This window comes from Streptomyces sp. NPDC041135 (genome assembly GCF_055592085.1).
Map to the genome: position 1 here is coordinate 1 of NZ_JBVIYZ010000009.1, position 110,697 is coordinate 110,697.

At 73.9% G+C, this 110,697-nt stretch carries 99 protein-coding genes and 1 pseudogene (1 of these 100 only partly in view); 34 read left to right on the plus strand and 66 right to left on the minus strand.

Annotation, left to right across the window (positions count from 1 at the left end):
- Window positions 1-92: 92 nt before the first annotated feature.
- Entirely contained in the window at window positions 93-452 is a 360-nt protein-coding gene (locus tag ACZ6CZ_RS21430) for a cupin domain-containing protein (RefSeq protein WP_469023418.1), read from the minus strand.
- Between the two features lie 214 nt (window positions 453-666).
- Window positions 667-1,374, minus strand: coding sequence for a TetR/AcrR family transcriptional regulator (locus tag ACZ6CZ_RS21435; RefSeq protein WP_469023421.1), 708 nt, complete (start codon window positions 1,372-1,374; stop codon window positions 667-669).
- 163 nt (window positions 1,375-1,537) lie between these two features.
- Between ACZ6CZ_RS21435 and ACZ6CZ_RS21440 the strand changes: the two genes are divergently transcribed.
- From ACZ6CZ_RS21440 to ACZ6CZ_RS21455, 4 genes are all read left to right on the plus strand, one after another.
- Window positions 1,538-2,413: an NAD(P)H-binding protein gene (locus tag ACZ6CZ_RS21440; RefSeq protein WP_469023423.1), complete on the plus strand. Its 876-nt coding sequence runs from the start codon at window positions 1,538-1,540 to the stop codon at window positions 2,411-2,413.
- A gap of 100 nt (window positions 2,414-2,513) precedes the next feature.
- On the plus strand, window positions 2,514-3,011 hold the full coding sequence (locus ACZ6CZ_RS21445) for a MarR family winged helix-turn-helix transcriptional regulator (protein ID WP_469023425.1): 498 nt from the start codon (window positions 2,514-2,516) through the stop codon (window positions 3,009-3,011).
- Window positions 3,012-3,061: 50 nt separating this feature from the next.
- The gene (locus tag ACZ6CZ_RS21450) at window positions 3,062-3,436 is read left to right on the plus strand and encodes a tetratricopeptide repeat protein (RefSeq protein WP_469023428.1); all 375 of its coding nucleotides are present in this window, start codon (window positions 3,062-3,064) and stop codon (window positions 3,434-3,436) included.
- 42 nt (window positions 3,437-3,478) lie between these two features.
- Window positions 3,479-4,159 carry a peptide deformylase gene (locus tag ACZ6CZ_RS21455; protein ID WP_469023431.1) on the plus strand — a complete coding sequence of 227 codons (681 nt, stop codon included), beginning with the start codon at window positions 3,479-3,481 and terminating at the stop codon, window positions 4,157-4,159.
- Between the two features lie 5 nt (window positions 4,160-4,164).
- On the opposite strand, the gene ACZ6CZ_RS21460 is transcribed toward ACZ6CZ_RS21455, so the two are convergent.
- Window positions 4,165-5,595: a dihydrolipoyl dehydrogenase family protein gene (locus tag ACZ6CZ_RS21460; protein WP_469023434.1), complete on the minus strand. Its 1,431-nt coding sequence runs from the start codon at window positions 5,593-5,595 to the stop codon at window positions 4,165-4,167.
- A 118-nt stretch (window positions 5,596-5,713) separates the two neighbouring features.
- Between ACZ6CZ_RS21460 and trxA the strand changes: the two genes are divergently transcribed.
- Window positions 5,714-6,118, plus strand: coding sequence for a thioredoxin (gene trxA, locus ACZ6CZ_RS21465; RefSeq protein ID WP_469023437.1), 405 nt, complete (start codon window positions 5,714-5,716; stop codon window positions 6,116-6,118).
- A gap of 38 nt (window positions 6,119-6,156) precedes the next feature.
- Here the strand turns inward: trxA and ACZ6CZ_RS21470 are convergent, their stop codons facing one another.
- From ACZ6CZ_RS21470 to ACZ6CZ_RS21480, 3 genes are all read right to left on the minus strand, one after another.
- Entirely contained in the window at window positions 6,157-7,593 is a 1,437-nt protein-coding gene (locus ACZ6CZ_RS21470; protein ID WP_469023439.1) for an aldehyde dehydrogenase family protein, read from the minus strand.
- Window positions 7,594-7,731: 138 nt separating this feature from the next.
- Entirely contained in the window at window positions 7,732-8,787 is a 1,056-nt protein-coding gene (locus ACZ6CZ_RS21475; RefSeq protein WP_469023993.1) for a LacI family DNA-binding transcriptional regulator, read from the minus strand.
- A gap of 85 nt (window positions 8,788-8,872) precedes the next feature.
- A complete protein-coding gene (locus tag ACZ6CZ_RS21480) occupies window positions 8,873-9,550 on the minus strand; it encodes a TetR/AcrR family transcriptional regulator (protein WP_469023442.1) in 678 nt (225 codons plus the stop codon).
- A 118-nt stretch (window positions 9,551-9,668) separates the two neighbouring features.
- Here ACZ6CZ_RS21480 and ACZ6CZ_RS21485 point away from each other — a divergent pair, with 118 nt between their 5' ends.
- On the plus strand, window positions 9,669-10,232 hold the full coding sequence (locus ACZ6CZ_RS21485) for an NAD(P)H-dependent oxidoreductase (RefSeq protein WP_469023444.1): 564 nt from the start codon (window positions 9,669-9,671) through the stop codon (window positions 10,230-10,232).
- 127 nt (window positions 10,233-10,359) lie between these two features.
- On the opposite strand, the gene ACZ6CZ_RS21490 is transcribed toward ACZ6CZ_RS21485, so the two are convergent.
- Both ACZ6CZ_RS21490 and ACZ6CZ_RS21495 read right to left on the minus strand, forming a co-directional pair.
- The gene (locus ACZ6CZ_RS21490; RefSeq protein ID WP_469023446.1) at window positions 10,360-12,417 is read right to left on the minus strand and encodes a TerD family protein; all 2,058 of its coding nucleotides are present in this window, start codon (window positions 12,415-12,417) and stop codon (window positions 10,360-10,362) included.
- 190 nt (window positions 12,418-12,607) lie between these two features.
- Window positions 12,608-16,777: a molybdopterin-dependent oxidoreductase gene (locus tag ACZ6CZ_RS21495; RefSeq protein WP_469023449.1), complete on the minus strand. Its 4,170-nt coding sequence runs from the start codon at window positions 16,775-16,777 to the stop codon at window positions 12,608-12,610.
- Between the two features lie 179 nt (window positions 16,778-16,956).
- Between ACZ6CZ_RS21495 and ACZ6CZ_RS21500 the strand changes: the two genes are divergently transcribed.
- The 3 genes from ACZ6CZ_RS21500 to ACZ6CZ_RS21510 all read left to right on the plus strand — a co-directional run bounded on the left by ACZ6CZ_RS21500 (window position 16,957) and on the right by ACZ6CZ_RS21510 (window position 19,300).
- Window positions 16,957-17,175 (plus strand): hypothetical protein, encoded by a 219-nt coding sequence (locus ACZ6CZ_RS21500; RefSeq protein WP_469023452.1) that lies wholly within the window; start codon window positions 16,957-16,959, stop codon window positions 17,173-17,175.
- Window positions 17,176-17,308: 133 nt separating this feature from the next.
- Window positions 17,309-18,778, plus strand: coding sequence for an SPFH domain-containing protein (locus ACZ6CZ_RS21505; RefSeq protein ID WP_469023455.1), 1,470 nt, complete (start codon window positions 17,309-17,311; stop codon window positions 18,776-18,778).
- Between the two features lie 42 nt (window positions 18,779-18,820).
- Complete coding sequence (locus tag ACZ6CZ_RS21510) at window positions 18,821-19,300, plus strand: type II toxin-antitoxin system PemK/MazF family toxin (RefSeq protein WP_469023457.1); 480 nt, start codon at window positions 18,821-18,823, stop codon at window positions 19,298-19,300.
- Between the two features lie 107 nt (window positions 19,301-19,407).
- Here the strand turns inward: ACZ6CZ_RS21510 and ACZ6CZ_RS21515 are convergent, their stop codons facing one another.
- Entirely contained in the window at window positions 19,408-20,331 is a 924-nt protein-coding gene (locus ACZ6CZ_RS21515) for a TIGR02452 family protein (RefSeq protein ID WP_469023459.1), read from the minus strand.
- A gap of 287 nt (window positions 20,332-20,618) precedes the next feature.
- On the opposite strand from ACZ6CZ_RS21515, the gene egtA reads away from it, so the two are divergent.
- Genes egtA through egtD form a run of 4 tightly spaced genes read left to right on the plus strand, consistent with a single transcriptional unit; the run spans window position 20,619 to window position 25,082 of the window.
- A complete protein-coding gene (gene egtA / locus ACZ6CZ_RS21520) occupies window positions 20,619-21,992 on the plus strand; it encodes an ergothioneine biosynthesis glutamate--cysteine ligase EgtA (RefSeq protein ID WP_469023462.1) in 1,374 nt (457 codons plus the stop codon).
- Window positions 21,989-23,341, plus strand: coding sequence for an ergothioneine biosynthesis protein EgtB (gene egtB / locus ACZ6CZ_RS21525; RefSeq protein WP_469023465.1), 1,353 nt, complete (start codon window positions 21,989-21,991; stop codon window positions 23,339-23,341). Before egtA ends, egtB begins: the two co-directional genes overlap by 4 nt.
- Entirely contained in the window at window positions 23,341-24,123 is a 783-nt protein-coding gene (gene egtC / locus ACZ6CZ_RS21530) for an ergothioneine biosynthesis protein EgtC (RefSeq protein ID WP_469023468.1), read from the plus strand. Before egtB ends, egtC begins: the two co-directional genes overlap by 1 nt.
- On the plus strand, window positions 24,120-25,082 hold the full coding sequence (gene egtD / locus ACZ6CZ_RS21535; RefSeq protein WP_469023470.1) for an L-histidine N(alpha)-methyltransferase: 963 nt from the start codon (window positions 24,120-24,122) through the stop codon (window positions 25,080-25,082). The genes egtC and egtD overlap by 4 nt, the downstream gene beginning before the upstream one ends.
- Window positions 25,083-25,092: 10 nt before the next feature.
- Here egtD and ACZ6CZ_RS21540 read toward each other — a convergent pair whose 3' ends face one another.
- Window positions 25,093-26,349, minus strand: a complete 1,257-nt coding sequence (locus ACZ6CZ_RS21540; RefSeq protein WP_469023472.1) for an extracellular solute-binding protein — start codon at window positions 26,347-26,349, stop codon at window positions 25,093-25,095.
- 233 nt (window positions 26,350-26,582) lie between these two features.
- Here ACZ6CZ_RS21540 and ACZ6CZ_RS21545 point away from each other — a divergent pair, with 233 nt between their 5' ends.
- Window positions 26,583-26,798, plus strand: coding sequence for a dodecin (locus ACZ6CZ_RS21545; protein WP_469023475.1), 216 nt, complete (start codon window positions 26,583-26,585; stop codon window positions 26,796-26,798).
- 84 nt (window positions 26,799-26,882) lie between these two features.
- On the opposite strand, the gene ACZ6CZ_RS21550 is transcribed toward ACZ6CZ_RS21545, so the two are convergent.
- A complete protein-coding gene (locus ACZ6CZ_RS21550) occupies window positions 26,883-27,374 on the minus strand; it encodes a phosphatase domain-containing protein (protein ID WP_469023477.1) in 492 nt (163 codons plus the stop codon).
- 62 nt (window positions 27,375-27,436) lie between these two features.
- Here ACZ6CZ_RS21550 and ACZ6CZ_RS21555 point away from each other — a divergent pair, with 62 nt between their 5' ends.
- On the plus strand, window positions 27,437-28,474 hold the full coding sequence (locus tag ACZ6CZ_RS21555) for an MsnO8 family LLM class oxidoreductase (RefSeq protein ID WP_469023479.1): 1,038 nt from the start codon (window positions 27,437-27,439) through the stop codon (window positions 28,472-28,474).
- 17 nt (window positions 28,475-28,491) lie between these two features.
- Entirely contained in the window at window positions 28,492-28,686 is a 195-nt protein-coding gene (locus tag ACZ6CZ_RS21560) for an antitoxin (RefSeq protein ID WP_469023482.1), read from the plus strand.
- 148 nt (window positions 28,687-28,834) lie between these two features.
- Here the strand turns inward: ACZ6CZ_RS21560 and ACZ6CZ_RS21565 are convergent, their stop codons facing one another.
- The 3 genes from ACZ6CZ_RS21565 to ACZ6CZ_RS21575 are packed head-to-tail and all read right to left on the minus strand — an operon-like array spanning window position 28,835 to window position 32,204.
- Complete coding sequence (locus tag ACZ6CZ_RS21565) at window positions 28,835-29,584, minus strand: succinate dehydrogenase/fumarate reductase iron-sulfur subunit (protein WP_469023484.1); 750 nt, start codon at window positions 29,582-29,584, stop codon at window positions 28,835-28,837.
- Entirely contained in the window at window positions 29,581-31,530 is a 1,950-nt protein-coding gene (locus ACZ6CZ_RS21570; protein WP_469023486.1) for a fumarate reductase/succinate dehydrogenase flavoprotein subunit, read from the minus strand. Before ACZ6CZ_RS21570 ends, ACZ6CZ_RS21565 begins: the two co-directional genes overlap by 4 nt.
- Window positions 31,531-31,532: 2 nt before the next feature.
- Complete coding sequence (locus ACZ6CZ_RS21575; protein ID WP_469023997.1) at window positions 31,533-32,204, minus strand: succinate dehydrogenase; 672 nt, start codon at window positions 32,202-32,204, stop codon at window positions 31,533-31,535.
- 119 nt (window positions 32,205-32,323) lie between these two features.
- Between ACZ6CZ_RS21575 and ACZ6CZ_RS21580 the strand changes: the two genes are divergently transcribed.
- Window positions 32,324-33,208, plus strand: coding sequence for a LysR family transcriptional regulator (locus ACZ6CZ_RS21580; protein WP_469023489.1), 885 nt, complete (start codon window positions 32,324-32,326; stop codon window positions 33,206-33,208).
- 186 nt (window positions 33,209-33,394) lie between these two features.
- On the opposite strand, the gene ACZ6CZ_RS21585 is transcribed toward ACZ6CZ_RS21580, so the two are convergent.
- The 4 genes from ACZ6CZ_RS21585 to ACZ6CZ_RS21600 form a co-directional block, all read right to left on the minus strand.
- A complete protein-coding gene (locus ACZ6CZ_RS21585; protein WP_469023492.1) occupies window positions 33,395-35,545 on the minus strand; it encodes a putative bifunctional diguanylate cyclase/phosphodiesterase in 2,151 nt (716 codons plus the stop codon).
- Complete coding sequence (locus ACZ6CZ_RS21590) at window positions 35,542-36,354, minus strand: SAM-dependent methyltransferase (RefSeq protein ID WP_469023494.1); 813 nt, start codon at window positions 36,352-36,354, stop codon at window positions 35,542-35,544. The genes ACZ6CZ_RS21585 and ACZ6CZ_RS21590 overlap by 4 nt, the downstream gene beginning before the upstream one ends.
- A gap of 259 nt (window positions 36,355-36,613) precedes the next feature.
- Window positions 36,614-37,564, minus strand: a complete 951-nt coding sequence (locus tag ACZ6CZ_RS21595) for an SCO0930 family lipoprotein (protein WP_469023999.1) — start codon at window positions 37,562-37,564, stop codon at window positions 36,614-36,616.
- A 460-nt stretch (window positions 37,565-38,024) separates the two neighbouring features.
- Complete coding sequence (locus tag ACZ6CZ_RS21600; protein ID WP_469023497.1) at window positions 38,025-38,363, minus strand: hypothetical protein; 339 nt, start codon at window positions 38,361-38,363, stop codon at window positions 38,025-38,027.
- A gap of 4 nt (window positions 38,364-38,367) precedes the next feature.
- Between ACZ6CZ_RS21600 and ACZ6CZ_RS21605 the strand changes: the two genes are divergently transcribed.
- The 3 genes from ACZ6CZ_RS21605 to ACZ6CZ_RS21615 all read left to right on the plus strand — a co-directional run bounded on the left by ACZ6CZ_RS21605 (window position 38,368) and on the right by ACZ6CZ_RS21615 (window position 39,809).
- The gene (locus ACZ6CZ_RS21605) at window positions 38,368-38,496 is read left to right on the plus strand and encodes a hypothetical protein (RefSeq protein ID WP_469023499.1); all 129 of its coding nucleotides are present in this window, start codon (window positions 38,368-38,370) and stop codon (window positions 38,494-38,496) included.
- Between the two features lie 30 nt (window positions 38,497-38,526).
- Window positions 38,527-39,291, plus strand: coding sequence for a bestrophin-like domain (locus ACZ6CZ_RS21610; RefSeq protein WP_469023501.1), 765 nt, complete (start codon window positions 38,527-38,529; stop codon window positions 39,289-39,291).
- Between the two features lie 155 nt (window positions 39,292-39,446).
- The gene (locus tag ACZ6CZ_RS21615; protein WP_469023504.1) at window positions 39,447-39,809 is read left to right on the plus strand and encodes a hypothetical protein; all 363 of its coding nucleotides are present in this window, start codon (window positions 39,447-39,449) and stop codon (window positions 39,807-39,809) included.
- Between the two features lie 157 nt (window positions 39,810-39,966).
- Here ACZ6CZ_RS21615 and ACZ6CZ_RS21620 read toward each other — a convergent pair.
- Window positions 39,967-40,469 (minus strand): annotated as a pseudogene (locus tag ACZ6CZ_RS21620) (hypothetical protein).
- A 794-nt stretch (window positions 40,470-41,263) separates the two neighbouring features.
- Between ACZ6CZ_RS21620 and ACZ6CZ_RS21625 the strand changes: the two are divergent.
- On the plus strand, window positions 41,264-41,935 hold the full coding sequence (locus ACZ6CZ_RS21625; RefSeq protein ID WP_469024002.1) for a class F sortase: 672 nt from the start codon (window positions 41,264-41,266) through the stop codon (window positions 41,933-41,935).
- A 54-nt stretch (window positions 41,936-41,989) separates the two neighbouring features.
- On the opposite strand, the gene ACZ6CZ_RS21630 is transcribed toward ACZ6CZ_RS21625, so the two are convergent.
- On the minus strand, window positions 41,990-42,826 hold the full coding sequence (locus tag ACZ6CZ_RS21630) for a polysaccharide deacetylase family protein (protein WP_469023507.1): 837 nt from the start codon (window positions 42,824-42,826) through the stop codon (window positions 41,990-41,992).
- Window positions 42,827-42,994: 168 nt separating this feature from the next.
- On the opposite strand from ACZ6CZ_RS21630, the gene ACZ6CZ_RS21635 reads away from it, so the two are divergent.
- Both ACZ6CZ_RS21635 and ACZ6CZ_RS21640 read left to right on the plus strand, forming a co-directional pair.
- Window positions 42,995-43,465, plus strand: coding sequence for a universal stress protein (locus ACZ6CZ_RS21635; protein ID WP_469023509.1), 471 nt, complete (start codon window positions 42,995-42,997; stop codon window positions 43,463-43,465).
- 145 nt (window positions 43,466-43,610) lie between these two features.
- Window positions 43,611-45,023 carry an amino acid permease gene (locus tag ACZ6CZ_RS21640; protein WP_469023511.1) on the plus strand — a complete coding sequence of 471 codons (1,413 nt, stop codon included), beginning with the start codon at window positions 43,611-43,613 and terminating at the stop codon, window positions 45,021-45,023.
- A gap of 16 nt (window positions 45,024-45,039) precedes the next feature.
- Here the strand turns inward: ACZ6CZ_RS21640 and ACZ6CZ_RS21645 are convergent, their stop codons facing one another.
- Window positions 45,040-46,206 (minus strand): CapA family protein, encoded by a 1,167-nt coding sequence (locus ACZ6CZ_RS21645; RefSeq protein ID WP_469023514.1) that lies wholly within the window; start codon window positions 46,204-46,206, stop codon window positions 45,040-45,042.
- Between the two features lie 222 nt (window positions 46,207-46,428).
- On the opposite strand from ACZ6CZ_RS21645, the gene ACZ6CZ_RS21650 reads away from it, so the two are divergent.
- The 3 genes from ACZ6CZ_RS21650 (at window position 46,429) to ACZ6CZ_RS21660 (ending at window position 48,565) form a co-directional block, all read left to right on the plus strand.
- Window positions 46,429-46,977, plus strand: a complete 549-nt coding sequence (locus tag ACZ6CZ_RS21650) for a sigma-70 family RNA polymerase sigma factor (protein WP_469023516.1) — start codon at window positions 46,429-46,431, stop codon at window positions 46,975-46,977.
- A 143-nt stretch (window positions 46,978-47,120) separates the two neighbouring features.
- Complete coding sequence (locus ACZ6CZ_RS21655) at window positions 47,121-47,693, plus strand: hypothetical protein (RefSeq protein WP_469023519.1); 573 nt, start codon at window positions 47,121-47,123, stop codon at window positions 47,691-47,693.
- Window positions 47,694-47,911: 218 nt separating this feature from the next.
- Window positions 47,912-48,565, plus strand: coding sequence for a zf-HC2 domain-containing protein (locus tag ACZ6CZ_RS21660; protein ID WP_469023521.1), 654 nt, complete (start codon window positions 47,912-47,914; stop codon window positions 48,563-48,565).
- Between the two features lie 70 nt (window positions 48,566-48,635).
- On the opposite strand, the gene ACZ6CZ_RS21665 is transcribed toward ACZ6CZ_RS21660, so the two are convergent.
- Both ACZ6CZ_RS21665 and ACZ6CZ_RS21670 read right to left on the minus strand, forming a co-directional pair.
- Window positions 48,636-49,499 (minus strand): Fpg/Nei family DNA glycosylase, encoded by an 864-nt coding sequence (locus tag ACZ6CZ_RS21665; protein WP_469023523.1) that lies wholly within the window; start codon window positions 49,497-49,499, stop codon window positions 48,636-48,638.
- 57 nt (window positions 49,500-49,556) lie between these two features.
- Window positions 49,557-51,671, minus strand: a complete 2,115-nt coding sequence (locus ACZ6CZ_RS21670) for a SpoIIE family protein phosphatase (RefSeq protein ID WP_469023525.1) — start codon at window positions 51,669-51,671, stop codon at window positions 49,557-49,559.
- A gap of 197 nt (window positions 51,672-51,868) precedes the next feature.
- Here ACZ6CZ_RS21670 and ACZ6CZ_RS21675 point away from each other — a divergent pair, with 197 nt between their 5' ends.
- Window positions 51,869-53,290, plus strand: a complete 1,422-nt coding sequence (locus ACZ6CZ_RS21675; RefSeq protein WP_469023527.1) for a lipase maturation factor family protein — start codon at window positions 51,869-51,871, stop codon at window positions 53,288-53,290.
- 44 nt (window positions 53,291-53,334) lie between these two features.
- On the opposite strand, the gene ACZ6CZ_RS21680 is transcribed toward ACZ6CZ_RS21675, so the two are convergent.
- Window positions 53,335-54,303, minus strand: a complete 969-nt coding sequence (locus ACZ6CZ_RS21680) for an aldo/keto reductase (RefSeq protein ID WP_469023529.1) — start codon at window positions 54,301-54,303, stop codon at window positions 53,335-53,337.
- Window positions 54,300-55,055: an SDR family NAD(P)-dependent oxidoreductase gene (locus tag ACZ6CZ_RS21685; RefSeq protein WP_469023532.1), complete on the minus strand. Its 756-nt coding sequence runs from the start codon at window positions 55,053-55,055 to the stop codon at window positions 54,300-54,302. The genes ACZ6CZ_RS21680 and ACZ6CZ_RS21685 overlap by 4 nt, the downstream gene beginning before the upstream one ends.
- A gap of 468 nt (window positions 55,056-55,523) precedes the next feature.
- Here ACZ6CZ_RS21685 and ACZ6CZ_RS21690 point away from each other — a divergent pair, with 468 nt between their 5' ends.
- Complete coding sequence (locus ACZ6CZ_RS21690; protein WP_469023534.1) at window positions 55,524-56,822, plus strand: amidase; 1,299 nt, start codon at window positions 55,524-55,526, stop codon at window positions 56,820-56,822.
- Between the two features lie 181 nt (window positions 56,823-57,003).
- Here the strand turns inward: ACZ6CZ_RS21690 and ACZ6CZ_RS21695 are convergent, their stop codons facing one another.
- From ACZ6CZ_RS21695 to ACZ6CZ_RS21725, 7 genes are all read right to left on the minus strand, one after another.
- Window positions 57,004-57,177, minus strand: coding sequence for a hypothetical protein (locus ACZ6CZ_RS21695; RefSeq protein ID WP_469023536.1), 174 nt, complete (start codon window positions 57,175-57,177; stop codon window positions 57,004-57,006).
- Window positions 57,178-57,561: 384 nt separating this feature from the next.
- On the minus strand, window positions 57,562-59,037 hold the full coding sequence (locus tag ACZ6CZ_RS21700; RefSeq protein ID WP_469023539.1) for an SDR family NAD(P)-dependent oxidoreductase: 1,476 nt from the start codon (window positions 59,035-59,037) through the stop codon (window positions 57,562-57,564).
- 104 nt (window positions 59,038-59,141) lie between these two features.
- Window positions 59,142-60,473, minus strand: coding sequence for a wax ester/triacylglycerol synthase family O-acyltransferase (locus ACZ6CZ_RS21705; protein WP_469023541.1), 1,332 nt, complete (start codon window positions 60,471-60,473; stop codon window positions 59,142-59,144).
- A gap of 144 nt (window positions 60,474-60,617) precedes the next feature.
- Window positions 60,618-62,939 carry a GH92 family glycosyl hydrolase gene (locus ACZ6CZ_RS21710; RefSeq protein ID WP_469023543.1) on the minus strand — a complete coding sequence of 774 codons (2,322 nt, stop codon included), beginning with the start codon at window positions 62,937-62,939 and terminating at the stop codon, window positions 60,618-60,620.
- Window positions 62,940-63,166: 227 nt separating this feature from the next.
- Window positions 63,167-64,387 carry a glucose-1-phosphate adenylyltransferase gene (glgC, locus tag ACZ6CZ_RS21715; protein ID WP_469023545.1) on the minus strand — a complete coding sequence of 407 codons (1,221 nt, stop codon included), beginning with the start codon at window positions 64,385-64,387 and terminating at the stop codon, window positions 63,167-63,169.
- 50 nt (window positions 64,388-64,437) lie between these two features.
- Window positions 64,438-65,589, minus strand: a complete 1,152-nt coding sequence (glgA, locus tag ACZ6CZ_RS21720; RefSeq protein ID WP_469023548.1) for a glycogen synthase — start codon at window positions 65,587-65,589, stop codon at window positions 64,438-64,440.
- A 17-nt stretch (window positions 65,590-65,606) separates the two neighbouring features.
- Window positions 65,607-66,497, minus strand: a complete 891-nt coding sequence (locus ACZ6CZ_RS21725; protein WP_469023550.1) for a (2Fe-2S)-binding protein — start codon at window positions 66,495-66,497, stop codon at window positions 65,607-65,609.
- 228 nt (window positions 66,498-66,725) lie between these two features.
- Between ACZ6CZ_RS21725 and ACZ6CZ_RS21730 the strand changes: the two genes are divergently transcribed.
- Entirely contained in the window at window positions 66,726-67,940 is a 1,215-nt protein-coding gene (locus tag ACZ6CZ_RS21730) for a DMT family transporter (protein ID WP_469023553.1), read from the plus strand.
- Here ACZ6CZ_RS21730 and ACZ6CZ_RS21735 read toward each other — a convergent pair.
- Complete coding sequence (locus tag ACZ6CZ_RS21735; protein ID WP_469023555.1) at window positions 67,930-69,216, minus strand: transglycosylase family protein; 1,287 nt, start codon at window positions 69,214-69,216, stop codon at window positions 67,930-67,932. The genes ACZ6CZ_RS21730 and ACZ6CZ_RS21735 overlap by 11 nt on opposite strands.
- Window positions 69,217-69,498: 282 nt before the next feature.
- Here ACZ6CZ_RS21735 and gndA point away from each other — a divergent pair, with 282 nt between their 5' ends.
- Window positions 69,499-70,938, plus strand: a complete 1,440-nt coding sequence (gene gndA, locus ACZ6CZ_RS21740) for an NADP-dependent phosphogluconate dehydrogenase (RefSeq protein WP_469023558.1) — start codon at window positions 69,499-69,501, stop codon at window positions 70,936-70,938.
- A gap of 507 nt (window positions 70,939-71,445) precedes the next feature.
- Here gndA and panD read toward each other — a convergent pair.
- From panD to ACZ6CZ_RS21790, 10 genes are all read right to left on the minus strand, one after another.
- Window positions 71,446-71,865 carry an aspartate 1-decarboxylase gene (gene panD / locus ACZ6CZ_RS21745; RefSeq protein ID WP_469023561.1) on the minus strand — a complete coding sequence of 140 codons (420 nt, stop codon included), beginning with the start codon at window positions 71,863-71,865 and terminating at the stop codon, window positions 71,446-71,448.
- Window positions 71,866-72,029: 164 nt separating this feature from the next.
- Window positions 72,030-73,712, minus strand: coding sequence for an ABC transporter family substrate-binding protein (locus ACZ6CZ_RS21750; RefSeq protein WP_469023563.1), 1,683 nt, complete (start codon window positions 73,710-73,712; stop codon window positions 72,030-72,032).
- 82 nt (window positions 73,713-73,794) lie between these two features.
- Complete coding sequence (locus tag ACZ6CZ_RS21755; protein WP_469023566.1) at window positions 73,795-75,879, minus strand: dipeptide ABC transporter ATP-binding protein; 2,085 nt, start codon at window positions 75,877-75,879, stop codon at window positions 73,795-73,797.
- Window positions 75,876-76,826: an ABC transporter permease gene (locus ACZ6CZ_RS21760; RefSeq protein WP_469023569.1), complete on the minus strand. Its 951-nt coding sequence runs from the start codon at window positions 76,824-76,826 to the stop codon at window positions 75,876-75,878. The genes ACZ6CZ_RS21755 and ACZ6CZ_RS21760 overlap by 4 nt, the downstream gene beginning before the upstream one ends.
- A 1-nt stretch (window position 76,827) precedes the next feature.
- Window positions 76,828-77,811 (minus strand): ABC transporter permease, encoded by a 984-nt coding sequence (locus tag ACZ6CZ_RS21765; RefSeq protein WP_469023572.1) that lies wholly within the window; start codon window positions 77,809-77,811, stop codon window positions 76,828-76,830.
- A gap of 254 nt (window positions 77,812-78,065) precedes the next feature.
- A complete protein-coding gene (locus ACZ6CZ_RS21770; protein ID WP_469023575.1) occupies window positions 78,066-79,394 on the minus strand; it encodes an LLM class flavin-dependent oxidoreductase in 1,329 nt (442 codons plus the stop codon).
- Between the two features lie 59 nt (window positions 79,395-79,453).
- Window positions 79,454-80,518, minus strand: a complete 1,065-nt coding sequence (locus tag ACZ6CZ_RS21775; RefSeq protein WP_469023577.1) for an aliphatic sulfonate ABC transporter substrate-binding protein — start codon at window positions 80,516-80,518, stop codon at window positions 79,454-79,456.
- 36 nt (window positions 80,519-80,554) lie between these two features.
- Window positions 80,555-81,307, minus strand: coding sequence for an ABC transporter ATP-binding protein (locus ACZ6CZ_RS21780; RefSeq protein ID WP_469023580.1), 753 nt, complete (start codon window positions 81,305-81,307; stop codon window positions 80,555-80,557).
- Window positions 81,304-82,197, minus strand: a complete 894-nt coding sequence (locus ACZ6CZ_RS21785) for an ABC transporter permease (RefSeq protein ID WP_469023582.1) — start codon at window positions 82,195-82,197, stop codon at window positions 81,304-81,306. Before ACZ6CZ_RS21785 ends, ACZ6CZ_RS21780 begins: the two co-directional genes overlap by 4 nt.
- Window positions 82,194-83,090, minus strand: coding sequence for a TauD/TfdA dioxygenase family protein (locus ACZ6CZ_RS21790; protein ID WP_469023584.1), 897 nt, complete (start codon window positions 83,088-83,090; stop codon window positions 82,194-82,196). The genes ACZ6CZ_RS21785 and ACZ6CZ_RS21790 overlap by 4 nt, the downstream gene beginning before the upstream one ends.
- A gap of 650 nt (window positions 83,091-83,740) precedes the next feature.
- On the opposite strand from ACZ6CZ_RS21790, the gene ACZ6CZ_RS21795 reads away from it, so the two are divergent.
- Entirely contained in the window at window positions 83,741-84,961 is a 1,221-nt protein-coding gene (locus ACZ6CZ_RS21795) for a metallophosphoesterase (protein WP_469023586.1), read from the plus strand.
- A gap of 93 nt (window positions 84,962-85,054) precedes the next feature.
- Here the strand turns inward: ACZ6CZ_RS21795 and ACZ6CZ_RS21800 are convergent, their stop codons facing one another.
- The 9 genes from ACZ6CZ_RS21800 to ACZ6CZ_RS21840 form a co-directional block, all read right to left on the minus strand.
- Window positions 85,055-85,297, minus strand: coding sequence for a DUF5302 domain-containing protein (locus ACZ6CZ_RS21800; RefSeq protein WP_469023588.1), 243 nt, complete (start codon window positions 85,295-85,297; stop codon window positions 85,055-85,057).
- Window positions 85,298-85,403: 106 nt separating this feature from the next.
- On the minus strand, window positions 85,404-86,813 hold the full coding sequence (locus ACZ6CZ_RS21805; protein WP_469023591.1) for a DEAD/DEAH box helicase: 1,410 nt from the start codon (window positions 86,811-86,813) through the stop codon (window positions 85,404-85,406).
- Between the two features lie 290 nt (window positions 86,814-87,103).
- A complete protein-coding gene (locus tag ACZ6CZ_RS21810; RefSeq protein WP_469023593.1) occupies window positions 87,104-87,751 on the minus strand; it encodes a superoxide dismutase in 648 nt (215 codons plus the stop codon).
- A gap of 45 nt (window positions 87,752-87,796) precedes the next feature.
- Window positions 87,797-88,474 carry a sigma-70 family RNA polymerase sigma factor gene (locus ACZ6CZ_RS21815; RefSeq protein ID WP_469023596.1) on the minus strand — a complete coding sequence of 226 codons (678 nt, stop codon included), beginning with the start codon at window positions 88,472-88,474 and terminating at the stop codon, window positions 87,797-87,799.
- 250 nt (window positions 88,475-88,724) lie between these two features.
- The gene (locus ACZ6CZ_RS21820) at window positions 88,725-89,486 is read right to left on the minus strand and encodes a hypothetical protein (RefSeq protein ID WP_469023597.1); all 762 of its coding nucleotides are present in this window, start codon (window positions 89,484-89,486) and stop codon (window positions 88,725-88,727) included.
- 109 nt (window positions 89,487-89,595) lie between these two features.
- Window positions 89,596-91,941, minus strand: a complete 2,346-nt coding sequence (locus ACZ6CZ_RS21825) for a heavy metal translocating P-type ATPase (RefSeq protein ID WP_469023600.1) — start codon at window positions 91,939-91,941, stop codon at window positions 89,596-89,598.
- The gene (locus ACZ6CZ_RS21830; protein WP_469023603.1) at window positions 91,941-92,231 is read right to left on the minus strand and encodes a hypothetical protein; all 291 of its coding nucleotides are present in this window, start codon (window positions 92,229-92,231) and stop codon (window positions 91,941-91,943) included. Before ACZ6CZ_RS21830 ends, ACZ6CZ_RS21825 begins: the two co-directional genes overlap by 1 nt.
- A gap of 153 nt (window positions 92,232-92,384) precedes the next feature.
- Window positions 92,385-93,131 carry a YcnI family copper-binding membrane protein gene (locus tag ACZ6CZ_RS21835; RefSeq protein ID WP_469023605.1) on the minus strand — a complete coding sequence of 249 codons (747 nt, stop codon included), beginning with the start codon at window positions 93,129-93,131 and terminating at the stop codon, window positions 92,385-92,387.
- Window positions 93,080-93,805 carry a hypothetical protein gene (locus tag ACZ6CZ_RS21840; RefSeq protein WP_469023608.1) on the minus strand — a complete coding sequence of 242 codons (726 nt, stop codon included), beginning with the start codon at window positions 93,803-93,805 and terminating at the stop codon, window positions 93,080-93,082. Before ACZ6CZ_RS21840 ends, ACZ6CZ_RS21835 begins: the two co-directional genes overlap by 52 nt.
- Before the next feature lie 342 nt (window positions 93,806-94,147).
- On the opposite strand from ACZ6CZ_RS21840, the gene ACZ6CZ_RS21845 reads away from it, so the two are divergent.
- Both ACZ6CZ_RS21845 and ACZ6CZ_RS21850 read left to right on the plus strand, forming a co-directional pair.
- Window positions 94,148-95,128, plus strand: coding sequence for a PepSY-associated TM helix domain-containing protein (locus ACZ6CZ_RS21845; RefSeq protein WP_469023610.1), 981 nt, complete (start codon window positions 94,148-94,150; stop codon window positions 95,126-95,128).
- A 46-nt stretch (window positions 95,129-95,174) separates the two neighbouring features.
- Window positions 95,175-96,257 (plus strand): DNA polymerase III subunit beta family protein, encoded by a 1,083-nt coding sequence (locus tag ACZ6CZ_RS21850; RefSeq protein ID WP_469023612.1) that lies wholly within the window; start codon window positions 95,175-95,177, stop codon window positions 96,255-96,257.
- A gap of 53 nt (window positions 96,258-96,310) precedes the next feature.
- Here the strand turns inward: ACZ6CZ_RS21850 and ACZ6CZ_RS21855 are convergent, their stop codons facing one another.
- Entirely contained in the window at window positions 96,311-96,643 is a 333-nt protein-coding gene (locus tag ACZ6CZ_RS21855) for a DUF3140 domain-containing protein (protein ID WP_469023615.1), read from the minus strand.
- A gap of 19 nt (window positions 96,644-96,662) precedes the next feature.
- Window positions 96,663-96,878, minus strand: coding sequence for a hypothetical protein (locus ACZ6CZ_RS21860; RefSeq protein WP_469023616.1), 216 nt, complete (start codon window positions 96,876-96,878; stop codon window positions 96,663-96,665).
- Between the two features lie 242 nt (window positions 96,879-97,120).
- Here ACZ6CZ_RS21860 and ACZ6CZ_RS21865 point away from each other — a divergent pair, with 242 nt between their 5' ends.
- A complete protein-coding gene (locus ACZ6CZ_RS21865) occupies window positions 97,121-97,378 on the plus strand; it encodes an HU family DNA-binding protein (protein ID WP_469023618.1) in 258 nt (85 codons plus the stop codon).
- A gap of 52 nt (window positions 97,379-97,430) precedes the next feature.
- Here ACZ6CZ_RS21865 and ACZ6CZ_RS21870 read toward each other — a convergent pair whose 3' ends face one another.
- The 12 genes from ACZ6CZ_RS21870 to ACZ6CZ_RS21925 all read right to left on the minus strand — a co-directional run.
- Window positions 97,431-97,805, minus strand: coding sequence for a 5-carboxymethyl-2-hydroxymuconate Delta-isomerase (locus tag ACZ6CZ_RS21870; RefSeq protein WP_469023621.1), 375 nt, complete (start codon window positions 97,803-97,805; stop codon window positions 97,431-97,433).
- 85 nt (window positions 97,806-97,890) lie between these two features.
- Window positions 97,891-99,999, minus strand: coding sequence for a xanthine dehydrogenase family protein molybdopterin-binding subunit (locus tag ACZ6CZ_RS21875; protein WP_469023623.1), 2,109 nt, complete (start codon window positions 99,997-99,999; stop codon window positions 97,891-97,893).
- A 60-nt stretch (window positions 100,000-100,059) separates the two neighbouring features.
- Complete coding sequence (locus ACZ6CZ_RS21880; protein ID WP_469023625.1) at window positions 100,060-101,058, minus strand: FAD binding domain-containing protein; 999 nt, start codon at window positions 101,056-101,058, stop codon at window positions 100,060-100,062.
- Complete coding sequence (locus tag ACZ6CZ_RS21885; protein ID WP_469023628.1) at window positions 101,055-101,630, minus strand: 2Fe-2S iron-sulfur cluster-binding protein; 576 nt, start codon at window positions 101,628-101,630, stop codon at window positions 101,055-101,057. The genes ACZ6CZ_RS21880 and ACZ6CZ_RS21885 overlap by 4 nt, the downstream gene beginning before the upstream one ends.
- 221 nt (window positions 101,631-101,851) lie before the next feature.
- On the minus strand, window positions 101,852-102,187 hold the full coding sequence (locus tag ACZ6CZ_RS21890) for a hypothetical protein (protein ID WP_469023630.1): 336 nt from the start codon (window positions 102,185-102,187) through the stop codon (window positions 101,852-101,854).
- 20 nt (window positions 102,188-102,207) lie between these two features.
- Window positions 102,208-103,383 carry a zinc-dependent alcohol dehydrogenase gene (locus tag ACZ6CZ_RS21895; RefSeq protein ID WP_469023632.1) on the minus strand — a complete coding sequence of 392 codons (1,176 nt, stop codon included), beginning with the start codon at window positions 103,381-103,383 and terminating at the stop codon, window positions 102,208-102,210.
- A complete protein-coding gene (locus tag ACZ6CZ_RS21900; protein ID WP_469023634.1) occupies window positions 103,380-104,315 on the minus strand; it encodes an SRPBCC family protein in 936 nt (311 codons plus the stop codon). Before ACZ6CZ_RS21900 ends, ACZ6CZ_RS21895 begins: the two co-directional genes overlap by 4 nt.
- The gene (locus ACZ6CZ_RS21905) at window positions 104,278-104,469 is read right to left on the minus strand and encodes a hypothetical protein (protein ID WP_469023637.1); all 192 of its coding nucleotides are present in this window, start codon (window positions 104,467-104,469) and stop codon (window positions 104,278-104,280) included. The genes ACZ6CZ_RS21900 and ACZ6CZ_RS21905 overlap by 38 nt, the downstream gene beginning before the upstream one ends.
- 142 nt (window positions 104,470-104,611) lie before the next feature.
- Window positions 104,612-106,561 carry an ABC transporter ATP-binding protein gene (locus ACZ6CZ_RS21910; protein WP_469023639.1) on the minus strand — a complete coding sequence of 650 codons (1,950 nt, stop codon included), beginning with the start codon at window positions 106,559-106,561 and terminating at the stop codon, window positions 104,612-104,614.
- A 285-nt stretch (window positions 106,562-106,846) separates the two neighbouring features.
- The gene (locus ACZ6CZ_RS21915) at window positions 106,847-108,100 is read right to left on the minus strand and encodes an NAD(P)/FAD-dependent oxidoreductase (RefSeq protein WP_469023641.1); all 1,254 of its coding nucleotides are present in this window, start codon (window positions 108,098-108,100) and stop codon (window positions 106,847-106,849) included.
- Entirely contained in the window at window positions 108,097-109,515 is a 1,419-nt protein-coding gene (locus ACZ6CZ_RS21920) for an FAD-dependent oxidoreductase (RefSeq protein WP_469023644.1), read from the minus strand. Before ACZ6CZ_RS21920 ends, ACZ6CZ_RS21915 begins: the two co-directional genes overlap by 4 nt.
- Window positions 109,512-110,697 carry the 3' portion of an FGGY family carbohydrate kinase gene (locus tag ACZ6CZ_RS21925; RefSeq protein ID WP_469023646.1) on the minus strand. It continues 245 nt past the right edge of the window, so the window shows 1,186 of its 1,431 coding nt (coding positions 246-1,431); its start codon lies off the right edge, out of view — the gene reads right to left on this strand; the stop codon is at window positions 109,512-109,514. Before ACZ6CZ_RS21925 ends, ACZ6CZ_RS21920 begins: the two co-directional genes overlap by 4 nt.

Here is a 110,697-nt window from a genome sequence, read left to right on the forward strand (position 1 = left end):
AGGGAGTCGACGCGGAGCGTCGAGGACCGACGACAACGCCGCAGATGTGCGTGCCACGCCCCGCGACGCCGACATGATCCGAACGACAGGCCCTAGGTCTGCTTGGCGTAGTCCTTCGCCATGCCGCCGGCGAAGTCGTACAGCACCACCTGCTCGTCGCCCACCACCCAGGCGTCGTGACCGGGTGAGCAGACGAAGACGTCGCCGGGCCCGATCTCGCTCTCGCCGCCGTCGTCCATGCGCAGGACCATCCGCCCCTGCATCACATAGCCGTTGTGGTGCACCATGCAGCTCTCGGTGCCCGCGATCGGCGCCACCGACTCCGACCAGCGCCAGCCCGGTTCGAACGTGCCCACGGCGAAGTCGAGGCCGCTCAGGTGGACGGCTTCCAGGTGACCGCGGGGAAAGTCGCGCCGCTCGTCCGGCTTGTCGACCGTCTTCACTTCCAGCATGACGGTGTGCTCCCTTCCGGCCGCTCACCGCGGCCGGGGCCGGCCTCCGTCCCCCGGCGGCCGGGGACGGCGCCGGCGCTGCGGCGGCGGCGGCCGTGACCCCACCCCTCCATCGTCGTCCCGCGCACCCGTCACCGCCAACCGCCGCCGTGCACCCCATCGGCAAGGCGCCGCACCCGGCCGCACTGTGCCTGCCCGGGGCGGGTCGGGCGGGTCAGGTGGCTCGGGCGATGCGGTCCAGCAGCTCGGTGAGCAGGGCCTGTTCGCCCGGGGTGAGCACACCGGTCCGCGGGAGGAGGGCGCGCAGGGCGAGCGCCGCGCCACTGGAGCCGGGTGACGCCGGTGCGGGTGCGCCGGTGGTGATCGCGGTGATGACCGCCTCCCTCGCCAGACGGGAGACGGTGAGGTCCCGGCGGTCCTCGGGGGTGGCGATGAGGGCGAGGGTGGTGCCGGAGCCGACGGCGTGGACGAGTTGGGTGGCGCGTTCCTCGTCGACCCGCAACCGGCCGGCCTCGGCGATCCGGTGGACGTGGGCGCCGAGGACGCCCAGCGCGGCCGCGGCGGCGGGCGGCACGGCGCCGGGGCGGGGCTCGCCGTACATGAGGGTGTACAGGGCCGGGTTGGCGAGACCGAAGCGCGTGTTCAGGTCCCAGCCGGTGCGCAGGTCCTCGACCGGATCAGCGGTTGGCTCCAGGTGGGCCTTCGCGCCGAGGTGCGTGGCGAAGCCGTGGGCGGCGACCGCGTCGAGCAGGCCCTGCTTGTCGCCGAACAGCCGGTAGATGGTGGGCGCCTGGACGCCCGCGGCGGCACTCACGGCACGCGTCGACACGGCTTCGCGTCCGTCCTCCGCGAGCAGCCGGAGGGCCGCGGCGATGATCCGTTCACGGTTGCTCTCCGCCGGGGCGAAGCGGTCGGTCTCCATGGTTAGCAACGATAACAGAGTGCTGTTATCGAGTTGCGGAACCATTGGAAACGTGCAACCGTTATCAACGTTAACCGCCGCGCCGCGGCCGGCCGGGGTGCGCACTCGCCCCCGCATCACACCCCGCCCCGCAGCCATGCCCCTCTCACACCAGGAGACCCAGATGATCGTCATCACCGCTCCCACCGGCCAGATCGGCCGCCAGGTCCTCGACGTGCTGCTCGGCAGCGACCGGCCGGTCCGGGTGATCGCCCGGGACCCCTCCCGGCTGACGGCGCGCACACGCGAGCGTGCCGAGGTCGTGCGGGGCTCGCACAGGGACCCCGAGGTTCTCCTGAAAGCCTTCGAGGGCGCCGACAGCGCCTTGTGGCTGGTCCCCCCGGACCCCGGCGCCGGCGACATCCTGGAGCACTACCTCGGCTTCACCCGCCCCGCCTGCCACGCCCTCACGGCCCGGGGCGTCCGGCGCGTCGTCGGTGTCACCAGCCTGGGCCGTGCCCACGGCCGGCCCGCCGGGCTGCTGTCGCCCTCGTTCGCGATGGACGACGCGATCGAGCGGACCGGGGTCGACTACCGGGCGCTGGCCATGCCCTTCTTCATGGAGAACCTCCTCGACCAGGCCGAGGCCATCAGGACGCGAGGGGTGTTCTTCCTGGCGAACACCGCGGACCGACCGCTGGCCACCGTCGCCACCCGCGACATCGCCGCGACCGCCGCCGCCCTGCTGTCCGACGACTCCTGGAGCGGACAGGGCACCGTCCCGCTGATGGGCGACACACTGTCCCCCGGCGACATGGCGCGGGTGCTGTCCGAGGTGCTGGAGCGCCCGGTGCGCTTCCAGCAGCTCGACGCGGAGGCCTACAGGGCGGCGATGACGGGCTACGGCATGAGCGAGGCCTGGGTGCGGGGCCTGGTCGACATGGCCGCCGCGCAGAACGACGGCATCTACGACGCCGAGCAGAAGGCCCTGGCCTCGCCCGCCCCGACCGGCTTCCGCCGCTGGTGCCAGGAGGTGCTCGCGCCCGCCGTCCTGGGCTGAACGGCCGGGCCCGGGGCGCCACCGGCGGGCGGCGGTCGGCACGGCCCCGGCCGATGGTGTCCATGTACGGTATCGCCATGGTCAGAGGCGGCGGTCACCCATGAGCGAGATCTCCGAAGGAGCCACCGCGGGCTTCCTGGTGTGGCGGCTGTCGATGAAGTGGCGGGTCGCGGTGGACCGGGCGGTGGCCCCGCTGGGCCTCACCCACGCCCAGTACGCCCTGGTCGCCTCGCTGTACGGCATGCGGCGCTCCGGTGTGCGACCCAGCCAGCGGCAGCTCGCCGACACCACCGGCCTGGAGCCCCTGTACGTCTCCAAGCTGGCCCGCGGCCTGGAGTCGGCCGGGATGATCCGCCGGGAGAGGGATCCCCGCGACCCGCGTGCCGTGCAGCTGTCCCTCACCGACGACGGCCACGAGGTGACCCGGCGCGCGATCGAGGTCGTGCAGGGTCTGCTGGGGCAGCTGCTGGCGCCGCTCGGCGGCCAGGACAGCCCCCGCGCCCGGGAGCTGACCCGGGATCTGACGACCCTGCTCGGCGCACCGCTCGACCCCTCGGGCACCGCCGACCCGGCCGACCCGGCCGGGCCCTCACGGTAGTGGAATTTTCAATCACCCGGGTCGGTTGTCCGCGTCGAAGGAGGTCACCAGTGCAGACCCGAGAGCAGGCCCGAGTGGACGACACGACGTACTACGACCAGGGAAGCGCCGCCGAACGCTGGGACCGCGCACGGCTGTTCTTCGACGCCGAGGACTACGCGGGCGCGGCACGCGTCCTGGCCCAACTGGTCGAGGAGGTCCCGGAGCAGACCGGCCCCCGGCTGCTGCTGGCCCGCGCCTACTACCACTCCGCCCAACTGGGCCGGGCCGAGGCGCAGTTGCGAACGATCCTCGAACGCGACCCGGTGGAGCACTACGCCCGGCTCCTGCTGGGCCGCACTCTCCAGCGGCAGTCCCGGCCCGCGGAGGCGGAACCGCACCTGCGCATCGCCGCGGCGCTGGCCGGGGACTTCCCGCAGGCCTGAGCATGACGCCCGGGGGGCGTGGGGCCGTGGCATGCTGGCGTGATGGCTGCTTCCACGGACCCCGCGTCCTCCGACGACGCCCGACTCGGCGCCGCCCGTGCTCCCTTGGCCGAGCGGGTCGAGGAACTCCTGGCCGGTGGCGGCCCGCTGCCCATCGTCGCGGCCGGTGATCCGGTGCTGCGGCACGGCACCGAGCCGTTCGACGGGCAGCTGGAGCCCGCCCTGCTGGCCCGCTTCGTCGAGGCCCTGCGCCGCACCATGCACGCGGCGCCGGGCGTCGGCCTGGCCGCGCCGCAGGTGGGGGTCCCGCTGCGGATCGCGGTCGTCGAGGACCCCGCGCCGGTGCCGCGGGAGGTGGCCCGGGCCCGTGGCCGCGTCCCCCAGCCGTTCCGCGTCCTGGTCAACCCGTCGTACGAGCCGGCCGGCCCGGCCCGCGCCGCGTTCTTCGAGGGCTGCCTGAGCGTGCCGGGCTGGCAGGCGGTGGTGGCCCGGCACGCCGAGGTGCGGCTGCGCGGCCAGGACGAGCACGGCCGCGCCCTGGACGAGCTGTTCACCGGCTGGCCGGCCCGTATCGTCCAGCACGAGACCGACCACCTCGACGGCGTCCTCTACCTCGACCGCGCCGAGCCACGCTCCCTGTCCTCCGCCCAGGCCATGGCGGAGCGCTGGACCCAGCCGACGCCCGCCGCGGCCGCCCGGGAACTGGGCTTCAAGCTGCCGTAGAACGGTCAGCTGTCCCGGTAGGCCTCCAGCAGCCGCAGCCACACCTCGCTCAGCGTGGGGTACGACGGCACCGCGTGCCAGAGGCGGTCGACCGGGACGCGGCCGGCGAGGGCGATCGTGGCGGAGTGGACGAGTTCGCCGACGCCGGGGCCGACGAAGGTGACACCGCGCAGGATCTCGTCCTCCAGGTCGACCACCATGCGGGCGCGGCCCCGGTAGCCCTCGCCGTACAGGCCGGCGCCGGCGACGGAGGAGAACTCGACGTCGACGGCGCGGACCCGGTGGCCGGCCTGTTCCGCCTCGGCGAGGGAGAGGCCGACGGAGGCGACCTCGGGGTCGGTGAAGACGACCTGGGGGACGACGTCGTGGTCGGCGGTGGCGGTGTGGGCGCTCCACGGGGTGTCCTGCCCCGCCTCGCCGCCGGCGCGGGCCGCGATGACGGCGCCCGCGATACGGGCCTGGTACTTGCCCTGGTGGGTGAGGAGGGCGCGGTGGTTGACGTCGCCGACGGCGTAGAGCCAGTCGGTGCCGGTGACGCGGAGGCTGTCGTCGACGGTCAGCCAGGAGCCCGGTTCGAGGCCGACCGTGTCGAGGCCGATGTCCTCGGTGCGCGGGGCGCGTCCGGTGGCGAAGAGGATCTCGTCGGCCTCGATGCGCTCGCCGCCGCCGGTGACGACGGTGACGGTGCCGTTCTCGCGGCTCACCGACTCGACGGTGGTGCCGGTGCGCACGTCGGTGCCCGCCTCCGCGAGCGCCTGGGCGAGCAGTTCCCCGGCGAAGGGCTCCATGCGCGGCAGCAGGCCCTTGCCCCGGACGAGCATGGTGACGCGCGAGCCGAGGGCCTGCCAGGCGGTGGCCATCTCGGTGGCGACGACGCCTCCGCCGACCACGATCAGCCGGCCGGGCGCCGACTTGGCGCTGGTGGCCTCGCGGCTGGTCCAGGGCGCGACGCCGGCGAGTCCGGGCAGGTCGGGCAGCTGGGCGCGGGTGCCGGTGCAGACGGCGACGGCGTGCCGGGCGGTGAGGGTGGTCAGGGTGCCGTCGGGGCCGGTCACGGTCACCGTGCGCGGTCCGGCGAGGCGGCCGTGGCCGCGGTACAGGTCGGCGCCGACGCCGTCCAGCCAGCCGACCTGGCCGTCGTCCTGCCAGTGCGAGGTGTACTCGTCGCGGCGGGCGAGGGCCGCGGCGGCGTCGAGGGGTGTCCGGGCGGCCCCGGCGAGGCCGGGCAGGCGGCGGGCGTCGGCCTGGGCGATCACCGGGCGCAGCAGGGCCTTGCTGGGCATGCAGGCCCAGTACGAGCACTCGCCGCCGACCAGTTCGCTCTCCACGACCGCGGTGGTGAGACCGGCGGCGCGGGTGCGGTCGGCGACGTTCTCCCCCACGGGCCCGGCTCCGAGCACCACGACGTCGTACGCGATGGATTCAGCTTGCGTCATGGGGTCAGTCTGGTGGGTGGTGTGCCGTGGGGCCACACGGGTAGGGGCGCGGAATACGGAACGGGGCGCGCGTGTTTGTGCCGACGGCTTCGCCCCCACCCAGGAAGAGGGAATCGCCATGAGCAGCACTGTGGAGCTGACCAAGGAGAACTTCGACCGGACGGTCACCGAGAACGAGTTCGTCCTCATCGACTTCTGGGCGTCCTGGTGCGGGCCGTGCCGTCAGTTCGCGCCGGTGTACGACAAGGCGGCCGAGGAGAACCCGGACCTGGTCTTCGGCAAGGTGGACACCGAGGCCCAGCCGGAGCTGGCGGCGGCCTTCGGCATCCAGTCGATCCCGACGCTGATGATCGTGCGCGACCAGGTCGCGGTCTTCGCGCAGCCCGGCGCGCTGCCCGAGGCCGCGCTGACGGACGTCATCGGGCAGGCGCGCAAGCTGGACATGGACGAGGTCCGCAGGACCATCGCCGCGCAGCAGGGCGGCGACGGCGGGCCTGCGGAGGGCGGCGCCGGGCAGGCGTAGCGGCCGTCGGGTGACGGGTGGCGGGTGGCGGGTGGCCGTCAGAAGGGGTACGGCGCCACGTCCCCGCGAACCGTCGTCCAGCGCAGCTCGGTGAAGGCGTCCAGGTTGGCCTCGCCGCCGAACCGGGCGCCGGTGCCGGACGCGGCGACCCCGCCGAAGGGGGCCACGGCCTCGTCGTTGACGGTCTGGTCGTTGATGTGGACGATGCCGGTCGGGATGCGCTCGGCGAGGTCAAGGCCGCGGGCGGTGTCCCGGGTGACGATGCCCAGGGAGAGGCCGTAGGGGCCGGCGGCGGCGAGCGCGGCGGCCTCGTCGGCGTCGGCGAAGGCGCGGACCGGGGCTACCGGGCCGAAGACCTCCTCCGCGTACGCCGGGGTGTCGTCGCCGACGCCGGCGAGGACGGTCGGCCGGTAGAACAGGCGGTCGTGGGTGCCGCCCGCCGCGACCTTCGCCCCGCCGGCCGCGCTGCGCTCCACCAGCCCGTGTACCTTGGCGAGTTGGCCGGTGTCGATGACCGGGCCCAGGTGCACCGGGGCGCGGTGCGGGTCGCCGACGGTGAGCGACTCGGCCTTCGCGGCGAGCCGTTCGACGTACTCCTCGTACAGCGAGGCGTGCACCAGGTGGCGTCCGGTGGTCATGCAGATCTGCCCCTGGTGGAAGAACGAGCCCCAGGCGGCGGTGGAGATCACCGCGTCGAGGTCGGCGTCCTCCAGGACGATCAGGGCGGAGTTGCCGCCGAGTTCGAGGTGCGCGCGCTTGAGCAGGCGGCCCGCGGCCTCGCCGACGGCGCGGCCCGCGGCGGTGGACCCGGTGAAGGAGACCACCGGCACGTGCGGGTCCTCCACCAGGGCCTGTCCGGTCGCGGCGCCGCCGGGCAGCACGTGCAGCAGGTCCTGGGGCAGGCCGGCGGCGGCGAAGACGGCGGCGAGCGCGAGGCCGCCGCAGACCGCGGTGCGCGGGTCCGGTTTCAGCAGGACCGCGTTGCCGAGCGCCAGGGCGGGGGCGACCGAGCGGATGGACAGGATCAGCGGGGCGTTGAAGGGGGCGATCACGCCCACGGTGCCCACCGGCACCCGGCGCGTGTACGAGAGCCGGGACGCCTCGCTGGGCAGCACCTGGCCGGCGGGCCGGGAGGCGAGGGCCGCGGCCTCGTAGCACTCCTGGGCGGCGACGTGCAGTTCGAAGTCGGCCTTGCCGGGTACGGAGCCCGACTCCCGCACCAGCCAGCCGCGCAGCTCGTCGGCGTGGGCGGCGAACAGGTCGCCCGCCGCGCGCAGGACGCGGGCCCGCTCCGGGTGCGGGGTGCGGGCCCAGGCCGGCTGAGCGCCGCGGGCGGCCCGCGCCGCCCCGGCGACGTCCTCGGGGGCGGCCAGGGTGACGGCGGCGAGCGCGTCGCCGGTGGCGGGCTCGGTGACGGTGTACTCGGGTCCGGACAGGGGGCTCGGTGGCCGGCTGGTGAGGTCGAGCAGCGGCATGACGCTCTCCGATCGCGGTCGTCGGGTCGCCGGGTCGTCCGGCGGCCCGGTGCCCGGGCCCACCCCCGTCCGGTCGAGCGTAGAACAGCCCGCCGATCACCGGAACAGGCCACTCCGTACGTCCCACCGGTGGGGTCTTCAGCTGGAGTCCCGCCGCACCACCGACGCCCCCAGCACGTCGTGCGCCTCGGGGGCGGCCGCGGGGTCGCGCACCGCGCGGTCGACCAGTTCGGCGAGGTCGCGCCCCGAGGGCAGCTCGATGTGGACGGTGGTGAGCCGGGGACGCAGCAGCCGGCCGAGCATCAGGTCGTCGGCGCCGACCACGGCCACGTCCTCGGGGACGCGTACGCCCTCGTCCTGCAAGGCCCGCATCAGCAGCATCGCGTACTCGTCGTTGTAGGCGAACACCGCGTCCAGGCCCGACGCGGCCCAGCCGGCGGCGAGCCGGGCGGCGGACTCCTCGGTGTAGGCGAGCGGCAGCTCGGTGACCGTGGCGCCGGTGCCGTGCAGGGCCTGCCGCACGCCTTCGAGGCGGGGCCGGGCGAAGGCGTCCAGACCGGGCTCCTGGGGGACGACGACTCCGATACGGCGCCTGCCGCGCGCGTACAGGTGCGTGCCGGCGCAGCGTCCGACTCCCTGGTGGTCCGTCAGCAGCGCGTGCGCCCCCTCGACGCGCTCGGGGCCGAGGGTGACGACGGCCCGGGCGCCGGAGCGCTTGAGGACGGCGACGCCCTGCGGGCCCAGCCCCGCGCCCGGCACCAGCACGGCGACCGGCCGCAGCTCGGCCCAGGCGCGGGCCGCCTCGTCGCCGCCGATGCCGAGGGTGCCGTACTGCACGACGGTGTAGTCGAGGCGGCTGAGGGCCCACTGGAACTCGTTGATGAACCGGCCGTACAGGGCGCCCACGGGGATGGCGGGGGCGGGCATCAGGACCATGCGGCTGTGCCCGGCGCGCAGGCTGCGGGCGGCGGCGTGGGGGACGTACCCCAGCTCCCTGGCCGCTTCGTGGACGCGGCGGCGCGTCGGCTCGCTGATCCGCACGGCGCTGGTGTTGTTCAGCACGTAGGAGACGGTCGCGCGGGAGACACCGGCCAGGCGGGCCACATCGGCGCTGGTGGGAACCGGGCGCGGTGCGGGGACCGCGGGTGGCGCGGAGGAGGGCGGGTTCGGGTTCTGCACCATGACGTACGGCATCTTGGCAGAGGGGCCGGGAGCGGCGGCGGCCGGGGGAACGTGGTTCACGGTTGGACGACCCCCGGCGCACCGGCGGCCGCACGCGTCAGCCGGCGGACCGCTCGGTGCGGGTGATGCGGGCCACCAGGTCGAGCCAGCCCGACTCCAGGCGCTCCAGGGACATGCCGCGCTGCTTCGTCAGGTGGTGCACGAGGACGGGGCTGAGGTAGCCCATCAGGGTGTGCGCGAGGAGTTCCGCGTCGGCGTCCGGGACGGCCTGGCGCAGCAGCATGGCGACGTGGTGGTGCTGGACCTGGCGGGGCGGCACGGAGTAGCGCCGGTCGGGGCCGGGCTCGGCGGCCAGTTGCAGTTCCAGCTCGTCCGCCGCGCGGCGCAGCAGGGCGACACCGAACGCGACCAGCCGCTCCACGGGCGGGGCGCCGGGGCCGAGCGGGGGCGGGCCGCTGAGGAACCCGGCCTGGAAGGTGCGCTCGGTGTGGTCCAGCAGTGCCGTGAGCAGTCCGGTGCGGTCGCCGAAGCGGCGGAAGACGGTGCCCTTGCCCACCGAGGCGGCGGCCGCCACGGCCTCCATGGTCAGGTTCGCCGCGCCCTGCTCCCGCACCAGCCGGGCGGCGGCCTCCAGCAGCCGGGCGCGGTTGCGCGCGGCGTCGGCGCGCAGGCACGGCTCGTCGTCGCCGGTGCACGCGTCGGTGCCGAGGTCGAGGAGGCGAGGCGTGCCCATGGGCTCCTGGGACTGCGGAAGGGGCGGCAGGGCGCTGGACATGAAGACAGCGTAAAGCACTGGGAACAAACTGGACCGCGGTCCGGTTAGCCTGGTAGACACTAAGCGGACCCCGGTCCGGATCGTTTCTGCGCTGTCCCCGCCTCTTTTGGAGTACCCCATGTCTGTTCGCATCCTCGCGCTCGTCGGCAGCCTTCGTGCCGGTTCGCACAACCGCCAGCTCGCGGAGGCGGCCGCCAAGCTCGCTCCGGAGGGTGCCGAGGTCGAGGTCTTCGAGGGCCTGGCCGACGTCCCCTTCTACAACGAGGACATCGACGTCGAGGGCGGCGTCCCGGCCGCCGCCGCGAAGCTGCGTGAGGCCGCGCAGGCCGCCGACGCCTTCCTGTTCTTCTCCCCCGAGTACAACGGCACGATGCCGGCCGTGCTGAAGAACGCCATCGACTGGCTGTCCCGCCCCTACGGCGTCGGCGCCTTCGGCGGCAAGCCGGCCGCCGTGATCGGCACCGCGTTCGGCCAGTACGGCGGCGTGTGGGCCCAGGACGACACCCGCAAGGCCGTGGGCATCGCCGGCGGCAAGGTGATCGAGGAGATTAAGCTCTCCATCCCGGGCTCCCTGACCCGCTTCGCCGAGACCCACCCGTCCGACGACGCCGAGGTCGCCGCCCAGCTGACCGAGGTCGTCGCCCGCCTGCACGGCAACGTGACGGAGCCGGCCGCCGCCTGACCCGCACCCGCACGGAGGGCCGGAGCCGCACGGCTCCGGCCCTCCGCCATGCCCGGCTCCGGCCCTCCGCCCTGCCTGGCTCCGTACGTCTCGCGCGCGGGCCGGGGCGCCAGGACGGGGGAGCCCGTCAGCCTGCCGGTGCGGGTTCCGGGGCGGGGGCCCGCCGGGCCGGAGGCTGGTCCAGGTGCGCCACGACGGTGGTGCAGAACCGCAGCACCGCCTCGTTCACGCTGCGGATGAACCCGGACTCGGCGCTGCCCCGGCCGCTGCCCATCCCCTTGAGCAGGGACAGCCGGAACCCGGTGATCCGGGTGCCGTCCGCCTTCGGCAGCAGATCGGCCGGTTCGGGGCGCAACCGTTCGAGCGTGCCGCGCGGACCGCCGGACTCGCTGTCCACCAGGGTCTCGACGTGCAGGTCGGCCGGTGCCTCGGCCAGGCGCCTGATGAGCCGCTTGGCCCAGGTCAGGGGGTAGCCCTCCGCGGGCGCCTGGATCTCCGTGGACACGCGTATCCGCCCGGTCCGCAGGTCCGCTCCGACCGTGAGGACGCCGGGCGTTCCCTCGATGCGCAGCTCCGCCTGCAGACGCCCCTCCGCGCAGAGCCGGTCGGCGTTCGCGATCCGGCGCTCCCGCGGGTCCCGGACCCGCCTGGTCCGCTGGACCGGCAGCACCTTCCGGCCGAGTTCGCCGCCGAGTGCGAGGCACACCTGGCGGATGAGCCGCTCCCAGCTCTCCACCACCTCGATCGTGCGCGGATCTCCCTGGCAGAGGGTCTCGTCGTCGATGCCGTTGCGCACGGGGACCCAGGCCGGGCCCATGTTCTGGAACCCGTGGCAGCCCGAGTTCTCGTGCTGCACGTAGTGGAGCAGTTCCTGGAGGAGCCAGGCGTGCGCGGCGTTGCCGACGCCCTCGTGCCGAATCAGCATCTGGGCCTGGTGGGCGACCTCGGCCCAGGACAGGTGCCACAGGGCCACCTTGTGCTTGCGCCGGCCGTCGGTCTTGACGTCGACCAGCGGGGTGCCTTCCAGGGTCACGTCGTTGGACAGCGTGATGACGGCCTCGTAGCCGCGCCGCGCCGCGATGTCCATGTAGGCCTGCACCTGGTCGGACTTCAGGGAGTTGCCGTTGGTCTTGGTCTCGACCAGCGCCGTCCACAGCTTGCCGGCCCGCTCGACCCGGATGATCCCGTCCGGCCGGCGCGGTGTGTCCCCGTGCGGCAGGGTGACCTCGGCGAAGGTCTCCATACGGCCCGCCGGTGCGCCGAAGGCCGCGGTCAGCCGGCGGCCGAACTCCGGGACCTGGGCCATCACCGACAGCAGCACGGAGGTCGCGCGCGTCTCGCGGTCGCGGTCGTTCTTCAGGACGGAGACGGGAAACAGCCTGGCCGTCCGCCAGGACTCGTTCTCCGCCAGCGACTTTCCGGCCGCCTTGGGCAGGGTCACCTTGCGTCTCGCCGTGCGGGGCCGCGCCGCCCGCTTCGTCGGCACGGGCGCGTCGTCCGCCTGCCGCGGTGCCGGGACGGCATTCAGCGGTGGCCGCGCGGCCGGCTCGCCCACCGCGGCAGGGGCGGCCGCCCCTGCCGCCGGTTCGTCACCGGGCGCGTCGTCCAGCGCGGCCTCGACGGCCGCCTCCACGGCGGCGTCGTCGTCGATGTCGACCCCGAAGTCGCTCGCCAGGCCCGCCAGTCCGTCGGCGTAGCCCTGTCCGACGGCGCGGAACTTCCACGCGTCGTCCCGGCGGTACAGCTCCCCGAAGATGACGGCGCTGACCGAGTCCGCGTCGTCGATCGCGAACCGCAGCAGGCACTCGCCCGACGCGTCGGCCAGCGTGACCGTCACGTCCTCGAGTTCACCGAAGCGGGCGCCGCCGTACCGGCTGGCGGCGACGACCATCCGTTCGACCTCCGCCGGAACGGCCGACAGGTCGAAGCCGATCCGGTCCTCGTCCCCGCCCTCCGTCGGCGTCTTGCCGAGCAGCTGCACGCTTCCGTCGGCGGCGACCGGGTTGTTGTAGAAGCAGAAGTCCGCGTCACTACGCACCTTGCCCCGCGCGTCCAGCCGCAGCACGGACACGTCCGCGTCGCCCTCGCCACTCGGACTGACCCACCGCAGACCGACGATCACCGAGCCGACGTTCTCGCTCAGGGCCGACAGCGTGACGTTCGAGCCCTTCACCATTTCCTGCATAAGCCCCCCAAACGGCGTACTTCGGCGCACACGCACGGCCCCCCGGCCGCCCGACGCGCACCCTGTGTGACCTGGCACACAGGGGAAGACTGTAGTGCCCACGGAGCTGTCTGGTGGGCGCGTCTCACGGAAACGGGCGCGGCGGATCGAGGCAATGGCACAGGCACAGGGCGGGCGGGCCGGCGCGGGGTCAGTACACGTCCCGTACGTAGCGGTGGTCGGCGGTGAGTTGTTTGAGGTGGGCGGTCGCCTCGTCCGGGGCCAGGCCGCCGTGGAGGATCGCGATGTCCCTCAGGGCGCGGTCGACGTCCCGGGCCATGCGAGAGGCGTCGCCGCAGACGTAGACGTGGGCGCCGTCCTTCAGCCAGGACCAGAGCAGGGGGCCGTGTTCGCGCATGCGGTCCTGGACGTAGACCTTGGCGCGCTGGTCGCGGGAGAAGGCGGTGTCGAGGCGGGTGAGGGTGGAGTCGGCGGTGAGGGAGGTCAGTTCCTCCTCGTAGTAGAAGTCGGTGGCCCGGTGCTGCTCGCCGAAGAAGAGCCAGTTGGGGGCGCGGTGGCCGCGGGCCCGGCGGTCGTGGAGGAAGCCGATGAACGGCGCGACGCCGGTGCCGGGGCCGACCATGATCATGGGCGTGGCCGGATCGGCGGGCGGGCGGAAGTGCGCGGAGCGCTGGACGCGCACCGGGACCGGGGTGCCGGGGGCGGCGTCGGCGAGGAAGGGCGAGCAGACGCCCTGCCGGGGGCGGCCGTGAAGGTTGTCGTAGCGGACCACGGAGACGGTGAGCGAGACCAGGTGGGGATCGGTGAGCGGGCTGGAGGAGATGGAGTACAGGCGGGGCTGGAGCCTTCCCAGGGCCTGGACCCACTCCGCCGCGCCGGCGCGCACCGCGAACTCGGCGGCCACGTCGACCGCTTGACGCCCCCAGGACCACTTCGCCAGCTCGCCCTTGTTGTCCGGCCGCAGCAGCTTGCGCAGTTCGCGCGGGTCGCGGGCGCGTTCGGCGACGAAGCGCAGCAGGCCGGGGCTGATCCGGGTGATGTCCAGGTGGCGCAGCAGCGCGTCCTCCAGGGGCATCTCGCCGGCGCCGGTCACGGTGACCGCCGTCGCCGCGTCGAGGCCGGTCACCGCCAGCCACTCCGACACCAGGGCGGGTGAGTTGAGCGGGTGGACGGCGAGGGCGTCGCCCGCCTCGTAGGCGAGCGGGGTCCCGCTGTCGCGGGTGTCGAAGGTGAAGCGGCGGACCTCCTTGCCGGCGCCGGGCAGGCTCAGCAGCCGGTTGCCGGTCAGGCGGGCGGTGACGGGGGCGGGCCGGCCGGGCGGACGGGCGGCGGCTGCCGGGGACGCCGCGGTGAGCGGGGCGGTGGGTGCCGGGGCGAGCGGGGCGGGGTGCGCGGGCGCCGGTGCGGTGGCGGGCGGGGGCGCGTCCTTCAGGGCGGTGAGCACCTGGTCGAGCCAGGCCCCGGCCGCGCTCTCGTAGTCCGGTTCGCAGTCGGTGCGCGGGGCCAGCCGCAGCGCGCCCAGTTCGTCAAGGCGCCGGTCCAGACGGCGGCCGTGGCCGCAGAAGTCGGCGTACGCCGAGTCGCCGAAGGCGAGGACGGCGTACCGGCGTCCGTCCAGGCGGCCGGCGCCGGGAGCGGCCAGGGTGTCCCAGAAACCGGTGCCGTTGTCGGGGGCGTCGCCGTCGCCGAAGGTGCTGGTGATCAGCAGCAGGTCGGCGTCGGACGGGAGGGCGGCGGGGTCGGCCTCGTCCATGGCGACGAGGGAGGCGGCGTGGCCGTCGGCGCCGAGGCGGACGGCGGTGGCGGCGGCGAACTCCTCGGCGGTGCCGGTCTGGGAGGCCCACAGCACGACGATCCGGCGGCCGGGCACCGGCTGTGCGCTCCGGTCGGCCGGGGCCCGCGAGTACATCCCGGCGAGCGTGCCGTTGACCCACCGGGCGTGCCGGGGGCTGAAAGGCGCGTCCGGGGGCAGGACGGGGACGCCGGGCGCGCCCGCCGGTATCCCGGCGAGGAAGCCGGTCAGGTACTGGCGTTCCGCCTCGGTCAGGACCGGCGGCGGGGCGGGCTCGAGGCCGAACACGGACGCCGCGTCGGACGGCGCGGGGGCGGCGAGGCCGGCGGAGGCGGCGGGAGCGCCGGGGGCGGAGGCGACGGAGACGGGTGCCGCGCCGGGGGCGAAGGCGGGGACCGGTGCGGGCACCTTCGTCAGCGACACCGCGCACACCTTGAACTCCGGCTGGAACGACAGCGGGTCCACCGCGTCGCTGGTCACCGCGTTGACGCTCAGGTACTCCCCGAACAGGTCGTTCCAGTGGAACGGGGCGAAACAGCAGCCCGGCAGCACCCGGTCGGTGACGACGGCGGGCAGCACCGCCCGGCCGCGCCGCGAGGCCACCTCCACCCGGTCGCCGCCGGTCACGCCGAGCCGCCGCGCGTCCTCGGGATGCAGCTCCACGAACGGGCCGGGGTCGAGCTTGTTCAGCTTGGCGACCTTCGCCGTCTTGGTGAGGGTGTGCCACTGGTGCGGCAGCCGCCCGGTGTTGAGGACGAACGGGTAGTCGTCGTCCGGCAGTTCGGCGGGCGGGACGTGCGGGCGGGCGTGGAAGCGGGCGCGGCCGGTGGCGGTGGGGAAGGTGAGCGAGCCGTCGGTGCCGACGTAGCGCACCGGGTTGCGGTCGGGGCCCGCGGGGTCCGCGGCCGGCCACTGGACGGGGGCGGAGCGCAGCCGCTCGTACGTCACCCCGGTGAGGTCGTAGCCGGTGTGCGGGTTGCGGGCCCGCTTGATCTCCTCGAAGACCTGCTCGGCGCTGTCGTAGGAGAAGCCCTGCTCGTAGCCCATGGCGCGGGCGACGGCGGCGATGATCCGCCAGTCGGCCGTGGCCTCGCCGGGCGGGTCGGCGGCGGGCCGGGCCAGGGTGAGGCTGCGCTCGCTGTTGATCAGCACGCCCTCGGTCTCGGTCCACAGCGCGCCGGGCAGGACGACGTCGGCGTAGGCGTTGGTCTCCGTGTCGGTGAAGACGTCCTGGGTGACGACGAACTCGGCGGCCTCCAGGCCCTCGATGACCGTCCGGCGGTTGGCGACGGAGGCGACCGGGTTGGTGCACATGATCCAGCAGGCCTTGATCTCGCCGTCGGCCATCTTGCGGAACATCTCCACGGTGCCCTTGCCTACGCCGTCGGCGCGCAGGGTGCCCGGAGGCAGCTCCCACAGGTCCTCGGTGAAGGCGCGGTCGGCGTCGTCGAGCACCGAGCGCTGGCCGGGCAGGCCCGGGCCCATGTAGCCCATCTCCCGGCCGCCCATGGCGTTGGGCTGGCCGGTGAGGGAGAACGGCCCGCTGCCGGGGCGGCAGATTCTGCCGGTGGCCAGGTGCAGGTTGATCAGGGCGTTGGTGTTCCAGGTGCCGTGCGTGGACTGGTTGAGGCCCATCGTCCACAGGCTCGTCCACTCCCCCGCCTCCCCGATCCACCGGGCGGCCGTGCGCAGGTCCGCCTCGGGTATCCCGGTCAGCTCCGCGACGGTGGCGGGCGGGTAGTCGGCGAGGAGGGCGGGCATCGCCTCCCAGCCCTCGGTGTGGGCGGCGATGAAGGCGGGGTCGGTGTGCCCGGCGTCGTGCAGCAGCCGCAGCAGGCCGTTGAGCAGGGCCAGGTCGGTGCCCGGCTTGATCTGGAGGAACAGGTCGGCCTTCGCGGCGGTGGCGGTGCGGCGCGGGTCGACGACGATGAGTCTGGCGCCCGCCGACTTCACCCGGTCCATCATGCGCAGGAACAGGATCGGGTGGCAGTCGGCCATGTTGGAGCCGATGACCAGGAAGACGTCGGCCCGGTCGAGGTCGTCGTAGGAGCCGGGCGGCCCGTCCGCGCCGAGCGACAGCTTGTAGCCGGTGCCCGCGCTCGCCATGCACAGCCGGGAGTTGGACTCGATCTGGTTGGTGCGCAGGTAGCCCTTGGCCAGCTTGTTGGCGAGGTACTGGGCCTCCAGGCTCAGCTGCCCGGAGACGTAGAGGGCCACGGCGTCCGGGCCGTGTTCGTCGACGATGCCGCGCAGCCGCCGGGCCGTCTCCGCGACCGCCGCGTCCAGCGCCGTGGGCACGGCCTCCTCGCCGCGCTCCGGCCGCAGCAGGGCGGTGGTCAGCCGGCCCGGCGCGGACAGCAGGTCGGCGGTGGTGGCGCCCTTGGTGCACAGCCGGCCGCGGTTCGCCGGGTGCTCCTTGTCACCGGAGGCCTTCAGGACCGTACGGCGTCCGTCGGGGCCGCGGCCGATGTCGAGGACGAGGCCGCAGCCCACACCGCAGTACGAGCAGACCGTCCGCACCGGGCGGTCCGCTGCGGCGGTGGCGTCCTGCGGGTCCTGCGCGGCCACGGGCGCCCCCTGAAGTGCTGGTCAGCCGGTTGCTGTCGGTCCGACGACCGTACGGACGGCCCATTACGCGGACGTGACCGCGGCTGATCGACGAGGGTTAAGGCCGCCGCACAGGGCCCGTCCGGCCGGTGTGAGTGCACGCCCGGGCGGTCCGGCGGGGGCGCCTCTACCCTGTGACGATGGACGATGCGTCGATGGTGGGGCTGATGGGGCGGGTCACCGGAACGATCGGACCCGGACTGGTGGGTGAGGTGATCGTCCGGGTGCGCGGCGGCGCGGAGCACTTCCTCGCCTACGCCGCCGACGGGACGGCCCGGCTGGAGCCGGGCACGGTGGTGATGGTGGTGGAGCACCTGCCGCCGCGGACGGTGTACGTCACGGCCGCGTACGGCGGTTGAGCCCGCTGCGCCCCAGGTGAGGACGTGCGCATCAAGATTGCAACAAGGATTCGCCCGCTTCTTCACCCGGGGCGGGCGCGGGAGCACACTCCCTTCGTCCGGTGCCGGTCGGGCACCATGCAAAGGGGGGCGTATGCCGATGGTCGTCGGCGTCTTCGCGGGGGTGGCGGTTGCCGCCGTCCTCGTGCTGATCGGTCTGTTCAAGATGATGTGGCGGGTCGCCGAGCCGAACGAGGCGCTCGTCATCTCCGGTTCGAAACACCGTACCGAAGGTCTCGAGGAGGGGATGGGGTTCCGCATCGTCACCGGGCGCGGCACCCTGGTGCTGCCCGGTGTGCAGGCGGTGCGCAGGCTCTCGCTCGATCTCAACGAGACCGAACTGCGCGTGGACTGCGTGACCCACCAGGGCATCCCGCTGAAGGTGCGGGGCGTGGTCATCTTCAAGGTGGGCGACGACTTCGTGTCGATCGCCAACGCGGCCCGCCGTTTCCTGGACCAGCAGCGGCTGATGGCGGAGCGCGTGCACAACGTCTTCGCCGGTCATCTGCGGTCCATCGTCGGCGGGTTGACGGTGGAGGACATGATCCGGGACCGGGAGAAGCTGACCGGGCAGACCCGGGCGGCCTGCGGCACGGAGATGGAGAAGCTCGGCCTGATCGTCGACTCGCTGCAGATCCACGAGATCGAGGACCCGACCGGGTACATCCAGAACCTGGCCATGCCGCACGCGGCGGCCGTGCAGCGGGACGCGCGGATCGCGCAGGCGGAGGCGAACCGGCTCGCCACCGAGGCGGAGCAGCAGGCGGCCGCCCGGATGGCGCAGGCGACACGCGACAGCGAGATCCTCCAGGCCGGCTACCAGGCCGAACGGGACCAGGCGGGGGCGAAGGCCCGGCAGGCGGGGCCGCTGGCGGACGCCGGCGCCCGGCAGGAGGTCGTCGTCCAGGAGACCCGGGTCGCCGAGCTGGAGGCGCAACGGCGCGAGCAGCAGCTCCAGGCGGACGTCCGCAAGCCGGCCGACGCCCAGGCCTACGAGAAGCGCACCCTGGCCGAGGCCGAGCGCGACGCCCGGATCTCGGCGGCGCAGGCCAAGGCGAAGGAGACGGAGCTGGCGGCGGCGGCCGAGGCGACCCGGGTCAAGGCGGCCGCCGCCGCCGAGGCGCAGGCCACCGAGGCCCGCGGCACGGCCGGCGCGGCGGCGACCCGGGCGACCGGTGAGGCCGAGGCGGCCGCGGCCCGGGCGAAGGGTTTGGCGGCGGCCGAGGCGACCAAGGCGCAGGGCCTCGCCGAGGCGGAGGCGATCAAGGCCCGCGCCGCCGCCCTGGCCGAGAACCAGGAGGCGGTCGTCGCGCAGCAACTCGCCGAGAAGTGGCCGGAGATCGTCCAGGCGGGCGCCTCGGCGTTCGGCAACGTCGACAACATGGTGCTGCTCAACGGCGCGGACGGCATGGCGGAGATGTTCGCCAAGGCGCTCACCATGGGCGGCACGGGACTGGGGCTGGCCCGCCAGCTGCTGGCCTCGATGAACCCGAACGAGCAGGTAGCGGCCGGGACTTCGCCTCTGGGCGGCCCGTCCCGGAAGGTGCCCGTCGACGAGGTCTGACCCTGCGCAGGTGTTCACGGGAGCACGCTCTAGGGTGCCCCCGTGAACACCTTTCCCGAGTTTCCCGCCGACGACGACGTGCCCGGCCGCCACGGCCCCGCCGCCACCACCGAGGCCGACCCGCGCCAGGTGGGCCGGGTCCGCACCGAATACTCCCCCGCCCACGACGGCGACCCCGATCCCGGGGAGATCGTGTGGACCTGGGTGCCGTTCGAGGAGGACGACGGCCGGGGCAAGGACCGCCCGGTGCTGGTGGTGGCCCGGGAGGCGGCGGGGACGTTCCTCGCCGTGCAGCTGACCAGCAAGCGGCACGACGGCGCGCCGGGAGGCGCGGCGAAGGCGCCCCGGTGGGTGGCCATCGGCAGCGGGCCCTGGGACCGCAGCGGGCGGGACTCCTGGGTGGACGTGGGCCGGGTCCTGCGCCTGCACGAGGACGGGATGCGCCGGGAGGCGTGCGCGCTGGACCGGATGCGCTTCCACCTGGTGCGGCAGCGGCTGCACGAGCGCTACGGCTGGACCTGACGCCGGGAGACCGCGCCGCTCGGACCCGGAGACCTCACCGCTCAGACCGGGAGACCGCGCCGCTCAGAACCGGAGGCCGCGCGGCTCGGACCGGCAGACCGCGCCGCTCAGAACCGGAGGCCGCGCGGCTCGGACCCGGAGGGGGACCGCGGGAACGCCCGGGTGAACGCCTCCCGGACCACCGCTCCAGGTGTCCGGTCCAGCACCCCGAACACCACGTGCCCGAAGCGGCCGGCGAACCGGCCGCCGGGACCGAGCAGCGCCCGGAAGGCGTCCGCGACCTGGGCCGGGTCGTTCTGGAAGACCCCGCAGCCCCAGGCGCCGAGCACCAGTCGCCGGTAGCCGTGGGCCGCGGCGGTCTCCAGCACACGCTCCGCGCGGACGGCGAGGGCGCCGGCCAGCCCGGCGGCGCGCTCGGGTGCCGTACGCCGGATCACGCCCGCGTTGGGGGCGGCGGCGGTGAGGAAGCCGACGCGGTAGGGCTCAGGCAGCAGGCGGCCGCGGTCGTCGCGGAAGACCGGCACGGCCGGGGCGTGCACCACCCGGTCGGTGTAGAAGGGGTCGCGGTGGGCGCGGTGGTGGTCGTAGAACTCCCGGGCCCGGAGCAGGCAGGTGTACAGCGCCGAGGCCCGGCACAGCGCCTCCTCCTGGGCCTGGGCACCGTTGAGGTAGCCGCCGCCCGGGTTGCGGGCCGAGGCGAAGTCGAGCACGGCCACGGGGGCCGCGGCCAGCCGGCGTGCCGCCTCCAGGCTGCTCTCCCCGGTGACCTCGACGAGCGTGGCGGACCCGGGTGACTCGGGTCCCGGACCGGCACCGGGTGCCCGACCGGCCGCGGGGGCCGTGGCGGGCGGCCGGCCGGCGGCGGGGGTGAGCGGGACGGGGACCGGCTCGGGGCCGCACATCCGCGTACCGGCCCGGGCGGCCGCGATCGCCGCCGCCAGGGACACCTCGCGGCCGTCGGGCAGGCGGTAGCCGCCCGCCGCGACGATCCGCTCGGTCTCCTGGGCGAGGCCGCGCAGGCGCGCGCTCATGGCGCCACCCCCGTGGACGCCATGCCCGCGGCCCGCGCGGCCTCCCCCGTCGTGCTCATGCAGGCATCGTGAGCGATGCTGGTCTGGCCGTGCAACAGGATTTCCCGGCGCCGGGAGCCTGCGTACCGGCTCCGAAAGGCCGGATTCCGGCTCCTCGGCGGACCCCGGACGCCCCGATGTGCACCCTTGTGCGAATCGGGGGAAAGGTCTTGGGTGGGACGGACGATGCCGTCCCGGCCCGCGCGGGCCGGGACGGTGACATGGTGGAATCTCAGGAGGATCCCGACATGTCCGATTCAACAACCGACTGCGGCGACTGTACGGAGCACCGCACCGCCGTCACCGAGGCCGAGGTGGAGGCCCTGATACGGGGCATCTGCTTCAAGACCGGACCGCCCCGCACCCTCGGTGTCGAGGTGGAATGGCTGGTCCACGAGCTGCGCACACCGCGGCTCCCGGTGACACCCGAACGACTCGAAGCGGCCTACGCCGCCCTGCGAACCGTGCCCCTGACCTCGGCGCTCACCGTCGAACCAGGTGGTCAGCTGGAGCTGAGTTCGCAGCCCGCCGCCTCCCTCACGGAGTGCGTGAGCACCGTCTCCGCCGATCTGAGCGCCGTCCGCGCGGCGCTGGCCGAGGACGGTCTCGCCCTCGTCGGCGCGGGCCACGACCCCTGGCACACCCCCCGCCGGTTCCTGCGCGAACCCCGGTACGACGCCATGGAAGCCTGCCTGGACCGCACCGGCACCGCCGGCCGCCACATGATGTGCGTGTCGGCCTCCGTCCAGGTCTGCGTGGACGCCGGGTACCCGGAACCGGGGCCGCTCGGGCACCACCGGCGCTGGTGGCTGGCGCACCAGCTGGGCCCGGTCCTGGTGGCGGCGTTCGCCAACTCCCCGCTGATCGGCGGCGAGCCCTCGGGCTGGCTGTCCACCCGGCAGCTGCTGTGGATGGAGATCGGCCCCGGCCGCGCGGGCGGCCCGCCGCTGACCGGGGACCCCAGCGCCGCCTGGGCCCGGCACGTGCTGGACTCCCCGGTGATGTGCGTGCGCCGGGACGACGGCCCGTGGCACGTCCCGGACGGGCTGACCTTCCGGGAGTGGACCAGGACGGGACTGCCCCGGCCCCCGACCCGGCAGGACCTCGACTACCACCTCACCACGCTGTTCCCGCCGGTCAGACCGCGCGGCCACCTGGAGCTGCGGATGATCGACGCGCAGCCCGGCGACGACGGCTGGATCGTGCCGCTGGCGGTGACGGCGGCGCTGTTCGACGACCCGGCGGCGGCCGAGACCGCGTACCGGATCGTGAAGCCGCTCGCCGAGCGGGCCGGCGACCGGCCCGCCCCGCACAACGCGCTGTGGCTCGACGCGGCGCGCCAGGGCCTGGCCGACCCGGAGCTGCGCGAGGCCGCCACCGCCTGCTTCGCGGTGGCCCTGGAGGCCCTGCCCCGGCTCGGCGCCAGACCCGCGGTCACGGCCGCCGTGGCCGCCTACCTGGACCGCTACGTGGCCCGGGGCCGCTGCCCCGCCGACGACCAGCTCGACCACCTGCTCGGGGCCGCCCGCGGCACCCGCCGGACCGGCCGCGCCACCCGCGCGGCGGACCCGCACACCCGCGGCCGGGACCGCCGCACGCACGGGAAGGACATCCGCACATGACCGCCCCCGACACCGACACCACCGCCGCCCAGGCACCGGCGCCGGCCGCCGGAGCCGAGGCCCTGCGCCAGCGGGCGCTGGACGCGCTGACCCGGGCCCGCGCCCGCACCACCCTGCTGACCGACTGCGTCGAGGAACCCGACCTCACCGCCCAGCACTCGCCGCTGATGTCCCCGCTGGTGTGGGACCTCGCCCACATCGGCAACCAGGAAGAGCTGTGGCTGCTGCGCACCCTCGGCGGCCGGGAGGCCATGCGGCCCGAGATCGACCACCTGTACGACGCCTTCGAGCACCCGCGCGCCGAACGGCCCTCGCTGCCGCTGCTGCCGCCCGCCGAGGCCCGGGGATACGCGGCCGAGGTACGCGGCCGCGCCTTGGACGTGCTGGCGGGCGCCGCCTTCGAGGGCTCGCGGCTGACGGAGGCCGGCTTCGCCTTCGGCATGGTCGCCCAGCACGAACAGCAGCACGACGAGACCATGCTGATCACCCATCAGCTGCGCCGGGGCCCGCAGGCGCTCACCGCCCCGGACCCGGAACCGGCGCCGCCGTTCACCGGACCCGCCGAAGTGCTCGTCCCCGGCGGTCCGTTCACCATGGGCACCTCCACCGAGCCCTGGGCGCTGGACAACGAACGCCCGGCGCACCGGGTGGAGGTGGCCCCCTTCCTCATCGACACCGTCCCCGTCACGAACGCCGCCTACCAGGCCTTCATCGGCGACGGCGGCTACGACACCGAGCGCTGGTGGGCGCCGGAGGGCTGGGCGCACGTGCGGCGGCACGCGATCAGCGCGCCGCTGTTCTGGCACCGCGACGGCACGCAGTGGCTGCGGCGGCGCTTCGGCGTCACCGAGGTCGTCCCGCCCGACGAGCCGGTGCTGCACGTGTGCTGGTACGAGGCGGACGCCTACGCCCGCTGGGCCGGGCGCCGGCTGCCCACCGAGGCGGAGTGGGAGAAGGCGGCCCGGCACGACCCGGCCACCGGCCGCTCGACGCGCTACCCGTGGGGCGACGCCGACCCGGAGCCGCACCACGCCAACCTCGGCCAGCGGCACCTGCGTCCGACCCCGGCCGGCAGCTATCCGGCCGGCGCGTCCCCGCTCGGGGTACGGCAGCTGATCGGTGACGTGTGGGAGTGGACGGCCTCCGACTTCCTCCCGTACCCGGGGTTCACGGCGTTCCCGTACAAGGAGTACTCGGACGTCTTCTTCGGCCCCGAGCACAAGGTGCTGCGCGGCGGGTCGTTCGCGGTGGACCCGGTGGCCTGCCGGGGCACGTTCCGCAACTGGGACTACCCGGTCCGGCGGCAGATCTTCGCCGGCTTCCGCACCGCCCGTACGGAGACCGCCTGATGTGCCGTCACCTCGCCTACCTGGGGCCCGAGGTGCCTCTGGGGCAGCTCCTGGTGGAGCCCCCGCACGCGCTGTACCGCCAGTCCTGGGCGCCGCGCCGGCAGCGTTACGGCACCGTCAACGCCGACGGCTTCGGGGTGGGCTGGTACGCGCCCGGTGACCCGGTTCCGGCCCGCTACCGGCGGGCCGGGCCGATCTGGGCGGACCTGTCCTTCGCCGACCTGGCCCGGGTGGTGCGCACCGGCGCCCTGCTGGCCGCCGTGCGCGACGCCACCCTCGCGGGGGCGGACGCCGAGGCCGCGGCGGCGCCCTTCGCCGCCGGGCACCTGCTGTTCAGCCACAACGGCGCGATCGCGGGCTGGCCGGACGCGGCGGCGCCGCTGGTGTCCGCGCTGCGCCCGGTCGACCTGCTGGCCCTCCAGGCGGGCACCGACTCGGCGTTCGTCTGGGCGCTGGTCCAGGCCCGGCTGCGCTCCGGCGACCGGCCGGGCCGGGCCCTCGCCGAGACGGTGCTGCGGCTGGCGGAGGCGGCCCCGGCCTCCCGGCTGAACCTGCTGCTCACCGACGGTGCCACCATCGCCGCCACCGCCTGGGGCGACAGCCTCTGGTACCGCGCCGGGCCCGGACCGCACACGGTGGTGGCCTCCGAGCCGTACGACGACGGCCCCGGCTGGCAGGAGGTGCCGGACCGCACGGTGCTGACGGCCGACCGCGCCGGCGGCGTCCTGCTCGCCCCGATCGAGGACCTGGCGTCCGTTCCCCCGAAGGAGCCCTGCTCGTGAGTCCGCTGCACGTCACCCGCACCCTCCCCGAGGACGCCACGGACGCCGCGCTGCGCGCCGACGTCCTGCGCGGCCTCACCGCCACGCCCAGGACCCTGCCGCCCAAGTGGTTCTACGACGCCCGCGGCAGTGAGCTGTTCGAGCGGATCACCGAGCTGCCGGAGTACTACCCGACGCGTGCCGAGCGGGAGATCCTGTCCGGCCGGGCCGGTGAGATCGCCGCCGCCAGCGGTGCCCGCACCCTGGTGGAGCTGGGTTCCGGCTCCTCGGAGAAGACCCGGTACCTCATCGACGCGCTGACCGGCCTGCGGGCGTACGTCCCGGTCGACGTGAGCGAGAGCGCGCTCACCCAGGCCGGGCGGGCGCTCACCGAGGAGCGGCCGGGGCTGGAGGTCCACGCGCTGATCGCCGACTTCACCGCCCCGCTGACGCTGCCCGGGACGCCCGGCCCCCGGCTGGTGGCCTTCCTGGGCGGCACGATCGGCAACCTGCTGCCCGCCGAACGGGCCGAGTTCCTCGCCTCGGTGCACGGCCTGCTCGAGCCGGGCGACGGGCTGCTGCTGGGCACCGACCTGGTCAAGGACGAGGAGGTCCTGGTCCGGGCGTACGACGACGCGGCCGGGGTGACGGCGGAGTTCAACAAGAACGTCCTGGCCGTCATCGACCGGGAACTGGGCGCCGACTTCGACCCGGACGCCTTCGACCACGTGGCCCTGTGGGACGCCGGGCACGAGTGGATCGAGATGCGGCTGCGCGCCCGTACGGCGCAGTCGGTGAAGATCCCCGCGCTGGACCTCGCCGTGGACTTCGCGGCGGGCGAGGAACTGCGCACCGAGGTGTCGGCGAAGTTCCGCAAGGAGGGTGTGCGCGCGGAACTGGCCGCCGCCGGGCTGGAGCTGACCCACTGGTGGACGGACGCGGCGGGCCGCTTCGCGCTGTCGCTGAGCGTGCGGCGGTGAGGCGCCCGGGTCACAGCACGGGCGCGAGGGCGTCGGTGATCCGGCGCGAGGCCCGGCGGGCCTCGGTCGCCGGGTCGGCGCCGCCGAGCACCTTCGTCATGTAGCCCTTGATCGGGTTGTCGGCCTCGACCGCGGTCCACTGGGGGGTGCTGGGGGTCGCCCGGCCGCGCGCGGCGCCCGCCGCCATGGCGGCGACCCCCTCCTCACCGGCGACCGCGCGGGCCAGGGTGGTGCGGTTGGGCACGTAGTTCATGGTGCGGGCGAGTTCGGTGTCCCACTTGGCGCCGGTGAGCGCGCCGACGACGGCGCTCGCCGCGTACGGGTCGGCGGTGTTGCGCGGGACGACGAGGTCGGAGCCGCCGGTGAAGACGGCTCCGGGTCGCGCCGGCGTCCGGCCGGGGACCGGGAAGTAGCCGAGCTTGCCCTTGAGTTCGGGGTTGAGCTGGACGATGGACTGGGTGAGTCCGGGCACCGCCACGATCTGGGCCACGGAATCGCGCGCGAACACCCCGGCCTGGGGCGGGTGTTCCTCGTCGGAGTCCACGGGGCCCCGGCCGAGGGCTTGGAGCTGCCGGTAGAAGTCCATGCCGCGCAGGGCGGCCGGGGTGTCGAGGGTGCCGCGCCAGCCGGCGTCGGTCTCCTTGGCGAGGTCACCGCCCTCGTCCCAGATGAAGCCGGAGAGGGTGTACCAGTCCTGTCCGGCGAGGTAGATGCCCTGGTTGCCGCCGGAGTCGAGTGTGCGGGTGTCGGCGAGCCACTCCTCGCGGGTGGCCGGCGGGTCGGTTATCCCGGCCTGCCGGAACAGGTCCTTGCGGTAGATGACGACGCGGTTGGCCGCGTACCAGGGGATGCCGTACTGCTGGGAGCCCTCCTTGCCGGGTTCGGCGAGGCCGGGCAGCCAGTGCTCCATGTCCCAGTCGCGCATGGACTCCAGCGTGAGGTCGGTGAGCCGGCCGTCGTCGACGTACTGCGGGACCTGGGTGTTGCCGACCTCGATGACGTCGGGACCGTCGCCGCGGTCCGCCTTCAGCGCCTTCTGCACCTTGTCGACGATGCCCGTCCACTGCTGGATGCGGATGTCGAGGCGCAGATCGTGGTGGGTGCGTTCGAAGTCCTCGGTGAAGCGCCGCAGGAAGTCCTTGGAGGCGCTGTCCTTCATCAGCCACACGGTGACGGTCTGCCGGTCACCGCCGCCGCCCGGCAGGGCACCGCAGCCCGTGGTGAGGGCGGCGGTGGCACACAGGAGGGCGAGGAGGCGTCGTCTCATGAAGGGTCCTGTTCTGTCTGGCATGGCGCGTGCGGACAGGTGAGGGGGGCCCGGCATGGGGGGACGAGCGCAGGCTCGTACGGGTGTGCTGGATTTTGGTATGGACCAATGGGTAGGTCAAGGGCATTCGGCGAGTCGGCGGACGATGCGGCCGGGCGTCTCGCGCGTGACCGCCGGATACGGCACCGTGGAGTGACGCGTGACACATCGGTCACACGGGAGAGGAGCACCCGATGTCGAACCACACCTACCGGGTCACGGAGATCGTCGGCACCTCGCACGAGGGCATCGACCAGGCCATCCGCAACGGCATCGCCCGCGCCGGCCAGACGCTGCGCAATCTGGACTGGTTCGAGGTGACCCAGGTCAGGGGCCAGATCGAGAACGGGCAGATCGAGCACTACCAAGTGGGCCTGAAGGTGGGCTTCCGCATCGAGGACGAGGACTGAGGAGGCGGTGACCCGGGGGGGCGGCCCGGGTCGGTGACCGGGGAGGGCGGGCGACGCCGGCGCGCACGGGGGCCGTGGCCGGCCTCAGGTGCGTCCCTCGCCCTCCTGGGCCTCCTCCAGCGCGGCGGACCGGTCGGCCCAGCGGGCCCGGACCACGGTGAACCCGGCCCGTGCGGCGTCGTCGCACACCAGGTCGTCGTCGTCCACCAGGACCCGCACCTCGCGGGTGCGGGCGAGCCGCCGCAGCGTCTCCAGCTTGGTGCGCCGGGCGGGCCTGCGGTCGGCGTCGCGGCGCATGTGCACCGGGCCCTCGGGCAGCCCGTGGGCGGCCAGCCAGTCCAGCGTGTCGCGGCGGCAGCGCTCGGGCCGCCCGGTGAGGTACACGATGTCGCACTCGCGCGCGCTCTCCACCGCCAGCGCGACGCCCTCGGCGATCGGCGGGTCCTGCGGCGCCGCCGCGAAGAACCGGTCCCAGTCCTTGGGCCGCCGCTCCAGGAACCGCTGCCGGTGGGCGGTGTCGGCGAGGGTGTTGTCGAGGTCGAACACCGCGAGGGGGCGCTTGCCGCTGTCTGCCACGCGGTCACCCTAAGGGCCGGCGACCGCGGGAATCCCGCGCTCCGCCGCGTGTTGAACCCTGTGTGACGTCGCTGATCTCCCGGACCCCCTTCTCCGTCCTCGACCGCTCGCGCACCCGTGAGGGGCACACCCACGCCGAGGCGCTGCGGGAGACCGTGGCGTTCGCGCGGGAGGTGGAGGCGCTCGGCTACCACCGCTTCTGGGTGTCCGAGCACCACGGCGTGCCCGGTGTCGCCGGGTCCGCGCCGACCGTGCTGGCCGCCGCCGTGGCCGCCGCGACGCGCACCGTCCGGGTCGGCACCGGCGGGGTGATGCTGCCCAACCACCGGCCGCTGGTGGTGGCCGAGCAGTTCGGCGTGCTGGAGTCCCTCTTCCCGGGGCGGATCGACATGGGCCTGGGCCGTTCCGTGGGGTTCACGGACGGGGTGCGCCGGGCCCTGGGACACGGCAAGGACGACGCCGGGGACTTCGCCGCCCAGCTCGGCGAACTGCTGGGCTGGTTCGAGGGCGCCTCACCCGACGGGGTGCACGCCCGCCCGGCGCAGGGGCTGCGGGTGCCGCCGTTCGTGCTGGCCATGGGCGAGGGCGCCGACATCGCGGCCCGGGCCGGCCTGCCCATGGTCATCGGGGACCTGCGCGGCCGCGAGAAGCTGCTGCGCGGCATCGAGCACTACCGCTCCCGCTTCCGCCCCTCGCCGTGGGCGTCCCGGCCGTACGTCGTCGTCTCCGGCACGGTCGCGGTGGCCGCGACGCCCGGGGCGGCCCGCCGGCTGCTGGTGCCGGAGGCCTGGTCGATGGCGTACGCCCGCACCCACGGCACCTTCCCGCCGCTGCCGCCGGCCGGGGCCGTGGAGGGCCGTACGATGACCGCGAAGGAGCGCGGCCTGTACGAGGCCGGGCTGAGCGGCCATCTCGCGGGCACCGAGGAGCAGGTCGCCGACGGGCTGGAGACACTGCTCGGGCAGACCGGCGCCGACGAGGTCCTGATCACCACCAGTACGTACGACCGCACGGCCCTGCTGGACTCCTACCGGCGGCTCGCCGGCATACGAGATGCGGGCGGAGCGGCGACCGGTGACCCTGGGAGGGTAAGCCCCTAGCAGCGAGGAGGGCTGCCATGTCCATCATGGACAAGCTCAAGGGCATGCTGAAGGGTCATGAAGGCATGGCCGGCAAGGGCGTCGACAAGGGCGGTGACTACGTCGACCAGCGCACGGGCGACAAGTACCGGTCCCAGGTCGACACCGCCCAGGACAGGATGAAGGACGAGTTCGGCGCCCCGCGCGACCGGGACGACCCGCCGCGGCGCTGAGGCCCTGACAGCGGGAGGGGGGCGGACTTCCGCGCTCCCCGGGCGGGCGGTTTCCTGGCGGGGCCGGGGATGAGCACCACTCCCGGCCCCGCCCGTCCGCACCTCGTCGGCGAACGTCTGTGTGTCCGCGCCGGCGAACGCCCGCGGCCTACCGCCCGGCCGCCTTGCGGGTGGCCCGCAGCCACTCCTTGTTCATGCGCGTGATGGACATCAGCGGGATGCCCTTGGGGCAGGCGGTGGCGCACTCGCCGGCGAGCGTGCAGCCGCCGAAGCCCTCCTCGTCCATCTGGGCCACCATGTCCAGGACACGCGTCTCCCGCTCGGGCGCTCCCTGCGGCAGCACGTTGAGGTGGTTGACCTTGGCGGAGGTGAACAGCATCGCCGCGCCGTTCGGGCAGGCGGCGACGCAGGCGCCGCAGCCGATGCACTCGGCGTGCTCGAAGGCGAGGTCGGCGTCCGGCTTGGGCACCGGGGTGGCGTGCGCCTCCGGCGCGGCACCGGTGGGGGCGGTGATGTAGCCGCCGGCCTGGATGATCCGGTCGAAGGCGCTGCGGTCCACCACCAGGTCCTTGATCACCGGGAACGCCGACGCCCGCCACGGCTCGATGTCGATGGTGTCGCCGTCCCGGAAGGACCGCATGTGCAGCTGGCAGGCGGTGGTGCGCTCGGGGCCGTGCGCCTCGCCGTTGATGACGAGGGAGCAGGCGCCGCAGATGCCCTCGCGGCAGTCGTGGTCGAAGGCGACCGGGTCGTCCCCGACGAGGATGAGCTGTTCGTTGAGGACGTCCAGCATCTCCAGGAAGGACATGTCGGTGGAGATGCCGTCCACCTCGTAGGTGGACATGGCACCGTCGGCACCGGCGTTCGGCTGCCGCCAGACGCGCAGGGTGAGCTTCATGCGTAGCTCCGCTGGGTGGGATGGACGTACTCGAAGACCAGGTCTTCCTTGTGCAGGACGGGAGCCTCGCCGGTGCCGGTGAACTCCCAGGCGGCCGCGTAGGCGAACTCGTCGTCCCTGCGGGCGGCCTCGCCGTCCGGGGTCTGCGACTCCTCGCGGAAGTGGCCGCCGCAGGACTCGGCGCGGTGCAGCGCGTCGAGGCACATCAGTTCGGCGAGTTCCAGATAGTCGACGATCCGGTTGGCCTTCTCCAGCGACTGGTTGAACTCCTCGCCGGTGCCGGGCACCTTGATCCGCCGCCAGAACTCCTCCCGGATCTGCGGGATGCGTTCCAGGGCCTTGCGCAGACCGGCGTCCGAGCGGGCCATGCCGCAGAACTCCCACATGAGCTCGCCCAGTTCGCGGTGGAAGGAGTCCGGGGTGCGGTCGCCGTCGACGGCCAGGAGCAGGTTCAGCCGGTCCTCGGTCCCGGCCAGCACCTCCTGGACGACGGGGTGCCGGTCGGTCACCGGGTCCTGGTGCGGATGGCGGGCCAGGTAGTCGTTGATGGTGGCCGGCAGCACGAAGTAGCCGTCGGCCAGGCCCTGCATCAGCGCGGAGGCGCCGAGCCGGTTGGCGCCGTGGTCGGAGAAGTTGGCCTCGCCGATCGCGAACAGGCCCGGCACGGTGGTCTGCAGGTCGTAGTCGACCCACAGGCCGCCCATCGTGTAGTGCACGGCCGGGTAGATCCGCATCGGCACGTCGTAGGGGTCCTCGTCGGTGATCCGCCGGTACATCTCGAAGAGGTTGCCGTACTTGGCCTCGACGGCCGCGCGGCCCATGCGCCGGATGGCGTCGGCGAAGTCCAGGTACACGCCCTGCCCGCCGGGGCCCACTCCCCTGCCCTCGTCGCAGACGTTCTTCGCGGCGCGGGAGGCGATGTCGCGTGGCACGAGGTTGCCGAAGGACGGGTAGACGCGCTCCAGGTAGTAGTCGCGCTCGTCCTCGGGGATGCGGTTGGGCGGCCGGTCGTCGCCCTTGGCCTTCGGCACCCAGATCCGGCCGTCGTTGCGCAGCGACTCGCTCATCAGGGTGAGTTTGGACTGGTGGTCGCCGGTGCGCGGGATGCAGGTGGGGTGGATCTGCGTGAAGCAGGGGTTGGCGAAGTACGCCCCGCGCCGGTGGGCCCGCCACACGGCGGTGGCGTTGGAGTTCATGGCGTTCGTCGACAGGTAGAAGACGTTGCCGTAGCCGCCGCTGGCGAGGACGACGGCGTCCGCGAAGTGGGTCTCGATCCGGCCGGTGACCAGGTCCCGGGCGACGATGCCGCGCGCCCGCCCGTCCACGACGATCAGGTCGAGCATCTCGGTGCGCGGGTGCAGCTCCACGTTCCCGGCGGCGATCTGCCTGCTGAGGGCCTGGTACGCGCCCAGCAGCAGCTGCTGGCCCGTCTGGCCGCGGGCGTAGAAGGTGCGGGAGACCTGCACGCCGCCGAAGGAGCGGGTGTCGAGGAGCCCGCCGTACTCGCGGGCGAAGGGCACGCCCTGCGCCACGCACTGGTCGATGATCTCGACGGAGATCTGCGCGAGGCGGTGGACGTTGGACTCCCGGGCGCGGAAGTCGCCGCCCTTGACGGTGTCGTAGAACAGCCGGTGCACGGAGTCGCCGTCGTTGCGGTAGTTCTTCGCCGCGTTGATACCGCCCTGGGCGGCGATGGAGTGGGCGCGGCGCGGGGAGTCCTGGTAGCAGAACTGGACGACGTGGTAGCCCTGTTCGGCGAGGGTGGCGCCGGCGGAGCCGCCCGCGAGTCCGGTGCCCACGACGATGACCGTGTGCTTGCGCCGGTTGGCCGGGTTGACCAGCTTCGCCTCGAAGCGGCGCGTGTCCCAGCGCTCGGCGACCGGGCCGGCCGGTGCCTTGGTGTCGGCGACGGGCTCACCGGTCGTGTAGTTCGGGTAGGAAGTCATCTTCAGCTCACCACTTGGGTCATGACGCCCACGGGCACGGCGATGAAGCCGGCCGTGAGCAGCAGCGCGAGGACGTCGGCGAGGATCTTCAGGGCACGGTCGCGGGTGCGGCTGCCGACGCCGAGGGTCTGGGCGGCGCTCCAGAAGCCGTGCCGGACGTGCAGGCCGAGCGCGAGCATCGCCACGATGTAGACGACGTCGCCGTACCAGGTGGAGAAGGTGTCCACGACGTTCTGGTACGGGTGGCCCTGCTGGAAGCCGCCGGAGTGCACGGTGCCCGTGGTCAGGTCCAGGATGTGCCAGACGATGAACAGGCCGAGGATGACGCCGCCCCAGCGCATGGTGCGGGTGGCGTAGCTCGCCCGGGGCCGGGAGTGCACGTACTTGCTGGGCCGCGCCCGCAGGTCACGGCGGCTGAGCTGGTAGGCGGAGGTGGCGTGGGCGGCCACGGCGACGACCAGGACGATCCGGACGAGCCACAGCGTCCACTCCTCGTGCATGAACGGCTCGCCCACGGTGCGCAGCCAGTGCGCGTAGTGGTTGAACTCGCCGGCGCCGAAGAAGATCTTCAGGTTCCCGATCATGTGGACGACCAGGTAGAGCAGCATGATCAGTCCGCTGACGGCCATCACCGTCTTCTTGCCGACGGAGCTGTCCCAGATCGTGCGCGCCATGGACGACCGCCGGTCCGTCCGCGTTGCCAGTGCCATGTCCAGCACGCTAGAGCGCCGCCACCCGATCGGTCCAAGACATGAATCGGCTCGTTTCGATAGGGCCCGACTATCCTGGCCGGATGCAGTTCCAGCAGCTCCAGTATTTCGTGGCCGTCGCCGAGACCCGGCACTTCACCCGGGCCGCCGATCAGGTCCATGTCGCCCAGCCGTCGCTGTCGCAGCAGATCAAGGCGCTGGAGCGGGAGCTGGGCGCGGATCTGTTCCTGCGGGCGCGCGGGAACATCACGCTCACCGACGCGGGCGAGGCGCTGCTGCCGCTGGCCCGGCGGATCCTGGCGGACGCGGAGACGGCCCGGCTGGAGGTGCAGGAGCTGGTGCAGCTGCGGGGCGGCCGGGTCCGGCTGGGGGCCACGCCGAGCCTGTGCACCGGCCTGCTGCCGGACGTCCTGCGGGCCTTCCACGACCGCTATCCCGGCATCCGGCTGCTGATCGAGGAGGGCGGTTCGCACGACCTGGTACGGGAGCTGGCGCGCGGCGCGCTGGACCTCGCCCTGGTCGTCCTGCCGCTGCCGACGCCGTCGCCGGCGCTGACGACGGTGGAGCTGCTGCGCGAGGACCTGGTGGTGGTGTCGTCCCCGGATGCCGCGGCGCCGGGCCGGAACGGGCGCGCGGTGCGGATCGCCGATCTGGAGGGCGAGCGGCTGGTGATGTTCCGGCACGGGTACGACCTGCGGGAGCTGACCGTCGCCGCGTGCCGCTCCGCGGGGTTCGAGCCGGATTTCGCCGTCGAGGGCGGTGAGATGGATGCGGTGCTGGGGTTCGTGCGGGCGGGTCTCGGGGTGGCTGTGGTGCCGCGGATGGTGGCCACGCGGGCGGGGCGGGGGTTGCGGGTGACGCCGCTCGCCCGGCCGGGGCTGTCCCGGACGATCGCGCTGGCGCACCGCAGTGATGTGGCTCCGCCTCGGGCTGCGCGGGAGTTGCAGCGGATGCTGGTGGAGCGGTGACGCCTGCGGCTTTGTCGGGTGCGGGGGGGTGGGGGGTGGTCGGGGTGCGTTGTCGGGTGCGGGTGGGTGGGGGTTTGTCGCGCAGTTCCCCGCGCCCCTTGGGGGGCTTGGGGTGCGTTGTCGGGTGCGGGTGCGTTAGGGCTTGTCGCGCAGTTCCCCGCGCCCCTTGGGGGGCGGGGGCGGGGGTCAGCCTGTGGCGTCTATGAGGGCCAGGTTGTGGAGGCTTTCCGGGGGGCCGGGGCGGGCGTAGTACCAGCCCTGGGCGGTGTCGCAGCCCAGTATCCGCAGCTGTTCGGCCTGGGCGCCGGTCTCCACGCCCTCCACGGTGACCGCGAGGTCGAGGCTGTGGGCCAGGGAGACGATGCCCTCGACGATCTTCAGGTCCACGGTGTCGGCCGGGAACTGCTGCATGCTCTGGGTGAAGGAGCGGTCCAGCTTGAGGATGCTCACCGGCAGGCGGCGCAGGTTGGCGAGGTTGGAGTAGCCGGTGCCGAAGTCGTCCAGCGCGATGTCGACGCCCATCTCCGCCAGCCGGCGCAGCGGCTTGAGCAGGTCGTCGTCGGCGCCGATCAGCGCCGACTCGGTGACCTCCAGGCAGAGGGCGTCCGGGGTGACACCCGCGCGCTCCAGGATGTCGACCGTGTCCTGGACCAGACCGGGATGGGTGAGCTGGCACGGGGAGAGGTTGACGTTGATGCGCAGCGGGCCGGAGGCGCTCTGCTCGCCGTACCGCTCGCGCCACTCGCGTGCCTGGCGGACCGACTGCTCCAGCACCCAGCGGCCCAGCGGGACGATCAGGCCGGTGTGCTCGGCGAGCGGGATGAAGCGGTCCGGGCCCAGCACGCCGTGCTGCGGGTGCAGCCAGCGCACCAGCGCCTCGGCGCCGCGTACGCTGCCGTCGCCGAGGTGCACCAGCGGCTGGTACTCGATGAAGAACTCGCCGCGCTCCAGGGCCGTCGGCAGGGCCGTGGTCAGCCCGTGCCGGGTGATGGCACGGGCGTCGGCCTCCGGGTCGGCCAGCTCGGAGCGGTTGCCGCCCGCCGACTTCGCCCGGTACATGGTGATGTCGGCGCTGCGCAGCACCTCGGCCGCCGTACGTTCGCCCGCCGGGCCCTCGACGATGCCGAGGCTGCCGCGCACCAGCAGGTCGCGGCCGTCGATGCTGATCGGGGTGACCAAAGCGTTCATGATGCGCTCGGCGAGTTCGTCGACCTCGCGCTCGGTCTCGGGGCCGGTGGTCAGCGCCACGAACTCGTCGCCCCCGAGCCGGGCGACCATCTCGCCGGGCGCGGTGGCGCAGGACTGCAGCCGGTCGGCGACCTCCACCAGCAGCCGGTCGCCGGCGGCGTGGCCCAGGCTGTCGTTGACGGTCTTGAAGCCGTCCAGGTCCAGGTAGCACAGGCCGAAGCGCTGGCCGTCGCCCGCGCCGAGGGCCTTCTCCAGGCGCTCGAAGAACAGCGTGCGGTTGGGCAGCCCGGTGAGCGCGTCGTGGGTCGCCTCGTAGCGCAGCCGGAGGTTGAGCAGCCGCCGCTCGGTGGTGTCCTCCATGAGGGCGAGCTGGTACTGCGGCTTGCCGTCGGGGTCGCGCAGCAGGGAGACGGTCAGGTTGGTCCACAGGACCGTGCCGTCGGGCCGGTTGAAGGCCTTCTCCACGTGGTAGTGCTCGCGCTCGCCGCGCACCAGCTCGTCGTACAGCTTCCAGGTCTGCGGGGCGTCCTCCGGGTGCGACCAGTCCAGCACCCGGCGCCCGCGCAGGTTCGGCTCGGTGAGCCCGAACATGCGCAGCAGCGCCTCGTTGACCTGGAGCACGTTGCCGTCGAGGTCGGCGATGCCGATCCCTATGGCGGCGCCCTCGAACACCGCGCGGAAGCGGGCCTCGCTGGCGTGCAGCGCCTGCGCCACGACGCCCTGGGCGCGCAACGCGGCCTGGGCGATGGCCTCCTGCTCGGCGAGGGTGCGTTCGCGCAGCGCCTGGGCGTACCCGGCGGCCATCGCGTGCTGAAGGCGTGAGGACCGCATGCGCAGTTCGTCCTGGGGGCCGTCCGCGCCGCAGTACAGCACGAGGTAGGCGTCGACGCAGTCGAGGGTGCGGGCGAGCGCCTCGGGGTCGGTGCAGTGCACGCCGACCAGCGCGGCGCCGACCGCCTTGGCCTCGTCGGCGGCGAAGCTGCGCGCCCGCAGCGCCGCGCTCAACCGGCGTGCCAGCGGCAGCAGTTGCGCCTCGAACTCTTGCCGGGTCAGCGACGTGGAGGTGACCGGGAACACCGCCCGGCTCCAGATCGTCGCGAACCGCCGCAGTCTGTCCTCCGGCCCATCCGGCACGGGCTCGGCGTTCACGGCCGACGCCCCACGCCGGCGAACCCGGAGAAGACGAACGGGTCCTCCTCCTCCGGCGCCGACTCCGGGCGCCAGTGCGGCATCGGCACCAGGCCGGGTTCCACCATGTCGTACCCCTCGAAGAACCGCGCGATCTCCTCGCGCGACCGCATGATCAGCGGGTTGCGAATGTCCTTGTACACGTCCACCGCCCCCTCGGCCCGCTCGGCCGGCAGCGGGATTCCCTCGTACGAGGCGTGGGTGAGGATCAGCAGGCTGCCGGGCGCCAGCGCCGAGCGCAACTCGGCCACCGCGTCGAGGGGTTCGTCCGCGTCTTCCACGAAGTGCAGTATCGCGACGAGCAGCAGGGCCACCGGCTGGTTCAGGTCGATGAGCCGCCCGACCTGGGGGCTGGAGAGGATCTCCTGGGGCTTGAGCAGGTCGGCGGCGACGACGTCGGCGTGGTCGGTGCCCGCGAGGACCGCCTCGCTGTGCGCGACGGCGACCGGGTCGTGGTCGACGTAGACCACCCGGGCGCCCGGCGCCGCCGCCCCGGCCACCTCGTGGACGTTGCCGAAGGTGGGGATGCCGGAGCCGATGTCGAGGAACTGGGTGATGCCCTCCGCGGCCGCGAAGCGCACGGCGCGGCGCATGAACGCCCGGTTGGCCTGCATGATCTTCGGCAGGCCCGGCAGGTACCGCATCGCCTTGCGGGCCGCTTCCCGGTCGACCTCGAAGTTGTGCGAACCGCCCAGGTAGTAGTCGTAGATACGCGAAACGCTCGGCACCGTGATGTCGATGCTCCGGGGAGCCCAGGCGGGACGTTCCATGCAACTCTCCAAGGCGTAGGCGGCGCAGGCGCGGGCGCGGGCGATCCGGTGTTCGAGCTGAGGCTACTGATCGCCCGCCGAACGGGCGACCCGAAACGGAAATTGACCATCCGTTCCCGGTCACTGCCCGCGGCACGTGCCGCGTCGCTCCGCCGGGTGACGCGGGCAGCACAGCGGTCCGCCCCCTCCGTGCGAAACGGAGGGGGCGGACCGTCGGTGGCGCGCCCGCGGGCGGGGCGATCGACCCTGGGGAGGGGACCTACTTGGGCGCGCCGACCGGCTTGCCGTCGGGCGCCACGGCGTACCAGGTGCCGCCCACGCCCTGACCGTTGGTCTGCCCGGCGGCCTTGTCACCGGAGAAGGTGTAGACGGGCCAGCAGTTGACGGTCATCTGCCGGACGCCGTCGGGGCGGGTGAAGGGCATCAGGCCCTTCTTCTGCACGCCCTTGGTGTCGTTCTCGGCGACCGGAGCGACCGCCGGCCATTTCTCGAGGCAGGCTCCGGTGCAGTTCGAGACGGACTTGGGCCACGCCTTGTCCTTCAGGAAGCGGTAGACCGTCCTGCCGTTCTTGTCGACGATGATGTCGCCCAGCTCGGCGTCCTTGCGCACCGACAGCCCGGGCAGCTCGGCGACGGTGGCCTTCTTGCCGTCGGGGGCCAGCGCGAACCACTTGCCGCCCACGCCCTGGCCGTTGACGTCACCGGCGTTGACGTCCTTGGCGTAGCGGTAGGCGGGCCAGCCGCCGACGGTCAGCTGCTTGCTGCCGTCGGGCCGGGTGACCTCGCCCAGCAGGGCCTTGTCGATGCCCTCGCCGGCCGAGGCGTCGTCGGCCGGGACCGGCGGCCAGGTGGTGGCGCAGTCGCCCTCGCAGTTCGACTTGGGCGGGTCGGCGGTGTCCGTGTCGAATCGGTAGAGGGTGAGTCCGGAGCCGTCGGTCAGCACCTTGCCCAGATCGGGGTTGGCGGCCACCGCGAGCTTCCCGGCCGGGGAGACCGGGCTCGGGGAGGCGGAGCTCTGGCTGCCGTCGGCGCCGTATCCGTTGCCCGCGGTGCTGTCCGTGCTGCCGTAGTCGCCCGCCGCCGCTGTGGCTCCGACGTTCTGGGCCGCCGACGACGGGGTGGTGGCGTTGTCCTGACCGCACGCCGTCGTCAGCGCCAGCACCGAAGCCGCTGTGGCCACCAATGAGGCGGTCCGCCAGGAGGTCTTCATCGTCAACTCCCCATCATTGCCTGGTACATCGCAGCGCCTGCTGCGCCGCCGCACGACACTGGGTACGCACGGCGGGGGCCGTGGTGTTCAACGGGCGCCGGAATTTCTTTCCCGGGCCCCTGCGCCACCCGCCGCCCCGCACGGGTGTGCGGGTCCTCGGCGATCCGCGATCCGGCCGTTCAAACCGCTGCGCGGCATTGATCCCTCCTTCGGGCCAACCCGGGCGATACCGGGAACGCGGGCGCGCCGGGCGCCTCATGATCTGCGTCGTGCATGGACCCGAAGCGACCCGTTGCGCGCCCGCCGCGAGGGCGTTGGCTCTGTTGACGCTGACCTGGCTCTTCGTGGGCTGTCCGGCCGGTCCGGTGGCGGCCGACGCGTGTGCGTACGCCTCGACGGGGCCGAACGGTGTCCACGCGGTCGCCGTCGCCGGCGGTCACGCGGTCGCCGTCGCCGGCGGTCACCGGCCGGTGCCGTACTGCCCGCCGCCGCCCCCGCCGCCCTGCCCCTCCCCCACTCCCACGCCGACCCCCACGCCGACTCCCACACCCACACCCACACCCACGCCCACGCCCACGCCGACGCCCCCGCCGAAGCCTCCGCCACCGCCCCGGCCGACCCCGCCGCCCCCACCGAGACCGGCACCGAGGCCCACGCCGAAGCCCGTGCCGCCGCCGAAGCCGCCACCGCCCGCCCGGCCCGCGCCGGTCGCGCCCGCGCCCCGGCCGGCGCCCACCCCGCCACCACCGCCCCCGGCCCCGAAGCCGCCGCCGAAGCCCCGGCCACGGCCCTCCGTCACCCCGGTGAGCTACCCGCACTACCACGCCCGCGCCAGGTCCCACGCGGCCCCCGGGCACACCTCACCGGTCACCTACGTCCTGCTGATCACCGTTCCCGCGATCGTCGCCGTCGCGGCTCTGCGTCCGCGCTGACGCCCCGCCGCTCACTCCAGGAGGCCCCTGTTGTCGGATTGGCTTGTTCTCGCCCTCGCGATGCTGGGCGCCTGTGCCGTGGTGGTGGTCATCACCCTCGTCCGGCACAGGACCGCGTCCGAGGACGAGGATCCCAGCGAGACCCCGGACGTCATCGAGTACATGACGATGTGGATCGGTGTCGTCTACGCCATCGTCCTGGGTCTGGCCATCGCGGGGGTCTGGGAGGCGCGCAGTTCCGCCCAGGACCACGTACAGGCGGAGGCGCAGGCGCTGCACGAGATCTACGAGCGCGTCCGGGTCTATCCGCCGGATGTCCGTGACCGCATTCGGGCCGATGTCAACGCCTATGTCGGACACGTGGTGACCACGGAGTGGAAGGCGATGGCCGACCAGGGCCAGGTCACCGACCGCGGCACCGCGTTGCTGGGGCAGGTCCGCCAAGACGTCACGGACTACCAGCCGAAGAACGACTTCGAGGCGCAGGCCTACCAGCCGGTGCTGGACCAGATGGCCGCGGCCGACGAGGCGCGCAACGCCCGGGCCGACTCGACCGGGGCGACGATGCCCGGGGTGGTGTGGGCGGGGCTGCTGACCGGGGCCCTGATCACGGTCGGCATGGTCTTCGCGCTGCAGATCCGCAGGACCATGCGCGAGCTGGTCCTGGCGGGGCTGTTCTCCGCCACCATCGCCTTCATGCTCTTCCTGATCTGGGACCTGGACGCCCCGTACAGCCGGGGCATCGCGGCGACCGCGGACCCGCTGATCGCCCTGTTCCCGAACGCCGGGAGGTAGCCGGGGCGCGTCTGCCGCGGGCCCAGCGGTGTCACCCGTTCGCGCTGCTCCGATCGCGCGCGGGGGCGGCGGTTCCTAGCGTTCGGGTCATCGAGGCACGGTGGGATTCCGGCGGGAGCAGGTCCGCGGCCGTTCCTCGGGACCGGAGGAACTCCATGCGCGCGATACGGGTCGCGTCGGCCGTGCTGCTGGGCGCCGGCGCCCTGGCCCTGGCCACCCCGGCCGCCGTCGGCTGCTGCCGGGGCACCGCCACGGTCTCCTCGGACGTGTTCGGCACCGTCGGCCCGGCGCCGGGGCGGTCCTCCGCGACCGCCACCGTCGGTCCGGGCGCCCGGCCGGACGGCGCCGGCGGGTATCCGGTGCCGCTGGAGCCCGCGCTCCAGGGCGTCCAGGCCGGCGGGGGCGGCAGCGTCGCCGGGTTCGACGCACAGCGGATCGGCCTCGGCACGGCGCTCGTCACCGGCTCGGTCGCGGCCGGGTATCGGCTGTCGCGGCGGCGCGGCCACGAGGACGGCTGACGGCTTCCCGGGCCGCCCGGCCCCGGGCGGCCCGGGAAGCCGCCGCCGACAGGCCTGTGCCCCGGTTTCCACGGGGGACCGGGGCGAGGGCCTGTCGGCGCGCTGGACGCTGGTGTGCATGTCATGGAACCGGCCTCGGAGCCCGGCGGGAGCGGACTCAGATCCTCCTCTCGTGCCGGCGGCGCAGCCAGAAGGCGCCGCCCCCGATGACCGCCGCGGCCACCAGAGCGCTGCCGATGGCCATGTCGGCCGGGGTCGCCCCGGTGGTACTGCTGCCGCCCAGTCCGCCGCGGACGCCGCCGAGCACGGTGAAGGCGTCGGGGCGGGTGAGGGTCCGCCCGTCGCAGTTGACCGTGATGTCGTACCGGCCTGGGCGGGCGTCGGTGTCGACCGTCGCGACGCCCCGCGCGGTGTCGCCCCCGAATGACGACAGCGGGGTGGTGGGAAAGGCCCGGGAGGACATGGTGCCGCCGCGGCAGCCGTCGACGGTGACGGTGAGCCGGCCGCCGGGGGCGATGACGCTGGGCGTCGCCACGATGTTCCGGGTGCCCTGGCCGTTGCCGTTGCCGAAGTTGTCATCACGGCCGTTGCCGAAGGTGTCACCACGGCCGTTGCCGAAGTTGTCACCACGGCCGTTGCCCGGGTTGTCACCGCGGCCATTGCCCGGGTTGTCACCGTGGCCGTTGCCGAAGTTGTTGCCCCGGCCGTTGCCGAAGTTGTCACCGCGGCCGTTGCCCGGGTTGTCACCGTGGCCGTTGCCGAAGTTGTTGCCCCTGCCGTTGTTGTTGTTCCCGTTGCCGTTCCCGAAGCCGTTGCCGTTGCCGTTGCCGTTGCCGTTCGGGAAACCGTTGTTGTTGTTGAAGCCGTTGCCGTTGTTGAACCCGTTGCCGTTGTTGAAGCCGTTGTTGTTCGGGAAGCCGTTGCCGTTGTTCGGGTATCCGTTGCCGGTGTTCGCGAACCCGTTCCCCGGCACGATCACGGTGGTGGTGCCGTTGCTGGTGTCGGTGCCGTTGCCCGGGCCGCCCCCGTTGCCCATGCCGTCCGCGACGGCCACGGGGGCGGCGAGCCCGAGAACGGCGACCGCGGTGCACGCGGCCGCCAGGGCACGTGAGTTTCGCATGGTGATCCTCCGCGGAAGGCGCCCCGGGACCCGTACCCGGTACATCGGCGAGAAGGCACCTCCCGAATAGACCCTCAGACGCCCAGAACACGCCCGCATGTCGAGAATGGTCCGTCCTGGTGAGCGGACACGCCGCCGGAAAACCACACAATCGGATATTTCCGCAGGTCACGCACCGTCAGAAAATAGCTCGGTTCGGCAACTCGGATGGCGCACCGGAAGGGCGGCGGGCCACCCGTTCGCCATTCGCCCCGTCGCCGGTCCCGCACGCGGGACTTAGCGTTTTCCCATGCGCGACGGACGCGGCGGCGGCCGCGTCGAGAGGGGATGGCGAATGCTTGCGTCCGAGCTGGCCGGGCCGGCCGAGGAGGAGGAGCGGCAGAGGAAGCGCGCCCCCTGGGGCGTGATAGCGCTTGTCCTGCTGACCGGGCTGGCACTGATCCGCAACGGGTCGGGAGAGTTCGACTCCGGGCCGCCGCAGCCGGCGTCGGCCGCCGCCCCGGACAGCCGTACCACCCCGGACACCTTCCTCAAGGCGCCCGGGCCGCTGCCGTTCGCCATGGCCGACCGGGTCCGGATTCCCGCGATCCGGGTCGACGCGCCCGTCACCCCGGTCGGCCTGGACCCGGACGGCTGGGTCGGCGCGCCACCGCCGGAGGACCCCAACCTGGCGGGCTGGTTCACCGGCGCCGTCTCCCCCGGGGAGAAGGGCACCGCGGTCATCGTCGGGCACGTGGACAACACCCGGGGGCCCGCCGTGTTCTACGGGCTGGGCTCGCTGAAGAAGGGCGACCGCGTCGAGGTCGCGCGCCAGGACGCGAAGACGGCCGTCTTCGAGATCTACGGCGTCGAGGTCTTCGCCAAGAGCAGCTTCCCGGGCGACCGGGTGTACGCCTCGAAGGGCACTCCCGAGCTGCGGGTGATCACCTGCGGCGGCGGTTTCTCCAAGCAGAACGGCTACGACGGGAACGTCGTCGTCTTCGCCCGCCTGGTCGAGGTCCGCTGAGCGGACCCCGGCCGGCGGGCCGGGGCTTTCGCGAGCGACGGGCCCTGGGCCCCGTCAGGTGCGCCGGCGGGGCGGCACGGTGAGGTGGTAGCCGGAGTCGAGGAGCTTGGGCAGGTAGGAGCGGATGGCCCGGACGGTCTCGGAGCGGTCGCCCCCGGCGTCATGGGAGAGGATCACCACGCCGGGGGCGGCGCCGCTCTCCACCCGGTCGACGATGGTGCTGGTGCCGGGCACGGTCCAGTCGAGGGTGTCGACGGTCCAGGCCATCGGCTCCATGCCCATCTCGGCGCCGAGCTGGAAGGCCGCCCGGTTCCAGGCGCCGTAGGGGGCGCGGAACCACTGCGGGCGCTCTCCGTAGGCGTCCTCGATGACGTCGCTGGTGCGTTCCATCTCGGAGCGGATCTCCCGCCGGTCCAGCTGGGTGAGCAGCGGGTGGGTCCAGGTGTGGTTGCCGACCACATGGCCCTCCTCGGCCATGCGGGCCAGCAGTTCCTTGTTGTCGACGGCCATCTCCCCGCAGACGAAGAACATGGCGCGGACGTGGTGGCGCGCCAGGGTGTCCAAAATGTGCGGGGTGTAGCGCGGGTCGGGTCCGTCGTCGAAGGTCAGCACCATGGCGCGGCCGCGGCCGGAGACCTCCAGGATGGGGGCGTCCCGCACCTTCAGCCGGTGCGGGCCGGTGGGCGGCGGCCCGTAGCCCGTGAGGGGCTGGAGGCGGTAGGCGGAGGGCCTGAGCGCCTGGCGGGCCTGCGGGCCGGCCGCGGGGGCGGTCGGGCCCGCGGCCTCGCCGCCGGCGTTCGCCATGAACAGTCCGGCCGTCCCCGCGGCTCCCAGAGCGGCGGCACCGGCGAGCAGGGCCCGGCGCCGGGTGAGCAACTGATCCTTCTTCATGACTCATCAGTCGCCCGGCCGGGCTCCGGCGCACCACAACGACACCGGTGCGGCGGGCCGATTCCACCCGGTCGGCGCAGTGGCGGGGGCTCAGCGGCGGCGCACCGGCGGGAAGGCAGGGTAGGTCGGCCGGGGGCGCGGACGCCGGCTTCCGATAGCCTCACCAGCGTGACGGAACAGCACGAACAGCACGCGCACAGGTTCGAACGGGGCACGGACGGACCGAAGGTCATCGTGGTCGGAGTGGACGGCTCCGATTCCTCGCTGCGCGCGGCGGCGTACGCCGGCGGGCTGGCCCGGCGGCAGCGGGCGCTGCTGGCCGTGGTGTACGTGCAGCCGGTGCTCGCGGGCGGGGCGGCGCTGGGGGCGCCGGTGGCGGAGACGACCGACGAGATCGCCGAGGACCTGATCGCCCAGATCCGCGAGGCGGCCGAGCGGGTCAAGGGGATATTCGAGGTGCGCTGGGAGTTCCACACCTTCCGCGGCGACCCGTACAACGGCCTGGTGAAGGCGGCGGACGAGCTGAAGGCGGACGCGGTGGTGGTGGGCGCCTCCGAGCAGGCGGGCCATCGCATCATCGGTTCGGTTGCGGTCCGCCTGGTGAAGGCAGGACGCTGGCCGGTGACGGTGGTTCCGTAGGCCGGTGGGCCGGGCGCCGGGCTCCGGGGTCCGGTGCCGGTGACACGGCGGGCCGGAGCCCCGTGCGTGGCGTCTTCCGTCGCGGACGGTGCTGGGCCATCATGATCCGCCGTCAGCCGTTGCCGTCGGCGAAGAGGTGAGACGCATGGCCAGGCTCCGCGCGGGTGAGGGCATTCTCCGCCGCAAACCCATCGAACGCATCGACGAGGCCGAGGGCGGCGAGGGCGCCCGGCTGGAGAGATCCCTGGGCCTGTTGCAGCTCACCGCGATCGGGGTGGGCGGCATCATCGGCGCCGGCATCTTCACCCTCGCCGGCACGGTGGCCAACGGCACGGCCGGTCCGGCGGTCGTGGTGTCCTTCCTGATCGCCGGTCTCGCCAGCGCCTGCGCCGCGCTGTCCTACGCCGAGTTCGCCGGGCTCATCCCGAAGGCGGGCTCGGCCTACACCTACGGCTACGCGGTGCTCGGCGAGTTCGCGGGCTGGTTCATCGGCTGGGACCTGCTGCTGGAGTACACCGCGATCGTCGCGGTGGTCGCCATCGGCATCTCCGGCTACTTCAGCTTCCTGGTCGAGGAACTGGGTGCGGACCTGCCGGACTGGATGCTGGGCGCGCCCGGCACCGGGCACGGCCACCGGGTGGACCTGTTCGCGGCCGTGCTGTGCCTGCTGATCGCCTTCCTGCTCACCCGGGGCATCCGCAGCGCGGCCCGCTTCGAGACGTTCGTGGTGGTCCTGAAGGTGCTGGTGGTGCTGCTGGTGATCGGCGTCGGCGTCTTCCACATCTCCACGGCCAACTACCACCCGTTCTTCCCGTTCGGCGTGAGCGGGGCGTTCACCGGGGCGGCGACCGTCTTCTTCGCGGTGTTCGGGTACGACGCCATGTCCACGGCGGCGGAGGAGTCCAAGGACGCCGAGCGGCACATGCCGAAGGCGATCCTGTACTCGCTGGCGATCTCGATGGTGCTGTACGTGGCGGCCTGCCTGGTGCTGACCGGGATGCAGAACTACCGGGACATCGACCCGGAGAGCGGCTTCTCCTCCGCGTTCAAGTCGGTGGGGCTGACCGGGCTCGCGGACGTGATCGCGGTGGGCGCGATCATCGGCATCCTGACCGTCATGTTCACGTTCATGCTGGGGGTGACCCGGGTGTGGTTCAGCATGAGCCGGGACGGGCTGCTGCCCCGGTGGTTCGCGCACACCCACCCCACCCGGCACGTGCCGACCCGGGTGACCTGGATCGTCGGGGTGGCCTCGGCCGTGCTCGCCGGGTTCGTGCCGATCGCCCAGGCGGCCGAGCTGACCAACATCGGCATCCTGCTGGCGTTCGTGGTGGTGTGCGCGGCGGTGATCGTGCTGCGCTACCGGCAGCCCGAGCTGCCGCGCACCTTCCGCACGCCCGGGATGCCGTTCGTGCCCGCGCTGGGGGTGGTGTTCTCCATCTGGCTGATCACGTTCCTGCAGTGGCAGACCTGGGTGCGGTTCGCCGTGTGGTTCGCCATCGGCTGCGTGATCTACTTCGGCTACTCCTACCGCCACTCGGCGCTGACGCGGCGCTGACGTGCGGCGGCCGGGGTCAGTGCCCCGCCGTCAGCCCGTCCTTCGCCGCTCCGCGGGCGAGCACCACGTCCCGGATGCGGTCGCGTACCCCGGCCAGTTCGGCGCCCTGGGCGATCGCCTCGTCGAGGTCGACCACGCGGCCGGCGTCCAGGTCGTACATCTGCGGGACGAACTCGGCCCGGGTGACCTCCCAGCGCTCGCCGGGGCGGGCGGGCGGGGCGAACGTGAAGCGGGCGAGCGTGGACTGGTTGGCGCGCGGGTCGCGGGCGCCCTGCTCCGTGTCCGGGCCCTCGTCGGCCGTGTCACCGGCGAGCTGGTCGCCCAGGCCGTAGACCACCCAGGTGCCGTTGACCTTCTCGTAGGGCTGCGGCACGTGGGTGTGGGAGCCGAGGATCAGGTCGACGGCGGGGCGGCCGTCCGTGCGCGCGGCGGTGAGCCGGTCGGCGAGGGTGAGCTGCTGCCGGTCGGGGGCCTCCTGTCCCGCGGTTCCCCAGTGCAGGGAGACGACGACCACGTCGGCGCCCGCCTGCCGGGCCGCGCGGGCGTCCGTGAGGATGCGGTTGTCGTCGACCGGGTTGACGGACCACGGCGCGTCCCGGGGCAGGTCGGCGTCGTCGGCGCCGTAGGTGTAGGCCAGGTGCGCCACCTTCGCGGGGCCCGCGTCCAGCAGGGTCACCGAGCGGGCCTCGGCCTCGCTGCGGGAGGTCCCGGCGTGCCGCAGACCGGCCTGGTCCATGGCGTCCAGGGTGCGGCGGATACCGGCGGTGCCGTCGTCCAGGGCGTGCTCGGAGGCGGTGGAGCAGCTGTCGTAGCCGGTGGCGACCAGGCCGGTGGCGAGCTGCGGCGGGGACTTGAACAGCGGGGCGCCGCTGTAGTCGCCGTCGCTGCCGAAGACGGTGTCCAGGTGACACAGCGCCAGGTCGGCGCGGGAGACGACGGAGCGGACGCCGGCGAGCATCGGCCGGAAGTCGTGGCCGCCGCCGGTGGCGTCGAAGCGCGCCCGCTCGATGACGGAGGCGTGCGGCACGACGTCACCGGAGGCGACGAGCGTGAAGCCGCGGGTGGCGGCCGGCGGGGCCGGGAGGCCGGGCGCGGGCTCCTGGCGCTCGTGGTTCTGGCAGGCGGCCGCGGCCGCGAGGAGGGCGGTCAGGGCCAGGGCCACCTGTCGTCTGCGTGCGATCATCAGCTCACCCCAGAGTTGTCGTACCCCAGTCGTATTTATAGACAAATGGGTACGGATCTGACCGCAGCCGCAAACGGACGGGGCCGTGTCGTTAACCCGTCCGGTGCCTCCCGGTCCGGTGACGGACCGTTCGTCGCACCGTTCACCGACGCGATCGACCGTCCGCCGCAGAGCCCCGCTCCGCCCCTGTCCCGGGGCCGCCCCCTGCGGTGCCATACGGCCATGACGGCCGGAACCACCCTCCCGAGCGGGACCACGACCGCCGAGCACGAGCTGGCGGCGCTCCAGCGCGAGCACGGCCGGCCGCTGTTCGCCCTGCTGCTCAGGCTGTGCGACGGCGACCGGCAGCGCGCCGAGGACCTGGTCCAGGAGACCCTGGTGCGCGCCTGGCAGCACCCCGAGGCCCTGCGCGCCGACGCCTTCGACTCCGTACGCCCCTGGCTGCTGACCGTCGGCCGGCGGCTGGCGATCGACGCGCGGCGGGCCCGGCAGGCCCGGCCCCCGGAGGTCGGCGACGCGGTGCTGGAGAACGCCCGGGTGATCGCCGACCACGCCGAGCGGGCCACCGCGGCGCTCGACGTCCGGGAGGCTGTGAAGACCCTCACGCCGGAACACCGTGATGTCCTGGTGCTGGTGTACTTCCACGGGGCGAGTGTGGCGGAGGCCGCCGAAACACTGGGGATCCCGCCCGGTACCGTGAAGTCCCGGGCGTACTACGCGCTGCGCGCCCTGCGCCGGGTGCTTCCCGGTTACGCGGCCGACCTGCGCTGAAACCGGAGTCTGGGTCAAGCCTCGGCAAAGCGCCTTGCCGACGGCCCCGCCCGGGCCATCAGCTGTCCTCATGCGTGCTGCGGACCGGGGGCCCGCGCCCGGGACCCGGGCGACGCGCGCGCACCGGAGGAAGGCGGGAAGGGATGCTGCACAGAGGTCACGAGAGCACGGACGGCACCGGCGGCGGCGAACTCACCGTCCCGATGGCCTGGTTGTACGCGGAGTACATCGCCGACGAACTGCTGCGCACCGGCGATCTGATGCCGCCGACCTCCTTCGAGTTCCGGGCCGGCCGGGACGCGCTGGCGCTGACCGTCTTCCTGTCCGACACCGACGGCGAACTCTCCGGCATCCGGGTCGTCTCCCAGCTGGAGAACTGGCTGTCGCTGACGGCGTACGACCAGCCCTGGCGTGACTGGGTCCGGGAGCGGATGAGCGCCCTCGCCGCCGAGGACGCCGAGGCCTGCGTCACCGGCGCCGGGGCCGGCCAGAGCGCGGGGATCGCCGGGACCACCGTGTCCCGGGCGCCGTCACCCGATCTGGCGCTGGCGGCCGACGCCTGGCGCTGGCTGGAGGAGACCGAGCTGCTGGCGCCGGACCTGGACGCCGTACCGGGGGGCGCGGCGGTGGCCGGTGAGGACGACGGGCCCAAGGTGTGGACACCCGCCTGGCGGCTCGGCCTGCCCCTCGGCCACCTGGCCATCCACCTCTTCTAGCCTGCCTGCCGGCCGGTCCAGTGGTCCGCCGGCCTTGCGGACTTCCGGCCGTCGCGGCCCCTCACCGCGGGTTTCCGGCGACCGGACCAATCCGCGGGGCCGGCCGCTACGAATCCGCTGATTACGATTCGGCGTGCCTTGAGTGATTCGGCGTCCCGGTGCGTACGGATGGGAGCACGGAGTAACCCCACCCCCACCCATCGGCACGAGGATGCGGCATGAGGTCCCTGGAAAGGCATCGCGACGTCGGCGCGTACGCGCTCGGCGTGCTGGACGAGGCGGAGGCCTTCCGCTTCGAGGACCACCTCATGGAGTGCCCCAGCTGCGCGGCACACGTGACCGAGTTCGGCCCCGCCACGCGGCAGCTGATGCTGTACCGGCGGGCCACCCCGCGGTTCGTGCATCCGCTGGCCCAGCCGGGCCCGCGGCTGCTGGACCGGCTGCTCGGCGAGGTCGCGTCCCGCCACCGCTCGCACCGCCGGCGCCTGCTGTACGGCCTCGCCGCCTCGGTGGTGTTCGCCGTGGCCGGCCCCGGCATCGCCGCCTACGCCGGGCACGGCGGCCCGGGCGTCCGGGTCACGGCGGCGACCGACGCGGACACCGGGGTGTGGGCGCAGGTCAGCGTCGCGGACGCGGACTACGGCAGCGCGCTGCGGCTGCGGATCAAGGACGCGGCCGGGCCCCGCTCCTGCCGCCTGGTCGTCGTGGGCCGGGACGGCTCCGAGCAGGTCGTCACCAGCTGGCGGGTGGCCGGACACGACTCCGGGACGACCACCACCGAGGGCGGCGCGGCCCTGCACCCCGACCAGATCGACCACTACGAGGTGCGCACCTCGTCCGGCCGGCACCTGGTGACCCTCCCCACCCGCTGACCCGGCGACCCGCCGATCCGCCGACCAGCCGGCCGTCGATCTGCCGGGCGCGCCGGTAGCCGGGCGGGGGCTACTTCAGCAGCCGGGACAGCCTGCGGTCCGCCAGCGGCTTGCCGCCCGTCTGGCAGGTGGGGCAGTACTGAAGCGAGGAGTCGCTGAAGGAGACCTCGCGGACGGTGTCGCCGCAGACCGGGCAGGGTTCGCCGGTCCGGCCGTGGACGCGCAGCCCGCTCTTCTTCTCCGCCTTCAGCCGCCCCGCCGCCAGCCCCCGGGAGCGCTCCACCGCCTCGGTGAGCGTCGTGCGCAGCGCCTGGTAGAGCCCGTGGACGTCCTGCGGGGTGAGGGAGGCGGCCAGCTTGAACGGCGACATCCGCGCCGCGTGCAGGATCTCGTCGCTGTAGGCGTTGCCGACACCCGCGATCAGGCTCTGGTCGCGCAGGGCGCCCTTGATCTGCCGCCGCTCGTCCTTCAGCAGGGCCGCGAGCCGGGCCTCGTCGAAGTCGTCCGCGAGGGGGTCGGGACCCAGCCGGGCCACGCCGGGCACCTCCGCCGGATCGCGCACGACGTACACCGCGAGGCGTTTCTGGGTGCCGGCCTCCGTGAGGTCGAAGCCCTCGCCCGTCTCCAGCGCGACCCGCAGCGCCAGCGGGCCCTTGCCGGGGCGCGGCGGGCCGTCGGGAAGGCGGTCGCGCCACTGCAGCCAGCCCGCCCGGGCCAGGTGGGTGACCAGGCGCAGGCCGCCGCCGCTCTCCAGGTCAAGGAACTTGCCGTGCCGGTGGACGGCCGTGATCTCGGCGCCCTCCAGGGTGGTGACGGGAGGGTCGTAGGTCTTCAGGACGCTGATGGCGACCGGCAGCACCCGCACCACCCGGCGGCCGACCAGGGTGTCGGTGAGGAAGTCCTTGAGCGCTTCTACCTCGGGCAGTTCCGGCATACGTCCAGGGTGCCATCCGGCGCCGACGGCGCCACGCCGCCGCAGCCGGGCGGCGGATCACGGCCGGGCGGCCCGGGCCGGCCGCTCCGGCGTCCCGAACTCGCACCACACGGCCTTGCCCCCGCCGCGCGCCTCGACGCCCCAGGCGTCGGCGAGCAGGTCGACCAGGAGCAGACCGCGCCCGGAGACCCCGGACTCCCCCGCGTCGCGGCGGCGCGGCAGGGCGCTGGAGGAGTCCTCGACCTCGACGCGCAGCCGGGGACCGCTGCCGCCGAGCGCCCGCAGCGTGACGGTCGCCGAGCCCTCGGTGTGCGTCAGGGCGTTGGTGATCAGTTCGTCGGCGACCAGCTCGACCTCGTCGGCGCGGTCCCGGGCGCCCCAGGCGCGGACCGCGTCACGGATCCGGTGCCGGGCCTCGGACAGCGCCTCCGGGTCGCCGGAGGCGACGTGCTGCCGGAGCCGGCCGCCGGGCGCGCGGGTGTCCTCGTCGCGGCGGCGGAGCAGCAGCAGGGCCACGTCGTCGTCGCCGCCCCGCGCGTCGGCCTCGTCGATGAGCCGGTCGGCGAGCTCGCGGACCTCGCCCGGGCCGCCGTCGATCAGCCTGGTCAGGGCGAGCATGCCGTCGTCCAGGTCGGCGCCGGGCTCCTCGACGAGGCCGTCGGTGCACAGCAGCAGGGTCTCCCCGGGGTCCAGCTCCAGGGTGGCGACGGGGTACACCAGCCGGCCGAACTCGGCGGACAGGCCGAGCGGCAGCCCGCCCTCGACCGGGACCCGGCGGCAGCTGCCGTCGGCGTGCCGGATCAGCGGGTCGAGGTGTCCGGCCCGGACCACCTGGACCACTCCGGTGGTGAGGTCGGCGTCCGCGTACATGCAGGTGGCGAAGCGGTCGGTGTCGAGTTCGTGCAGGAAGACCGAGGCGCGGGCCATCACGGTGGCCGGGGTGTGCCCCTCGGCGGCGTAGGCGCGCAGCACGATCCGCAGCTGGCCCATGACGGCCGCCGCATGGGTGTCGTGCCCCTGGACGTCGCCGATGACCGCGCCCACCCGGCCTCCCCCGGAAGGAGTGCCGCCGGGCAGCGGTATCACGTCGTACCAGTCGCCGCCGATGTCCCGGCCGAAGGCGGCGGAGCGGTAGCGGACGGCGACGTCGGCGCCCGGGACGCTGGGGATGGTGCGCGGCAGCATCGCCTGCTGCAGGCCCTGCGCGAGGTCCTTGTCCTGCTCGTAGAGCATGGCCCGCTGGAGGCTCTGCGCGATGCTGCTGCCGAGCGCGACGAGGACGGCGCGCTCCTCGGCGGAGAAGCCCCGGCGGTCGTTGTAGAGCAGGCCCATGGCGCCGATCGGCCGGGCCTGGGCGATGAGGGGCAGGTAGGCGGCCGAGGTGACGTGCAGACCGGTGAGGTGAGGCCACAGCAGCGGGTAGCCGCGGGCGAACTCCTCGGGCGACTCGATGAAGCGGGGGCTCAGCGTCCGTACGACCTCGCCCATCGGGTAGGGCTCGTCGATCCGGGTGACGCCGGTGCCGTCGGGCACGAAACTGTCCGCGGGCCCCTCGGCGACCAGCCGGATGCGGCCCGCCTCGACCAGTCCCATGACCAGGCTGGCCGCGCCGAGGTGGCGGGCGCCGTGGGTGTCCTTGAGGACGTCGATGACGTCCCGGACGCTGCGGGCGTGGGCCAGCGCGGCGGTGATGACCTGCACGACGTTGGTCTGCTGGCGGAAGGCCTCGTCCTGGGCGGCGCGCAGGCTGCGTGCCTCGCTGTCGGCGAGTTCCTCGGTGGCGTCGCGGACGATCCCGACGATCCGGTGCGGCCGGCCCGTCTCGTCGCGCCGGATGTAGCCCTGGGTGTGGGTCCAGCGCGGAGTGCCGTCGCGGCAGCGGATGCGGAAGTAGGCGCCGTAGTTCTCGCTGCCGTCCTTGATCGCCTGCGAGACGACCGCGTCGAGCCGGACCGCCTCCGGGGGCGGCACCCGCACGGACAGGGACTCCGGGCGTCCGTCGAACTCCTCGGGCAGCACGTCGAACACCTCGTAGGCCTGGGCGTCCATGTGGAACAGGCCGGTGTCCAGGTCCCAGTCGAAGCTGCCCATGCGGTTGAGCGCCAGGATCGGATCCGGGTGGGCGGGCCAGTCCTCCCAAGGTGACAGGGCACTCGCTCCCCGATCAGCCATGGGGCCACCTTGCCAGGAAATGTCCGATTCTTCGAGTGGGGGCGGAGATCCCCCCGGTGTCACTCGCCCGGGTTACGGAGGCGGGAAGCCGCGGTACACACAGTCACGGGCCGGTCCGCACCCGCGGCGCACGGCCCGCCCGGCGCCCCGGTGACGGGACCGGCCGGGGCGACACTGGAGGCAGGAGCGAAACGGCCGTGGAGTGGTTCACCGCACCCGAGTACTGGCTGAGCCGGCTGGTCTTCCAGCGGGCCCTGGCCGCCCTGTACCTGGTGGCGTTCCTGGCCGCCGCCCGCCAGTTCCGGGCGCTGCTGGGCGAGCGGGGCATGCTGCCGGTCCCCCGCTTCGTGGCGCGGGTGCCGTTCCGGCGGGCGCCGAGCCTGTTCCACCTGCACTACTCCGACCGGTTCTTCGCGGGCTGCGCCTGGGCGGGCTGCGCCGTCTCGGCGGCCCTGCTGGCCGGGCTGGACTCCGCGCTGCCCCTGTGGGCGGCCGTGCCGCTGTGGCTGGTGCCCTGGGCGCTGTACCTCTCGATCGTCAATGTCGGCCAGACCTGGTACGCCTTCGGCTGGGAGTCGCTGCTGCTGGAGACCGGTTTCCTCGCCGCCTTCCTCGGCAACGACGACGTCGCGCCGCCGGTGCCGGTGCTGTTCCTGCTGCGCTGGATCCTGTTCCGGGTGGAGTTCGGCGCCGGTCTGATCAAGCTGCGCGGCGACGCGTGCTGGCGGAAGCTGACGTGCCTGGACTACCACCACGAGACCCAGCCGATGCCGGGCCCGCTGAGCTGGTTCTTCCACCGGCTGCCCAGGCCCCTGCACCGGGTGGAGGTGGCCGCCAACCACGTCACCCAGCTGGTGGTGCCGTTCCTGCTGTTCGCGCCGCAGCCGGTCGCCACCGCCGCCGCCGCCCTGATGATCGTCACCCAGCTGTGGCTGGTGCTGTCCGGCAACTTCGCGTGGCTGAACTGGATCACCATCGTCCTCGCCCTGCCGGCGCTGCGCCTGCCGGCCGACGCGCCGTCCGTGCCCGGCGCTCCGCCGTGGTTCGAGATCGTGGTGGCGGCCGTCGCCGCGCTGCTGCTCTTCCTCAGCCACCGCCCGGTGCTGAACATGCTCTCCCGCCGCCAGGTCATGAACCGCTCCTTCGACCCCCTGCACCTGGTGAACACCTACGGCGCCTTCGGCAGCGTCAACCGCGTCCGGTACGAGATCGTGATCGAGGGCACCCTGGACGACGTACCGCGCGAGGACTCGGACTGGCGCGCCTACGAGTTCCGGGGCAAGCCCGGCGATCCCCGGCGCTGGCCGCGCCAGTTCGCGCCCTACCACCTGCGTCTCGACTGGCTGATGTGGTTCGCCGCGCTGTCGCCCGGGTACGCCGGCGACTGGTTCGGCGCGCTGGTGGAACGCCTGCTGGAGAACGACCGCGACACCCTGCGGCTGCTGCGCCGCTCCCCGTTCCCGCCCGGCCGGCCCCCGCGTCACATCCGCGCCCGGCTGTTCCGCTACCGGTACACGAGCTGGCCGGAGCTGCGGGCGACGGGCGCCTGCTGGGAGCGGACGTTCGTACGGGACTACCTGCCGCCGACGCGGCTGTCCACGACGGCCCAGCGGGGCTGAGCGGCGCGGCGGGGGTGTGGTCGCGGGCGCGGCCGGGGCGGTCCTCATACCGGGGCGTCCGCCGGGAGCAGGCCGGTCTCCCGCAGCTCCTGCCAGAACGCCGGCGGCACCGGCGCGGCGAACTGGTCCGCGCAGTCGTGGACCTCCTCCGGCGAGCGGGCGCCCACCAGGACGCTCACGACGGCCGGGTGGGCCGCGCAGAACGCCAGCGCCGCGGCGCGCAGGGTGGTCCCGTGCCGTTCCGCGACGGCCTTGATGCGCAGGGCCCGGTCCAGCAGCCCCGGCGGGGCCGCCGCGTAGTCGTACGTCGCCCCGGGCCGGGGGTCGGCGAGCAGCCCGGAGTTGAAGGCGCCGCCGACGACGACCGCCACGCCCCGCTCGGCGGCGGCCGGCAGCAGCTCGGCGCCGGCCCGCTGGTCGAGGAGGGTGTAGCGGCCCGCGCACAGCACCACGTCGACGTCGGTCTCGCGGACGAACCGGGTCAGCATCTCCGTCTGGTTCATGCCCGCGCCGATCGCGCCGACGACGCCCTCCGCGCGCAGCCGCTCCAGGGCGGGGTAGCCCTCGCGGAAGGCCTGTTCGGCGTGGTCGTCGGGGTCGTGCAGATAGACGATGTCGACGCGGTCGAGGCCGAGGCGGTCCAGGGAGGCCTCCAGGGTGCGCCGGACGCCGTCCGCGCTGAAGTCCCAGACGCGGCGGTGGGTGGCGGGCACGGCGAAGCCGTCGGCCAGGTCGTCGCCGGTGCCGCCGGCCGGGTCCAGCCGGCGGCCCACCTTGGTGGACACCGTGCAGCTCGCCCGGTCGTAGCCGCGCAGGGCGGCGCCCAGGCGGCGTTCGGACAGCCCGAGGCCGTAGTGCGGCGCGGTGTCGAAGTAGCGGATGCCGCGCTCCCAGGCGGCGGCCACCGCCCGCCGGGCCTGTTCGTCGTCGACGGCCGTGTAGAGGTTGCCGATCCCGGCGGCGCCGAAGGCCAGCGGACCGATCTCGACTGCGCCGCGGCCCACCGCGCTCACCGGCCCACCGGGCGCAGCCGCAGGCCCTGCATGCCGCCGTCGACGGCGAGGGCGGTGCCGGTGGTGGCGCCGGACTGCGGGCCGGCCAGGTACGCGACGGCGCCCGCGACCTCGGCCGCCGAGACGAGCCGGCCGGAGGGCTGGCGGGCCTCCAGGGCGGCCCGCTCGGCGGCCGGGTCGGGCGCCGCGTCCAGCAGGCGGCCGACCCACGGGGTGTCCGCGGTACCGGGGTTGACGCAGTTGACGCGGATGCCCTCACGGAGGTGGTCGGCGGCCATCGCCAGGGTCAGGGAGTACACGGCGCCCTTGGTGGCGCTGTACAGGGCCCGTTGCGGCAGTCCGGCGGTGGCCGCGACCGAGCAGGTGTTGACGATCGCCGCGTGCGGGGAGCGGCGTAGGTGCGGCAGGGCGGCGCGGGCGGTGCGGACCATGCCGAGGACGTTGACGTCGAAGACGCGGTGCCATTCGGCGTCGTCGTTGTCCTCGACGGTGCCCTGGGCGCCGACGCCCGCGTTGTTGACGAGGACGTCGAGGCCGCCGAGCGCGGTCACCGCGCGCTCCACGGCCGTGCGCACCGAGGCGTCGTCGCCGACGTCGGCGCGGAAGCCGAGCAGGGGCGGCGCCACCGGGGCGGGGTCGAGGTCGAGGACGGCGACCCGGGCGCCGCGCTCGGCGAGCAGCCCGGCGGTGGCCAGGCCGATGCCGGAGGCACCGCCCGTGACGAGGGCCGCCAGACCCGCGAATTCACTCATTCCGGCTGTCCTTTCCGCGCGAGGCGCGCGTCGCGCGTCCCGCTGGTTCCGCGCGTGCTGTGTCTCGGGGTCGGCGGCCCGGAAGGTGCCGCCGGAGAAGGTGTACCGCGCGACGGACGCGGGATGCATCCCCGCGGAGAATCCCGGGGCGGTGGGGGCCGTGCAGTGGCCGCCGCGGATCACCACGGGCGTCATGACGTGCTCGTGGAGGTGGTCGACGTGGCCACCTGACGGGGGCGACCGCGCGGCGGATCGCCGCGTGCCCGCCGCCGTCCACCGCGCCCTGGCCGACCGCGACCCGGACGCGGCCCGGACGGCGGCGGCCACCCATGTGGCCGGTGTGGAGCGGTGGTTCAGGACGCGGCTCGAACACTGACAGGCCTCCGGGCGTCCGCCTCTCGACGCCGGGCGTCCGGCGGGGCACAGTTCTCCCTACGCACCGTACCGACGAGTAGCCGAGGAGCGCCCGTGACCAGCTGGGCCGGCCGGACCGCCGCCGAGATCGCCGCCGCCGTCCGGGAGAAGCGGGTCACGCCGCGCGCGGTCGTGGCGGAGCACCTCGCCCGGATCGAGCGGTTCGACGGGCGGGTCGGCGCGTTCCGCGTGGTCCGGGCCGAGGCGGCGCTCGCGGAGGCGGACGAGGTGGGAGCGCGGGCCGAGCTGTCCGAACTGCCCCTGGCGGGCGTGCCGGTGGCCGTGAAGGACAACCTGGCGGTGCGCGGGGAGTCGCACCGGGACGGCTCCGCCGCGACCCCGGACACGCCCGCCGCCGAGGACCATGTCACCGTCGCCCGGCTGCGCGCGGCGGGCGCGGTGGTCGTGGGGCTGACGAACGTGCCCGAACTGTGCGTCTTCGGCACCACGGAGGGGGTCCACGGCACCGCCCGCAACCCGTGGGACACCTCCCGTACGGCGGGCGGCTCCTCCGGCGGCAGCGCGGCCGCGGTGGCCGCCGGGCTGGTGCCGCTGGCCCTCGGCAACGACGGCATGGGCTCGCTGCGCATTCCGGCGGCCATCTGCGGCCTGGTCACCCTGAAGCCGGGGTACGGGGTGGTGCCGGCCGGGATCGGCAACGGCGACTGGTTCGGCATGGCGGAGAACGGGCCGCTGGCCACCACCGTCACGGACCTGCGGCTGGCCCTCTCGGTGCTGGCGGAGGCGGAGTTCGCGCCGGCGGCGCGGCAGGCACCGCTGCGGGTCGCCGTCTCCCTGCGCAGCCCGTTCGCCGGGGTCGGGGTGAGCGGGCCGTACACGGCCGCGGCGCGGGACGCGGCCGGGCTGCTGGCGGCGGCCGGGCACCAGGTGCGCCGCGCCGACCCGCCCTATCCGCTGTCGCTGGCGGCGACCGCGCTGCGCCACTGGACGGCGGGTACGGCGGTCGACGCCGCGGGGCTCGACCCGGCGCTGCTCGCCCGGCGCACCCGGGTCCACGCGAGCGTGGGCCGGCGCTTCGTCGGTTCGGTGCGCACCGGCGAGGGGCGGGAGCGGCTTCGGGCGCGACTGGCGCCGTTCTTCGCGGAGCACGACGTCCTGCTCACCCCGGCCCTGGCCCGCCGCTCACCGCGGGCCGCGCCGTGGCACGAGCGGGGCTGGCTGCGCAACATCGCGGTCAACACGGCGTGTTCACCGCTGACACCGGTGTGGAACCTGGCGGGCTGGCCCGCCATGTCGGTGCCCTTCGGCACGCTGCCCACGGGTGCCCCCTGCGCCGTACAGCTCGTCGGGCGCCCGGGCACGGAGGGGCGCCTGCTGGATGTGGCGCGGTAACTGGAGTCCCTGCGTCCCTGGCAGCGGACGGCACCGCTGGGCTAGGGCGTGCCATGCGTGCAGTGCCGGTTCGGGGGGAGCGGGTGTGTGGCCGGACGGCGGCCACGGTGTCCTCGGTCCGCATGGGCGTGAGTGGGGCACGCCCATGCGGTCGGCGATCGCGACGCCCGGACCCGGAGGGTCAGTCGACGCTGGGCAGGATGTGCGGTTCGGCGAGGTCTTCCTCGTAACCCGCGAGGCGGATCGGGGCAGACCGGGCCCACACGTCGAGGCTGCCTAGTTCTCCGGGCCTTCGGCCCGCGCGCTCCGCGCGTTCCTTGGGGCGTTGTTCGCGATTCGTCTTCTCCGGTGTCACCGCGCACTCCTTATGTGTCGGGTCACCCTCGGGGCATACCGGACAGCTTGCGCTGCGGCGCTCGACGCCCGCTCGGGTCTGGATGGAAGGCCAGTTCGGACGCGGTGGCGCCAGTGCTTCGTGTCAGAGCAGGCCGGTTGTGGACCGGCTCACCCCGGGACGGACCGTGGGTGTGGGTGGGACCCCGTGCTGTTGTCCGTCCGCTCCAGATTAACCAAATGAGCAGGCATCCGCTCGATAGGGAGTGCAAACAAGGTGTAACTTTCCCGCGTCACGTCACCCTTCAACAGGGCTAATCTGCCCTGGTTTGATACCGTTCGCACTCTTTGGAATGCACCCACTTGGCCTATAGGTGCGAACGCATCTTCGATTCCGGTCCCGGGCTCACCACTTGCCCGGCGCGTAGTCCTTCAGGAAGACGCCGTACAGGTCCTCGCCCGCCTCACCGCGCACGATCGGGTCGTAGACGCGGGCGGCGCCGTCGACCAGGTCCAGGGGCGCGTGGAAGCCGGCCTCGGCGAGGCGGATCTTGTCCGGGTGCGGCCGCTCGTCGGTGATCCAGCCGGTGTCGACGGCCGTCATCAGGATGCCGTCCTTGTCGAACATCTCCTGGGCGCTGGTGCGCGTGAGCATGTTCAGGGCGGCCTTGGCCATGTTGGTGTGCGGGTGGCCGGCGCCCTTGTAGCCGCGGGCGAACACGCCCTCCATGGCGGAGACGTTCACTATGTACGTGCGGCGGGCCGCGGACGCCGCCATGACCGGGCGCAGGCGGCTGATCAGGATGAAGGGCGCCGTGGAGTTGCACAGCTGGACCTCCAGCAGTTCGACGGGCGTGACCTCCTCCACCGTCTGGATCCAGCTGTTGGTGTCGTGCAGGTCGGGGACGAGCCCGCCCGCGTCGATGGCGGTGCCGGCGGCGATCCGCTCCAGGGACGCCGAGCCGGACACCAGGGCCAGGTCGGTGACGTCCTGGGCGGTGAGGGCGCCGCCGCCCGGGACCGGCAGCGCGGCGACCGCACCCGAGCCGAAGCCGCCGATCACCTCGGCGGCGGGCAGCTCACCGGCGGGCAGCGGGGCCGACTCCGCGGCGAGCAGTTCGCTGTAGGCCTGCGGGGAGCGCCGTACGGTCTGGGCGGCGTTGTTGATCAGGATGTCGAGCGGGCCCTCGGCGGCGACCGAGTCGGCGAGCGCGACGACCTGGGCGGGGTCGCGCAGGTCGATGCCGACGATCTTCAGTCGGTGGATCCACTCCGCGCTGTCCGGCTGGGCCTTGAAGCGGCGGATCGCGTCGTTGGGGAAGCGGGTCGTGACCGTGGTGTGGGCGCCGTCCCGCAGCAGCCGCAGCGCGATGTACATGCCGATCTTGGCGCGGCCGCCGGTGAGCAGCGCGCGCTTGCCGGTGAGGTCGGCGCGGGCGTCGCGGCGGGCGCGGTTCTCGGCCGCGCAGCTCTGGCACAGCTGGTGGTAGAAGTAGTCGACCTCGACGTAGCGGGCCTTGCACACGTAGCAGGAGCGCGGGCGCTGGAGCACGCCGGCGATCTGGCCCTCGGTGGTCTGCGAGGAGGGCAGGACGCCCTCGGTCTCGTCGTCGATGCGCTCCGCCGAGCCGGTGGCGGTGGCCTCCGTGACGGCCTTGTCGTGCGCGGTCTTGGCGGCCCGGCGCTCCTGGCGGCGGCGCTGCTTGACCGTGCGGTAGACGCCGGCGGTGGCCCGGCGCACCGCGATGGCGTCGGGGTGGTCGACGTCCAGCTCGTCGAGTTCCGCCAGCACCTCGAGGCACACGGCGAGCCGCTCCGGGTCGATCCCGGGGCCGTAGACCACCTCGTTGATGGACGCCGAGCCGCCCTCTGTCACCGTCATCGCGCTGCCGCTTCCCTGATCACCCGCGCAGCGCTCCGACTCGCGCCCGCCCTCGAACGGGCGAGTTTACGGAGCGCTCCGCCCTGCGGCCAAACCCGGCATGATCAGGGATCGCAGACCGTGATGAGCGTCTCCACCTCGGCGGCGACGGCGCGGGCGAACACGTCCAGGTCGGGGACGGCCCGGGCGTCGGCGACGAGCCCGTAGTGGACCTGGCCGCGGTAGGTGGAGATCGCCACCGCCAGCGACTGGCCGGGGGCCAGCGGGGCGAAGGGGTAGACCTCGGTCAGCTGGTGGCCGCCGAGCCGCAGCCCGAGCCCCGGCAGGGGCACGCTGGTGACCAGGATGTCGAACCAGAGCCGGGCCGCCTGGCCGACCAGCGGGCCGCCGAGCCGGTGCCCGAGCGCGGGCACGTGGTCGGCGAGCAGCGCGACGGCACCGGCGCCCCGGTCGGCGCCCGCGTCCTTGCGGCGGACCATGGCCGTGCGGACGGTGTCGAGGCGGCGCCGCGGGTCGGGCTCGTCGACCGGAAGCCGTATCAGGTAACCGGAGAGCCGGTTGCCCTGCGGGTGCCCGGCGCCGCGCGCGCGGCGCCGGGAGACGGGGATGAGGGCGCGGGGCGCCACGCCCTCACTGCCGTCGCCGCGTTCGTCGAGCCAGCGGCGCAGGGCGCCCGCGACGACGGCGATGAGGACGTCGTTGACGGTGCCGCCGACGGCCTTGCGGACCCGGTGCACGTCGTCGATGTCGAGGACGACGCCGGCGGTGCGGCGGGTGCCGCTGGGCTCGGAGGTCAGCGCGGTGGAGGAGCGCACGCCGAGCGTGGACAGCGCGACGGAGGCGCCGATGTCGAGGGCCCGGCCCACGTCCGACAGCGCGCCCATGACCAGCTCGGGGAGGCGGCGCACGGCCGGCAGGGCGGGCAGCGGGCCGCGGGGCGGCCGCTCGGCGCGGGGGGCGCGCTCGGGCAGGTCGACCGGGTCCAGGACGCCGGCGGCGAGCTTCAGCGCGCGCAGGCCGTCGGCGAGGGCGTGGTGGAACTTGAACAGCACGGCGAAGGAGACGCCGTCCTCGCCGGGCAGGACGTGCGCCTCCCACGGCGGCCGCTCGCGCACCAGCGGGCGTTCCATCAGCCGGCCCGCCGCCGCGTGGAAGTCGGCGGTGGGCGCGTGCAGCCGTACGTGGTTGAGCGGGTCGAACCCGGGGTCGGGCTCGCGGGCGGCGCCGCCGAAGGCCGGTGGCTGCCACACGTCCCGGATGCGCATGCGCAGTCCGGGCACCGCCGCGGCGCGGGCGGCGAGCAGGTCGGCCGCGTGCGCGCCGGCGGTGGGCGAGTGCGCGGTGAACACACCGAGCGCGCCCAGGTGCATCGGGTGCCGCTCCGACTCGATGTTCCAGAACGCGAGGTCGAGTGGGGCGAGCAGGTCAGAGGTCAATGGCGTGCCTCGCATCGACAGTGGGTGAATCAGCAGTCAAACCCCGACCGGCGATTACGGTCAAGTACGATCAGGCTACGCTCAGTTAACTCCAGATTGCGTCCCGCCATTCCGGGAAGGGCGGGACGCAAGGGACGACTGAGGTCACCTCAGGGCGGGCGGCGCCGCCTGGGGTGACGTACCCCACTCTGACGGGCGCGGGCCGACCGTGAACGTCAGCGCGCGTGTCGCGCGCAGCGCACCGGTCGTCAGATAGGTCCGGGCGTACGGTGTTCCGTCCGTGCGGACCGCCTGGACGTAGCGGTCGGTGCCCGAGGTGCCGGGCGCCCGGACCGTCAGGTGCCCGCCGGGCCAGTAGCGGCGGTCGAGGGCGAGGTCGACCCGGTCGAACACGGGCGTGGACAGGCCCCAGGTGTCGTAGCCGGGCTGGACCGGGAAGAGACCGATGGACGACAGCACGTGCCAGGCGGACATGGTGCCGAGGTCGTCGTTGCCGGTCATCCCGGTCGGCGTGTCGGTGAAGAGGGTCAGCGCGGCGTGCACCACGTCGGTGGTCTTCCAGGGCTGCCCGGTGGAGAGGTAGGTGTACGGGGCGATCAGGTCGGGCTCGTTCTGCGGGTTGTACTTGTCCGCGTTGTAGTAGTCGTACGGGTCGCCGTGCACCCACACCTCGCGGGCGGTGCGCTCCGGGTCGGCCAGCAGCCGGTCGTAGGCGAAGAACGCGTCGAGCCGGTCGTTGGCCGCCCGGGCGCCGCCGATCAGGCCGATCATGCCGGGCAGGTCCTGCGGTACGAGCCACTGGTACTGCCAGGCGGTGCCCTCGTGGAAGCCGACGCCGCGGGCCGGGTCGGCCGGTCCGGTGAAGGCGCCGGAGGCGTCCCGGGCGCGGAAGAAGCCGGTCGAGGCGTCGAAGACGTTGCGGTACGACTGCGCCCGGGCGGCGTAGCGGGCGGCGTCGTCCCGGTGGCCGAGGTCGCGGGCCATCTGGGCGAGCGCGGCGTCGGCGAGGGCGTACTCCAGGGTGACGGAGGCGCCGTGGTCGTAGTCGGAGTCGCCCATCTTGGTGTGCGGGCGGCCCTTGAGGTACGGCGCGAAACCGGCCGCCAGGTACTCCGCGTCGGCCTCCCGGCCGATGCCCGGGTACCCGGCGGGCGGCACGCCGTCGGCGTTCTTGCGCAGCGCCCGGTACGCCCGCTCCTCGTGCCCCGCGAGCAGGCCCATCCGGTGGGCGGTGGTCAGGAAGGGGGTGACCGGGTCGCCGCTCATGATGTTGGTCTCGACGGGTCCGTAACCCCACTTGGGCAGCCAGCCGCCGTCCTCGTCGATCTGGATCACCGACAGCGCCATGTCCCGCGCCTCCCGGGGCGCGAGCAGGGCGAGCAGCTGGGCCTGGGTGCGGTAGGTGTCCCACAGCGACCAGTTCTGGTAGTACGTGAAGCCCCGCGCGCGGTGCACCCGCCGGTCCCAGCCGGTGTACCGGCCGTCCGCGTCGGCGCCGACGTTCGGCGCGAGGAACGAGCGGTACAGCGACGAGTAGAACGTACGGCGCCGGGTGTCACCGCCGCCCTGGACGCGCACCCGCTCCAGCCGCCGCTCCCACGCCTGCCGCGCCCGGTCGCGCACCGCGTCGAAGGGCCGGCCGCCCTCGGCACGGAGATTGACCGCCGCGCCCCGCGCGTCCACGTACGACAGGGCGGTGGTCGCCTCGACGGTACGGTCCCCGGTGGTGTCGAAGCGGACGTAGGCGCCGCCGCGCCCGGTGCGCGAGCCGTCGGTGACCGCGGCGCCGTCCCAAGTGCCGTACGCCGTGAAGGGCCGGTCGAAGCGGGTGACCGTGTAGACGGTGTAGGGGCCGGTGTCGCGGCAGAAGCCGTGCCCGGTGATCTCGGTGCGCACGGTCCGGTCGTCGAGGATCTCCACCCTGCTGCTGGTGTTCTTGTGCAGCGACTGGGCGGCGTTCAGCAGGACGTTGGCCTGGTCGGTGGCGGGGAAGGTGTAGCGCTGCACGCCGGTGCGCTCGGTCGCCGTCAGCTCGGCCCGTACGCCGGAGTCCAGGCCGACCCGGTAGTAGCCGGGGCTCGCCTCCTCGTCGTCGTGCGAGAACCCGGCGGCGTACTGCGCGTAGTCCGTCCGCGTGACGTCCCCGACGGTCGGCAGCACGGGCAGGTCGCCGCCGATGCGGCAGCCGACGCCCGAGAGGTGGACCAGGGAGAAGCCCCGGACGCGGTGCTGGGTGTAGTCGTAGCCGGTGCTGTGACCCGTGTCCGGGGAGAGCTGGACCATGCCGAAGGGCACGGCCGCGCCGGGGAAGGTGTTGCCCTCGTTCTGGCTCCCGATGAAGGGGTTGACCAGGTCGGTGAGGTGGCCGTCGGTCCGCTCGGCGGCCCGTGCGGCGGGCGTGGCGAGCAGCGCCGACGCCGTCATCACCCCCGCCAGGCACAGCCGCGTGCGCCGGGTCCCTCTCATGTCGGATGACCTCCGCAGGTTCGACATCGTTGCCTGCATCGTGCGGGGCGGAGGTCGCGTATCCGGGCATCCCGGTCGAATCACCGAGGGCGCGTCGCACCCGGAGCGCGGAGGCGGCGCGCCGCCGGACGCGGCGTGGCCGAGGCGGCCGGCGGCCGTCAGGGGCGCGCCGCCCGCTCATGCGGAGGATGCCGCTCGCGGCGTCCGCGCGGGCGGCTGCCGGGCCGTCAGGAGACGCGCTGGCCCTTGCCGAGCGCGATCACCCCGCCCTGGGAGACGGTGTAGAGGTCGGCGTCCCGCTCCGGGTTGACGCCGATCGTCGCGCCGGGCGGCACCTCCACGTTCTTGTCCAGGACCGCGCCGCGCACGATCGCGCCCCGGCCGATGTGGACGTTGTCGTGCAGCACCGAGCCCTGCACCACCGCTCCCGGGTCGACCCGCACCCCGGGCGAGAGCACCGACCGGGTCACCTGGCCGCGGATCAGGCAGCCCGCGCTGATGATGGACTCGCTGGCCATCCCGCCCGCGTTGAACCGGGCCGGCGAGAGCTGGTACGAGTGGGTGTATATCGGCCACTGCCGGTTGTAGAGGTTGAACGCCGGCCGCTCGGCGATGAGGTCCATGTGGGCGTCGTAGTAGGCGTCCAGGGTCCCCACGTCCCGCCAGTAGCCCTGGTCGCGGGTGGTCTCACCGGGGACGTGGTTGTCGCTGAAGTCGTACAGCTGCGCCTCCCCGCGGGAGGTCAGCTGGGGCAGGATCGAGCCGCCCATGTCGTGCACGGACTCCGCGTCCTCGGCGTCCCGCTGGAGGGCCTCGATGAGCGCCTTGGTGGTGAAGATGTAGTTGCCCATCGAGGCGAAGACGCACTCCGGATCACCCGTCAGTCCGGGCGGGTCGGTGGGCTTCTCCAGGAACCGCTCGACGCTCTGGCCGTCGGAGCCCGGGGTGATCACCCCGAACGACGAGGACTCCGAGCGCGGCACCCGGATGCCGGCCACCGTCACGCCCGCGCCGGAGTCGATGTGCTGGGCCAGCATCTGCCGCGGGTCCATGCGGTAGACGTGGTCGGCGCCGAACACCGCGACGTACTCGGGCTGCTCGTCGTAGATGAGGTTCAGGGACTGCAGGATCGCGTCCGCGCTGCCCAGGTACCAGCGTGGGCCCAGCCGCTGCTGGGCCGGGACCGGGGTCACGTAGTTGCCCAGCAGACTCGACATCCGCCAGGTGGTCGTGATGTGCCGGTCCAGCGAGTGCGACTTGTACTGCGTCAGCACGCAGATGCGCAGCACGTCGGCGTTGACCAGGTTGGACAGCACGAAGTCCACGAGCCGGTACGTACCGCCGAACGTGACCGCCGGTTTCGCCCGGTCGGCCGTCAGCGGCATCAGCCGTTTGCCCTCCCCGCCCGCCAGTACGATCCCGAGGACCGAAGGCCCACCCCGACGCATCGCCGCTCCCCTCACCCTGGTTGAACCATGGATGCCCCGAGGGGGCCGGACTAAGCCTGCTTGAGGATCTCCTCGTACAGCCGGACCGTGCGCCGGGCCACCGCGTCCCAGCCGAACTCCTCGACCGCGCGGGCCCGCCCGGCCTCTCCCATCCGCCGCGCCGTCGCCGGATCACCGATCACCGCGTCCAGCGCCCGCGTCAGCCCCGCCTCGAAGCCGTCGTCCACGGGGACCAGCAGTCCGGTGTCGCCGTCCGCCACCACCTCGGGGATCCCGCCGACGGCGGAGGCCACGACCGGCGTCCCGCACGCCATCGCCTCCAGGTTGACGATGCCGAGCGGCTCGTACACCGACGGGCAGGCGAACACGGTGGCGTGGGTGAGCAGCTGGATGACGTCCGTGCGCGGCAGCATCTGCGGGATCCAGTGGACGCCCTCGCGCACCCGGCTCAGCTCCTCGAACAGCTCGCGGAACTCCCGGTCGATCTCCGGCGTGTCGGGAGCGCCCGCGCACAGCACGACCTGCGCGGCGGGGTCGATGTCCCGCACCGCGCGCAGCAGGTGCGGCACGCCCTTCTGCCGGGTGATGCGGCCCACGAACAGCACGTAGGGGCGGCCGGTGTCCAGGCCGATCCGGGTGAGGACGTCGGTGCCGTGGTCCGGCCGGTACAGGGCGGTGTCGATGCCGTTGTGCACGACGTGCACCTTCGCCGGGTCCAGCGCCGGGTAGCAGCCGAGGATGTCCTCCCGCATGGCGCCCGACACGGCGATCACCGCGTCGGCGGCCTCGAGCGCGGTGCGCTCGGCGAACCCGGACAGCTCGTAGCCGCCGCCCAGCTGCTCGGCCTTCCAGGGCCGCAGCGGCTCCAGCGAGTGCGCGGTCACCACGTGCGGGATGCCGTACAGCAGCTTGGCGAGGTGACCGGCCAGGTTCGCGTACCAGGTGTGGGAGTGGACGAGTTCGCGGCCCTCCAGCGCGGCCGCGATGGACAGGTCCACGGAGAAGGTGCGCAGCGCGTCGTTGGTCCCGTCCAGCGCGGACCAGGGCCGGTGGCGTACGACGCCGGGCCCGCGGCCCTCGCCCCAGCAGTGCACCTCCAGGTCCACCAGGTTGGTCAACTCGCGTGCGAGGAACTCCACATGGACGCCGGCGCCGCCGTAGACGTCCGGCGGAAACTCCCGGCTCAGCAGTCCCACGCGCACCCGATTACCCCCTGGTCTCAACGGCCGGTCCCTTCATGGTCACCCAGATGCGGCGCGCGCGGAAGAGCGCGCGGGGAAGATCGCGGTGGGGAAGCGTGCGGTGGGGAAGCCTGCGGCGGGGAAAGGTGCGGTGGCCGGGTGAAGCAGCAGTCGCCGCAGACACCGCCGCCGGGCACCCGGTAGTACAGGCAGCAGCTGCGCCGGCGGAAGGCGGTCCCGGCGCGGCTGCCGGTGGCGCGCAGCAGGGGGTGGGCGAAGAGGTCGGCGGTGAGGGCGCGGGCCCGGTCGGCCACCTCGGCGCGCCCGTGGGTGCGCGCCCAGCGCTCCAGTTCCCGGGCGGCGCCGGCGAGCGCGGAGCCCGCGTTGCCCCACAGCAGACCGGCCGCGACGCCATGACGGGCTCTCAGGGCTGCCCCTAGGGGGCGCAGATGGCCGTCGAGCACGGCGTCCGCGAGCGCGGCGGAGTCCCCGGCCCGTGGCCGCAGCTCGGTCAGCCACAGGTCGTCGGGGGCCATGGCGGAGGCGTCCCAGCGCAGCAGGCGCGGGTCGAGGTCGGGGAGGCGGCCGTATCGGGCGGCGCAGCCGAGGGCCACCGACCACAGGCGGGCGGCGAGCGCCTGGTGGGCGATGGACGCGGCGACCCGTGGCTCGGGCGTGCGCAGCCGGGCGGCGACCGTGGCGACGCGGCAGGTCAGCGCGGTCTCCGGGCCGCCCGGGAGGCCGCTGTCGTAGGCCTGCGCCAGCGTCGGCAGCGTGGCCGCCCGTGCCGCACCGGACGCCTCCGCGGCGCCGGACGCCTCCGCGGCGGCGGACGCCTTCGGCGCAGCGGCGGCCTCCGTGACGGTGGTGCGCAGGACGAAGAAGCCGCCGAGCGGGCGGAGCGCGGCGAGTTCGGGGTCCAGGTCCACGAACAGCAGTCATATCAGGGGCGCGAGGAGCCCGCGGGCCAGGGTCTCCACCCCCGGGCACCCACCCTGGGGATGAGCGGGCTCCCGGCGTACTCCATCGGCAGTAGGAGCCATTGGGTGCTCAGGGACGACGACGGGAAGAGCCCGGACCGGCAGAGTGTTGGTCATGGAAGCCGACCGTACGCCGCGCCGGGCCCAGGCCGCCCGCCTCACGCGAAGGAGCCAGTCATGAGCGCCCTCGCGTTGTCCGTGCTGCTGTCGTTCGTCTCCGCCGTGGCCTACGCGGGCGGGGCGATCGTGCAGGAGCAGGTGGCGGTGTCCTCCCCCGACGGACAGTACGCCCCGCTGCGCCGGCCCGGCTGGTGGACGGCGCTGGGGCTCAACGGCCTCGGCGGCGTGCTGCACGTCGTGGCGCTGGCCTGCGGTCCGCTCAGCCTGGTGCAGCCGCTGGGCGCGCTCACCATCGTGTTCGCGCTGCCCATGGCGGCCCTCTTCGTCGGCCGCCGGGCCGGGGCGACCGCCTGGCGCGGCGCGCTCATGGCGACCGCCGGCCTCGCGGGTCTGCTGTCCCTCGTCGGCTCGTCCGACACCCACTCCCTCGGCACCGCCCAGCGGGCGGCCGTGGCCCTGGTCACCGGCGCGGCGGTCGTCGCCCTGATGGCCGCGGGCCGGGCGGCCCACCGGCACCCGGCGGTGCGCAGCGTGCTGCTGGCCACGGGCTCGGGCATCGCCTTCGGCATGTCGTCCGTGTTCACCAAGACCGTCGCGGTCGACTGGGACAACGGCGTCACCCTCGGCGACCTGCCCTCCTTGGCGGTGATCGCCGTCTTCGCCACCGCCGGGGTCCTGCTCTCCCAGGCGTCCTACCGGGGCGGCGGCCTCGCCGCCCCGCTGGCCACGCTCACCGTGGTCAACCCGGTGCTGGCCGCCGCGGTCGGCATCACGATGTTCGGCGAGACCTTCCGCTACGGCGGCACGGGCACGGTGCTCGCGCTCGCCTGCGGTGTGGTGGCGGCGGGCGGCCTGATCCTGCTGACGACGGAGCGCCTGGAGGACACACCGGTCGCGGTGGAAGCACTCTCGGCCGAGCCGGCCGTGGCGGAGCCGGTGCCGGTGGTCGGTGCGGCGCCGCCGCTGGGAGCTGTCCCGGCACAACCCGTCCGGGGCGAACTCCCGTCGGCGGAAGCGTTGTTCGAGCCGGAGCCGGTGCCGGAGCCGACGGGCCTGGTGTCGCCGGAACCGGCGGTGTCACCGGGCCTGGTGTCGCCGGAACCGGCGCTGTTGCCGGAACCGGTATTCGGCGACCCGGTGCTGAACGAGTCGGTGCTGGAGGACATCCTCGTCGTCCCGGTCTCCTACGGCCCGCTGCCCGTGGGCGTCGTGCCGGTGCCCGCCCGGCGCGGGCGGCGCCGGGAGCGGGAGCGGGACCGGGTCAGATCCTGACGCCGCCGGCCCGGAGGTAGGCGACCGGATCGATGTCCGAGCCGAAACCGGGCCCCGTGCGCACCTCGAAGTGCAGATGCGGGCCGGTGACGTTCCCGGTGGCTCCCGAGCGGCCGATGCGCTGTCCCGTGGACACCGTCTGCCCGGCCCGCACCGAGATGGCGGACAGGTGGGCGTACTGGCTGTAGCGGCCGTCGGCGTGCCGGATCACCACCTGGTAGCCGTAGGCGCCGCCCCAGCCCGCGGAGACCACGTGCCCGGCGCCGACCGCCCTGACCGAGGTACCGGTGACGACGGGGAAGTCGACGCCGGTGTGGTAGCCCTTGGACCAGTGCGAGCCGGCCACGTGGTAGCCGGTGCCGGTGGCGGCGTCGACCGGGGCGACCAGCGAATGTCCGGCCGTCGAGGTTTTGTGGGAGCTGGAGGTCCGGTGACCGCTCGGCGTCTTGTGGGAGCTGGACGTCCGGTGGGTGCTCCCGCCGGTCCTCTCCTTCTCCGCGTGCTGGTGGCCGGAGGCGGCCGTGGTGTGCGTCGTGGGCGCCTTGCGGGCGGTCAGGCTGAGGTGCTCGCCGGGCATGATGAGATCGGGATCGTCGCCGATCGTCGTCCGGTTGCCCGCGTAGAGCTGCTGCCAGCCGCCCCGCACGCGTTGCTCGACGGCGATCCCGGAGAGGGTGTCGCCGTGCACCACGGTGTACATCTCGGCCTTGCCGGCCCGGGACTGGGGTGTGGTCTGCGGCTGGACGTCCCGCACGGAACTCTTGGCCGCCGTGTGGGCGGACGCCGTGTGGCCGGAGCCTGTGTGGGCAGACCCTGTGTGGCCGGAGCCCGGGTGGGTGGAGGTGTTCCTCGCCGGGTGGGTCGCCGCGCCGTCCGGGTGGATGTCGGGGCCGCCGCCGCCCCGGGTGAGACCGGCGCGCACCGAGCACACCGGCCAGGCGCCGGGCCCCTGTCCGCGGAGGACCTTCTCACCGATGGCGATCTGCTGGTCCCGGCCCGCCAGGTCGGCACGCGGCGCGTACCGGGTGCCGCCGTAGGCCTCCCAGGTGGACTGGGTGAACTGCAGCCCGCCGTAGTAGCCGTTGCCGGTGTTGATGCTCCAGTTGCCGCTGGACTCGCATGCCGCGACCTTGTTCCAGGTGGACGCGTCGGCCGCGTCCGCGGCACCGGCGGCGACGAGGGGGATCGCGAGACCCGCGCCGCCCGCGGTGACGGTGAGTGAGGCTCGGTTGATCCTGCTCGGCTGATACCGGCGGTGCCGGCCGCGTGCGGCCATGTCTGCAGCCCTCTCGACATGCGTCAGGAGCGGCAAAAGTAAGCGGGCCGAACGAGTCATGACAAGGCGGCAACCGGCCGTGTGCGGGACCGGACTGGCCGGGAATCGGCTTCCCTTGGCCGGATCGGCGGAGGACGGCCGGGGGCGGCTGAGGCGGACGGGGCTGTCCGTGCGTAATCAAGCCTGGCGGGTCGCGGTGCGGTCGCCGTACCGGCACGCCAGGATGGGCCGCGGGCAATACTGGCACGGCCGTACTCACGAGGCAGGTAGGGAGCAGGCGGTATGAGCACTTCAGCGCAGATCGGCGTCACGGGTCTCGCGGTCATGGGGCGCAACCTCGCCCGGAACTTCGCGCGCAACGGCTACACGGTCGCGGTGCACAACCGCACGGCCTCGCGGACGCGGGCGCTGGTGGAGGAGTTCGGGGACGAGGGCGACTTCGTCGCGGCCGAGACCGCCAAGGAGTTCGTGGCCGCGCTGGAGCGGCCCCGCCGGCTGGTCGTCATGGTCAAGGCCGGCGACCCGACGGACGCGGTGATCCAGGAGTTCGCGCCGCTGCTGGAGCCCGGTGACATGATCATCGACGGTGGCAACGCGCACTTCGCGGACACCCGGCGCCGGGAGCGGGAACTGCGCGAGCAGGGCATCCACTTCGTCGGCACGGGCATCTCCGGCGGCGAGGAGGGCGCGCTGCACGGGCCGAGCATCATGCCGGGCGGGTCCCAGGAGTCGTACGGGTCGCTGGGGCCGATGCTGGAGAAGATCTCCGCGAAGGCCGCCGACGGCGCCCCCTGCGTGACCCATGTCGGCCCGGACGGCGCCGGCCACTTCGTGAAGATGGTGCACAACGGCATCGAGTACGCCGACATGCAGCTCATCGGGGAGGCGTACCAGCTGCTGCGCGACGTCGCCGGGTACTCCCCCGCGCAGATCGCGGACATCTTCCGCACCTGGAACACGGGCCGGCTGGACTCCTACCTGATCGAGATCACGGCCGAGGTGCTGTCCCACGTGGACGCCGCGACGGACCGGCCGTTCGTGGACGTGGTGGTGGACCAGGCCGAGCAGAAGGGCACCGGCCGCTGGACCGTGCAGATCGCCCTCGACCTGGGGGTGCCGGTGTCCGGCATCGCGGAGGCGGTGTTCGCCCGGTCGCTGTCGGGCCACGCCGCGCTGCGGGAGGCCTCGCGGGGCCTGTCCGGGCCGCGGCCCTCCCCGCTCGGCGAGGCGGAGGCGGGCGCCTTCGCGGACCGGGTGGAGCAGGCGCTGTACGCGTCGAAGATCGTGTCGTACACGCAGGGCTTCCACGAGATCGCGGCCGGCAGCGAGGAGTACGGCTGGGACATCGACCTCGGCACGGTCGCCTCGATCTGGCGCGGCGGCTGCATCATCCGCGCGGCCTTCCTGGACCGTATCCGCGCGGCCTACGACACCCGCGCCGACCTGCCGAGCCTGCTGTCGGACGAGACGTTCGCGCAGGAGATCGCGGCGGCGCAGGACGACTGGCGCGAGGTGCTGGTCGCCGCCACCCGGCAGGGCGTACCGACCCCCGGTTTCGCCGCGGCCCTCGCCTACTACGACGCCCTGCGCGCCGAGCGCCTCCCGGCCGCGCTCACCCAGGGCCAGCGGGACTTCTTCGGCGCGCACACCTACCGGCGGGTCGACCGGGAGGGGTCGTTCCACACGCTGTGGGGCGGCGACCGGTCGGAGACCGAGGCGTAGCGCCCTGACCCGCCGCCGGACGAGGCAGCGGACACGGGAGAGGGGCGGACGGCACCGGTGCCGTCCGCCCCTCTTCTTTTCTTCTCCACGGCTCAGGACAGCGGAGGTCCCGGCTCGGGGCTGGGCGTCGGCTCCGGGCCCGGCGGGACCGGCGACGGGGAGGGTCCCGGCGGTCCCGGGTGCGGGGGCGCGGGCGGAACCGGCTCGGGCCCCGGCTGCGGGGGCGGGCTGGGCTCCGGCCCCGGCGGCGGCGTGGGCACGGGGCCGGGTCCCGGGGGCGCCGGTGTCGGATAGGGGTCCGGGTGCGTGGGGCCGGGGCCCGGGGTGGGGCCCGGCGGTACGGGGTCGGTCTGCAGGTGTGTCATGTGTCCTCCGGCCGGTCGCTGGACGTCGCCTCTGGACTACTCCCCCGCCTACCCGGCCCCCGCTCCCCCACTCACCCGACGGCACGAACGCGGCAGCCCGGGTGGGCGTGCCGCAGGGTGCCCCCGCTTGCCGTCCGGCGGCTCAGGCCCGTACGGCCTGCGGGCTGCGCTCCTGGTCCGAGCCCGGCACCGGCTCCGAGGGGTCGGCGCCGAGGGCCACGATCCGGTTGCCGGCGTCCACGTGCACGACCCGCGGCCGCAGCGCCCGCGCCTCGGCGTCGGTGACCTGCGCGTAGCTGATGATGATCACCAGGTCACCGGGGTGCACGAGGTGCGCGGCCGCCCCGTTGATCCCGACGACCCCGGACCCGCGCTCACCCTCGATGACGTAGGTCTCGAGCCGGGCGCCGTTGGTGATGTCGACGATGTGCACGAGCTCACCGGGCAGCAGGTCGGCGGCGTCGAGCAGGTCGGCGTCGATGGTGACCGATCCCACGTAGTGCAGGTCGGCCTGGGTGACGGTGGCCCGGTGGATCTTGGACTTGAACATGGTACGAAACATGAGGAAACTCCCGGTTCGTCTGCTCCCTGCCTGACTGTGCAGGTCAAGGGCCGTGCCCGGAGGCTACAACGTTTCTCCTGTCCGGTCAGCACGGGCGCCCGGAGGGCCGGTCGGCGGACCGTGGGTGCCGGTCCGCCGGTCCGCCGGTGTAGGGCTGCGGGGGGTCACTTCTCCCAGCCGACCGTCTCCGGGAGGGGGTTGTAGAAGATGGTGGCGCCGACGTTGGCGAGGCCCTTCTTCACGCCGTAGGTCGAGGGGCCGCTGAAGAGGGGGAGGAAGGCGTACTCCTGGAGCGCCTTCCGCTCGACCCGGTTGGCCGCCGCGGCCTGCTTGGCGAGGTCGGCGATCGTGGTGGTGGCGCGGATCTCCTTGTCCAGCGCGGGCGAACCCGCGCCGGTGATGTTGGAGTCGCGGTCGGAGCAGTAGAAGTCGCAGAGGTAGCGGGCGCCGAACGGGTCCATCGAGCGGTTCCCGGACAGGAACAGGTCGAACTTGCGGTCGCTGAGGATCTTGGAGAAGTCGGCCTCGTCGGCCTTCCTGATGTCGAGGCGGACGCCCACCGTCTTCAGCATCGCCGCGAAGGCGCCGGCGGTCGCCTTGTCCAGCGGGTCGTCGCCCAGGAGGGTGTAGCCGACTTCGAGCTTCTTGCCGTTCCTGACCCGTACGCCGTCGGCCCCGGGCTTCCAGCCGGCCGCGTCGAGTGCCTTGCGCGCCTCGTCCGGCGCGTATTTGAGCACGGCGGAGACGTTGTCCTCGTAGCCCTTCTGGAAGCTGTACAGGACCGCCGAACCCGGGAGCGGCTCGCGGTAGTCCAGGCCCTGGAACTGGACCTTCGCGATCTGCGTGCGGTCGATGCTCTCCTCGATGGCCTTGCGCACCGCCTTGTCGGCGAGGACGGAGGACTTGGTGTTGAAGTAGAGCGAGTACTCGAAGGGGCTGCCGCCGCTGCGGATCTCCGTGCCGTGGAGCCCCTTGATCTGCTTGAGGCTCTCGGCGTCGACCGCGGAGACGTAGTCGAGCTGGCCGTTCCGGAAGGCGTTGACCGCCGCCGTGGATTCCAGGTTGACGTAGACGCGCTTGTCGAGCTTGCCCTTCCGGCCCCACCACTTCGGGTTGCGGACGAACGTGATGTTGCCCGAGTGGGTGTCCCACTCACCGACGGTGTACGGCCCGGCGCCCCACTCCGGGTGCGCCTTCTTGACGTAGGCGTCGTTGAAGTTCCGCACCGTCGCGGCCTTGGGGTGCAGGAAGGTGGTGAACAGGCTCGACCAGGAAGGGTTCACTCCCTTGAAGGTGATCACGGCCTGCTTGGCGTCGCTGCCCTTCTCGACCGAGGTGATCTGGTCGTAGCCGTCCGTGGAGGAGGCGGCGTAGGCCTTGTCGGAGCCGTTGTTGGCCTTCCACGTGGCCCTGATCGCGGTCCAGTCGATGGGGGTGCCGTCGTTGAAGACGGCCTTGGGGTTGAGGGTGAGCGTGACCTTCTGCTTCCCGCCCGCCACGGAGACCTTCACGTCGCTGAGGTAGTCCGGGTTGTACTGCACCTCGCCGGTCGGCGAGTAGGTGATCGCGTCGGCGTTGTACCAGGCCCAGACGCGGGCCGCGGTCAGCGTCGCGTTGACGTTGAACGGGTTGCCCTGGTCGTCGAAGGTACCGACCGTGGTGTACGTGCCCCCGTCCTTGATCCGGTCGTACGGCGTGGGGTTGTAGTCGGCGGCGGACGACGCGGCCGAGGGAGCGTTCTTCGCGTCCGGCTTCGCCGAGTCCTTCCCCGACGTGGACTGGCACGCGGTGGCGGTGACGCAGGCGGCGGTGATCAGAGCGACGGGCAGGGCCAGTCTCGTGCGCATGGTGGAGGGTTCCTTAAAGGGGTGGGTGGGGACGACACGGTGGGGGGCGATGTGGTGGGGGGCGGCATCGCCGGGCCGGTGTTCAGACGCCGTGGCAGGCGTACTGATGGCCGGGGACTCCGGCTGCCGGGGTCAGCCCGGGGGCCTGGGAGCGACAGCGGTGGCGCAGTTCCTCGTCGGCGGCGCGGTACAGCGGGCAGCGGTCGGCGAAGACACATCCCGCGGGCAGGCGCGCGGCGTTCGGCTGCTCTCCCTCCAGCACGACGCGTTCACGGGTTCGTTCCCGCTCGGGGTCGGGTATCGGGATCGCCGACAGCAGCGCACGGGTGTAGGGGTGCCTGGGGTCGGAGAAGATCGCCTCGGTGTCCCCGGTCTCGACGATGTGCCCCAGGTACATCACCGCGATGCGGTCGGAGATGTACCGGACCACGGCCAGGTCGTGGGCGACCACGAGGTAGGCGAGGCCGAGTTCACGCTTGAGCCGCGCCAGCAGGTTGATCACCCCGGCCTGTACCGAGACGTCCAGGGCGGAGAGCGGCTCGTCGAGCGCGAGCAGCTTCGGCTCCGTCGCCAGGGCGCGGGCGATACCGACCCGTTGGCGCTGGCCTCCGGAGAGAGCGGCCGGGAAGCGGTCGCCCACCGAGTCGTCCAGGCCGACCAGGGTCAGCAGTTCGTGGACCCGTGCCCGTATCGCCTCGCGATCACGCCCGACCGCGCGCAGCGGTTCGGCCAGCGAGTGGAACACGGGCATCCGGGGGTCCAGGGCCCCCAGGGGGTCCTGCATGACGATCTGGACGTCCTGGCGCAGCTCCCGCGGGCGCGCGCCGGGCGGGAGGGTGCCGACGTCGATGCCGGCGACCTCGATCCGGCCGCCTTCGGGCCGCCTGAGCCGGAGGATCTCCATCAGGGTCGTGGTCTTTCCGCTGCCGGACTCGCCGACCAGGCCGAGGGTCTCGCCGGCGCGCAGCTCGAAGCTGACCCGGCTGACGGCGTGCAGCGTGCCGACCCGGCGCTTGAGGAGGGCGCCCTTGGTGACCGGGAAGGTCTTGACGAGGTCCTCGACACGGAGCACCACCTCGCCGGCCTCCGCGCGGGGCGAGGGCGCCGGTCGGGCGACGGGCGCGGCATCGCCCGCCGGGTCCAGGGAGCCGTCGGCGATCTCGGCGGCGCGCAGGCAGGCCACGTCTCCGTGCCCGGTGACGTGGCGCAGTTCCGGTTCGCCGGAGCGGCACGCGTCGAGGGCGACGGCGCAGCGGGGTGCGAAGGGGCAGCCGTCGGGGAGGTTCACCAGGGCGGGCGGCTCGCCGCCGATGGGGACCAGGGGACGGCGGGAGCCGCCGTCCACGGTCGGCACGGCGGCCAGCAGCCGCGCGGTGTACGGCATCGTCGGCCGGCGGAAGAGTTCCCCGACGCCCGCGCGTTCCACGAACCGGCCGGCGTACATGACGGCGACGTCGTCGGCGTGGCCCGCGACGACCCCGAGGTCGTGCGTGATCAGGACGAGTCCGGCGCCGGTCTCCCGCTGTGCCAGCCGCAGCACGTCGAGGATCTGGGCCTGCACGGTGACGTCGAGCGCGGTGGTGGGTTCGTCGGCGACGAGCACGGACGGCCTGTTGGCGATGGCCATGGCGATGACCACGCGCTGGCGCATGCCGCCGGAGAACTCGTGCGGGAAGGCGCCGGCCCGGCCGCGCGGGTCGGGGATGCCGACCAGGTCGAGCAGTTGCACGGCTTGGTCCCAGGCCGCCCGCTTCGTCAGGTCCTGGTGGACCCGCAGGGCGTCGGAGAGCAGCCTGCCCACCGAGAAGATCGGTGTGAGGGCGGACAGGGGGTCCTGGAAGATCATGCCGATGGAGTCGCCGCGGATCTTCGACAGCGCCCGGTCGTCGAGGCCGACGAGGTCCCGGCCGCCGAGCAGCACCTGACCGCGCAGGTCGGCGGTGGGCGGCAGCAGGCCCATGATGCCCATGGCGGTGGCCGACTTGCCGGAACCGGATTCGCCGACGACGCAGAGGGTCCGGCCGGGCAGCAGGTCGAAGCTGACACCGCGTACCGCCTCGACGGTGCCGGCCTCGGAGGGGAAGGAGATCCGCAGATCCCGCACGGACAGGACGGGTGCCGCGTCGGTGGGGGGTACGGGGGCGGGCAGCGGGCTCGCGAGGGTCATCGTCGGCCTCCTGCCGAACCGGTCACCGACGTGGGGTCGAGGGCGTCGCGCAGGCCGTCGCCGATGAAGGTCATCGACACGGTGAGCAGCACGACAAGGCCGGCGGGGAAGGCGAAGAGCCAGGGGGCGCTCGTGACGGTGCTCGCGCCGTCCGCGAGCATCGTGCCGAGGGAGACGTCCGGGGTCTGGACGCCGAATCCCAGGAACGACAGGGCGGTTTCGCTGAGCACGGTCGCCACGACTCCGAGCGTCAGGTTGACGATCAGCAGGGAGCCGAGGTTGGGGATGATGTGGCGGAGGATGATCCGCAGCGGACCGACTCCCATGAACTCGGCCGCCCGCACGTAGTCCCGTTCGCGCAGTGAGGTGGAGACGGACCAGATCACCCGCGCGGTGGACATCCAGCCGAACGCGGTCAGCACGACGATGAGGGCGCGCCAGTCGCCGGCCAGCCGGTGGGAGACCAGCGCGAGGATGAGGAACGAGGGCACGATCAGGAGGAAGTGGATGACGGCAAGGGTCACCCGCTCCACCCGGCCCCCGAAGTAGGCGGCGCCGGAGCCGATGACCGCGGCCAGGACGATCGTCAGGACGGACACGCTCACGGCGATCACCAGGGAGCGCTGGAGCCCGTGCACGGCGCAGGCGTAGATGTCGTTGCCGCCCTGGTTGGTGCCGAACCAGTGGAGGCCGCTCGGCGGCTGGGTGAGTGCGGTGAAGTCGGCGTCGGTGTGGGCGTAGGAGGTGAAGCGGCCGCCGACGGCGGCGAACAGCACCAGCAGCACGAAGATGACCACTCCGACGACGGCGAGGCGGTTGCGCAGGAAACGCCGCAGGTAGAGCCGGCCGAGGCCGAGGTTCGCGGGTGGGCGCGCGGTGGTGGCCGTCCGCGGAGGCCGCTCGGCGGCCGGACCCGAAGGCGTGTGGGTCGTCGCGTCGGTGGGCACGTCAGCTCACCCGCACTCTGGGGTCGAGGAGGACCGTGGCGATGTCCGCGAGAATTGCTCCGACCGCGGTCAGGGCCGCGGCGAAGGCGGCCGTCGCGACCACGCCGTGGACGTCGTTCTTGCTGATGGTCTGGATGAAGTAGCGGCCCATGCCGTTCCAGCCGAAGATCGTCTCCGTGATGACGGCACCGGTGAAGACGGCCGGGACGCTGAACGCCACGGAGGCGGCCGTCGGGATGAGCGCGGCCCTCAGGGCGTGCCGGCGGATGGCCTGGCTCCGGGTGAGCCCGGTGGCCTGGGCGGTGCGCACGAAGTCGGCGTTGAGCGTGTCGAGCAGCAGGGAACGCTGGGTGAGGTGGTAGCCGACGTAGCCCATCAGTGTGAGCGTCAGGGTGGGCAGGATCAGGTGCAGGAGGCGGTCACCGATGGTGGGGAGCAGTCCTTCGACGCCCGGTGAGTTCTCCCCGGCGACGTAGAGGAAGTGCAGCCCGGCGTGCTGGTTCAGCCAGATGGCGACGAAGACCACGGCGAGGGCGGCGACGGACGTGGGGACGTTGAACACCACGATGGACACGGCCTGCGACACCCGGTCCGCCCAGCCGTACTGCCGTGCGGCGGTGTAGACGCCGAGTGCGACGCCGAGCGCGACGGACAGCACGGTCGCGACGACGACCAACTCCGCGCTGACCAGGGCCCGGTAGCCCAATTCACCGTTGACGGAGACGCCGGTGGGGGACTTTCCCCAGTCGAAGTGCAGGGTCACCGACGTCAGCCAGTCCCACCAGCGGTGCACCAGGGGGACCCTGGGGTCCAGGTTGTACGGCGCGAGGGCCCGGTCGATCTGTGCCTCGGAGCGGACGGGCCGCAGCTCCTTGAAGTTCGACCGCGGGTCCAGGAACCAACTGGCCATGACGTAGGTCGCGTTCGTCGCGATCACGATCATCAGCAGCCAGCCGGCCGCCTTGCGCATCACATAGCGCGCCACGCGCCGCACCTCCTCGCCACACACGGGATGCGTGCCGCTGGAGCACCGGGGAGACAGGTCGCATGCATGCGCGGTGAAGCTTTCTGCGGGTACGGAAGGAAGACGTGGTGATGTACACGTCAGCCTGGTCCGTACCGTGCCGCGGCACCAGGTTTTGCCTGGTCGCGCCATGAGCTCGACACATTGCTGTTGCACACAGCCCGGCATACGGAGCGATTCCGGATGCATCTCCCCGGTCGCCGGCGGCGCGCGGGTCAGGTGTGGAACTGGTTCGCCGGTACCGGGAGCCCGTAGTGCTCGCGCAGGGTGGTGCCCTCGTACTCCTCGCGGAACAGACCCTTGCCGCGCAGGATGGGGAGCACCTGCTCGATGAAGGTCGCGAGGCCCGACGGCAGCGCGGGCGTCATGATGTTGAACCCGTCCGCGGCGCCGCCCTCGAACCAGGCGATGATCGTGTCCGCGACCTGCTCAGGCGTGCCGACGAACTCGAAGTGACCGCGTCCGCCGCCGAGCCGGGAGATGATCTGCCGCACGGTGAGCTGCTCGCGCACCGCGAGGTCCAGGATCAGGTCGGAACGGCTCTGCGATCCCTCCAGCTTCGGCCTCGCCAGGATGAAGTCCGGCAGGGCTGCGTCGAGTTCGAAGACGGACGGTTCGGTCTCGAAGACCGCGGCCAGCTGGCGCAGCCCGTACTCCGGGATGCGCAGGTCGTCGAACTGCTTGGCCAGCGCCCGGGCTTCGGCCTCGGTCGACCCGATGTACGGGACGATGCCGGGCAGGACGATCACCGCGTCCGGGTCGCGACCCGCGGCCCTGGTCCGTGCCTTGATGTCCGCGTAGAAGGCGGCCGCACGCTCGTACGTCGTGTGGGCGGTGAAGATCGCCTCGGCGTGCCGGGCCGCGAAGTCCTTGCCGTCCTCGGAGGAACCGGCCTGGACGAGCAGGGGGTGGCCCTGCGGCGGACGCTCGACGTTGAGCGGTCCGGCCACCTTGAAGTACCGGCCGCGGTGGTCCAGTGCGTGCAGCCGCGCCGGGTCGGCGTAGCGCCCCGTGCTCTTGTCGGCGGTGACGGCCCCGGACTCCCAGCTGTCCCACAGCGCCTTGGCGACCTTCAGGAACTCGTCGGCGCGGGCGTAGCGTTCGGCGTGGCCGGGACGGTCGTCGAGGCCGAAGTTGGCCGCCTCGTCGGCCCCTGCCGACGTGACGATGTTCCAGCCGGCCCGCCCCCCGCTGACGTGGTCGACGGACGCCAGCCGGCGGGCGAGGTTGTACGGCTCGTTGTACGTCGACGACACGGTCGCGATGAGGCCGATCCTGCTGGTCGCCTGGGACAGCGCGGTCAGCAGCGTCAGCGGTTCGAGCTGGCCCGGCGGCCGGAACTCGCCGGTTCCGGTGAGGGCGGGGCCGTCCGCGAGGAACAGCGAGTCGAACGCGGCGCCCTCGGCCAGCCGGGCCAGCTCGATCCAGTGCTTCAGGTCGAAGTCGGCCCGCGGGTTGCTGCCGGGGAGCCTCCATGCCGCTTCGTGGTGACCCGCCTCCATGAGGAAGGCGTTGAGGTGGAGCCGCCGCTGTCTCGCGCTCACGGGTGCTCTCCTTTCCTGGTGAGGAGTTCGTCGTCCGTCGTCCTGGAAGGGGGGCCGGCTCAGTCGAAGGTCAGCTTCGAGCTGTCGTAGCCGGCCGGGAGGAGGTTGTCGGTGATCGACGGGACGTCGACCCTCCTGGTGATCTGGCCCGCCTCCAGGAAGGCGTCGGCGAGTTTCTGCTCCGCGGCGATGTCCGGCTTCCCGATCGGGGTCACCCGGGTCTCGAACGTCTCCAGGGACGCTCTGGCGTCGGCCGGCGGGATGCCCTCCTCCTCGGAGACGGCCTGTGCGTAGGTGTCCTCGTGCTTGATCGCGTAGGCGAACTCGCGTGCCAGCCGCCGCAGTACGTCCGTCAGGGCCGCCCGCTTCGTGGCGTCACCGAGCGACTTGGCACTGGCGACGTAGTAACTGGCCGTCTGGTCGATCGGCGGGAGGCCCTTGGCCAGGATCCGTGCCCCGTTCTTGACCGCGATCGCCGACTGCGGGTTCCAGATCGACCAGGCGTCCACCTTGCCGGTGTTGAACGCCGTGGCGCCGGCCGCCGGGTCGAGGAAGACCAGGTGCACGTCCTTGGGGCCGAGGCCGGCGCTCTTGAGCGCGTTGAGCGCCAGACCGTGCGCCGAACTGCCCTGCGGTACGGCGATCTTCTTGCCCTTGAGGTCGGCGAGTGTCTTCAGCTCCGACCCCTTCGGCACGATGATGTTCTCGTTGGCCTGAGTGGGCTTCAGCGAGCGGTTGACGGCCACGATCTTGAAGCCGTACTCCTTCGCCGCCCCGGTGATCGGCGGTACGTCGCCGACGGAGCCGAGGTCGATGTCGCCCGAGGCGGCGGCCTGCACCAGCGGCGGGCCGTAGGTGAACCGGGCGAACCTCACCTTGTACGGTGCGTCGTCGAACGCACCGGTGATCTTCGCCAGGACCTGGCTGCCGTCACCACCGTTGTCTCCGATGGTGAAGGTGTACTTGCTCCACTCGGGGTGCGCGGACGCGTTGCCGCTCGACTTGCCCAGCGGCGCCGCCTGCGACGACGAGCCGCACGCGGCCAGGGTGCCCGTCAGGGCGAGCAGGCCGACGGCGCCGGCGAGGCGGGTGGTTCGTCTGTGCGTGATGTTCCGGCTGTACATGGTGTGTTCCGGCTTTCTGTGCGGTGGTGCGGGACGTCAGTGCTGACCGGCGATGCCGAGGTCGTGCAGGAGCGCGGAGCGCAGTTCCTCGCGGGCGACGCTCGCCTCGCGGTCCGCTGCCGGGAGCTGGACGGGATGCGCGGCGCCGATGCGCCCGTCGCGCATCACGAGGATGCGGTCCGCCAGGGCGATCGCCTCGTCCACGTCGTGGGTGACCAGCAGCATGGCCGCGTGGTGCTTGCTGCGCAGCGCCCGCACGAGGTCGTGCATGCGCAGCCGGGTGATCGCGTCGAGCGCCGCGAACGGCTCGTCCAGCAGGACGAGTACGGGCTCGGACACCAGGGCGCGCGCGAGCGACACCCGCTGGGCCTCGCCGCCGGAGAGCTCCTTGGGCCACGCCCTCTCCCGTCCCGCGAGTCCCACCTCGGCGAGCACCTCGCGGGCCCGCTGCTCCGCGTCGGGCCCGTACAGGCCGAGCGTGATGTTGCGCAGCACCCGCTGCCAGGGCAGCAGCCGGTCGGCCTGGAACACGATCGCCCGCCTCGCCGGGACCTCCACCCGCCCGCCGTCGGGCCGGTCCAGTCCGGCGAGCAGCCGCAGGAGGGTGCTCTTGCCGCAGCCGGACGGGCCGAGCAGGATCACCAGCTCCTCGTCGGCGATGGTGAGGTCGAGGTGGTCGAGCACCACCCGGTCGCCGAACCGCCGGACGACCTGCTCGACGACGACTCCGGTGCGCCGCCGGGTCCGTGTCCCGGTCGTGCCGCCGATGGTTCCGGTCGTGCCGCTCATGACGCCTCATATCCGGGGCGCCACCGCAGCAGCACCCGCTCGAGTATCCGGACGAGCTGGTCGGCGAGCAGGCCGAGGAGGGAGTAGATCACCAGGCCCACGAAGACCTGGTTGGTCTGGAGATAGGTCTGCCCTTGAGTGATGAGGAAGCCGAGTCCCTTGTCCGCGTTGACCGTCTCGGCGGCGACGAGGCCCAGCACGCTGTAGGCGAGGGAGAAGCGCAGGCCGACCAGGAACCCGGGCAGGGCTCCGGGCACCAGCACCCGCGCCACGACGCGCCACGTGCCCGCGCCCGTCGTGCGCGCCATCTCGATCAGGCGCTGGTCGACGCCCCGGATCGCGGCGAACAGGTTGAGATACATCGGGACGCCGGCCCCGAACGAGATCAGCAGCACCTTCGTGAGCTCGTCGATGCCGAACCACACGATCATCAGCGGCAGCACCGCCAGCAGCGGGATCGTGTTGAGGACCTGCACCAGGCCGTTGAACAGGTACTCACCGCTGCGCAGCAGTCCGCCGAGCACCCCGGTGACGATGCCCGCGCTCAGACCGATCAGGAGTCCGATGCCGGCCCGTTGCAGCGAGATGGCCACGTCCGGCCCGAGCACGCCCTGCTGCCACAGGTCGGCGGCGGCCTTCACGATGGCGGTCGGCGCCGGGGCGTAGGTCTTCGCCAGCACGCCGGCCCTGGCGAGGGCCTCCCAGGCGAGCAGGATGACGACCGGAGTGGTGTAGATGCCGAGCGGCCAGCGCAGGCGCTCGCGCAGTGTGCTGAGCGGTGTGCGGCGGCGGGCGTCGCGCGGCAGGAAGACCTCGCGTTCCCGCGCGCTCGCCGGCTCGGCGTCGGCGGTCTTGGCGACGGGCGGCACCTCGATGCGGATGCCGGTCATGCGGCCGTCTCCAGGACGCGGGTGTAGTGCGAGGCGTCGCCGACGAGTTGCTCGCTGCGGCGGCCGTCGACACCGACCGGCACGTCTCCGGCCACCGTCACCCGGTTGAGGAGGCGCGGATGGTCGTCGTAGTTGTCCACCCCGTAGTGCTGGGTGATCCGGTTGTCGAAGATCAGCAGCTGGCCGGGCGACCAGGTCCAGCGCAGGACGTTCTCCGGACGGGTCACGTACGACTGCAGCAGGCGCAGCAGCTCGGCCGAGTCGCCGCTGGGCAGGCCGACGATGCGCTTGGCGAACCCGCCGATGAACAGGCCGCGTTCGCCGGTCAGCGGATGCACCCGCACGAGCGGGTGCTCCGCCTCGTAGGGGGTCGAGACGAACACCCGGTCGTACTCCTGGCGCTGCGCCGTCGCGGCGGAAGGGCGGGCGTAGTCGTACTGGTTGCTGTGCACGACGCGCAAGGAGTCCGCGAGGACGCGCAGGGGCCGGGGCAGGTCGCGGTAGGCGGCGGCCGCGTTCGCGATGAGCGTCTCGCCTCCGTAGGGCGGAACCGTGAGGGACCGCAGGATGGTGAGCTGCGGCGGGTTGACCACGAAGGTGACGTCCGTGTGCCACTCGTTGGCCTTGGACGTCTCGCTGTCGACGGCGAGCACGTTCCTCGTCCCGTCGGCGGCCGGGACGTTGGGGTGCGCGGTGGTGAGGTCGCCGAACCACGCGGCCACGCGCTCCTGGCCGGCGTTGTCGAGGTCCACCTGGTCGAACACGATGGCCTTGTGCGCGTCGAGGGCTCGGCGGAGCGCCGCGACCGTCGAGGGATCGGCCGGTGCCGTGAGGTCGACACCGTCGACGACCGCGCCGATACGGCCGGTCAGTTTGCGGAGGGACGGAGGCATGCGGGGGTCCTTCTCGGCGAGGCGGGCGCACCACAGGGTGCGCAGGGGCGAAGAGCGGAGTGAGGGGGTGAGCGCGGGGGCGGTCCACCTGACATGCGGTGGTCGTCAGTGCGCGACGCGGCAGGAGGGGGCCGCAGGCAGGCACCGACGACGCCGGGGCGTCCGACGCGGGCCGGACGACCGGTGGGCCGGCACCGCCGCGACTGGTCCACCGGGACGGCGTCTCATGGCCGGCTCCGCGGCCCGGCCGACCGGTCGTCCGGTCGTCGGCGAGGGACTCGGGCAGCCCTCTCCGGCCTCTCCGGCAAGGGGAGACGCGGGGAGGATCCCGAGGCGGAGACCGTCAGAACGCAGAAGGTGAGGTCGAGAGTCTCGCGGAGCGCCGTAGGGCGACGTGCCGGCTCAGCGACAACAGAACGCGCTGGAGACGTGCGCCAGGTCGATGTGGCGCCGCCGGGTGAGGTCCACGCGCGGGTTCATGGGACGGGAGTTCAGCAGAGGTGCCTCGCGCCGGTCAAGGAGTTCTCGCGGGGGTCTTGCATGGCGGACACGGCCACGGGTCGGGGATCGCGCCCGTGCACGCCGGGCCCGCCGCCCCGGAGGCGACCGGATACAGTGCGCGCAACGGCAGCCCGGTCAGGGAGGGAAGCGTGACCGACACCAGCAACACCCGGCCCGCCGAGGGTGAGGCGGGGGCGCCGCGGCCGAGCCGGCTGCTCCGCCTGATGCGGTACATGCCCCTGATCGCCCCCGTCCTGCTGTGGGCCGTGCCCTGCTGGGTGCTCCTGCACACCGGCCAGCACTGGCCGCTGCCCGTCAGGCTGGCCGGCACCGCCCTGTTCGCCGCCGGCCTCGTAGGCATGCCGCTGGCGATGATGCGCGGTCACGGCCGGCGCCAGCAGGACCGGGCGTCGATCGTCGGTGACACCCTGCTGGGCGCGGGCTGGGTGCTGTTCACCTGGTCCGTGCTGCTCGGTGTCCTGCTGCGGCTCGCCCTGACCGTGGCCGGCGTCGGCGGGAGCCAGGACCGCGCCCGGATCGTCACCTGGGCCGTCCTCGGCGTGAGCGCCGCACTGCTCGCCTGGGGATACGCCGAGGCGCGCCGCGTGCCCCGCGTGCGGCGGCTCGACGTGGCACTTCCGCGGCTGGGTGCCGGGCTGGACGGCACCCGCGTCGTCCTCATCACCGACACCCACTACGGCCCGCTCGACCGCGCCCGCTGGTCGGCACGGGTGTGCGAGACGGTGAACACCCTGGAAGCCGACCTGGTCTGCCACACCGGCGACATCGCGGACGGCACGGCCGAACGCCGCCGCGCCCAGGCCCTCCCGCTCGGTACCGTGCGGGCCACCCGGGCCCGGGTGTACGTCACCGGCAACCACGAGTACTACAGCGAGGCCCAGGGCTGGGTCGACCTGATGGGCGAGCTGGGCTGGGAGCCGCTGCGCAACCGGCACGTGCTGCTCGAACGCGGAGGCGACACCCTCGTGGTGGCCGGCGTGGACGACGTCACCGCCGAGTCCTCCGGCCTGGCCGGTCACCGCGCGCACCTCGCCGGAGCCCTGGAGGGCGCCGACCCCGGGCTGCCCGTCCTGCTCCTGGCGCACCAGCCCAAGTTCGTCGACCGGGCGGCGGCCGCCGGCGTCGATCTCCAGCTCTCCGGCCACACCCACGGCGGGCAGATCTGGCCCTTCCACCACCTGGTGCGCCTCGACCAGCCCGCCCTCGCCGGCCTCAGCCGCCACGGCGCCCGCACGCTGCTCTACACGAGCCGCGGGACCGGCTTCTGGGGCCCGCCGTTCCGCGTCTTCGCCCCCAGCGAGATCACCCTGCTGGTGCTCCGCTCCCCGCACGCCCCCACCGCGCCGTAGCACCGGGCGGGCCGATGGCCGCGCGGGAACGCCTCGCCCGCGGCGCGCGCCCCGGCAGGCGCGCGTCGCGGGCGGCTCGCGGTACGGGCCGGCTCAGCCGCCGCTCTTGCGCCGGAACGACCGCTGGCTCGCGGCCGGGCCGTGCGCCGCACGCACCTTCGACGCGTCCGGGTTGGCGGCGACGTCGGCCGCGTCGGCCTGCGCACCGCGCTTGCGGGCCAGGGCCTCGCGGAACTTGCGCTTGAGGTCGTAGGTGCCGTCGCTGTCCGGGGCCAGCGGGGACGTCTCGGGCGTGGCCGACTCCGAACCTTCCGTAGGTACGGGCTCTGCGGTCATGGTGACCTCCTGGGTTCGGGGGTGGGCAGGCACAGCTTGTCATGCCGGACGCGGTGCGGGCGCCGGGCAGCCCTGCTGAGGGGACGCGCGGACAGGGCGACCGCTGTCAGCCGTTGCGGCGCACGAGGGCGGCCTTGCGGGCCTCGGCGAGCTTGCGGGCCTCGCCGGCCTTCCGGGACTTGCCGCCGGCGCCGCGGGAGGCGTCCTTGCTGGTGCCGAGGCCGCGGAAGGGCGCGTTGTGGTTCTTGGGCCGGGGAGCAGCGGGCCCGCCGTCGAGCGGGGTGCCGGAAGGTCGCACGGCGCCGGTGATGCGGCTCAGTTCCGCCTCGCCCGAGCGGACCTTGGTGACGGTCGGCTCGATGCCCGCCTCGGCCAGCACGCGGCTCGTCTCGCGGCGCTGGTTCGCCAGGACGAGCGTGACCACGCTGCCCGACTCACCGGCCCGGGCGGTGCGGCCCGCCCGGTGCACGTAGTCCTTGGGGTCGGTGGGCGGGTCGACGTTGACCACGAGATCCAGGTCGTCGACGTGCAGGCCGCGGGCCGCGACGTCGGTCGCCACCAGAGCGGTGATCTGGCCGCCCTTGAACTGCGCCAGGGTCCGGCTGCGCTGGGGCTGGGACTTGCCGCTGTGCAGGGCCCCGGCGTGCACCCCGCTCGCGCGCAGATGCCGGGTGAGCTGGTCGACGGCGTGCTTGGTGTCTAGGAACAGCAGGACGCGGCCGTCGCGGGCGGCGATCTCCGTGGTGACGGCGTAGCGGTCGGGGCCGTGGACGACCAGGACGTGGTGGCGCATGGTCGAGACCGCGCCCGCGGAGGGGTCGACCGAGTGGACCACGGGGTCCTGGAGGTAGCGGCCGATCAGCTGGTCGACGTCGCGGTCCAGGGTGGCCGAGAACAGCATCCGCTGGCCGTCGGGGCGCACCTGGTCGAGCAGCTCGACGACCTGCGGCAGGAAGCCCAGGTCACACATCTGGTCGGCCTCGTCCAGCACGGTGATCCGCACCCGTCCCAGGCGGCAGGCGTTGCGCTCGATCAGATCGTGCAGGCGACCGGGGGTGGCGACCACCACCTCGGCTCCCTGGCGCAGCTCCGCGATCTGCCGGCCGATCGACAGGCCGCCGACGACCGCGGCCATCCGCAGCCGCAGGGCCTCGGCGTACGGCGCCAGCGCCTGGGTGACCTGCTGGGCCAGCTCACGGGTGGGCACGAGGATCAGGGCGAGGGGCTGTTTCGGTTCGGCGCGCCGCCCGGCCGTACGGGTCAGCAGCGGCAGGCCGAAGGCGAGCGTCTTGCCCGATCCGGTGCGCCCGCGCCCCAGGACATCGCGCCCCCGCAGGGCGTCGGGCAGGGTGGCGGCCTGGATCGGGAAGGGTTCGCGCACCCCGAGTCCGTCCAGCGTCCGCAGGACCTCCGCAGGCATTCCCAGGTCGGCGAAGGACACGGCCGGGGCCGGCGCCGGGGACCCGGGGTCGGCGGGAGCGCCGTGAGCGATGCCGGAGTCATCGGGATGCTTCATGAAGAGCCTTCCGCAGAGGAACGTACCGAGGAAGGCCCGGCAGGATCGAGCGGCCCACGCACCGGCGGAACCGCACGGACAGGGTCGCCCGTCGCCCACCGCGACGACCACGCAAACCCGTAACGCTAACACACGTCACGAACACACGGCACGAACACACGGCACGGCAGCGCGCCGGGAGAGCGGAAAGGCTCCCGCGAGGATCCGCCTCGCGGGAGTCTTCCCTTGTGCTGCCTGCCCGTGAAGGGTGAGAAGACGATCACGAGCAGGACATCTGCGTGGCTACGGCATCAGGGCGTGAGCAGCAGGGTGTCGCCGCGCTCCTTGGCGGCGGCGTAACGCCGCGCCACGTCCTGCCAGTTGACGACGGCCCACATGGCCTCGATGAAGTCCACCTTCTGGTTCTTGTACTGGAGGTAGAAGGCGTGCTCCCAGGCGTCGAAGACCAGGATCGGGGTGGAGCCCTGGCCGACGTTGCCCTGGTGGTCGTAGACCTGCTCGACGATCAGGCGGCCGCTCAGCGGCTCGTAGGCGAGCACGCCCCAGCCGGAGCCCTGTGTGGTGGCGGCGGCCTTGGTCAGCTGGGCCTTGAAGCCGGCGAACGAGCCGAAGGACTCGGTGATCGCGTCGGCCAGGTCCCCGACGCCGTCCTGGGCGAGGGGCTCGCCGCCACCGTCCTTCGGGCCGGTCATGTTCTGCCAGTAGATGCTGTGCAGGATGTGGCCGGAGAGGTGGAAGGCCAGGCTCTTCTCCAGGCCGTTGACCGAGCCCCACGTCTCCTTCTCCCGCGCCTCGGCCAGCTGCTCCAGGGTGTCGTTCGCACCCTTCACGTACGCCGCGTGGTGCTTGTCGTGGTGCAGCTCGATGATCTCCGGGCTGATGACCGGGGCGAGCGCCGAGTAGTCGTACGGGAGTTCAGGGAGCGTGTACAGCGCCATGTCCGACGTCCTCCGACGTTATTGCGAGTCATGTGCAGCTGCACGCTACCAGCAATTATGGGGACGTGCGATCAAGGGCCGTGCGGTGGCGCGCGGGCCGGAGCCGTCGCCCTCGTCGACGAGCCGCACGAGGGTCGCCCGGGCGCGGGCCACGCGGGAGCGCACGGTGCCGACGGGGCAACCGCAGACCCGGGCGGTCTCCTCGTAGGACAGCCCCGCCACCTGGGTCAGGACGAACGCCTCGCGGCGTTCGCCGGGGAGCGCGCGCAGCAGGTCCAGCAGCGCGATGCCGTCGTCGAAGCCCGGCAGCCCCCGCGGCTGGGCCCGTTCCACGGCCGCCTGCCAGTCGTGGGTGTCCGCCGTCCGCGGCCGGACGGCGGCCCGGCGGTAGCTGTCGACGACCGCGCGGCGGGCGATGGACAGCACCCAGGTGCGTGCCGAGGCCCGTCCCTCGAAGCGGTGCAGGCTGCCGAGCGCCCGGACGAACGTGTCCTGGGCCAGGTCGTCGACGCTCTGGGGGTCGGCTCCCAGATGGGCGACGTAGCGCAGCACGTCGGTGTGCAGGGCGCGTACGAAGCGGTCGACCGCGTCCGGGTCGCCGGCGCGGGCGGCCAGCGCCCAGGCGGTCGCCGAGGCGTCGGCCGAGGCCCGCCGCGCGTGCGAGGCAGCCGGGGGATCCTGGACAGGCGGGCCAGGCGGGACGGTCGGGGCAGAGGTGATCACGAGGTGTCCTTCTCGGGTCGTCCGGGGCCCTCGGCCGCGTGCGGCCACGGCTCGTCCGGTGAGCGGGGTGCGGCCGTAGGGGTGGTACGGCGGTGCCCGGGGCTCGCGCAGGCTCGTGCTCGGGTGCGTGCGACGCGCGTGCCGGTCGCTCGGCGACCGCTCACGGCACGGCTGGTGACGTCTTCAGAGGAAGGCTCAGGAGACCTGCTGGAGGAGGAACGGGAGGGGAGCCCCGGTGGGTCCGGCTGTCTCAGGCGACAGCGGCACCCACGGGCGGCCCCCGGGAGGTGATGGCGTGACCGAGAAGGAGCCGGGCCGGCGTACGGCGGCCGCCGTCGAGGTGCCTTCGCACGGACGGCCGGCGCGGCACCACGGGCGAGGCGAGCAGCATCCGCAGCGGTGCCACCAGGCGGGCGGACGCGGCGCGCAGGATGCGGAAGACGGCGCGCTCACCGTATGCCAGCCACAGACCGCACAGGACGGCGGCCAGCAGGTGGGCTGCGAACATGCCGAACGCGGCGCCGTCCGCCAGGCTGTGGGCGCCGATCAGGCCGGGCGTGCGAGGCACGGCGGGCACCGCGTGCGGCATGGTGCCCGCTGCCATGTGCCCCACGCCCGCCATGTCCATCCCGTCCATGGGCATGGAGCCCATGTGGTTGGAACCCATGTGGTTAGAACCCACGCGGCTGGAGCCCATGTGTCCGAGACCCATGGCGGTGGAAGCCATGCCGACCGAGGTCGAGGTGGCGCCGGACGTGACGGACCCGGCCAGGGAGAAGGTCTCGTGGAGCAGTGCCTGGGCCGTGACCACGACAGCGACGATCGGCGCACGCCCGCGCTCGCGGCCGGCGAGACACCAACCGGCCGCGCCCGTGCCGGCGGCGCCCGCGGCCATGGCCCACCAGGGCACGGACGTGCCGGACATCAGCACGTGGCCGAGGGCGGCGAGCAGCACGCAGACGGCGGCGAACACGCCGGCCCGCAGCGTGCGACACCACCCTCCGACCGTCATGACGTGCCCATCTCCGAAGCCGAGGTCCGATCGTCGCCGGGGGGTACGTTCGGTCACCTGTCCCCGGACTCACCCCGCAAAGAGTGACACACGACACACCGACGGGGCGTCAACTCGGCGGGCAGGGCGGCCGCCTCACCGCCGACCCGCCTGCCGCCGGCCCCGTCCACCGCCGTCGCTCCCCCGGTGGGCCGGGCGACGGCTGCCAGGCGCGCAGGCGGAGGCTGTTGCCCACCACCAGTACGGAGCTGGCCGACATGGCGGCCGCCGCCACCATGGGGTTGAGCAGTCCGGCCATGGCGAGCGGCACGGTGACGACGTTGTAGCCGAAGGCCCACACCAGGTTCGCCCGGATCGTGCCGAGTGTGCGCCGGGCGAGCAGCACGGCGTCGCCCAGGGCTTCGATGTCCCCGCGCACGAGTGTGAGGTCGGCCGCGCCGATGGCCACGTCCGTTCCGGTGCCCATGGCGATGCCCAGATCGGCGCAGGCGAGCGCCGCGGCGTCGTTCACGCCGTCGCCGACGACCGCGACCCGGCCGCCCGCGTCCCGCAGGCGCCGTACCAGGGCCGCCTTGTCCTGGGGCATGCAGCGGGCGTGCACCTCGTCGATGCCGAGTGCGTCGGCCACGGCGCGGGCGGGTGCCTCGTGGTCGCCGGTGGCGAGCACGAGCCGGATGCCGAGCCCGCGCAGGCGGTGCACAGCCCGGTGGCTGCCGGGCCGGACGACGTCGCCGACCTCGATGAGCGCTTCGGCCACCCCGTCCACCCGCACGAGGACCGGCGTGTGCGCGGCGGTCTGCGCCGCGACGAGCGCGGCCGCGAGAGGGGGCGGCAGAGCGGTCGGCGGCTCGCCGTCCGGTGCCCCCGCTTCCACCGTGCGGCCGTCCACGCGGCCGCGCACTCCCCGCCCCGGCGTGGCCTCGAAGTCCCGTACCGGTGGCAGGGGTTGCCCGGCGGGGGCCGAGCGTCGCGCGTGCGCGGTGACGGCCCGCCCGAGGGGGTGTTCCGAGCCCTGTTCGACGGCGCCGGCCAGACGCAGGACGGCTTCCTTGCCGAGGCCGCCGAGGCCGCCGGGGACGGCGGTGATCCGGGCGACGGTCATGCGCCCGCTGGTCAGCGTGCCGGTCTTGTCCAGGACGACCGTGTCGACGTGCCGCAGGGTTTCCAGTGTGCGCGGACCGCTGACCAGTACGCCCAGTTGGGCTCCGCGGCCGGTGGCGGCCATCAGGGCGGTCGGCGTGGCCAGGCCCAGCGCGCAGGGGCAGGCGACGACGAGTACGGCCACGCACGCGGTGATCGCGGCCTGGGGACCGGCTCCGGCGCCGAGCCAGAACCCCAGCACCGTGACCGCGAGGCTCAGCACGACGGGGACGAAGACGCCGGCCACCGCGTCGGCCAGCCGCTGCGCCCCCGCCCTGCTCGCCTGCGCCTCCCGCACCAACTCGGTGATGCGGGCCAGCCGGGTGTCGGCTCCGACGGCGGTGGCCCGGACGAACAGCAGCCCGCCGGCGTTCACGGCGCCGCCGACCAGCGGCGAACCGGGCCCCACCTCGACCGGGTCGCTCTCGCCGGTGACCAGGGAGAGGTCCACGGCGGAACTGCCTTCCACCACCCGGCCGTCGGTGGCGACCCGCTCACCGGGCCGCACCGCGAAGACCTGCCCCGTACGCAGTTGCCCGATGGGGACGCGGCGCTCGCCGTGCTCGTCCCGTACGCACACGTCCTTGGCGGCGAGCCCCGCCAGCGACCGCAGGGCCGCTCCGGTCCCCCGCCTGGCCCGCGCCTCCAGGAACCTCCCGGTCAGCACGAACAGCGGGACGCCGACCGCCGCTTCCAGATAGACGTGCGCGGGACCGTGCGACGCCGACGGCAGCACGCTGAACGGCATCCGCATCCCGGGGCCTCCCGCGCCGCCGAGGAACAGCGCGTACGCCGACCAGGAGAAGGAGGCCACCACACCCAGCGAGACCAGGGTGTCCATGGTGGCAGCGGAGTGGCGCAGCCCCCGCACCGCACGCGCGTGGAACGGCCAGGCGCTCCACACCGCCACCGGAGCGGCGAGCACGAAGCACAGCCACTGCCAGTCGCGGAACTGCAGGGCAGGCACCATCGACAGGACCAGCACGGGGACGGCGAGCAGCGCGGTGACGACGAGCCGCTCACGCTCCTGCCGGGTGGCGGCCTCGGACCCGTCCCCGGCCCCCTCCCCGGCCGACCCGGGCGGCCTGGGGAGCGCGGCCTCGTATCCCGCCTGGGCGACGGCCGTGACGAGTTCCTCCGGGAGGATGTCCCCCGGATGGGTGACCCGGGCGCGGCCGGTGGCGAGGTTGACGGTCGCCGTGACGCCGTCCAGCCCGGCCAGCCGCTTCTCGACCCGCCGCACACAGGCGGCGCAGGTCATGCCGCCGACCGTGAGGTCGGTGACCACCAGCGGGGCCGGTGCTTCGGCCGCCATCACCCACCGTCCCCGTGCATGCCGGGCATGCCACCCGTATGAGCGCCGCTGGTACCGTCGCCACCGTCACCGCCACTGCTGCCGGCGCCGGTTCCGGTGCCGTGGATGCCGGGCTTCACGGGTCCGGTGGCCGATCCCACGGCGTACGACAGCGAGAAGAGCACCGCCAGCAGCAGCGCGAAGCCGCGGAGCGCGAGCGGAGGCGGGGGCGAGGGCCGGGGCGAGGGCGAGGGCGCCACCTTGCGGGCACCCGCGTCCGCTCCGCGGGCGGGGTGTCGGGACTCGGCCATTGTTCGACCTTCCTGGGCGCGTCGGACCGTCGTACGGCGCGGGGCAGTCACCGCCGTACCGCTCCAGGAGTCGGACGGACCCGGCGCCGGGTTCCGGCACCGGGTCAGGTGTGCGCCACTTGGCGGACAGCCGCGTCAGGCCCGCGTCAGGCCCTACGCGCTCCCGCCCCGGGTGGAGCGCGTGCGCGCCACGGCGAACGCGGCCGCGGCCAGCCCCAGTGCGCCCACGACCAGTCCGGCGACACCCAGCCCCCGTGCCGTCGCGTCGCTCGCGTCGCCGGACGCGCTCGACGCCGTGGCCCCGGCACTCCTCGCGGGTGCGGAGGACGCCGAAGGCGCGGTACCGGCTTCGGTCGCGTCCTTGGCGGTGAGCTTCAGGACCGGCGCCGGATTCTCCGGCTCCTCGCCGCCGGACGGCTCCTCGATCCATCGGACGGTCTTGCCGTCGGAGTAGCTCTGGAGGGTCTTGAAGGTCAACCGGTCGGTGTCGTCGGGCAGTTGACCGAAGGCCACGTCGAAGTCCTCGTAGTGGCCGGGTTCGATCTTCCCGCCGGTCCAGGTGATCTCCGAGACGGCGTCGGTGATGGTGCCGTCGTCCGTCTTGACCGGCGTCTTGAGCATGGTCTCGGTGACCTTGGCGGTCCAGCCGTCCCGCGGGGAGACGAGCACGCCGAGGACGGGGTGGTCGGTGGGGAGGAACACCTGCACCTTGGTGGTGCCGGCACCGTCCTCCTCGTTCGGCACGCGGAAGGTCAGGACACCGTCCGTGGCTCCCTTGGCGTAGCTGCCGGGATGGACGGTGACGTGCGCGGAGGCGACGCCGGCCGCGGCGAGGAGCCCGGCGGCGGTCAGAGCGGTGACGGTGCCGGCGCGGCGCAGGGTGACGCGATTCGGGGACATGAGTGGGTTGGTCTCCGTACTGAGGGGTGGGTGTGCGGGGGTCGGACGGGGTACGACCTCCCCGCGGGCGGCCCGCGCCGGTGCACGGCGTACCGCAGCCGCACCCGCGTCGGCGACCGGATGCCCTCCGCGCACCGCCGGCCGGGCGGCGCGCCCGGAACGCGCACCGCTCCCCGGGCCACCTGCCACCAGGCGGCGAGGCCGGGAACGAAGGCGGCCGTCCGCCGCAGCAGCGACCACAGCGCGGCCTCGGCCCGCCGCAGCCACCAGGTCAGCACGAGCGCGGCCCCGACATGCGCGGCGGTCGCGTGCGGCGTGATCGCGTGCGCCTGGTCATGGGCCATCCGCATGCCGTGGGTGGCCATGCCATGGGTGACCGTGCCGTGCGCGACCGTGCCGTGCGCGACCATCAGGGCGTGCCGCGGGCCCGTGGCGTGGAACAGCAGGTGCAGCCCGCCCTGGGCGGCCAGCGTCGCGCCGCCGATACCGGTCAGCGACCGCTCACGGCCCCCCAGGAGACACCCGGCCACGAACACCGGCACACACGCGGCGAGTTGGACCCGCAGCGCCGGGGCCGCGCCCGTGGCCAGCGCATGCCCCCCGGCGGCGAGCAGCACGCAGAGCGCGGCGAACACCGCCGCGCGCAGGCTCCGTACCGCCAGGGGTGCCCTCACGGCGAGCCATGCTGCCACGCCCGCCGCGGACCGCTCCCCCGCCCGGCCATGTACGCCTCCGCCCGCCCGTCACCGGTCGCCTCGCTCTCTTCACGAGCGGGGGAGGGCGGGCGTTCACCTCCTCGATGCAGGGGCGTGGAATCCGTGCGCGCACGGCTGTCGACGGGTTTCCGCCCGTCGACCGGTCGGCCGGGAACTCACGGGCCCGTTCATCCGACTGCTGTGCGGCGGCCGTGACCAGGCCGGTGGGCGAGGCCGCGGCGGTGCCGCCGTCCGGGCGTCCGCCGCCCGCGGCCGATGCGGGAGTCGTCCCGCGCAGCCGACGAGGAACGAGGTGGAGCCATGTCAGTCAGGTCCGAGGCCCCCGGCCTTCCCGAGCCGGACGAGTCCGTCACCGAAGGACGTGCGGACCCAGGCGGTGAAGCGCCCACGGCGGCGACGGCCCGCTCGACGCGGCAACCCCCCGGCCTGGGCGGCCTGCTGGCGAGACTGCACTTCTACGCCGGGGTCATGGTGGCGCCGTTCCTGCTCATAGCCGCGGTGACCGGTCTGCTCTACACGTTCACCCCGCAACTGGACTCGCTCGTCTACCACGACGAACTGACCGTCGCCCGTGTCACCGGCAGCCCCCGGCCGCTGGCCGACCAGGTGGCCGCCGCCCGCGCCGCGCACCCCGGCGGCACGCTGACCACCGTTCGCCCGGGAACCGGTGACTCGACGACGCAGGTGGACTTCGCGCTGCCCGAGCTGGGCGAGAAGGCGCACACGGTCTACGTGGACCCGTACACGGGCCGGGTCAAGGGGCGGCTGACCACCTGGTACGGGTCCACGCCGCTGAAGACGTGGCTGGACGACCTGCACCGCAACCTGCACCTGGGCACGGCCGGCCGGTACTACTCGGAGGTGGCGGCGAGCTGGCTCTGGGTCCTGGTCCTCGGCGGCCTTCTGCTGTGGTGGCGCCGGCAGCGCCGCGCCCGGACCGCGCGGCGCCTGCTGCTGCCCGACCTGGCGGCTCAGAAGGGGGTGCGCCGCACGCGCAGTCGGCACGCCGTGACGGGTGTGTGGCTCGCGGTCGGCCTGCTCGTCCTCTCGGCGACCGGACTGACCTGGTCGCGTTTCGCCGGTGAGCACTTCGCCCAGGCCCTGGACACCCTGCGCTCCCACACACCGGCCGTGTCCACCTCCCTGTCGAGCGCGTCCGGCGGCATGCCGGGTGGCCACCGCCACGGGGGGCCGGCGCACTCCCCCACCGCTGATGGCCTGATCGGCCGGTCCGGGACCTGCCCGGCACGGGCGACCGGCCGGCGACCTGCCCGGGGTTGACCCTCGACCTGGTCGAGGGCCCAGAGTCCCGGGTGTGGAGAACGAGATGCGCAGTATCGGGGAGCTGGCCCGGGACGGCGGACTGAGCGTGAGCGCGCTGCGGTTCTACGACCGTGCCGGGGTGCTGGTCCCCGCCTGGGTCGACCCGGTCAGCGGCTACCGCTGGTACGAGCCGGGGCAGTTGGCCGAGGCCCGGTTGCTGGCCCGGCTGCGCCGGGCCGGGATGCCCCTGGCGGACATCCGGCTCGTGCTGGCCGGCTGGGCCGGCGCGGACCAGGAGCTGGTGCGGGGGCTGCTCGACGCCCACCTGCGTCGGCTGGACCGCGAACTGTCCGGTGCCCGCGCCGAGTTCTCCGCCCTCCGAGCCGAACTCGACCACCAGGAGAACCCCATGACCTCGCCCGCCCCCGCCGCCGTCCGGCTGTCCGTCGCCGCCCGGGACCTGGCCGCCGCCCTGGACACGGTACGGTTCGCCGCCGGTACCGACCCGGAGCTGCCGATGCTCGGCGGGGTCCTGTTCGACATCGAGGGCGAGCGGCTGCACCTCGTGGCCACCGACCGGTACCGGATGGCCGTGGCGCAGGCACCCGCCACCGGGCACGACGGCCCCCGGGCCCAGGTCGTCGTCCCGCTTCCGCTCGCCGACGCGATGCGGGCGCTGCTGACCGGCGAGGCGCCCGTCCAGGTCCTGGTCGACGGCGACCGCGTGACGCTGGAGAGCGGGGACCGGCAGGCCGCGGGTCAGCACCTGGGCCACGAGTTCCCCGACCACCGCCGCCTCGTCCGGCTGCCGTCCGCGCGCCGGGGCCGCGTGGCGGCGGCGGCCTTCCGGCGGGCGCTGGAGAGAGGCCCGGTCCGTATGAGCGACACGCCCGGGCCGGACGGCGAACCCTGTGCCCTCAGTGTGCTCCGCGTGACGGAGGACGGAAGCGTGGCCCTGTGCGACGAGGGTGACGACGGCCCGGACGGCGTCGCCGTCAACCGCGAGTTCCTGCTGCACGCCCTCGCCGCCGGTGCCAGGGACGAGCTGCTCCTGGAGCTGGGCGCCCCCACGGCACCCCTCGCGATCCGCCGGCCCGGCGACGAGAGCGGCTTCTCGCTCCTGATGCCGGTCCGGCTGACGGACTGACGCGCTGGTCCTGCCGCACTGACGCGCTCGTCCCGCCGCTCGCCGGGCGGCGCTCACTCCAGCGGGTCGTGTCCCCAGTTCATCAAGGAGTAGCGCCACTTGGTGTCGCGTACGTCGCCGGACGGGCGCTGCGCCAGGTGGCGGCGGATGTAGCCGGTGACCTTGCGCATGTGCCGGTAGTCGTCGTCCGAGAGGTCGGCCTTGGCGGTGTGCAGGATGCGCACGATCCGGCGGCCGGACGCGTGGCCGGTGGACTCCCCGCCGTCCTGGTGCTGGCCGGCGCCGCGCGACTCGTCGGTCTCCAGCCACCTCTCCAGTCCGGCCGGCTTCATGTTCACCAGCTCGTGGAAGTCGTCCCAGGTCTGCTCGCGCTCGGTGTCGTCCATGCCTCCCGCCTGCCGCTCGTCACTTTTCGTAGGTGGACAGGGCGAGGCCGATGGCGAAGAAGGTGGGAGCCCACTCGCCCACGAAGATGCCCAGCCGGTCGGCGCGCTCCTCGCCCTTCTTCTCCACACGCAGGGAGGTGCACCAGGTGAGGACGGACAGGCCGACGGAGACGAAGCCCGCCGCGTAGGCGTGCTCGGCGCGGATTCCGGAGTCGTGCAGCTTCTTGATGATCACGACGGACTCGCTTTCATGGAGGAGGGGGGCCGGGCTTGTCCTCCCATTCCAGCCCGGGCGCCCCCGGCGGGCGAGCCGGGCACGGCCGAACGCCTCACCGCCGTCCGGTGGTCCGGTGTCGCCCGGTGCACGTCCGCCGGATGTGCGCGCCGCGTGCGCCGGACGTGCGCGCGTGCGCGGTTGCCGTGATCGTGGTGGCACGGGCTTCGGCTCACCGACCGCACCCGGGAAGGCAGGACGCAATGGACAAGTCACACCTGATCGAGGCGACCACGAGCAACGCGCGGCGGACCGCCGACGGCCCGGGGCCCGCTCCCGAGGAGGTCGAGCGGGTGCTGGACGCCGTGTTCGGGACCGTGGAGCACCCCGGTTCGATCGCGGAGGCGCTGCGGCGCGGCGAGACGGTCGTGCTGGGCAGTTTCGGCAGCTTTCACCCCGACGGCGGGACGACCGCGTTCCGTCCGGGCAAGGCCCTGGTGGAGTTCCTCGGCACGGCCTGAGCGCGCCCCCTGGCACGCGACCGAGCATGTACCCCGGCCCCCGCCCGCACGCTCACGCGGCCACCGCCGGCCGGCCGGCGGGCAGCAGCCGGTAGGACGGGGCGAGGTCCCTGACCTCGACCGAGAGCACCGCCGTGTGCGCGCCGTCCGCCGGCACGTGCTCGGCGAGCAGGGCCAGGATGCGTTCGGACAGGCGGGCCTTCAGTGCCTCGGCCCGCCCCGGCATGAGGCCCACCTCCACGTGGACGAACGCCTCCCCGCCGCCCGGGTCGTCGCCGACGTAGGTCTCGGCCGGGCGGAGGAACGTCTTGCACACGCCGGTCGAACCGGTCGCGTCGAGCACGAGCGGGTGCAGTTCCCGCAGCAGGGCCGCCCGGTCGAGGACGTCGGCCAGCCGCGCGGAGTAGTCGATGGCGAGGTGCGGCATACAGGACCTTCCAGTCACCTTGGTTCTCTCAGGCAACCATTTTCGCACCCGGCCGGCCCAGGTCGGTGCCGTCAGGCCGGTGCCGTCAGGTCAGCGCCGTGAGCACCCGGTCCGGCGTCAGCGGCAGCTCCCGGAAGCGGACGCCGGTGGCGTGGTGGACGGCGTTGCCGATGGCCGCCGCCGTGCCGACGATGCCGATCTCGCCGATGCCCTTGCTGCCCATGGGGTTGAGGTGCGGATCGTCCTCGTCGATCCAGTCGGCCTCGATGTCGGGGACGTCGGCGTGGGCGGGCACGTGGTACGAGGCGAGGTCGGACTCGGTGAAGTCGCCGAACGCGGAGTCCATGGTGCTGCCCTCGGTCAGGGCCATGCCCAGGCCCATGGTCATGCCGCCGACGAACTGGGAGCGGGCGGTGCGGGCGTTGAGGATGCGTCCGGCCGCGAAGACGCCGAGCAGCCGCCGTACCCGGGTCTCGCCGGTGACGGTGTCGACGGTGACCTCGGCGAAGTGCGCGCCGAAGGCGTGGCGGGCGTAGGGGCTGTCGGCGTCGGCGTGCCCGGTGGTGTCCGCGTGGACGGACAGGCCCGCGTCGGGCAGCGGGCCGGTGTGCTCGGCGACGCGGGCGGCCAGCCGGACGCAGGCCTCGTGCACGGCCCAGCCCCAGGACGCGGTGCCGGCGGAGCCGCCCGCCACCGGGGCCGGCGGCAGGTCGCTGTTGCCCACCTCGGTGCCCACCCGGTCCAGGGGGACGCGCAGCGCGTCGGCGGCGATCTGGGCGAGGACGGTACGGGCGCCGGTGCCGATGTCGGCCGCGTTCACCCGGACCACGTAGGTGCCGTCCGGCAGGGCGTGCGCGGTGGCGGCGCACGGCGAGACCATGACGGGGTAGGTGGCCGCGGCCACGCCGGTGCCGACCAGCAGCGGGCCCTCGGTGCGGGACCTGGGGCGCGGGTCGCGGTGCTCCCAGCCGAAGCGGCGGGCGCCCTCGCGCAGGCACTCCACGAGGTGCCGGCTGCTGAAGGGCAGCCCGCTGTCGGGTTCGCGGTCCGGTTCGTTGCGCACGCGCAGCTCGACCGGGTCCATGCCGAGCGCGTCGGCGAGTTCGTCGACCGCGGACTCCAGGGCGTACATGCCGGGCGCCTCGCCGGGCGCGCGCATCCAGGACGGGGTCGGGACGTCCAGGGCCACCACGCGATGGGCGGTGTACAGGTTGGGGGTGGCGTACATGACGCGGGAGGGGGTGGCGGCCTGCTCCACGAACTCCTTGACGTGGGAGGTGTGCGTGGTCACCTCGTGCAGCAGGGAGGTGAGGCGGCCGTCGGGGCCGGCGCCCAGCCGCAGCCGGTGCAGGGTGGGGGCGCGGTGGCCGACCGTGGTGGGCAGGTGGCGGCGGGACAGGGCGACGGTGACGGGCCGGCCGGTGTGCCGCGCGGCCAGCGCGGCGAGCACCACGTCGGGGCGCGGGGTGCCCTTGGAGCCGAAGCCGCCGCCGACGTGCTCGGCGACGACCGTGATCCGCTCCGCGGGCAGGCCGAAGAGGGCGGCCAGCACGGAGCGCACGGTCGTGGCGCCCTGGCTGGAGGTGTGGACGGTGAGCCGGTCGTCGTGCCAGTGCGCGGTGCTGGCGTGCGGCTCCATGGGGTGGTTGTGCAGGGGCGGGACGCGGTAGTCGACGTCCACGCGGACGGGGGCGGCCGCGAAGGCGCTCTCCGGGTCGCCCTGCCGGGTGCGGGCGGGCTGGCCGCCGTTGGCCTTCTCCGGCTCGTAGGCGCCCGGGTGGTCCGGGGTGAGGTCGACGTCGTGGTCCTCGGTGGCGTAGGTGACGCGCACCGCCCGGGCGGCTGCGCGGGCCGCCTCGGGGGTCTCGGCGACGACCAGGGCGACGGTCCAGCCGCGGTGCGGCACCCCCGGGTCCTGGAGCAGCGCCAGGGTGGGGTCCTCCGGCTCGCTGAGGCGCGGGGCGTTCTCGTGGGTGAGGACGGCGAGGACGCCGGGGAGGCGTTGCGCGGCGGTGGTGTCGACGGCGGTGACGCGGCCGCGCGCGACCGAGGCCGGCACCGGCCGGGCGTGCACCCGGCCCGGCACGGCGTACTCGGCGGCGTAGCGGGCGGTGCCGGTGACCTTCTCCCGTCCTTCCCGGCGCTCGGCGGGGGCGCCGAGGGCGGTGCCGGTGCGGGCCGTGGTGGTGGCCATGGGTCCTCCTGTGACGTGCGGTGCGGCCGGCGGGGGCGGGCGGCTGGCGGTTCGGCGGAATCAGCGGACGGGGGCGGGCGCCGGGGCGAGCCGGTTCAGGGCGTCCAGGGCCAGGTTGCGGGCCAGCGGCACCTTGAAGGCGTTGTCGCGCAGCGGCTGGGCCGCGTCGAGTTCCAGGTCGACGGCGCCTTCGAACGCCGGGGCCGTGGCGGCCGCGCCGAGCAGCGCCCGTTCCGCCGTACGGGCCCGCCAGGGCCGGTGGGCCAGCCCGCCGAAGGCGATGCCGACGTGGCCGACGCGACCGTCGGCGACCCGCAGCACTACGGCCACGGAGGCGAGGGCGAAGGCGTACGACGCCCGGTCGCGGGCCTTGCGGTACAGCGAGGGCAGGCCGGCCGAGGCGGCGGGCAGCACGACGCCGGTGATCAGTTCGCCGGGCCGGATCCCGGTGTCGTCCTCGGGGTGGTCGCCGGGCAGCCGCAGGAAGTCGGCGACCGGCACGGACCGGGTGCCCTCGGCGCCGTACAGCTCGACCGCCGCGTCCAGGGCGGACAGGGCCACCGCCATGTCGGAGGGGTGGGTGGCGATGCAGTGCGGGGAGTGGCCGAGCACGGCGTGGTCGCGGTGGACGCCGTCCCGGGCGCCGCAGCCGCTGCCGGGCTCCCGTTTGTTGCAGGGTTTGGTGACGTCCTGGAAGTAGGGGCAGCGGGTGCGCTGGAGCAGGTTGCCGCCGGTGGTGGCGGCGTTGCGCAGCTGCCCGGAGGCGCCGGCCAGGAGCGCCTGGGACAGCGCCGGGTAGCGGTCGCGGACCAGCGGGTGGGCCGCGAGGTCGCTGTTGCGGACGGTGGCGCCGACGCGCAGCGAGCCGTCGGGCAGGTCCTCCACCGCGTCCAGCGGGAGCCGGCCGACGTCGATGAGGAAGCCGGGCTGTTCGACGCCGAGTTTCATCAGGTCGACGAGGTTGGTGCCGCCCGCCAGGTAGCGGGCGCCGGGGTGGGCCCCGAAGGCCTCGACCGCCTCCGCGACGCTGCCCGCCCGCAGGTATCCGAAGGGTTTCACCGGTTCACGTCCTCCACTGCCTCGACGATGCGCGGGTAGGCCCCGCACCGGCACAGGTTCCCGCTGAGCCGCTCGCTGATCTCGGCCCGGTCCAGCGGCACCGGCCGGCCTGCGGGCGCGGCCGGGTCGGTGACGTGCGAGGGGTGACCGGCTCCGGCCTCGGCCAGGGCGCCGACGGCCGAGCAGAGCTGGCCGGGCGTGCAGTAGCCGCACTGGAAGGCGTCGCGGTCCAGGAAGGCCCGTTGCAGCGGGTGCAGATCCTCGCCGTCGCCCGCGAGACCCTCGGCGGTGGTGACGTCGGCGCCGTCCAGGGTCACCGCGAGGAGCAGGCAGGCGTTCACCCGGCGCCCGTCGGCCAGGACGGTGCAGGCGCCGCACTGGCCGTGGTCGCAGCCCTTCTTCGCGCCGGTCAGCTCCAGGTCCTCGCGCAGCAGGTCCAGCAGGGTGCGCCGGTGGTCGACGAGGAGTGCGTGCGGTGTGCCGTTGACCCGCAGGGTGACTTCGGAGCGGTGCGGGGCCGGCGGCGCGGGGCGCTCCTCGCCGGTCCCGGCGTCGTGGTTCTCGCTGCCCATGCGTGGATGCCTTTCCCGACGGACCGTGGTGCGTGCAGACCGCGTCTGGGTATCCAGGCTGCGCCGGCCGACACCATCCGGCGCGGCGGCGTGCGCGAACGGGTCTGCCGGCGGGCCGGACGGGGCGCGGCCCCGGGGGCCGGACCGGCGCCGTGGCGGGGCCGGTCCGGCGGTTCCGGGGCCGCGGGGCGGGAGCGGGCTGCCGCCGGCAGGGGTGGTGGTCACCGTCCCCGCTGGTCGCCGCCGTCCTCGGGAGCGACCTCGGCGCCCGCGATGGTGTCCTCATAGCCGGCTTCCTCGCTGCCGTCGTCGGCGCCCGGGTGGACGCCGGCGCGGGCGCCCGGCTGGCCGCCGCTGGTGGTCCCGTAGCCGCCCGGCACTCCGGGGACGGAGTCCGCGTCGGCCTGCTCGCGGCTGATGTGCCGGGTGGCGCGGACCCCGGCGCGCCGCTCGGGGTACGGGTAGCTGAAGGGCCGGGAGGCCGCTCGCTCGTCCTCCCGGCGCTGTGCGTCCTGGGCGGTGTCCGGCGTCCGGTGGGTGTCCTTGTGCTCGGTCATGCCGCCCGGGTACCCAGCCTTCAGGGAGTCAGGACCACTTTTTCGCAGTTGTCCTGCTTGTTCTTGAACAGGTCGTAGCCGCGCGGTGCCTCGGACAGCGGCAGGCGGTGGGTGATGATCCGGGTGGGGTCGATCGCGCCCCGCTCGATCAGGCCCAGCAGCGGCTTCATGTAGCGCTGCACATGGCACTGGCCGGTGCGCAGGGTCAGCGACCGGTTCATCCAGGCACCGGCCGGGAACTTGTCGACGAGTCCGCCGTAGACGCCGATGACGGACACGACGCCGCCGCTGCGGCAGGACATGATCGCCTGGCGCAGGGCGTGCGGCCGGTCGGTCTCGGAGCGCACCGCCTGCTTGGCGCGGTCGTAGAGCTGGACGTGGGCGGCGCCGTGGGTGGCTTCCAGGCCGACGGCGTCGATGCACTTGTCGGGGCCGCGGCCGCCGGTGAGGTCCAGCAGGGCGGAGCGCACGTCGACGTCGTCGTAGTTGACGGTGAGGTAACCCTGCGCGGCGGCCATCTCCAGCCGGTAGGCCTCCTTGTCGATGGCGATGACCGTCTCGGCGCCGAGCACCCGGGCGCTGTCCATCGCGAACTGGCCCACCGGGCCCGCGCCCCAGACGGCCACCACGTCGCCGTCCTGGATGTCGCACATCTCGGCGCCCATGTAGCCGGTGGGCAGGATGTCGGACAGGAAGAGCACCTGGTCGTCGGTGAGGTCCGACTCGATCTTGAAGGCGTTGAAGTCGGCCAGCGCCACGCGGGCGTACTCGGCCTGGCCGCCGGCGTACCCGCCGGTGAGGTGGCTGTAGCCGTAGATGCCGGCCGTGGGGTGGCCGAACAACTTCTCGGAGATGCCGGCGTTGGGGTTGGTGTTCTCGCAGCAGGAGTACAGCTCGGCGCGGCAGGCCGAGCAGGCTCCGCAGGCGATCGGGAACGGTACGACGACCCGGTCGCCGACGCGCAGCCGGCCCGCGTCGACACCGGAGCCGACCTCGACGACCTCGCCCATGAACTCGTGGCCCATGATGTCGCCGTCCTGCATCGTCGGCACGTAGCCGTCGAGCAGGTGCAGGTCGGAACCGCAGATCGCGGTGGAGGTGATCCGCACGACGGCGTCCCGGCTGTTGAGGAGGGACGGCTCGGGGACGTCCTGGATCTCGACGGAGTTGCGGCCCGTCCAGCAGTTCGCCTTCACGTGAGGTACTCCTTCAGCTCGGTCTCCGTCAGGGGGCGGGCGGGATGCTGCGGGAACTCGCGGCGGGCCCGCTTGCCGCCGGGTGCGCCCTCGCTGCGGACGACCTCGCCGACCTCGGCGATCTGCTTGAAGCGGCGCAGGTCGTCGTCGAGCTGCTGGGAGGGTTCCTCGCCGAAGTACCGGGCGAGGGCCTTGCCGAGCGCGCCGGCCGGCGGGTCGTAGCGCAGTTCCACCCGGACCTCGGTGCCGCGGCCGCCCGGGGCGTGGGTGAAGCGGACCCGGCCGGCGTTGGACACGTCCGCGTCCTCGGCGGAGCGCCAGGCGAGCGTGCGGCCCGGCTCGTCCTCGGTGATCTCGGCGTCCCACTCGACCGTACGGCCGAAGGGGGCGCTCGCCCGCCAGTGGCTGGTGCGCTCCCCGGTGACGCGGACCTCGTCGAGGTGCGCCATGAACGAGGGCAGTTCCTCCAGCTTGCGCCACATGCCGTAGACCTCGTCGGGTGGCCGGGCGATGGTCGTGCTGGCGGTGAGTTCCACGGTGGTCCTCCTGGTCCTGGTCACGGCCGCGTACAGGTCGGTGGCGGCGATGGCGGCGGTGGCGGCGGTGGCGCCGACGGTACGGCCGAGCCCGCGGCCGTCGTGGTTGCGCAGCGCCCTGCCGAGCAGGGCGAGGTCGACGAGGTCGCCGCCGACCCGGCTCCACAGCCACGCGGGGTGCGGGCGGGGGGAGAGCAGGCCGGCCGCCGCGGTCAGTTCGCGGACGCCGACGGCGACGGTGGCCGCCCGGTGCCGCGGTTCGTCCGCCACGCCGAGCGCGGCGGCGAACCCGCCCGGGCGGGCGAGCTGGCAGCCGCCGAGGACGGCGCTGGCCACGCCGAGGGTCCGGACGAGCGGGTCACGGCGTGGTGCGGGTGCGGGGGTGGCTGTTGTCATCGCGTTTCTCCGGCGAGAGGGCGGCCCGTCGGGCGCCTGCCGGGCCGGACGCGGGCCGTCCGGCCCGTTCCGGCCGCTCGCCGGTGGCCGGGGCGGCCACCCGCGGCAGGTCCCGCGGCGCCTTGCGGATGTCCCCGCCGGAGTTTCCGGACACGCCGGGTTCAAACGGTCCCCGGGCCGCCGGCCTTCCCCCGCGCGGCCCGCCGCGGCCCGCGCCGGCGCCCCGCGCCGGCCCCTCGTGCCGGCCCCTCGTGCAGGCCGCGGCTGCCCGGCCGGCCCCGGCTCCCGGGCCGCGCTCAGCCCGCCGCGACCTCGGTCTGCGCCGCCCGGTCCACGGGCTCCCCCCGGTCCGTCTCCTCCGCCCGGCCGGCCGTGTTCGCGGCGTCCCGGTTCTGGAACTGGGTGCGGTACAGCTGGGCGTACCGGCCGCCTGCGGCGAGGAGTTCGTCGTGCGTGCCGCGTTCCGCGATCCGGCCGGCCTCGACCACCAGGATCTGGTCGGCGGCCCGCACGGTGGACAGGCGGTGGGCGATGACCACGGCGGTGCGTCCCTGGAGTGCCTCGGTGAGCGCCTCCTGGACGGCCGCCTCGGAGGTGTTGTCCAGGTGGGCGGTGGCCTCGTCGAGGATGACGACGCGCTGGCGGGCCAGGAGCAGCCGGGCGATGGTCATGCGCTGGCGCTCCCCGCCGGAGAGCCGGTAGCCGCGTTCGCCGACCACCGTGTCCAGGCCGTCCGGCAGGGAGCGTACGACCTCGTCGAGGCGGGCGCGGGTCAGCGCGTCCCACAGTTCGTCCTCGTCGGCCGTGGGGCGGGCCAGCAGCAGGTTGGCGCGGACGCTGTCGTGGAAGAGGTGGCCGTCCTGGGTGACCATGCCGACGGTGGCCCGCAGGGAGGCGGCGCTCAGCTCGCGCACGTCGGTCCCGCCGATGCGGACGGCGCCCTCGTCGACGTCGTACAGGCGCGGCAGGAGCTGGGCGATGGTGGACTTGCCGGCGCCGGAAGAGCCGACCAGGGCGACGGTGCGGCCGGGTTCGGCACGGAAGGAGACGCCGTGCAGGACCTCGGCGCCGCCGCGGGTGTCGAGGGCGGCGACCTCCTCCAGGGAGGCGAGGGAGACCTTGTCGGCGGACGGGTAGCCGAAGCGGACGTCCTCGAACTCGACGGCCACCGGGCCCTCGGGAACCGCGCGGGCGTCGGGCTTCTCGTCGATCAGCGGTTCCAGGTCGAGCACCTCGAAGACCCGCTCGAAGCTGACCAGCGCGCTCATCACCTCCACGCGGGCCCCGGCCAGCGAGGTGAGCGGCGCGTAAAGCCGGGTCAGCAGCAGGGCCAGCGCGACGACCGCGCCCGGCTCCAGGCTGCCGCGCAGCGCGAACCAGCCGCCGAGGCCGTAGACGAGAGCCAGGGCGAGGGCGGAGACCAGGGTGAGGGAGGTGATGAACACCGACTGGGCGGTCGCGGTGCGCACGCCGATGTCCCGCACCCGCCGGGCCCGGTCGGCGAACTCCGCCGACTCCTCCTCCGGCCGGCCGAACAGCTTGACCAGGGTGGCGCCCGGCGCGGAGAAGCGCTCGGTCATCCGGGTGCCCATGGCGGCGTTGAGGGCGGCCGCCTCCCGCTGCATCCGGGCCATCCGGCTGCCCATGCGGCGGGCGGGCAGCACGAACACCGGCAGCAGGGCCAGCGCCAGCAGGGTGATCTGCCAGGACAGGGTGAGCATCACGACCAGCGTGAGCAGCAGCGTGACCAGGTTGCTGACCACGCCGGACAGGGTGTTGCTGAACGCCCGCTGGGCGCCGATGACGTCGTTGTTGAGGCGGCTGACCAGCGCTCCGGTGCGGGTGCGGGTGAAGAACGCCACCGGCATCCGCTGCACGTGGTCGAAGACGGCCGTCCGCAGGTCGAGGATGAGTCCCTCCCCGAGGGTCGACGACAGCCGCCTGCCGAGGATGCCCAGTCCCGCCTCCGCCAGCGCGACCCCCGCGATGAGCAGGGCGAGCCGTACGACGGTGCCCTCGTCGCCGCCCGACACGATGGCGTCGACGACGTGCCCGGCGAGCACCGGGGTGGCCACGGCGAGCAGTGCGGTCACCACTCCGAGCAGGACGAACTGGGCGATCCCGCGGCGGTGCGGGCGGGCGAAGGCGGCGATGCGGCGCAGTGTCGCGCGGGCGAAGGGACGCCGGTCCTGCTGTGCGTTCATCACGCTGTGCAGTTGCATCCAGGCTGTGGTCTCCATGCTCATGGGAGAGACCGTAAGACCTCAAGCTTCCTTGAGGTCAATGGCAGCCCCGGCGGGGGCGCCGGTGCGGCCGGCGGCCGGGTGCGGGACAGTGGCCCTCCGCGCCGACGCGGCGGCGCCCGCGGCGCGCCGCCCGGGCGCGGGAGGGCGCCGCGCGGTTCGCCGGGGGCGCGGGGCGGCACGGATCGTTCGGGGACCTGTAGCCGGGGCGGCCCCGTGCGGGGCTGCGCGACGCCGGGCGCGGTCCCCGCGTGGGTGAGGGCCTGCCCCGGCGGAGTCCCGGGCCGCTCAGTGCGCCGTCACCCGGACCGGACCGCCCGACGGGTCGACGCGGTCGCTCCAGCGGGCGGTGAGGGTCAGGGAGCGGTGGGGCGGGAGCGTGCCGGGGCCGGGGCGGGCGCGGTGCAGGAGGCGGCCGTCCTGGACGATCGACAGCACCGGGCGGGTCAGCTCGGTGGCGGTGCGCAGCAGGAACCGCCCGGGCCGGCCGTCCGGGGTGACGCGGTTGGGCACGATCCGGGACAGGGGCGGGTCCACGGTGACGGGGACGCCGGGGCCGGGCCAGCCGGCACCGGCCAGGAAGGCGGTCACGGCGCCGGCGGCCCGGGCGCCCTCGCGCACGGCCGTCGCGGCGCTCTCCCCGCCGTGCAGGAGGCCGCCGGCGGCGAAGACGCCGGGGCGCGAGGTGCGCAGCCGGCCGTCGACGGCGGGGCCGCGGGTGCCGGGGTCGAGGGCGAGGCCGCCCTGCCGGGCGAGTTCGTGCTCGGGCACGAAGTCGCCGGTGAACACGACGGTGTCGCAGCGCAGCAGCGCCGAGCGGCCGTCGCGGTGGCGCACCCGGACCGCCGACAGCGTGCCGTGGCCGAGGAGTTCGGCGACCGTGGTGTCCGTCAGGAGCGGGATGCCCCGATGCAGCCGGGCCCCCGAGGCGCGGGCCCGGGTGGTCTGGGCGTGCGGGTGCTCGGTGACGAGGGCGACGACGTCCGTCCCGGCCGCGCGGAGGGTACGGGCGGCCGTGTAGGAGACGTCCTCGGCGCCGACCACCACCGCCCGGGTGCCGACGGGCTGCCCGAACAGGTGGACGGCCTGCTGGAGTTCGCCGGTCGTCCAGACGCCGGCGGGCCGGGTGCCGGGCACCAGCCGTGCGGAGCGGGGGCGTTCGCGGGCGCCGGTGGCGAGGACGACGGCCCGGGCCCGGACGGTCTGCGGCCCGCCGGGCCCGGTCACCGTGCACACCGGCTCCGCCCCGGCGGCCAGGGGCCCGGTGCCGGTCCAGCCGAGGACGGTGACGCCGGTCCGGAGCACCGCCCCCGCCCGCTCGGCGGCCTCGCTGAGCAGGCGGGCGTACGCGGGGCCGGTCAGGGGGCGCGTCCAGGTGCCGAATCCGGCGTGCGCGCAGTACCGCGGCACTCCCCCGGCCCGCGGCTCCCGTTCCAGCACCTCGACGCGGCCGGCACCGGCCGCGGCGAGCCGCGCGGCGGCCGCGAGCCCGGCGGGCCCGGCCCCGACCACGAGCACGTCGACCCGGCGCTCGGCCGTCACGGCTGACCCTGCCCGGGCCGTCCGCGCTCGAACAGGTCCCGGACCGCCGCGCCGCAGTGGTAGCCCTGGCAGCGGCCCGCCCGGGCCCGGGTGCGGCGGCGCAGGCCCTCCAGGGTGCGCGGCGGCAGCGGGCCGGCGAGGGCGTCGCGGATCTCGCCGCGGGAGACGCGTTCGCAGTGGCAGACGAGGACGCCGTACTCCGGGTCGGCGGCGACGACGTCGGGCCGCTCGCAGGGGCGTGGGGCGGCCGCCCCCAGGTCGGGCATGCGGACCGGGTCCGGCTCGCGCACCGGGCCGAGGTCGAGTCCGGTGCCGGCGAGCAGGTCCGCGACGTGGGCGGCGATGGCCATGGACGCGGTGAGGCCGGTGGAGCGGATGCCGCCGACGGTGACGTACGCCTGTCCGGGATGGGCGGTGATGCGGTAGTCCTCGTGCCCGGTGGCCGCGCGCAGCCCGGCGTAGACGGCGGTGACCTCCTCGTCGTCGAGGCCGGGCAGGATGCGGCGGCCCTTCTCCCGCAGCAGGGCGAGGCCTTCGGCGGTGGAGCGGGTGTCGCGTTTGTCGTCCAGGTCCTCGGCGGTGGGTCCCAGCAGGACGTTGCCGTGGACGGTGGGGGCGACCAGGACGCCCTTGCCGAGGGCGGTGGGCACGGGCAGCAGGATGTGGCGCAGGAGGCGGCGGGCGAACCGGTCGTGGACGATGAGCTGGCCGCGGCGCGGGGTGACGGTGAAGTCGGTGCGGCCGAGCTGCCGGTCGAGGGTGTCGGCGTGCAGTCCGGCCGCGTTGACGAGCCGGCGGGCGCGCAGGGTGCCCCGGCCGGTGTCCAGCCGGTGGCCGGCGCCGTCCCGCTCCACCCGCCGCACGGGCGCGTTCAGGTGCAGGTCGGCGCCCGCGCGGACCGCCTGGGTGGCGTACGCCAGGGTCGTGGTCCAGGGGCAGATGACGCTCTCGCCGGGCACGTGCAGGGCGCCGAGCGCGCCGGGACCGAGGTGGGGCTCGCGGGCGTACAGCTCGTCCGGGTCGAGCAGCCGGGTGTCCGGGCAGTCGTTGCGGGCGGCCTTCTCCGCCAGCCGGGGCAGGGCGGCGAGCTGGTCGGCGTCCCAGGCGACGAGCAGGGCGCCGACGCGTTCCACGGGGATGCCGGACTCGGCGGCGTACGCGGCGAGCCGGCGCGCGCCCTCGCGGACCAGGCGGGCCTCCAGGGTGCCCGGGGTCGCGTCGAAACCGGTGTGCAGGATCGCCGTGTTGGCCTTGGAGGTGCCCTGGCCGACGTCGTCCTGGGCCTCGACGAGGGCGACGCGCAGGCGGGGCCGGCGGGTGAGTTCGCGGGCGACGGCGCAGCCGACGACGCCGGCGCCGACGACCGCGACGTCGTACGGCCGCGGCGGCAGCGGGCCCTCGGCGGTGACCGTCATGAGCCGGGCAGGGCGGCGACGGCGGCGCGGAAGGCGGCGAGGCGTCCGGCGGCCGCGTCGTCGGGGATGCGCGGCTCGTACACGGCGGCGGGCTTCCAGTCGGGCAGGGCGTCCTCCACGCGCAGGCCGGGAGTTGCGCCGAGCCGGGCCAGCGCGGCGGCGCCGAGCGCGGTGGCGTCGGGCAGAGCGGACACCTCGACGGGGCGTTGCAGCAGGTCGGCCTGGGTCTGCATGAGCAGCGCCGAGCGGGTCAGGCCGCCGTCGACGCGCAGCGTCTCCAGGGGGGCGCCGAGGTCGTCGGCGGCGGCCTCGGCGAGGCACACGACCTGGGCGGCGAGGCCCTCGCACAGGGCCCGCACCAGGTGCCCGGGGGTGGTGTCGAGGCCCAGCCCGGTGAGGGAGCCGCGCACGTCGCCGCGCCACCAGGGGGCGGCGAGCCCGGCGAGGGCGGGGACGAAGGTGACGCCGCCGCTGTCGGGCACGGTGCCGCCGACGGGGTCGAGGTCGGCGGCCGAGGACAGGACGCCGAGGTCGGTGAGCCAGCGCACGGCGGAGGCGGCCGTGTAGACCTGTCCGTCGAGGCAGTAGGCGGTGCGTCCGGCGAGCCGCCAGGCCACGCAGCTGACCAGGCCCGAGGTGCCGCGCCGGGGGGTGTCGCCGGTGTGCGCGAGCAGGAACGCGCCGGTGCCGTAGGTGCACTTGGCGGCGCCGGGCGCGGTGACGCGCTGGGCCAGCAGGGCGGCCTGCTGGTCGGTGACGAGTCCGGTGAGCGGAATCTCCGGTCCGAAGGCGCGGGTGCTGCCGACCGGTCCGGCGGCGTCCACGACGGCGGGCAGGCGTTCGTCCGACAGGCCGTACAGCTCGAGGGCGCGCGGTGACCACGCGGCGCGGTCGAGGTCGAGGAGCTGGGTGCGGCCCGCGGTCGCGGCGTCGGTGACGCAGGCACCGGTGAGGCGGTGCACCAGCCAGGCGTCGGAGGTGGTGACCATGCCCTCGCGGGTCAGGTGGCGCCGGATCCAGGCCATCTTGGGCGCGGCGAAGTAGGGGTCGAGGGGCAGCCCGGTCAGCTGCCGCAGCTCCTCGGCGTGGCCGGCCAGCTCGGCGCAGACGGAGCCGGCGCGCCGGTCCTGCCAGACGAGGGCGTCGGTCAGCGGGCGGCCGGTGCCCGGGTCCCAGGCCAGG

What these genes read in the sequence shown, in the direction of transcription:
- ACZ6CZ_RS21430 (WP_469023418.1), bottom strand. Translation starts at nt 452, where the DNA reads ATGCTGGAAGTGAAGACGGTCGACAAGCCGGACGAGCGGCGCGACTTT.
- ACZ6CZ_RS21435 (WP_469023421.1), bottom strand. Translation starts at nt 1,374, where the DNA reads ATGGAGACCGACCGCTTCGCCCCGGCGGAGAGCAACCGTGAACGGATC.
- ACZ6CZ_RS21440 (WP_469023423.1), top strand. Translation starts at nt 1,538, where the DNA reads ATGATCGTCATCACCGCTCCCACCGGCCAGATCGGCCGCCAGGTCCTC.
- ACZ6CZ_RS21445 (WP_469023425.1), top strand. Translation starts at nt 2,514, where the DNA reads ATGAGCGAGATCTCCGAAGGAGCCACCGCGGGCTTCCTGGTGTGGCGG.
- ACZ6CZ_RS21455 (WP_469023431.1), top strand. Translation starts at nt 3,479, where the DNA reads ATGGCTGCTTCCACGGACCCCGCGTCCTCCGACGACGCCCGACTCGGC.
- ACZ6CZ_RS21460 (WP_469023434.1), bottom strand. Translation starts at nt 5,595, where the DNA reads ATGACGCAAGCTGAATCCATCGCGTACGACGTCGTGGTGCTCGGAGCC.
- trxA (WP_469023437.1), top strand. Translation starts at nt 5,714, where the DNA reads ATGAGCAGCACTGTGGAGCTGACCAAGGAGAACTTCGACCGGACGGTC.
- ACZ6CZ_RS21470 (WP_469023439.1), bottom strand. Translation starts at nt 7,593, where the DNA reads ATGCCGCTGCTCGACCTCACCAGCCGGCCACCGAGCCCCCTGTCCGGA.
- ACZ6CZ_RS21475 (WP_469023993.1), bottom strand. Translation starts at nt 8,787, where the DNA reads ATGCCGTACGTCATGGTGCAGAACCCGAACCCGCCCTCCTCCGCGCCA.
- ACZ6CZ_RS21480 (WP_469023442.1), bottom strand. Translation starts at nt 9,550, where the DNA reads ATGTCCAGCGCCCTGCCGCCCCTTCCGCAGTCCCAGGAGCCCATGGGC.
- ACZ6CZ_RS21485 (WP_469023444.1), top strand. Translation starts at nt 9,669, where the DNA reads ATGTCTGTTCGCATCCTCGCGCTCGTCGGCAGCCTTCGTGCCGGTTCG.
- ACZ6CZ_RS21490 (WP_469023446.1), bottom strand. Translation starts at nt 12,417, where the DNA reads ATGCAGGAAATGGTGAAGGGCTCGAACGTCACGCTGTCGGCCCTGAGC.
- ACZ6CZ_RS21500 (WP_469023452.1), top strand. Translation starts at nt 16,957, where the DNA reads ATGGACGATGCGTCGATGGTGGGGCTGATGGGGCGGGTCACCGGAACG.
- ACZ6CZ_RS21505 (WP_469023455.1), top strand. Translation starts at nt 17,309, where the DNA reads ATGCCGATGGTCGTCGGCGTCTTCGCGGGGGTGGCGGTTGCCGCCGTC.
- ACZ6CZ_RS21515 (WP_469023459.1), bottom strand. Translation starts at nt 20,331, where the DNA reads ATGAGCGCGCGCCTGCGCGGCCTCGCCCAGGAGACCGAGCGGATCGTC.
- egtA (WP_469023462.1), top strand. Translation starts at nt 20,619, where the DNA reads ATGTCCGATTCAACAACCGACTGCGGCGACTGTACGGAGCACCGCACC.
- egtB (WP_469023465.1), top strand. Translation starts at nt 21,989, where the DNA reads ATGACCGCCCCCGACACCGACACCACCGCCGCCCAGGCACCGGCGCCG.
- egtC (WP_469023468.1), top strand. Translation starts at nt 23,341, where the DNA reads ATGTGCCGTCACCTCGCCTACCTGGGGCCCGAGGTGCCTCTGGGGCAG.
- ACZ6CZ_RS21540 (WP_469023472.1), bottom strand. Translation starts at nt 26,349, where the DNA reads ATGAGACGACGCCTCCTCGCCCTCCTGTGTGCCACCGCCGCCCTCACC.
- ACZ6CZ_RS21545 (WP_469023475.1), top strand. Translation starts at nt 26,583, where the DNA reads ATGTCGAACCACACCTACCGGGTCACGGAGATCGTCGGCACCTCGCAC.
- ACZ6CZ_RS21560 (WP_469023482.1), top strand. Translation starts at nt 28,492, where the DNA reads ATGTCCATCATGGACAAGCTCAAGGGCATGCTGAAGGGTCATGAAGGC.
- ACZ6CZ_RS21565 (WP_469023484.1), bottom strand. Translation starts at nt 29,584, where the DNA reads ATGAAGCTCACCCTGCGCGTCTGGCGGCAGCCGAACGCCGGTGCCGAC.
- ACZ6CZ_RS21570 (WP_469023486.1), bottom strand. Translation starts at nt 31,530, where the DNA reads ATGACTTCCTACCCGAACTACACGACCGGTGAGCCCGTCGCCGACACC.
- ACZ6CZ_RS21575 (WP_469023997.1), bottom strand. Translation starts at nt 32,204, where the DNA reads ATGGCGCGCACGATCTGGGACAGCTCCGTCGGCAAGAAGACGGTGATG.
- ACZ6CZ_RS21580 (WP_469023489.1), top strand. Translation starts at nt 32,324, where the DNA reads ATGCAGTTCCAGCAGCTCCAGTATTTCGTGGCCGTCGCCGAGACCCGG.
- ACZ6CZ_RS21590 (WP_469023494.1), bottom strand. Translation starts at nt 36,354, where the DNA reads ATGGAACGTCCCGCCTGGGCTCCCCGGAGCATCGACATCACGGTGCCG.
- ACZ6CZ_RS21595 (WP_469023999.1), bottom strand. Translation starts at nt 37,564, where the DNA reads ATGAAGACCTCCTGGCGGACCGCCTCATTGGTGGCCACAGCGGCTTCG.
- ACZ6CZ_RS21615 (WP_469023504.1), top strand. Translation starts at nt 39,447, where the DNA reads ATGCGCGCGATACGGGTCGCGTCGGCCGTGCTGCTGGGCGCCGGCGCC.
- ACZ6CZ_RS21625 (WP_469024002.1), top strand. Translation starts at nt 41,264, where the DNA reads ATGCTTGCGTCCGAGCTGGCCGGGCCGGCCGAGGAGGAGGAGCGGCAG.
- ACZ6CZ_RS21630 (WP_469023507.1), bottom strand. Translation starts at nt 42,826, where the DNA reads ATGAAGAAGGATCAGTTGCTCACCCGGCGCCGGGCCCTGCTCGCCGGT.
- ACZ6CZ_RS21640 (WP_469023511.1), top strand. Translation starts at nt 43,611, where the DNA reads ATGGCCAGGCTCCGCGCGGGTGAGGGCATTCTCCGCCGCAAACCCATC.
- ACZ6CZ_RS21645 (WP_469023514.1), bottom strand. Translation starts at nt 46,206, where the DNA reads ATGATCGCACGCAGACGACAGGTGGCCCTGGCCCTGACCGCCCTCCTC.
- ACZ6CZ_RS21650 (WP_469023516.1), top strand. Translation starts at nt 46,429, where the DNA reads ATGACGGCCGGAACCACCCTCCCGAGCGGGACCACGACCGCCGAGCAC.
- ACZ6CZ_RS21655 (WP_469023519.1), top strand. Translation starts at nt 47,121, where the DNA reads ATGCTGCACAGAGGTCACGAGAGCACGGACGGCACCGGCGGCGGCGAA.
- ACZ6CZ_RS21660 (WP_469023521.1), top strand. Translation starts at nt 47,912, where the DNA reads ATGAGGTCCCTGGAAAGGCATCGCGACGTCGGCGCGTACGCGCTCGGC.
- ACZ6CZ_RS21665 (WP_469023523.1), bottom strand. Translation starts at nt 49,499, where the DNA reads ATGCCGGAACTGCCCGAGGTAGAAGCGCTCAAGGACTTCCTCACCGAC.
- ACZ6CZ_RS21670 (WP_469023525.1), bottom strand. Translation starts at nt 51,671, where the DNA reads ATGGCTGATCGGGGAGCGAGTGCCCTGTCACCTTGGGAGGACTGGCCC.
- ACZ6CZ_RS21685 (WP_469023532.1), bottom strand. Translation starts at nt 55,055, where the DNA reads ATGAGTGAATTCGCGGGTCTGGCGGCCCTCGTCACGGGCGGTGCCTCC.
- ACZ6CZ_RS21700 (WP_469023539.1), bottom strand. Translation starts at nt 59,037, where the DNA reads ATGACGGTGACAGAGGGCGGCTCGGCGTCCATCAACGAGGTGGTCTAC.
- ACZ6CZ_RS21710 (WP_469023543.1), bottom strand. Translation starts at nt 62,939, where the DNA reads ATGAGAGGGACCCGGCGCACGCGGCTGTGCCTGGCGGGGGTGATGACG.
- glgC (WP_469023545.1), bottom strand. Translation starts at nt 64,387, where the DNA reads ATGCGTCGGGGTGGGCCTTCGGTCCTCGGGATCGTACTGGCGGGCGGG.
- ACZ6CZ_RS21730 (WP_469023553.1), top strand. Translation starts at nt 66,726, where the DNA reads ATGAGCGCCCTCGCGTTGTCCGTGCTGCTGTCGTTCGTCTCCGCCGTG.
- ACZ6CZ_RS21735 (WP_469023555.1), bottom strand. Translation starts at nt 69,216, where the DNA reads ATGGCCGCACGCGGCCGGCACCGCCGGTATCAGCCGAGCAGGATCAAC.
- gndA (WP_469023558.1), top strand. Translation starts at nt 69,499, where the DNA reads ATGAGCACTTCAGCGCAGATCGGCGTCACGGGTCTCGCGGTCATGGGG.
- panD (WP_469023561.1), bottom strand. Translation starts at nt 71,865, where the DNA reads ATGTTTCGTACCATGTTCAAGTCCAAGATCCACCGGGCCACCGTCACC.
- ACZ6CZ_RS21750 (WP_469023563.1), bottom strand. Translation starts at nt 73,712, where the DNA reads ATGCGCACGAGACTGGCCCTGCCCGTCGCTCTGATCACCGCCGCCTGC.
- ACZ6CZ_RS21755 (WP_469023566.1), bottom strand. Translation starts at nt 75,879, where the DNA reads ATGACCCTCGCGAGCCCGCTGCCCGCCCCCGTACCCCCCACCGACGCG.
- ACZ6CZ_RS21775 (WP_469023577.1), bottom strand. Translation starts at nt 80,518, where the DNA reads ATGTACAGCCGGAACATCACGCACAGACGAACCACCCGCCTCGCCGGC.
- ACZ6CZ_RS21780 (WP_469023580.1), bottom strand. Translation starts at nt 81,307, where the DNA reads ATGAGCGGCACGACCGGAACCATCGGCGGCACGACCGGGACACGGACC.
- ACZ6CZ_RS21785 (WP_469023582.1), bottom strand. Translation starts at nt 82,197, where the DNA reads ATGACCGGCATCCGCATCGAGGTGCCGCCCGTCGCCAAGACCGCCGAC.
- ACZ6CZ_RS21790 (WP_469023584.1), bottom strand. Translation starts at nt 83,090, where the DNA reads ATGCCTCCGTCCCTCCGCAAACTGACCGGCCGTATCGGCGCGGTCGTC.
- ACZ6CZ_RS21800 (WP_469023588.1), bottom strand. Translation starts at nt 85,297, where the DNA reads ATGACCGCAGAGCCCGTACCTACGGAAGGTTCGGAGTCGGCCACGCCC.
- ACZ6CZ_RS21805 (WP_469023591.1), bottom strand. Translation starts at nt 86,813, where the DNA reads ATGAAGCATCCCGATGACTCCGGCATCGCTCACGGCGCTCCCGCCGAC.
- ACZ6CZ_RS21810 (WP_469023593.1), bottom strand. Translation starts at nt 87,751, where the DNA reads ATGGCGCTGTACACGCTCCCTGAACTCCCGTACGACTACTCGGCGCTC.
- ACZ6CZ_RS21820 (WP_469023597.1), bottom strand. Translation starts at nt 89,486, where the DNA reads ATGACGGTCGGAGGGTGGTGTCGCACGCTGCGGGCCGGCGTGTTCGCC.
- ACZ6CZ_RS21825 (WP_469023600.1), bottom strand. Translation starts at nt 91,941, where the DNA reads ATGGCGGCCGAAGCACCGGCCCCGCTGGTGGTCACCGACCTCACGGTC.
- ACZ6CZ_RS21830 (WP_469023603.1), bottom strand. Translation starts at nt 92,231, where the DNA reads ATGGCCGAGTCCCGACACCCCGCCCGCGGAGCGGACGCGGGTGCCCGC.
- ACZ6CZ_RS21835 (WP_469023605.1), bottom strand. Translation starts at nt 93,131, where the DNA reads ATGTCCCCGAATCGCGTCACCCTGCGCCGCGCCGGCACCGTCACCGCT.
- ACZ6CZ_RS21845 (WP_469023610.1), top strand. Translation starts at nt 94,148, where the DNA reads ATGTCAGTCAGGTCCGAGGCCCCCGGCCTTCCCGAGCCGGACGAGTCC.
- ACZ6CZ_RS21850 (WP_469023612.1), top strand. Translation starts at nt 95,175, where the DNA reads ATGCGCAGTATCGGGGAGCTGGCCCGGGACGGCGGACTGAGCGTGAGC.
- ACZ6CZ_RS21855 (WP_469023615.1), bottom strand. Translation starts at nt 96,643, where the DNA reads ATGGACGACACCGAGCGCGAGCAGACCTGGGACGACTTCCACGAGCTG.
- ACZ6CZ_RS21865 (WP_469023618.1), top strand. Translation starts at nt 97,121, where the DNA reads ATGGACAAGTCACACCTGATCGAGGCGACCACGAGCAACGCGCGGCGG.
- ACZ6CZ_RS21870 (WP_469023621.1), bottom strand. Translation starts at nt 97,805, where the DNA reads ATGCCGCACCTCGCCATCGACTACTCCGCGCGGCTGGCCGACGTCCTC.
- ACZ6CZ_RS21875 (WP_469023623.1), bottom strand. Translation starts at nt 99,999, where the DNA reads ATGGCCACCACCACGGCCCGCACCGGCACCGCCCTCGGCGCCCCCGCC.
- ACZ6CZ_RS21885 (WP_469023628.1), bottom strand. Translation starts at nt 101,630, where the DNA reads ATGGGCAGCGAGAACCACGACGCCGGGACCGGCGAGGAGCGCCCCGCG.
- ACZ6CZ_RS21890 (WP_469023630.1), bottom strand. Translation starts at nt 102,187, where the DNA reads ATGACCGAGCACAAGGACACCCACCGGACGCCGGACACCGCCCAGGAC.
- ACZ6CZ_RS21900 (WP_469023634.1), bottom strand. Translation starts at nt 104,315, where the DNA reads ATGACAACAGCCACCCCCGCACCCGCACCACGCCGTGACCCGCTCGTC.
- ACZ6CZ_RS21910 (WP_469023639.1), bottom strand. Translation starts at nt 106,561, where the DNA reads ATGAGCATGGAGACCACAGCCTGGATGCAACTGCACAGCGTGATGAAC.
- ACZ6CZ_RS21920 (WP_469023644.1), bottom strand. Translation starts at nt 109,515, where the DNA reads ATGACGGTCACCGCCGAGGGCCCGCTGCCGCCGCGGCCGTACGACGTC.